This window comes from Secundilactobacillus collinoides DSM 20515 = JCM 1123, from assembly GCF_001435975.1.
GTDB lineage: Bacteria > Bacillota > Bacilli > Lactobacillales > Lactobacillaceae > Secundilactobacillus > Secundilactobacillus collinoides.
Genome location: NZ_AYYR01000013.1, coordinates 230687 through 330170 on the forward strand (window position 1 = coordinate 230687; position 99484 = coordinate 330170).

At 47.7% G+C, this 99484-nt stretch carries 94 protein-coding genes, 1 tRNA gene, 1 other RNA gene and 1 other annotated feature (2 of these 97 cut by a window edge); of the genes, 15 read left to right on the forward strand and 81 right to left on the reverse strand.

Translation table 11 applies throughout. The features are described 5' to 3' along the window. On the forward strand, positions 1-5 hold the 3' end of the coding sequence (locus FC82_RS03510) for a CPBP family intramembrane glutamic endopeptidase (protein WP_056996221.1). It extends 661 nt beyond the left edge of the window; only the last 5 of its 666 coding nucleotides appear in the window; its start codon lies off the left edge, out of view; it ends in the stop codon at positions 3-5. Here FC82_RS03510 and FC82_RS03515 read toward each other — a convergent pair. The 6 genes from FC82_RS03515 to FC82_RS03535 form a co-directional block, all read right to left on the reverse strand. Further along, positions 1-461 carry the 5' portion of an 8-oxo-dGTP diphosphatase gene (locus FC82_RS03515; RefSeq protein WP_056996222.1) on the reverse strand. The gene continues 22 nt to the left of window position 1, outside the view, so 461 of the gene's 483 nt are visible here — the first part of the coding sequence; the start codon lies at positions 459-461; the stop codon falls past the left edge of the window. The two genes, FC82_RS03510 and FC82_RS03515, sit on opposite strands and share 27 nt — an antisense overlap. A gap of 304 nt (positions 462-765) precedes the next feature. Further along, on the reverse strand, positions 766-2085 hold the full coding sequence (locus tag FC82_RS03520) for an ammonium transporter (RefSeq protein WP_054758498.1): 1320 nt from the start codon (positions 2083-2085) through the stop codon (positions 766-768). Positions 2086-2520: 435 nt separating this feature from the next. Continuing rightward, the gene (locus tag FC82_RS03525) at positions 2521-3660 is read right to left on the reverse strand and encodes a THUMP domain-containing class I SAM-dependent RNA methyltransferase (RefSeq protein ID WP_054758496.1); all 1140 of its coding nucleotides are present in this window, start codon (positions 3658-3660) and stop codon (positions 2521-2523) included. 159 nt (positions 3661-3819) lie between these two features. Beyond that, positions 3820-4197: RNase P RNA component class B (gene rnpB, locus FC82_RS16425), an RNA gene on the reverse strand. A 21-nt stretch (positions 4198-4218) separates the two neighbouring features. Then, the gene (gene gpsB, locus FC82_RS03530) at positions 4219-4569 is read right to left on the reverse strand and encodes a cell division regulator GpsB (protein WP_054758494.1); all 351 of its coding nucleotides are present in this window, start codon (positions 4567-4569) and stop codon (positions 4219-4221) included. 53 nt (positions 4570-4622) lie between these two features. Then, on the reverse strand, positions 4623-5195 hold the full coding sequence (locus tag FC82_RS03535; protein ID WP_054758491.1) for an SLOG family protein: 573 nt from the start codon (positions 5193-5195) through the stop codon (positions 4623-4625). A 355-nt stretch (positions 5196-5550) separates the two neighbouring features. Here FC82_RS03535 and recU point away from each other — a divergent pair, with 355 nt between their 5' ends. The 3 genes from recU (at position 5551) to FC82_RS03550 (ending at position 9291) form a co-directional block, all read left to right on the forward strand. Beyond that, complete coding sequence (gene recU, locus FC82_RS03540; RefSeq protein WP_054758489.1) at positions 5551-6141, forward strand: Holliday junction resolvase RecU; 591 nt, start codon at positions 5551-5553, stop codon at positions 6139-6141. A gap of 24 nt (positions 6142-6165) precedes the next feature. Next, a complete protein-coding gene (locus FC82_RS03545; protein WP_056996223.1) occupies positions 6166-8508 on the forward strand; it encodes a transglycosylase domain-containing protein in 2343 nt (780 codons plus the stop codon). 141 nt (positions 8509-8649) lie between these two features. Beyond that, positions 8650-9291 (forward strand): sugar O-acetyltransferase, encoded by a 642-nt coding sequence (locus FC82_RS03550; RefSeq protein ID WP_056996224.1) that lies wholly within the window; start codon positions 8650-8652, stop codon positions 9289-9291. A 110-nt stretch (positions 9292-9401) separates the two neighbouring features. Here the strand turns inward: FC82_RS03550 and FC82_RS03555 are convergent, their stop codons facing one another. The 5 genes from FC82_RS03555 to FC82_RS03575 all read right to left on the reverse strand — a co-directional run bounded on the left by FC82_RS03555 (position 9402) and on the right by FC82_RS03575 (position 16573). Further along, entirely contained in the window at positions 9402-10136 is a 735-nt protein-coding gene (locus FC82_RS03555; protein WP_056996225.1) for a DnaD domain protein, read from the reverse strand. A 354-nt stretch (positions 10137-10490) separates the two neighbouring features. Then, the gene (gene asnS, locus FC82_RS03560; RefSeq protein WP_054758714.1) at positions 10491-11786 is read right to left on the reverse strand and encodes an asparagine--tRNA ligase; all 1296 of its coding nucleotides are present in this window, start codon (positions 11784-11786) and stop codon (positions 10491-10493) included. Between the two features lie 20 nt (positions 11787-11806). Beyond that, positions 11807-13000 (reverse strand): pyridoxal phosphate-dependent aminotransferase, encoded by a 1194-nt coding sequence (locus tag FC82_RS03565; RefSeq protein WP_054758486.1) that lies wholly within the window; start codon positions 12998-13000, stop codon positions 11807-11809. A 138-nt stretch (positions 13001-13138) separates the two neighbouring features. Continuing rightward, complete coding sequence (locus FC82_RS03570; RefSeq protein WP_054758484.1) at positions 13139-13645, reverse strand: cell wall elongation regulator TseB-like domain-containing protein; 507 nt, start codon at positions 13643-13645, stop codon at positions 13139-13141. Positions 13646-13747: 102 nt separating this feature from the next. Then, the gene (locus tag FC82_RS03575) at positions 13748-16573 is read right to left on the reverse strand and encodes a helicase C-terminal domain-containing protein (RefSeq protein ID WP_056996226.1); all 2826 of its coding nucleotides are present in this window, start codon (positions 16571-16573) and stop codon (positions 13748-13750) included. Between the two features lie 630 nt (positions 16574-17203). On the opposite strand from FC82_RS03575, the gene mvk reads away from it, so the two are divergent. Genes mvk through fni form a run of 4 tightly spaced genes read left to right on the forward strand, consistent with a single transcriptional unit; the run spans position 17204 to position 21347 of the window. Continuing rightward, the gene (mvk, locus tag FC82_RS03580; RefSeq protein ID WP_054758480.1) at positions 17204-18217 is read left to right on the forward strand and encodes a mevalonate kinase; all 1014 of its coding nucleotides are present in this window, start codon (positions 17204-17206) and stop codon (positions 18215-18217) included. Continuing rightward, complete coding sequence (mvaD, locus tag FC82_RS03585) at positions 18192-19181, forward strand: diphosphomevalonate decarboxylase (protein WP_054758479.1); 990 nt, start codon at positions 18192-18194, stop codon at positions 19179-19181. Before mvk ends, mvaD begins: the two co-directional genes overlap by 26 nt. Positions 19182-19232: 51 nt before the next feature. After that, positions 19233-20306, forward strand: coding sequence for a phosphomevalonate kinase (locus FC82_RS03590; RefSeq protein WP_054758478.1), 1074 nt, complete (start codon positions 19233-19235; stop codon positions 20304-20306). A 3-nt stretch (positions 20307-20309) separates the two neighbouring features. Next, entirely contained in the window at positions 20310-21347 is a 1038-nt protein-coding gene (fni, locus tag FC82_RS03595) for a type 2 isopentenyl-diphosphate Delta-isomerase (protein ID WP_054758477.1), read from the forward strand. A gap of 426 nt (positions 21348-21773) precedes the next feature. Here the strand turns inward: fni and FC82_RS03600 are convergent, their stop codons facing one another. Continuing rightward, a complete protein-coding gene (locus FC82_RS03600) occupies positions 21774-23132 on the reverse strand; it encodes an RsmF rRNA methyltransferase first C-terminal domain-containing protein (RefSeq protein ID WP_056996227.1) in 1359 nt (452 codons plus the stop codon). Between the two features lie 148 nt (positions 23133-23280). Here FC82_RS03600 and FC82_RS03605 point away from each other — a divergent pair, with 148 nt between their 5' ends. Further along, positions 23281-24105 carry a Cof-type HAD-IIB family hydrolase gene (locus FC82_RS03605; protein ID WP_054758475.1) on the forward strand — a complete coding sequence of 275 codons (825 nt, stop codon included), beginning with the start codon at positions 23281-23283 and terminating at the stop codon, positions 24103-24105. A gap of 160 nt (positions 24106-24265) precedes the next feature. Here FC82_RS03605 and rfbB read toward each other — a convergent pair whose 3' ends face one another. The 4 genes from rfbB to FC82_RS03625 all read right to left on the reverse strand — a co-directional run bounded on the left by rfbB (position 24266) and on the right by FC82_RS03625 (position 28605). Then, positions 24266-25234 (reverse strand): dTDP-glucose 4,6-dehydratase, encoded by a 969-nt coding sequence (rfbB, locus tag FC82_RS03610; RefSeq protein WP_056996228.1) that lies wholly within the window; start codon positions 25232-25234, stop codon positions 24266-24268. A gap of 135 nt (positions 25235-25369) precedes the next feature. Next, positions 25370-26881: a glycerol kinase GlpK gene (gene glpK, locus FC82_RS03615; protein WP_054758474.1), complete on the reverse strand. Its 1512-nt coding sequence runs from the start codon at positions 26879-26881 to the stop codon at positions 25370-25372. A 578-nt stretch (positions 26882-27459) separates the two neighbouring features. Further along, positions 27460-27648, reverse strand: coding sequence for a 2-hydroxymuconate tautomerase (locus tag FC82_RS03620; protein WP_054758471.1), 189 nt, complete (start codon positions 27646-27648; stop codon positions 27460-27462). A gap of 60 nt (positions 27649-27708) precedes the next feature. Then, positions 27709-28605 carry a YitT family protein gene (locus tag FC82_RS03625; RefSeq protein WP_082620181.1) on the reverse strand — a complete coding sequence of 299 codons (897 nt, stop codon included), beginning with the start codon at positions 28603-28605 and terminating at the stop codon, positions 27709-27711. A gap of 182 nt (positions 28606-28787) precedes the next feature. Between FC82_RS03625 and FC82_RS03630 the strand changes: the two genes are divergently transcribed. After that, positions 28788-30218, forward strand: a complete 1431-nt coding sequence (locus FC82_RS03630) for a C69 family dipeptidase (protein WP_056996229.1) — start codon at positions 28788-28790, stop codon at positions 30216-30218. A 251-nt stretch (positions 30219-30469) separates the two neighbouring features. Here the strand turns inward: FC82_RS03630 and FC82_RS03635 are convergent, their stop codons facing one another. The 19 genes from FC82_RS03635 to FC82_RS03725 all read right to left on the reverse strand — a co-directional run bounded on the left by FC82_RS03635 (position 30470) and on the right by FC82_RS03725 (position 53317). Further along, positions 30470-33574: a YfhO family protein gene (locus tag FC82_RS03635; protein ID WP_056996230.1), complete on the reverse strand. Its 3105-nt coding sequence runs from the start codon at positions 33572-33574 to the stop codon at positions 30470-30472. Positions 33575-33858: 284 nt separating this feature from the next. Further along, positions 33859-34221 carry a 50S ribosomal protein L19 gene (gene rplS / locus FC82_RS03640; RefSeq protein WP_054758464.1) on the reverse strand — a complete coding sequence of 121 codons (363 nt, stop codon included), beginning with the start codon at positions 34219-34221 and terminating at the stop codon, positions 33859-33861. 112 nt (positions 34222-34333) lie between these two features. Further along, positions 34334-35092 (reverse strand): tRNA (guanosine(37)-N1)-methyltransferase TrmD, encoded by a 759-nt coding sequence (trmD, locus tag FC82_RS03645; protein ID WP_054758462.1) that lies wholly within the window; start codon positions 35090-35092, stop codon positions 34334-34336. Positions 35093-35094: 2 nt separating this feature from the next. Next, positions 35095-35616, reverse strand: a complete 522-nt coding sequence (rimM, locus tag FC82_RS03650; RefSeq protein WP_056996231.1) for a ribosome maturation factor RimM — start codon at positions 35614-35616, stop codon at positions 35095-35097. 432 nt (positions 35617-36048) lie between these two features. Further along, positions 36049-36306: a KH domain-containing protein gene (locus FC82_RS03655; RefSeq protein WP_054707099.1), complete on the reverse strand. Its 258-nt coding sequence runs from the start codon at positions 36304-36306 to the stop codon at positions 36049-36051. A 15-nt stretch (positions 36307-36321) separates the two neighbouring features. Continuing rightward, positions 36322-36597 carry a 30S ribosomal protein S16 gene (rpsP, locus tag FC82_RS03660; protein WP_054758460.1) on the reverse strand — a complete coding sequence of 92 codons (276 nt, stop codon included), beginning with the start codon at positions 36595-36597 and terminating at the stop codon, positions 36322-36324. A gap of 90 nt (positions 36598-36687) precedes the next feature. Further along, entirely contained in the window at positions 36688-36975 is a 288-nt protein-coding gene (locus FC82_RS03665) for a hypothetical protein (RefSeq protein ID WP_054758458.1), read from the reverse strand. Positions 36976-37001: 26 nt separating this feature from the next. After that, a complete protein-coding gene (locus FC82_RS03670) occupies positions 37002-38261 on the reverse strand; it encodes a vWA domain-containing protein (protein WP_054758456.1) in 1260 nt (419 codons plus the stop codon). 22 nt (positions 38262-38283) lie between these two features. Continuing rightward, positions 38284-39468 carry an AAA family ATPase gene (locus FC82_RS03675; RefSeq protein ID WP_056996232.1) on the reverse strand — a complete coding sequence of 395 codons (1185 nt, stop codon included), beginning with the start codon at positions 39466-39468 and terminating at the stop codon, positions 38284-38286. A gap of 80 nt (positions 39469-39548) precedes the next feature. Beyond that, positions 39549-40997: a signal recognition particle protein gene (gene ffh, locus FC82_RS03680; protein ID WP_056996233.1), complete on the reverse strand. Its 1449-nt coding sequence runs from the start codon at positions 40995-40997 to the stop codon at positions 39549-39551. A gap of 19 nt (positions 40998-41016) precedes the next feature. Further along, positions 41017-41358: a putative DNA-binding protein gene (locus tag FC82_RS03685; RefSeq protein ID WP_056996234.1), complete on the reverse strand. Its 342-nt coding sequence runs from the start codon at positions 41356-41358 to the stop codon at positions 41017-41019. Between the two features lie 144 nt (positions 41359-41502). Further along, the gene (gene ftsY / locus FC82_RS03690; RefSeq protein ID WP_056996235.1) at positions 41503-43026 is read right to left on the reverse strand and encodes a signal recognition particle-docking protein FtsY; all 1524 of its coding nucleotides are present in this window, start codon (positions 43024-43026) and stop codon (positions 41503-41505) included. A gap of 44 nt (positions 43027-43070) precedes the next feature. After that, positions 43071-46622: a chromosome segregation protein SMC gene (gene smc, locus FC82_RS03695; RefSeq protein ID WP_056996236.1), complete on the reverse strand. Its 3552-nt coding sequence runs from the start codon at positions 46620-46622 to the stop codon at positions 43071-43073. Between the two features lie 31 nt (positions 46623-46653). Further along, positions 46654-47352, reverse strand: coding sequence for a ribonuclease III (gene rnc / locus FC82_RS03700; RefSeq protein ID WP_054758447.1), 699 nt, complete (start codon positions 47350-47352; stop codon positions 46654-46656). 95 nt (positions 47353-47447) lie between these two features. Further along, a complete protein-coding gene (gene acpP / locus FC82_RS03705; RefSeq protein WP_054758445.1) occupies positions 47448-47690 on the reverse strand; it encodes an acyl carrier protein in 243 nt (80 codons plus the stop codon). Between the two features lie 317 nt (positions 47691-48007). Beyond that, positions 48008-49048, reverse strand: a complete 1041-nt coding sequence (gene plsX / locus FC82_RS03710; RefSeq protein WP_056996270.1) for a phosphate acyltransferase PlsX — start codon at positions 49046-49048, stop codon at positions 48008-48010. A gap of 29 nt (positions 49049-49077) precedes the next feature. Next, positions 49078-51144 (reverse strand): ATP-dependent DNA helicase RecG, encoded by a 2067-nt coding sequence (recG, locus tag FC82_RS03715; RefSeq protein WP_056996237.1) that lies wholly within the window; start codon positions 51142-51144, stop codon positions 49078-49080. 93 nt (positions 51145-51237) lie between these two features. Further along, the gene (locus tag FC82_RS03720) at positions 51238-52932 is read right to left on the reverse strand and encodes a DAK2 domain-containing protein (protein WP_054758710.1); all 1695 of its coding nucleotides are present in this window, start codon (positions 52930-52932) and stop codon (positions 51238-51240) included. A gap of 22 nt (positions 52933-52954) precedes the next feature. Continuing rightward, the gene (locus FC82_RS03725; protein ID WP_054707069.1) at positions 52955-53317 is read right to left on the reverse strand and encodes an Asp23/Gls24 family envelope stress response protein; all 363 of its coding nucleotides are present in this window, start codon (positions 53315-53317) and stop codon (positions 52955-52957) included. A 1047-nt stretch (positions 53318-54364) separates the two neighbouring features. Between FC82_RS03725 and rpmB the strand changes: the two genes are divergently transcribed. Beyond that, complete coding sequence (rpmB, locus tag FC82_RS03735; RefSeq protein WP_054758441.1) at positions 54365-54550, forward strand: 50S ribosomal protein L28; 186 nt, start codon at positions 54365-54367, stop codon at positions 54548-54550. Positions 54551-54945: 395 nt separating this feature from the next. On the opposite strand, the gene FC82_RS03740 is transcribed toward rpmB, so the two are convergent. The 11 genes from FC82_RS03740 to gmk form a co-directional block, all read right to left on the reverse strand. After that, positions 54946-55593 (reverse strand): thiamine diphosphokinase, encoded by a 648-nt coding sequence (locus tag FC82_RS03740; RefSeq protein WP_056996238.1) that lies wholly within the window; start codon positions 55591-55593, stop codon positions 54946-54948. A gap of 1 nt (position 55594) precedes the next feature. Beyond that, on the reverse strand, positions 55595-56245 hold the full coding sequence (rpe, locus tag FC82_RS03745; RefSeq protein ID WP_054758439.1) for a ribulose-phosphate 3-epimerase: 651 nt from the start codon (positions 56243-56245) through the stop codon (positions 55595-55597). A 10-nt stretch (positions 56246-56255) separates the two neighbouring features. Continuing rightward, a complete protein-coding gene (rsgA, locus tag FC82_RS03750; RefSeq protein ID WP_056996239.1) occupies positions 56256-57149 on the reverse strand; it encodes a ribosome small subunit-dependent GTPase A in 894 nt (297 codons plus the stop codon). 80 nt (positions 57150-57229) lie between these two features. After that, on the reverse strand, positions 57230-59245 hold the full coding sequence (gene pknB, locus FC82_RS03755) for a Stk1 family PASTA domain-containing Ser/Thr kinase (protein ID WP_056996240.1): 2016 nt from the start codon (positions 59243-59245) through the stop codon (positions 57230-57232). Next, the gene (locus FC82_RS03760; protein WP_054758436.1) at positions 59245-59988 is read right to left on the reverse strand and encodes a Stp1/IreP family PP2C-type Ser/Thr phosphatase; all 744 of its coding nucleotides are present in this window, start codon (positions 59986-59988) and stop codon (positions 59245-59247) included. Before FC82_RS03760 ends, pknB begins: the two co-directional genes overlap by 1 nt. Positions 59989-60003: 15 nt before the next feature. Next, the gene (gene rsmB, locus FC82_RS03765; RefSeq protein WP_056996241.1) at positions 60004-61350 is read right to left on the reverse strand and encodes a 16S rRNA (cytosine(967)-C(5))-methyltransferase RsmB; all 1347 of its coding nucleotides are present in this window, start codon (positions 61348-61350) and stop codon (positions 60004-60006) included. Beyond that, positions 61347-62294: a methionyl-tRNA formyltransferase gene (gene fmt / locus FC82_RS03770; protein ID WP_056996242.1), complete on the reverse strand. Its 948-nt coding sequence runs from the start codon at positions 62292-62294 to the stop codon at positions 61347-61349. Before fmt ends, rsmB begins: the two co-directional genes overlap by 4 nt. 13 nt (positions 62295-62307) lie before the next feature. Beyond that, positions 62308-64713 (reverse strand): primosomal protein N', encoded by a 2406-nt coding sequence (priA, locus tag FC82_RS03775; RefSeq protein ID WP_056996243.1) that lies wholly within the window; start codon positions 64711-64713, stop codon positions 62308-62310. 1 nt (position 64714) lies between these two features. Continuing rightward, positions 64715-65929 (reverse strand): bifunctional phosphopantothenoylcysteine decarboxylase/phosphopantothenate--cysteine ligase CoaBC, encoded by a 1215-nt coding sequence (gene coaBC / locus FC82_RS03780; protein WP_056996244.1) that lies wholly within the window; start codon positions 65927-65929, stop codon positions 64715-64717. A gap of 272 nt (positions 65930-66201) precedes the next feature. Beyond that, positions 66202-66414, reverse strand: a complete 213-nt coding sequence (rpoZ, locus tag FC82_RS03785; RefSeq protein ID WP_054758434.1) for a DNA-directed RNA polymerase subunit omega — start codon at positions 66412-66414, stop codon at positions 66202-66204. A gap of 2 nt (positions 66415-66416) precedes the next feature. Beyond that, complete coding sequence (gene gmk / locus FC82_RS03790; RefSeq protein WP_056996245.1) at positions 66417-67034, reverse strand: guanylate kinase; 618 nt, start codon at positions 67032-67034, stop codon at positions 66417-66419. Positions 67035-67218: 184 nt separating this feature from the next. On the opposite strand from gmk, the gene FC82_RS03795 reads away from it, so the two are divergent. After that, complete coding sequence (locus tag FC82_RS03795) at positions 67219-67521, forward strand: hypothetical protein (protein ID WP_056996246.1); 303 nt, start codon at positions 67219-67221, stop codon at positions 67519-67521. 130 nt (positions 67522-67651) lie between these two features. Here the strand turns inward: FC82_RS03795 and recN are convergent, their stop codons facing one another. The 27 genes from recN to fabZ (FC82_RS03930) all read right to left on the reverse strand — a co-directional run bounded on the left by recN (position 67652) and on the right by fabZ (FC82_RS03930) (position 88608). Then, positions 67652-69355, reverse strand: a complete 1704-nt coding sequence (gene recN / locus FC82_RS03800; protein ID WP_054758430.1) for a DNA repair protein RecN — start codon at positions 69353-69355, stop codon at positions 67652-67654. A 92-nt stretch (positions 69356-69447) separates the two neighbouring features. Further along, entirely contained in the window at positions 69448-69900 is a 453-nt protein-coding gene (locus FC82_RS03805) for an arginine repressor (RefSeq protein ID WP_056996247.1), read from the reverse strand. Between the two features lie 81 nt (positions 69901-69981). Further along, positions 69982-70797, reverse strand: a complete 816-nt coding sequence (locus FC82_RS03810) for a TlyA family RNA methyltransferase (protein ID WP_056996248.1) — start codon at positions 70795-70797, stop codon at positions 69982-69984. Positions 70798-70805: 8 nt separating this feature from the next. Next, complete coding sequence (locus FC82_RS03815; RefSeq protein ID WP_153020999.1) at positions 70806-71708, reverse strand: polyprenyl synthetase family protein; 903 nt, start codon at positions 71706-71708, stop codon at positions 70806-70808. After that, positions 71695-71952 (reverse strand): exodeoxyribonuclease VII small subunit, encoded by a 258-nt coding sequence (locus FC82_RS03820; RefSeq protein WP_235809163.1) that lies wholly within the window; start codon positions 71950-71952, stop codon positions 71695-71697. The genes FC82_RS03815 and FC82_RS03820 overlap by 14 nt, the downstream gene beginning before the upstream one ends. Before the next feature lie 5 nt (positions 71953-71957). Then, a complete protein-coding gene (xseA, locus tag FC82_RS03825) occupies positions 71958-73304 on the reverse strand; it encodes an exodeoxyribonuclease VII large subunit (protein WP_056996250.1) in 1347 nt (448 codons plus the stop codon). 1 nt (position 73305) lies between these two features. Next, positions 73306-74157 carry a bifunctional 5,10-methylenetetrahydrofolate dehydrogenase/5,10-methenyltetrahydrofolate cyclohydrolase gene (locus FC82_RS03830; protein ID WP_054758426.1) on the reverse strand — a complete coding sequence of 284 codons (852 nt, stop codon included), beginning with the start codon at positions 74155-74157 and terminating at the stop codon, positions 73306-73308. 291 nt (positions 74158-74448) lie between these two features. Next, positions 74449-74868: a transcription antitermination factor NusB gene (nusB, locus tag FC82_RS03835; RefSeq protein WP_056996251.1), complete on the reverse strand. Its 420-nt coding sequence runs from the start codon at positions 74866-74868 to the stop codon at positions 74449-74451. Then, positions 74865-75308, reverse strand: coding sequence for an Asp23/Gls24 family envelope stress response protein (locus tag FC82_RS03840; protein WP_056996252.1), 444 nt, complete (start codon positions 75306-75308; stop codon positions 74865-74867). Before FC82_RS03840 ends, nusB begins: the two co-directional genes overlap by 4 nt. A gap of 41 nt (positions 75309-75349) precedes the next feature. Next, positions 75350-75910 carry an elongation factor P gene (gene efp, locus FC82_RS03845; protein WP_054758423.1) on the reverse strand — a complete coding sequence of 187 codons (561 nt, stop codon included), beginning with the start codon at positions 75908-75910 and terminating at the stop codon, positions 75350-75352. Between the two features lie 85 nt (positions 75911-75995). Further along, the gene (locus FC82_RS03850) at positions 75996-77060 is read right to left on the reverse strand and encodes a M24 family metallopeptidase (protein ID WP_056996253.1); all 1065 of its coding nucleotides are present in this window, start codon (positions 77058-77060) and stop codon (positions 75996-75998) included. Between the two features lie 84 nt (positions 77061-77144). After that, positions 77145-77441, reverse strand: a complete 297-nt coding sequence (gene rpmA / locus FC82_RS03855) for a 50S ribosomal protein L27 (protein WP_054758421.1) — start codon at positions 77439-77441, stop codon at positions 77145-77147. Between the two features lie 25 nt (positions 77442-77466). Next, positions 77467-77796, reverse strand: coding sequence for a ribosomal-processing cysteine protease Prp (locus FC82_RS03860; protein WP_054758419.1), 330 nt, complete (start codon positions 77794-77796; stop codon positions 77467-77469). 15 nt (positions 77797-77811) lie between these two features. Then, entirely contained in the window at positions 77812-78120 is a 309-nt protein-coding gene (gene rplU, locus FC82_RS03865; RefSeq protein ID WP_054758417.1) for a 50S ribosomal protein L21, read from the reverse strand. 23 nt (positions 78121-78143) lie between these two features. Next, positions 78144-78220, reverse strand: a sequence feature (ribosomal protein L21 leader region). A 127-nt stretch (positions 78221-78347) separates the two neighbouring features. Continuing rightward, positions 78348-79109, reverse strand: coding sequence for a carboxyltransferase subunit alpha (accA, locus tag FC82_RS03870; RefSeq protein ID WP_054758415.1), 762 nt, complete (start codon positions 79107-79109; stop codon positions 78348-78350). Next, complete coding sequence (locus FC82_RS03875) at positions 79106-79963, reverse strand: acetyl-CoA carboxylase carboxyltransferase subunit beta (protein ID WP_056996254.1); 858 nt, start codon at positions 79961-79963, stop codon at positions 79106-79108. The genes accA and FC82_RS03875 overlap by 4 nt, the downstream gene beginning before the upstream one ends. After that, positions 79964-81340, reverse strand: coding sequence for an acetyl-CoA carboxylase biotin carboxylase subunit (locus FC82_RS03880; protein WP_056996255.1), 1377 nt, complete (start codon positions 81338-81340; stop codon positions 79964-79966). It abuts the gene before it with no gap. Between the two features lie 8 nt (positions 81341-81348). Beyond that, a complete protein-coding gene (gene fabZ, locus FC82_RS03885; protein ID WP_412778479.1) occupies positions 81349-81795 on the reverse strand; it encodes a 3-hydroxyacyl-ACP dehydratase FabZ in 447 nt (148 codons plus the stop codon). Positions 81796-82013: 218 nt separating this feature from the next. Continuing rightward, positions 82014-82487 (reverse strand): acetyl-CoA carboxylase biotin carboxyl carrier protein, encoded by a 474-nt coding sequence (accB, locus tag FC82_RS03890; protein ID WP_054758411.1) that lies wholly within the window; start codon positions 82485-82487, stop codon positions 82014-82016. A gap of 1 nt (position 82488) precedes the next feature. Beyond that, positions 82489-83718: a beta-ketoacyl-ACP synthase II gene (gene fabF / locus FC82_RS03895; RefSeq protein ID WP_054758409.1), complete on the reverse strand. Its 1230-nt coding sequence runs from the start codon at positions 83716-83718 to the stop codon at positions 82489-82491. An 11-nt stretch (positions 83719-83729) separates the two neighbouring features. Continuing rightward, positions 83730-84464: a 3-oxoacyl-ACP reductase family protein gene (locus tag FC82_RS03900; RefSeq protein ID WP_054758408.1), complete on the reverse strand. Its 735-nt coding sequence runs from the start codon at positions 84462-84464 to the stop codon at positions 83730-83732. Positions 84465-84473: 9 nt separating this feature from the next. Further along, entirely contained in the window at positions 84474-85403 is a 930-nt protein-coding gene (locus tag FC82_RS03905; protein ID WP_056996256.1) for an ACP S-malonyltransferase, read from the reverse strand. Continuing rightward, a complete protein-coding gene (gene fabK / locus FC82_RS03910) occupies positions 85400-86359 on the reverse strand; it encodes an enoyl-[acyl-carrier-protein] reductase FabK (RefSeq protein WP_056996257.1) in 960 nt (319 codons plus the stop codon). The genes FC82_RS03905 and fabK overlap by 4 nt, the downstream gene beginning before the upstream one ends. A gap of 1 nt (position 86360) precedes the next feature. After that, positions 86361-86606, reverse strand: coding sequence for an acyl carrier protein (locus FC82_RS03915; protein ID WP_054706999.1), 246 nt, complete (start codon positions 86604-86606; stop codon positions 86361-86363). A gap of 37 nt (positions 86607-86643) precedes the next feature. After that, positions 86644-87624 (reverse strand): beta-ketoacyl-ACP synthase III, encoded by a 981-nt coding sequence (locus tag FC82_RS03920; RefSeq protein ID WP_054758402.1) that lies wholly within the window; start codon positions 87622-87624, stop codon positions 86644-86646. An 11-nt stretch (positions 87625-87635) separates the two neighbouring features. Beyond that, positions 87636-88094: a MarR family winged helix-turn-helix transcriptional regulator gene (locus FC82_RS03925; RefSeq protein WP_054758401.1), complete on the reverse strand. Its 459-nt coding sequence runs from the start codon at positions 88092-88094 to the stop codon at positions 87636-87638. A 70-nt stretch (positions 88095-88164) separates the two neighbouring features. Continuing rightward, positions 88165-88608, reverse strand: coding sequence for a 3-hydroxyacyl-ACP dehydratase FabZ (gene fabZ / locus FC82_RS03930; protein WP_054758399.1), 444 nt, complete (start codon positions 88606-88608; stop codon positions 88165-88167). Positions 88609-89188: 580 nt separating this feature from the next. On the opposite strand from fabZ (FC82_RS03930), the gene FC82_RS03935 reads away from it, so the two are divergent. Further along, positions 89189-89509, forward strand: coding sequence for a heavy metal-binding domain-containing protein (locus FC82_RS03935; protein ID WP_054758398.1), 321 nt, complete (start codon positions 89189-89191; stop codon positions 89507-89509). A gap of 389 nt (positions 89510-89898) precedes the next feature. Here FC82_RS03935 and FC82_RS03940 read toward each other — a convergent pair whose 3' ends face one another. Beyond that, positions 89899-90957: a zinc ribbon domain-containing protein gene (locus FC82_RS03940; RefSeq protein WP_161939738.1), complete on the reverse strand. Its 1059-nt coding sequence runs from the start codon at positions 90955-90957 to the stop codon at positions 89899-89901. A 648-nt stretch (positions 90958-91605) separates the two neighbouring features. On the opposite strand from FC82_RS03940, the gene FC82_RS03945 reads away from it, so the two are divergent. Then, on the forward strand, positions 91606-92388 hold the full coding sequence (locus FC82_RS03945) for a hypothetical protein (protein WP_056996259.1): 783 nt from the start codon (positions 91606-91608) through the stop codon (positions 92386-92388). Between the two features lie 273 nt (positions 92389-92661). On the opposite strand, the gene FC82_RS03950 is transcribed toward FC82_RS03945, so the two are convergent. The 7 genes from FC82_RS03950 to miaA all read right to left on the reverse strand — a co-directional run bounded on the left by FC82_RS03950 (position 92662) and on the right by miaA (position 99077). Beyond that, positions 92662-92735: transfer RNA gene (locus tag FC82_RS03950), tRNA-Arg, on the reverse strand. 925 nt (positions 92736-93660) lie between these two features. Further along, entirely contained in the window at positions 93661-94155 is a 495-nt protein-coding gene (locus FC82_RS03955) for a hypothetical protein (RefSeq protein ID WP_056996260.1), read from the reverse strand. Positions 94156-94229: 74 nt separating this feature from the next. Next, a complete protein-coding gene (locus FC82_RS03960) occupies positions 94230-95150 on the reverse strand; it encodes a hypothetical protein (RefSeq protein ID WP_054758387.1) in 921 nt (306 codons plus the stop codon). Further along, positions 95143-96027 carry a hypothetical protein gene (locus FC82_RS03965; RefSeq protein WP_056996261.1) on the reverse strand — a complete coding sequence of 295 codons (885 nt, stop codon included), beginning with the start codon at positions 96025-96027 and terminating at the stop codon, positions 95143-95145. Before FC82_RS03965 ends, FC82_RS03960 begins: the two co-directional genes overlap by 8 nt. Positions 96028-96305: 278 nt before the next feature. After that, complete coding sequence (glnA, locus tag FC82_RS03970) at positions 96306-97646, reverse strand: type I glutamate--ammonia ligase (protein WP_056996262.1); 1341 nt, start codon at positions 97644-97646, stop codon at positions 96306-96308. A gap of 43 nt (positions 97647-97689) precedes the next feature. Next, on the reverse strand, positions 97690-98073 hold the full coding sequence (locus FC82_RS03975; RefSeq protein ID WP_054758708.1) for a MerR family transcriptional regulator: 384 nt from the start codon (positions 98071-98073) through the stop codon (positions 97690-97692). An 80-nt stretch (positions 98074-98153) separates the two neighbouring features. Beyond that, positions 98154-99077 (reverse strand): tRNA (adenosine(37)-N6)-dimethylallyltransferase MiaA, encoded by a 924-nt coding sequence (gene miaA / locus FC82_RS03980; RefSeq protein WP_191982791.1) that lies wholly within the window; start codon positions 99075-99077, stop codon positions 98154-98156. Between the two features lie 109 nt (positions 99078-99186). Here miaA and FC82_RS16430 point away from each other — a divergent pair, with 109 nt between their 5' ends. Next, a complete protein-coding gene (locus tag FC82_RS16430; protein WP_065101469.1) occupies positions 99187-99360 on the forward strand; it encodes a DUF3042 family protein in 174 nt (57 codons plus the stop codon). Positions 99361-99484: the final 124 nt, after the last annotated feature.

A 99484-nucleotide genomic window follows, 5' to 3' on the forward strand; every position in this document is an offset into this window, starting at 1 on the left:
GTTAATTTCAGCGCGCCGTTCATTTCAGAAGAAACAGCATCAATCGCGTGCGGCTTAGTAAAAATGGCTAGCATTTCCATAAAGCTTTCAGCAGTATTACTGGTGTTAAGATCCGTCAGGGGCAGCCAAAAAATGCGGCCCTCATCGCCCTGCTTCAGTTTGCCGGTATAGTGGCTGGTTCGATACAGAAACCCAATCTTTCTGTACTGTTCGTCTTTATCGAACCACTCGACCGTCCCACAGGATTCGAGCTGACTGACAGTCAATCCGGTTTCCTCAAACACCTCGCGAATCATAGCATCGGAAACGGGCTCTCCTGGCTCCACGTGACCGCCTGGAAACGTGTGGCCGAACTTCCATGCCACATCGGTCTTATCCTCCACTAGGACCTCCTGTGCGGCTTCATTGATGACCATACACATGTTAACGAGTTCTACCGGTTCTGTTCTGCTTAACGGCATTCAAACCACCCCAATCTAAAAATATAGTAAAAAGAACTGCCTGAATTGAGTATATCAAATTCAGGCAGTTCTTTTCATGTTAGAATGCGGCAAAAATATTGAGGCGCCTGTTAATAAAACAGGGCACTATCGGCCTTTCAAGTGCTATCTTTGCCTGCATTTGGCGCTTTAAACAGATAGCCAGAGATTGCTTATATTCAATGGCCTGTAACACCACCCACACGCGATTGCGTTTTCTCCAAATGGATAGCCTGCTGATCAAAGAAATGATACCCGCACAACGTGAGAGAAAGCAACGGTTTCACTACTTTTTACCAAGCTTTCCAGTCTGACCTTGGAATTCTGCAGAATACTGATTCATATCAGAACGGTAACGGTCCATATCGTCGCTGAATTCAACGGCATAGTCCGCTTCTTCACCATGTTCGCCCATATCCAGACCAAGTTCTTCTTCACGACGATCGACCCGCATTGGCATGAATAATTGCATCACCTTAATGATAATGCTGCCCATGATTGCAACGAAGATGATTGTTCCCAAGGTAGCGGTAAGCTGAATCAAAAACATATGCCAGCCGCCGCCGTAGAACAACCCGTTACCAGACAAACTGGGGTTAACTGATTTCGTGGCGAACAAACCTGTCAAAATACTGCCGACGATCCCGCTGACACCGTGACAGCCAAAGGCGTCCAGAGCATCATCAACGCCGATCCAATCCTTCAAAACATTGACAAAGAAGTAACTTGCCAGCGTTCCGGCAAGGCCAATAAAGAAGGCCCCCACGATGGTGACGTAGCCGGCTGCCGGGGTAATACCGACTAACCCGCACAGGGTCCCGGTACAAACACCGACCAAAGTCGGTTTACCATTCTTGGTAAACATGTCCAAAAGCATCCAAGCAACCATGGCCGTGGCAGTGGCTACGGTGGTTGTAATAGTAGCTTGAACGGCGACGTTGTTCACGCCCAGCGCAGACCCAGCGTTAAATCCGTACCAGCCGATCCATAAGATTGCTGTTCCTAACAATACCCATGGCAAGTTGTAATGGGTATGCGGCTTGTCACCGTAGTGGATCCGTTTGCCAAGGAAGGCCGATAACACAAACGCAGTGATCCCAGCGTTGATGTGCACGACGGTCCCACCGGCGAAATCCACGGTCCCAATTTTAGCTAAAATCCCATTAGGACTCCAAACCATATGTACCATTGGGTAGTAAATCAAAATTGACCATAAACAAACGAATACCAATAGAAATCTAAATCGAATTCGGCCCACAACAGCACCGACGAACAGTGCGGGTGTGATAACGGCAAACATCATTTGAAAAATAGCATACAGCCCAGTGGGAATCTGGGTAGAGGTCAACTTCGTCATGTTAACACCCGCCATAAACAAGTGTTTGATGTTTCCGACGAACCCAGCAATGTTACCTTCAAAGGACATGCTGTAACCGACGATGACCCAGAGCAAAATGGCCACCCCCGTGAGCACATAAACGGACAACATCGTGTTGACAACGTTCCGCTTAGAAACCAGACCGCCGTAAAAGAAGGCTAATCCCGGGGTCATGAACAAAACTAAAATCGTGGATAAGATCATAAAAGATACGTTGGCTAAATTCAACAGCATCGCTTCCTCTCGTTAATGTTATAAATTCTAACATCATTTATGAGAGACAACCACTGTTTTAATCATATGTCAGGTAGTCAGGTGTGATAAGGGAAGCGCTTACTATACCAATGCGTAAGGTTATAAAATGATTAAAAAAATTTAAGAACTATGCGGTCTTATGTCATGTTTCATGTCGTTTCTGTGCCGGTAAAAAAAGAGCGTCAATAATTCACTAATCCCCCATTTTAAGCGTAATCAGAGCATTTTTAATCGAAATTAGTTTCTAACATCTGTGAAGAATTGCATTATTTCATCGACATCACGCCGACAGTTACCGGTGTTAGTGATGATTTTAGGAAACTGTTCAATTCTTTTTTAACACTGCGGGCAAACCGCCTTAAGACTTAAAAAAGGCGAAGGACCAAGACCCGTCCTACGCCTAACAAGTTATTTATTATGGTTGCGATGACCCCAGAACTGGAAGTAATCCGTTCGAAGAGCACCGTTATAAAGTTTGCGCCGCTTAGTGGCCTTTTCACCATAGAACGACTCAAACTGCAGGTCAGCAGTTAAAATGTACTTCGACCATGTCGTCATCGGTTTGAAGGCTTGACCCATTTGCTTATAGATCTGGCGAACACTCTTTTGATCACCCAGCCGCTTCCCGTAAGGCGGGTTAGCAATCAAAACGCCATCTTCCTGATCGGATGAAAAGTCCTTGACCGCCAATTGTTTAAACTGAATGTCGTGCAAAACGCCTGCGCCATTAGCGTTCAACTTAGCAATGTCAATCATCGAGCCGTCAATATCATATCCAGTAATGTCTAAAACAGGATTTGTTTCGGACGCGTGGGCTTCTTCTTTTAGCTGATCAGCCATCTTACGATAGTCCGGGTGCCAGTCCTCGCAAACCACGTGGCGGTTGATACCAGGCGCAATGTTGCGGCCAATCAATGCTGCCTCAATGGGAATGGTTCCTGACCCGCACATGGGATCAACGAACGGCATGTCGGTGTGCCAGCTGGTCAGTTTAATCAGCGCTGCAGCGAAGTTTTCTTTCAGCGGGGCGTCACCTTTTTCCTGACGGTAACCCCGTTTGAATAGACTGTCGCCAGTGGTGTCGAGGGTTAACGTTGCCACGTCCTTGTTGAGCGCAATTTCAAGGGGAAATAACGCGCCGCTCTCAGGGAAACGTGATTTGCGGTGATACGCTTCAGCCATTTGACTGACGATTGCCTTTTTGGTCACCGCCTGGATGTCAGACACACTGAATAACTTTGAATTCTTTGACCGGCCGTTCACTGGGAACTTGGCGTCCATTGGCAACCACTGATCCCAAGGCATGGCACTGACAGTATCAAAAATGTCATCAAAGGTCTTGGCAGGAAACTGAATTAAGATAATTTTGATGCGATCGGCGGTTCGAAGCCACAGATTGGTGCGTAATACATCGTGCATATTGCCTTTAAAAGCAACGCGGCCGTTTTCGACTTGGACGTCATAACCCATATCGCGCAGTTCCTGACCAGCAATTGCTTCAATTCCACTGGCAGTTGCAGCATATAGGTTTAATTCTTCATTGTTCATGCGTGTGCCCCTATTCCTTAGTTTTTAATGTCATCTTATCTAGCTTAAACGTGCTTGAAAGTTGCGGCAGTGAGCAGGACCGCTTTTTTCGGCGTTCATTTTAATTAATAGCCACAAAAAAAGTGGACGCCTAAGCGCCCACAATCCTGATTTGTAAATCGCTGTAAGCCATGTTCCGTACTTCACCTAATGCCAGGGACAGTTAGGTCAAGCGGTAATCATCTATCTCGAGAGTAAAAACTCTCCCCCCACAACTTAGTTCATTTCCGTGTGTGAAGCGCCCCTACCGTAGTTTGGGTTGCCCGCTCGAGGGGTTTACCACGTTCCACCACTACCGTTTCCGATAGCGTCATCGTCGCTGTGGCACTTTCAGAGGTATTCACGCATAGCCGAAACCTTAGCGCTTTTCCCCGCCGTAACTTCTTTCGAAGTCCCCCGGCTTATTTTTTCACCGAGCACGAACACTACAGACATCGCAGTCTGTGCGAGCATGGACTTTCCTCAGCCGACTTAAGCCGACCGCGATTACCCACAATTTACAAAAAATGTTAACTTATATTAAAGCCGGTGTGACGTGTTACTGTTGCTGGAATCTAACTGGGAGCCAAAGACATGGCGTTCCAGATTTGATAACCGCTTCAAGATATCCATATTCGTCACATTACTTGCTGGTTGACTCGTTTGAACCGTTTGCTGACCACCAACAGAAATCTGCTTTGTCAGCTCGTCCACCTTGGCTAACAAACGTTCATTTTCGTCCTGGAGGTGTTGATTCTCCTTCGTAAACGCTTCATAGTCTTTAATGACATTATCTAAGAAACTGTCAACATCAGCCGGGTCATAGCCCCGCATCTTCTGACGGAATTCTTTTTGTAAAATGTCCTTGGGAGTAAAATTGATCGTTGCCATTTAAATACACCTCATCATTTATTCAACACCAACATTTAAGATGATACCAAAAATTAGTCGAGATTGAAACCTTTTTTTGAATTTTCTTGAAATTCATACGCATATTCTTGCAATTGATCGAAATCAACCTGTTGCAAAGGATACGTATGACTTTCTTGCCAATGCATAATCGCATCATAATCGTACCGCGATTTGCCCTCATTGTCTACATCATATACTAAAAGTGCGCCATCCGTATGGGTCAACATGAAACTTTGATAATTTCTTAATTGTTGCGGCGATGTATAATCTTGCTCGCTGACCGCCGCCTGAAAGTCAACCTGGGTCTTAAGATCAGCCAATTTTTCCTGATTTTCAGGCTTCCACTGATTTCCAAAATGACTGAATGGCGTCATTAATGCAACGTTAAGTTCCGGGTAATCGGCTTTCAAATTAACGGCTGCCTTTGCCGCCATCTGTTCGATACCTAACTGGCCCCCAGTGATCACCCAGGTCGTCCCATCTTCGACTGCCTGGGTGATCACCTTCGTCAACGCGTAATTGATGACTTGATACTTTGGTTCTGTTTCTGAAAATAATCCCAGTTCATACGATCGATAACCCGTGATCCACAATCTTTGTGCCATATTGCCCGGCTCCTTTCTGCTTAATCTAACTTTCATATGCTGGGCACGTCATCAGGATGAGAAATCGTGTCAGCACTTTTAGAATTCCTCTGAACGTGATAGGCTAGGTCGAAGATGGACATAGATAGAAACAATCATACACGCGCCCACCTTAAAATAACTTAAAAATATCGGAATAGTGTCCGATATTCAGACATTTTGGAAACATGTGTTTGATAATTTATCGAGAACTAAGCCCGATATCACGCGTTTTTTGCATTTACTTGTTTATTGAAAACGCGTCCCTTGGTATAATAACACTAACTGGGTAAACTTAGTTTCGACTAATTCATAACGAAAAGAGATGATCCGGTCTGTGACAATTCATTATCCGAACGGTGCCCGCTTTTCGCCAAGCCAGCAGCCCAACAAAAAATTGAAGCTGACGACATATGGCGGCCGTGGTATGACTTTAGAACAGGAGCTTAATGAAAGCAACCAATATTACCTAGCGAACGATGTTGCTGTCATTCATAAAAAGCCAACCCCCATTCAAATCGTCAAAGTCGATTACCCCAAGCGCTCCGCCGCAGTTATTCGGGAAGCTTACTTCCGTCAAGCTTCCACCACGGACTACAATGGCATCTATCGTGGTCGTTACATTGACTTTGATGCCAAGGAGACCCAGGAAACGACCCGCTTTCCACTAGATAACTTCCACAAACATCAAATTGAGCACATGCGAAGTTGTTTAAAACAGGGCGGTATCTGTTTTGGCCTGGTCAAGTTTGTTAAATTAGATCAGCTATACTTACTAAAGGCGACGGATCTCATATCTTACTGGGACCATCAGGACACGGGGCGCAAATCGATTCCGTTAAAGGTGTTTGACGACATCGCGCTGCCGATCCACTACCGACTCAACCCAATTATTCCCTATCTCGATGCGGTTGATCACCTTATTTAACGCCTTAATCAAAGGAGCTTACTTATGTCAAGTAATTCAAATAACGACGAGACTCGTTCTGGGCGGCGACGGCGAAATGCCAAGCCCAAGCGAAAACGTCATCTATTTCGCAATATATTCACGACTTTACTGGTCTTGTTCTTAGGGGCCATCCTAGCTGGTGCGGGGCTGTTCTTCTATTACGCTCAAGGTGCGCCAAACATCACCGAATCTGAATTATCCAGTGATACATCCACCAAAGTGTACGATGCGAACAACAACGTTATTTCTCGGTTAGGTGCTCAAAACCGGGATTACGTTAAATCCAGCAAGATTCCCAGCACTTTGAAATCAGCTGTCGTTTCCATTGAAGACCGCCGATTCTATAAGGAACACGGGGTTGACCCGATTCGAATCGTTGAGGCCGCCTTTTCTAACCTGCGCGGCTCTTCACTTGGAATGCAGGGTGGGAGTACCCTGACCCAGCAACTTGTCAAACTGTCCGTTTTCTCAACGTCAAGTGCTGACCGGACGCTAAAACGAAAAGCGCAAGAAGCGTGGTTAGCCATTAAGGTCGACCAAAAGTACAGCAAGTCAAAAATTCTCGAATTCTACATTAACAAGGTTTACATGGGTAACGGGGTCTACGGTATGGAAACGGCGGCCAAATACTACTATGGGAAGTCGTTAAGTCACCTCACCCTGCCGCAGCTGGCAATGTTAGCCGGGATGCCACAAAGTCCGACTAACTACGACCCAACCCGGTACCCAAAGTACGCGACCTACCGGCGTAACCAAGTTTTGACAGCGATGGCACAGAATAAAGTCATCACCTCAGCTCAGGCCAAGGCCGCTGAAAAAACCAGCGTTAAAACTGGTTTAGCAAAGACCCACCCCGTAACAACCGTCACAAATAAGAACCAAAAGTACATTGATGCCTACTTGAAACAGGTCTACGCAGAATTGAAGGCCGATGGCTATAACACCAGTACTGATGGCCTCCGGGTCTACACGAACCTTGATATGTCGGCGCAAAAACATCTGTACAATATCGTTAACTCAAGCAACTACGTCAGCTTCCCAAGCAAGAAGTTCCAGGTTGGTGCAACGTTGGTCAACCCGAATAATGGGAAGGTCACCGCGATGATTGGGGGCCGGAAGACAGGCAATGTCAGCTTCGGCCTGAACCGGGCCGTCCAAACCGATCGGTCCAGCGGGTCGACCATCAAACCTCTGATGGATTACGGACCAGCCATTCAGTACCTGAAATATCCAACCTATCAACCTGTTAAAGATACGGCTTATACGTATCCGGGGACGACAAAATCACTAAATGATTTTGATGATAAGTACGAAGGCACGATTACGATGCGTAAAGCGCTGGTCGAATCTCGGAACATTCCAGCTATCCGGACACTTGACGCGGTCGGCATTACGAAAGCCACTAAATTTATGGCCGGTCTCGGCATGACCTTCAAGAACAAACTGACCTTGCAAAACGGGATCGGCGCGTACATCTCCACCGAACAAGAAGCTGCCGGATACAGCGCATTCGCGAATGGCGGCACCTATTACAAGCCAACCCTGCTGAACAAGGTTGTGACTAAGGATGGTAAATCCCATTCTTACAGCAGCACTGGTAAGAAAGCCATGTCCTCAGCGACGGCGTTTATGATTACCAACATGTTGAAGGGTGTTATTAACAGTTCCGACGGTTCCGGCACTTCAGCCGCTATTTCAGGCTTATACCAAGCTGGGAAGACTGGGACGACCGCCTATCCTGACGATTATGCAAGCAAGGTGCCATCAAGCAGCACGATGGATTCTTGGTTTACCGGTTACACTAAGAACTACTCGCTTTCCGTTTGGACCGGGTACGATAAACAGTACGCCTCAGGTGGCTACGTTACTGAGGATGAAACCAAGATAGCCCAAGAAATCTACAAGTACGAAATGACCTACCTCGCCCAGAACGAGAACGTCTCCAACACCGATTGGACAAAACCAAGTGACGTGGTGGAAACTAAGAAGAACGGGGTCACGGAATACTACATTCAGGGTTATCCTGGTGATACGACGACAAGCGCTAATGGCGGTACGTCGACCACTTACAGCAGTTCTTCAAGCAGTGCGACGGATTCCAGTTCAAGTAATGAAGCCACGACCAATAGTTCAACGACTTCGTCCACGAGTTCAACGGATTCTTCTAGTTCGTCCACTTCGACGGAACAGCAACCAACCGGCGGCAGCGGTAGCGGTTCTGGCAGTGATGGTACAAGTACTGAGACGACAAATTCATCGTCGACGTCGACCACCACTTCTGAAAGCACTGGCGGATCGACTGGTGGCACAACATCTAGTAAATCAAGCGCAACTGCAAACAGTTAACACGACTATCTGAAAACCCCGTTGATATCCATGTATCGATATCAACGGGGTTTTTGTGTTTTATTCAGGAAAACGATTTCATGATATACTGATTGCGAACACCAAACGCCCAATATTAACTATCAGACGGAGGCTTTTCAAATGACGACAAATGAATCTCGAATGTTAGCAGGCAAGTTATATAACGTCTACGATGCCAAAATGGCAAAAAAAGGCGACCGCAAACAAGCGTTATTGGCGACCATTAATCACGCCGGGCCGCATGAAGATGTGCAGCCAAAATTCGCTGAGTTGCTGGGGCAGACCGGCGCTCGTTGCTATATCGAACCACCCTTTTTCTGCGACTTTGGCGATCACATTTCACTGGGCGATGACGTGTACATCAACACGAATGCCGTTTTTCTTGATTCCGGTCAGATCACAATTGGTGACCGGGTGCTGATTGGTCCGCGGGTCAACCTATTTGCGGCCAGTCACCCGATTGCTGCCGATGTTCGAACTAAATGGTTAGCACTCGGTCACCCCATCGTCATTGGCAACAACGTCTGGCTTGGCGGTGGCGTGACAGTCAACCCCGGCGTGACAATTGGCGAGAACACAATTATTGGGTCTGGGGCCGTCGTGACCCATGATGTGCCGGCCAACGTGGTCGCCGCCGGCAACCCATGCCGAGTCATTCGGCCAATCACTGAAGCGGACCAAAACTATTGGCACCAGCAGGAACAAGACTACCTTGAGGAAATGGGCCCGCTTGATTCGCATAATGGCCCATCGCAGGACTAAAATGGCCCGCTAACCTCTTTCACCATCGATAACCAAGGAATTTTAACCACAATTCGAAAACGCCTGAAATCAATTGAATTCAGGCGTTTTTGAATTGTGGTTAAATTTTGCTAATTTTGGGTTGAATCACTCTGATCCCCAATATTAAAGAGCGGAATGTCAGGTATTTTTGAAGTATCTGCCCCTTTTGTGCCGGACTTTCCCTGCCCATTATTGCGGGTATTTCCCTGGTGCCGATCCTTTTCTTGCTGGACTTGTTCAGGCGTGGTGATGTGCTTTTTCTCCCAGGATAACAAGATTCGATCCATATACTTAAGGTTATACACCTGACTAAGAACCGCCTCTTTTAAAGCGAGTTGAATCATTTCACCAGAGTAGTGATCCTCATCCAGCCACTGGGCAATTGTTTCCAATTCGATTGGCGACAGTGGCCGGCCAAATTCGGATTCAACTTGCTTAAAGACCACTTGGCGATCATTAGTTGCCGTTTCTTTAACGTTCGCGGTTTCTTTATTAACCACAAACTGCGCCAATTTTTCGTACAATTGCGTAAAGTCATATGAATCCTGTGCCAACTGATCTTTTTGGTGCGTAGTTTTGATCTGCATTAAATTTTTACTGATCATCTCGTGCAACGATTGGAACACCTGATTCTCAGACAGTCCAATCGCTTGGCCAACAGTGGCCGATGGTGGAAAAGCGTTGCCGTGATCCGCAAAACTTTTCAATTGCAAATAAATTAAAAATTGCTCATTTGTCATACCTAAGTCCCGGTAATGACGCAACAATAACGTTGACACCACGGTGTTGCCGGATGCCAGTAACACACTTGTGAATGCATCCACTGCGGATGTCCCCCTTTTTGCGTTTTTTCGATGGTGCTATCTTGAATAGGATAGCCTTTTTGACCAAAGAAGACAACTATTCTGCGGAATAGCTGTCTTCTTTGTTGTTTGTGGGGCGATGGTGAAATTGTTTTTTGAAATGGTATGCAGAAAACCGGTGTAGAGGCTACTGCCGGTACAAAATCCAAATGCGGGATTTTATGCCGATGCATTGTGGTTCTCTGTCCTCGTGCTGAAACGCGTTCCGGAAGGCAGAGGGCTACTGCATAAGGCAACTCTGGCACAAAATCCAAATGCGGGATTTTATGCCAGAGTTGCCTTATGCTCCGCCCTCTAAGCGCCTTCCTCCACGCTCTACGGGTAAATCCTATTCAACAATCTTGGGAATGGGATGGTTTCTCTGACGTGGTCTTCTCCTGTGATCCAGGCTAAGGCACGTTCTAGTCCCAAACCAAAACCAGAATGCGGTACGCTGCCGTATTTTCTGAGATCTAGATACCATTCGTATTCCTTTGGATCCAATCCTGCTTTGACGATTTGGTCGTACAGATAGTCGTAATCCACGGCACGTTCTGAACCGCCGATGATTTCACCATAGCCTTCTGGGGCTAATAGATCGGCACAGATCACCACGTCATCACGTGTTGGATGCGGCTTCATATAGAATGGCTTGATTGCCTTTGGGTAGTTTAAGACGAACACTGGTTGATCGAAATGATCAGCTAAGAACGTCTCTTCTGGTGAACCGAAGTCAACACCCCAATCAACATCAAAGTCGTTTTCCTTCAACAGTTCAATGGCTTCATCGTAGCTGATACGCGGGTATGGCAGCTGTGTGTACCGTTTCAAAGTATCAACATCACGGTCCAAAGTCTTCAAAGCACCGGCACAGTGGTCAATGACATTTTGAACTAGGAAGGCGATATACTGTTCTTGAATTTCGAGACTTTGTTCCTGATGCATGAAGGCCATTTCTGGTTCGATCATCCAAAATTCAATTAAATGCCGACGTGTTTTTGACTTTTCAGCCCGGAAAGTCGGGCCAAACGAAAAGACCTTATCGAAGGCTAAGGCACCAGCTTCTTCGTACAGTTGCCCTGATTGTGACAGATAGGCATCACGGTCAAAGTATTCTGTGTGGAACAAATCGGTTGTGCCTTCAGGTGCGCTCCCAGTTAAAATTGGCGCGTCGATCTTCGTGAAACCGTGGTCGTTGAAGAATTGATAAGTGGCCCGAATGACTTCGTTTCTGATTGTCATAATGGCGTGTGGCCGACTTGACCGCAACCATAGATGACGATGGTCCATTAAGAAATCGACCCCGTGTTCCTTAGGTGTGATTGGGTAGTCGTGACTTTCGCCGACAACTTCAATCGTTTCAACTTCAATTTCGTAGCCGAATTTTGACCGTGCATCTTCATGAATCACACCGGTGATCCACATGCTAGTCTCTTGTTTAACTTCTTTTGCGAGTTCGAAAACGGCTTCATCGACGTTTTTCTTTAAAACGACGCCTTGGAAGAATTCTGTTCCGTCTCGTAATTGCAGGAAGGCAATCTTCCCGCTTGACCGTTTGTTGGTCAGCCAGACGCCGATTTTGACCTTTTCGTTAACGTGGTCTTTTGCGTCGATAATGTTAATCTGTTGCACCAATGTGTTTTCCTCCAGAACTATTGAATGTTTTGGTCCATAAACTTACTTAAACGGTCAACCGCCTTTTTAAGTGAGGCCAAGTCGGTCGCATAACTGATCCGCAGGTGCTTATCAACACCAAAGGCGTTACCGTCAACCAGCGCCACATGGGCTTCATCGAGAATCCGTGACACGAATTCAGCAGTGGTTGCAATACCGGTCAGCTTCAGTGCTTCAGAAATATCTGGGAACAGGTAAAAGGCACCCTGTGGTTTCGTTGGCATGTCAAACCCTGGTAGGGCGTTGACCAACGGGAAGATCGTGTTTAACCGTTCTTCAAAGGCATCGTGCATTTTTGCAACCGCATTAGCTTCGCCTTCTTCACCCTTCAGGGCGGCTAGAAAAGCATACTGACTCACAGCAGTCGGGTTACCAGTTGCATGTGACAAAAAGGCACTGATCTTACTGATCGTAGCTTCTGTTGCAATCACGTACCCCATGCGCCAGCCGGTCATTGAGTAGGTCTTTGACGCTCCATTGATAATGATCAGGTTGTCGCTCAAGTGGTCGCTTAACTGTGCGATGGACGTAAAGGTTTCCCCGTTATAGGTCAAATTCCCATAAATATCATCCGTTACCACGATGACATCATGTTCGTCTGCCCAAGTCTTTAAAGCCACTAACTCATCCTTGTCGTAAATAACGCCAGTTGGATTTTGTGGGCTGTTCAAGACAAGTGCCCGCGTATGTGCGGTCCGCTTCTCTTCTAATTGCGCCGGGGTTGCCTTAAACGAGTTACCGGTCGCAACGGGAACAGGCACCCCGTCAGCTAACTTGATTTGTTCCGAATAACTGACCCAGTAAGGATCAGGCAGCAGCACTTCGTCACCAGGGTCTAAAATCGTTTGGAAAGTTGCGTACAAGGCCATTTTAGCACCAGTGGTCACAGCCACGTTGGTTGCTGAAAGGTCCAACCCATAATCTGAATTAGTTTGGTCAGCAACCGCTTGACGAAGCGGCATCAGGCCAGCAGCCGGCGTATAAAAACTAGCTTTGCCAGCCTTGATTGCATTAATTGCGGCATCCTCAATGTATTGGGGTGTTTCAAAATCGGGTTCACCGATACCCAAATTAATAACATCGATCCCGTCTGCAATCATCTGCTTAGCTTGCGCAGAAGTTTTCATGGTTGCTGATGGCTGAATTTGTAAGCTTCTCTTTGATAAATGCAAGAAAAACGCCTCCTAAAGGTGTGTGAGTAAATTAACGTGCTGCAATTGTTCCATGAACCATGTTACCGCATTTTGGGGAGACACAAAAGCCAGTTCTCAAAAAAACTTGGGAGCTGACTTTGAATTGCGGGTGAAGCATTAAATGTTTTCAATCAGTTGCAACAGTTTACCGCTCTTAAAACTCAGTGTTTCGTAGCAAAGTTGCCCCTTCTTGTTCATGTAGCTCACGATCCATGCAGATTGGCCGTTAAAGACGCTCAACGCAGCCGATAAGACCTTCTTTGGGTTGCGTTGCGACCAGACCTTGCTTAAGACCTGGTTACGCGTTAACCCGGCACTTTGCTGCAGTACGCGTAACTGTGCGCCCTTTTGCGGGACGAGCACGTAAACCGACTTGTTTTGTTTATTGGTGCCGGCAACCGTGTAGTAGGTCTTATTCAGGTTGGTCCAATAAAAGGCCGTTTCCCTTTTAAGTCCCGCATATTTTTCAGCCATTGAGATCGACTGCGACTTGGCCTTGTTAATTGGTGCTGTCGCGTGATGGTAACCCCAGATGGTTCCAATGATCAGCACAACAATGATCACTAAAATCGAGAGTAACACGCGACGTCCCCGTCGACGCCGCCCCGATTGTTCTCTTCTCATGTCAAAACTCCTTTATTACCTTGGTTGCAAAGCCGTTCAACAACCAATGATGATTCCTATTTTAGCCATTCAGGCCCTAGCTTTTAAAATTATAGCAGATAATTAGGATTTATGATGCCCTGTTTGGTGGAGCTTAAAGAAATTAGAAACATCGTTCGTGATTACCGGCATATCTGCGGCAAGAATGGGTAATGTCTCAGGCAATGTTTTCATAATTGTCTGACCGTATTGCCGGTTGACTAACCGACTGTCTAAAACAACAACGGCACCATAGTCGGACCGCGTTCGGATCAACCGGCCAATGCCTTGCCGCAGTCGCAAAGTGGCCTTTGGCAACGACAAATTGTAGAACGGATTCTTGCCCTCAGATTTAAGTTGCGCAAACTGCACCTGAGTCTCCAATCGATCCGGTGAGTCAAACGGTAACCGGGCAATCACAAGCAGCTGCAGTTTTTCTTGCGGCAGATCAATGCCTTCCCAAAAACTGGCTGCACCTAATAACACGGCGTTATCTTCATCCATAAACCGTTTGATCAGCTTTTCTTTGCCGCCAGAAACGCCCTGTGCCAGCAACAGTCGTGACACCCGATTATTACCGGAAACCAGCTGCTGATAAACGCGTTGGATCATGTCTAATGAGTTAAAGAGAATCAGTGTCGGCCGGTTAGCTGACCGCAACAGTCCCCGAATCGAACCGACAACGTAGTCGGTATAGGCGGCGTCATCTTTAATATCCGTTGCGTCCTTACTGATGTAGAGTTTGGCCTGTTTTTCAAAATTAAAATCGGATTTCAATCGCCGAACCTTGACCGTTTCACGATCGAGATCAAGCTGGTCGTACAGGTACTGGGAACGGTTGGAAGAAAATAGCGTGGCACCAGTAAAAATCGGTGCCTGAAAGTTGGCGTAGACCTGCTGCGACAAAAAGCCCTTCACAGACATCAGGCTTGATGACATGATGACGTGGTCCAGTTCCTGGCCAACGGTGACCCAGTACAAGTATGCACCGCGACCGTCACTGACCTGGGTCGGTTGTTGCTGAATCATGACCAGCCGCTGCCAGTTGTCGAAGGCTGTCATCAGGTTATTCGCAAACCCGCTGAAGTGTTCGTTGTCACTTGGCAGCCACTTAGCCGCCTGGCTCTCAAACCGTTGGGAAATTGTTGTCAGCAGTGTTTTCATTTTTTCGGCCAGGATGTTCAGTTGTTCAAATAAGCCTTGGTGGTCTTCACTAAAAGCCTGCCAATCTTCGGCGGACAACGCAACCTCCTGGTAGGGTTGTTTGAACTTGCCAAGCTGTGCCTGCACCGTCTTCAAAAGGTAATCGCTTAAGGCAGTCAACTGCCGATCAAACTCGACCAGCCAGGCGCGCATGGTCGCAAAATCTCTCGAAAAGGCTGCTTCATGCAACGCTGTCACAAGGCCATATTTATTATCCGGATCCAACTGATCCAGTTGATGGCGAACGACGTTGAGTGTCACCTGAAAGTCAAATTTCTGGCGGTTCGTCCGCAGCGCGTAGTCCGCTAAGTGCTGGGCTTCATCCACAACTAGATAAGGCTGGTTTAAATGCGCGCCAAAATAAGTTGCGTACTGCACCAAAAAAGCGTGATTGATAATGATGAACTGTGCGTATGGCAACCGTGCGTACAACCGGTGCAGAAAATCATCTTCGTAAAACGGTGATTGGTCTGTCACAGTCTCGAGGCCTTCGTGCCGCACCTCGTCTAAGTACGGCGGGTCATTGCGAAAATGCAGTTCATCTAAGTCGCCGGTTGTCGTTTGTGTCAGCCAAACCAGCAGCCTGAGTTTGATCAGCTGGGACTGTTTGGACCGTTCTGGATGTTTCAAGGACGTCAAAAAACGGTTCAAATCAAGATAGTGCTGCTTGCCCTTAACCACTACGGCGTTGATGTGAAACGGCAGTATATCGTTCAACAGCGGTAATGTTTGGCTCATCAATTGTGATTGCAACAACACTGTATCCGTGGCAATCACCACTTGACGGTCTTCATGCCGCGCTAAATAAGCTAACGGCAAGGTGTAACCGAGACTTTTCCCCGTCCCAGTGGGTGCCTCAATAATCAGCGGCTGATGCTGCGTTTTGGGCACCGTGTACTGCCGATAAATCAGATTCATCATCTTTGCCTGATCCGTCCGCCACTCAAAGTGTTTAGGATAAAGCTTTAACTTGCTTTTTTTCGTTCGCGGAAACGTGTATTCGTGGTCATCCGTCGCACTCAGCACCCTATTTTTTCGCAGAGCGATTCCATTGCTGACCATCAAATCGTCTGGCAATGCTTCGTGCCGCTTACGCGTCTCATGTAAGGCCCAGTCAAACAGTTCTGCGGTCTGCTGCGGCAGTTCTGCGCCAACTGCGACCATTTGCTGCAACGTCACAATGGGTAACGCCGTCAATTGTTTCAACAATACAATCAACAGTTTGGCCGTCACCAGTGCATCATCATCCGCTGAATGCGGGTGGTCGTGTCGAATGCTCAAGTAAGAACTCAGATCATGCAGCCGGTAGCTATCGACCGTTGGCAATAGGATCTGACTCAGCGTAACCGTATCGATGGCCTCGATCGGCAACGTCGGGTACCCGACACGCTCCAACTCAGCATTCACAAACGGAAAGTCAAAATTGACGTTATGGGCAACGAACACAGTGCCGGTCAGCAAGCTGTAAATCGTTCCTGCAACGTCATCAAATAACGGCGCGTGTTTCACCTGCTCATCACTGATTCCAGTCAACGCCTTAATGGGTTCTGGAATCTGTTGCTGCGGGTTCACGTCCGTCGCAAATTTATTAATAATCCGGCCGTTTTGAACCAGTACACAGCCAAACTGGATAATGCGATTGCCATCTGCCACGCTGGTTCCCGTGGTCTCAATATCAACGATGGCATAAATTGTATTAGTATCCATATCTTTATTCACCAAATTTTTTATTACTTACCTTAAACATCATACTACATTCCTTAGCAAAAGTGGATATTGGGGGCGTTATAGTTGAAAAACGAAGCGGTTTTGACTTAACTTAATCATAACGTCAGCTTTTTGTGGAAACATGTTTGTCGTCAGCAGTGTTAACCGCATGGCAAGCTGCCAAAAAGTGTGAGTGGTGCCAAATGGCGACCGCCTAGTCGATTCCTAGAGTAAAAAAGGGGGGAGCCTATTTAGTGGTTTATTTCCACGCGGAATAAAGGATTATCAATGCTCGTATCCTGTTGCCAGTCCAGAGTTGTGTGCTCCTTGCCTAGTGATACCTAGGTAATGAGGTAGTCCACCCGTAATCGATTTAAGCTGTGAATCAGGGTCCTGACTCGATTTTTTGCTGACGTACTTTGCGCTTAAGCCTTTATCGAACGCGGCATTCTCACTGTCCAATCTCACGTTGCAAGCACCGTTAATCAACATCGGCATCACGTTTAGCAACGCTAATATCGTGACTTGTTGAATTACTCAAACACACTCTTTTAATTTTTCCTAATGATTGGCTTCTAGCGTTTATCCTTAAAAAAGAGTATGATACAGTGTGTTTGCGAACTTTGAGGAATGAAAAATAGTTTAATTTTTAAATTGAAAGGGGTCGTCACGTTGCCTATTTCGGCTACTGGCACGAGTCATGCCAAAATTATCTTAATCGGTGAACATAGCGTGGTGTATCACCAGCCAGCTATCGCCCTGCCTTTACCTGCTGTGAAAACAACGGTTACCATTACAGAACGCAGTGGTAACCAACAGTGGCTGATCAGTCGCTATTTCTCAGGTAACCGCAGTGACGCACCCATTCAATTAAATGGTATTAACCATCTATTAGATGTCCTGCTCACGCGTTTTAACCATTCACAAGCAGGATTTACACTTGAAATTAGAAGCCAATTACCCGCAGAACGCGGCATGGGTTCTTCGGCAGCAACGGCAGTCGCCATTATTCGGGCGCTTTATGACTACTTTAAGTTGCCGCTGACACACGAACAGCTGCTCTTGGACGCTGATATTTCTGAACACATTATTCACGGTAATCCCAGCGGCTTAGATGTGGCCACAGCAAGCGCATCAGCACCCGTCTGGTTCGTGACCGGTGATACCCCTACTTCACTGCCGTTCCACTTAGACGGTTACATGATCATTGCGGACAGCGGCATCTACGGACAAACCGGTTCTGCCGTTGCCAACGTTGCGAAGACACTAAGCCATCATCCGCGCCGTGGTAAGCACCTGATTGAAGAACTGGGTGAATTGACAAAAGACGCTAAAGACGCGCTAGGTCATAACGCAATTCAAAAATTGGGTACCATTTTGGACGCTGCACAGGTACAATTAAAGGCGTTAGGTGTGAGCCACCCAACCCTTGATAAGTTAATTCGAATCGCTAAAGCCAACGGTGCATTGGGCGCTAAGTTAACCGGCGGCGGCATGGGTGGCTGCATGATTTGCCTCGTTGAGAACGTCAACGTTGCCAAACGCGTCAAACAGGCATTGATCGATGCCGGCGCAGCAGCAACTTGGGTTCAACCACTATTAAGTGAGGAATTAGCTGATGAAACCGACAACGTCACCCGTTAAGGCACGGGCACATACAAATATTGCCCTTGTTAAGTACTGGGGGAAAAAAAACGAGCAACTGATAATTCCGCAAAATTCCAGTCTCTCGTTAACACTTGATCAATTTTATACGGATACTGCTGTCCAATTTAGGGACGAATTGGCGGCTGATCAAATCACGTTTAACGGCCAGCTTCTAACTGATGATGGCCAACGTAAGATCAGCCGCTTTTTAAATGTGGTCCGTGACCTGGCTGGCATTTCGATGCACGCTAGTGTTGACACAGTGAACCACGTTCCAACCGCAGCTGGATTGGCCTCTTCGGCCTCCGGTTTTGCCGCACTAGCGGGCGCTGCCAGTCGGGCCGCCGGATTAGCATTATCGTCTCGCGACCTGTCTAGATTAGCACGGCGCGGGTCTGGGTCGGCTACCCGATCAATTTTCGGCGGCTTTGCGGCCTGGAATATGGGGCATGATGACAACAGTTCATACGGCTACCCGATTGAAGAAACCGTTGATTGGGATATTGCCGTTGTCGCGGTTGTCCTCAATAAAACAGCCAAAAAGATTTCCAGTCGTCAAGGGATGCGTGCCGCGGTCGCCACTTCACCGTTTTACGGTGCCTGGGTCCAAACGGCCACCCGGGATTTTGACACCGTCCGGCAGGCTATCGCCGACAAGGACTTTGAGACACTCGGCCACGTCAGCGAAGAAAACGCCATGCGCATGCACGCACTCAACCTCAGCGCTGATCCAAGTTTTACATACTTTAACGCGGACACCTTGCACGCTATCACTTTGATTCATGAGCTGCGCGATGCCGGGTACCCCTGTTACTGTACGATCGACGCCGGACCAAACATCAAGGTGCTGTGCCGAGAACCAGCGGTCACAGCCGTTGTAACGAAACTCCAAGCCGCGTTTGGCAACGACGCGGTGCTTGTCGCACATCCCGGTCCCGGGTTGACCTTTATTACTGATTAATCACGTAACACCCCAAAAAATGAAACGTAACTGACGAAAGGACATGATGTTTTGATTTCTGTGAAAGCCCAAGGCAAACTCTATATTGCCGGTGAATACGCCGTGGTGGAAACCGGGTTTCCCGCAATTATTGTTGCCCTGGATCAATTTGTCACTGTCAGCATTCAAACGGCTGACCAGATCGGCAGTATTGTGTCCGCACAGTACCAAGAAAATTCAATTTACTGGCGCCGCGAAGATGGCGAAATGGTGTTTGACAACCGTGATAACCCATTTCACTACATTTTGTCAGCGATTAAAGTGACTGAAGACTACGCGAAGATTCTTAAACAGCCCCTGGGCATCTACCACCTGACCGTTGAGAGCGATTTAGATAGTGCTGATGGCCGCAAGTATGGTCTCGGGTCCTCCGCTGCCGTGACGGTGGCTACAATCAAAGCCCTCTGCAAATTCTATCATTTACCGGTAGATCACAATCGGTTGTTTAAGCTCGCTGCTATCGCCCACTTTGACGTGCAGGGCAACGGGTCTTTAGGCGACATTGCAGCCAGTGTTTATGGCGGTTGGATCGCCTACCGGTCGTTTGACCGCGACTGGTTAAAGTTGGCCCGTAAAACCTACTCATTTGCCGATCTGTTGGACCAGAAGTGGCCCGGTTTAGAAGTCGAACTTCTGACCCCTCCAGAGAACTTAAAATTATTGGTAGGATGGACCGGATCACCAGCGTCGACCTCCCACTTAGTTGATCGCGTGGCCCTTAACAAAGCCAAACAGCATGCCGACTACCAGGCCTTTTTAGCCAACAGTCAAGCCTGCTTGAAACGCATGATCAACGGCTTTAGAAATCAGGACCTTACCGCGATTCAACAAGAATTGACAACGAACCGGCAAATTTTAAACGAATTAGACAGTTTCACCCACGTCCACATCGAAACACCCTTATTGAAAACGTTGTGCGACCTTGCTGAAAAACACGGTGGCGCTGCAAAAACATCTGGTGCCGGCGGCGGTGATTGCGGGATCGCACTGATCGACAAAACAAAGGACATTGACGCCCTTATTGATGATTGGCAGAACCATCAAATCACCCCGTTAGCGTTTAACGTGCATACCGTAGAGGAATAGCCTATGACTTCAAAACAATCACATCGTAAAGATGAGCACGTGTCACTTGCAGAGAAGTTTTATCAGCAAGACACGCAAAATGGGTTTGATGGCGTCCGCATCATTCATGAGAGTTTGCCTGAACTGGCACTGAGCGACGTTGCTACCCAGACACAAATTGGGTCATTTCACTTACCGTACCCTGTCATGATTGAAGCGATGACCGGCGGCAGCCCACAAACTGGCCGCCTGAACGACCAGTTAAGCCGACTAGCAAAAGCGACTGGCTTGCCCATGGCAGTCGGTTCGCAGAGTGTTGCGATTCGGGAACCCGAACTATCAGCCACATTTAGCATTGCGCGACAGAATAACGCAACGGGTATCATGATTGCAAACATGGGCGGCAACCATAGTTTGGCGGCGGCCAAGGCAGCAATCGATATGATTCAAGCCAACGCCCTCCAAATTCATATCAACGCGGCTCAGGAAACGGTGATGCCTGAAGGTGATCGTGATTTTCACTGGTTATCCAATATTAACCAGCTGACTACTAACCTCGACGTGCCCGTGATCGTCAAAGAAGTCGGGTTTGGCATGACAGCTGAAACGGTCACAAAACTCATCGAGACTGGTGTCAAAGCCGTTGATATTAGTGGCCGCGGCGGCACAGATTTCGCAAAAATCGAAAATTTCCGACGTCCTAATAAAGACATGGCCTACCTCGCTGACTGGGGGTTGACGACGGTTGAATCCTTACTTGAAATGCGCCAGTTGTCTACTAGACCAGTGATCATTGCCAGCGGCGGCATCAAAACACCGTTAGATGCAATCAAAGCACTGATTCTAGGTGCCGATTGCGTTGGCATGGCCGGCGAGGTGCTCCATCATCTGGTCCAGACTGATCTGCCCAGCACAACACAGTGGCTACAGGATTGGCTGGCCCAGTTTAAGCAGCTGATGTTACTTGTTGGTGCGCAGCGTATCGCTGACTTGCAGCGAGTGCCCGTAGTTTTCGATTCAACGCTCGTGAGTTACGCTGACCAACGCGGGATTCAGTTATGATACTTAAAATTGTTATATGCAAAAAGCCAATGCTTGGGCATTGGCTTTTTGTGTTTTTTTCAAGACGTGAATTATTTGGTAAATTGAGCTTGGGTTTATTGATGCAAAATGCTACGGAAGGTACGCTTAATCAATATATTAGCCTGAGCGGTACTTGCGATGTGTTTTTAGGCAACCGTGCCGAAACGAGTTGCGCAAGGCAAGGGGCTACTGCAGAACGGACTCTGAGCCAAAAAGTCAGACCCGGACTTTTCTGGGTGTTTTCTACAGAGCGGTACTTGCGATGTGTTTTTAGGCAACCGTGCCGAAACGAGTTGCGCAAGGCAAGGGGCTACTATAGAACGGACTCTGAGCCAAAAAGTCAGGCCCGGACTTTTTGGCTCAGAGTCCGTTCTACTCCGCCCCTTAAACGCCTTGCTTCACTCTCTACACCTTAAACCTCAACCCCTTAGGAAAGAAGTTCTTAACCGTATTTCCAACGACCTTCGCGAACACGATCGGTTGACCCTCACAGACTAATCTGACCCAGCCCTTTTTTATTGGTAAGTCATCGCGCTTGAAAATATCGCCGTGGACCACTAATTGCCATTCTTCCGGTGTGATCACCAGTTCCTGGGCAATATCAACCGGTTTTAAGGCCAATCCTAGCGCGTAGCTGGGTTCTATCCGACCCTTCTTCAACGTACCAAGATGCAAGCCAGGACGCACCACACGCAATTTTTCGAGTCTTGGCATCTCAGCTGGCATGTAGTAAAGCTGTTCGCCAAACGTCAACAGCCGTTTGCTATCGTACGTATATGCCGGCGCCAACGTTTCTTCAGCAAATTTTTTGAACAACAGACTCTCTTCCTTGCTGGTATGCGACGTTTCTCGACGAACTTTTTTCTCTGATACTAAAGCATCGGTTAATCGCAACTTGGCGACAAAGTGGCCTTCACCCTTCATCAAATGTGGGAAAAGTCTGGCAGTGCCGGCAAGGGCTGGATCGTTGTTAGCCCACTCTGGGTGACCATCGACGATACCAGCTGGTTTGTCGATTGGGACGACTTCAAACTGCGGATAGGTTTCAAGCAGCCAAGCAATGATCTGCTCGTCTTCCTCGGGGGCAAACGTACACGTGGAATAAACGAGTTCACCACCGGGTTTGATCGTTTTGACAGCTTCGGCTAAAATTGTCCGCTGCCGGTCAGCACATTCTTTCGGATAATCAAGGCTCCAGTAAGCGACTGCTTCCGGATCCTTACGAAACATGCCTTCACCAGAACATGGCGCATCCACAACGACTTTGTCAAAATAGGCCGGAAAATGTTTAGCGATGACCTCAGGCGTTTCGTTTAAAACTAACGTGTTGGTCAGACCAAATCGCTCAACATTTTCAGATAAGACTTTTGCCCGTTTAGGCATGATCTCATTGCTGACGAGCAAGCCGGTGTTGTTTAAAAAACTACCAAGGTGTGTCGTCTTGCCGCCGGGAGCCGCAGAAAGATCCAAAACACGGTCGCCCTCAACGGGATGAACCGTTTCCCCAACGAACATTGCGCTGGGTTCCTGACTATAGACGGCACCGCTTTGATGAGCAATCGTATGTCCGGTTACTTTACCGTAGTAGCCCCATTTTGTATATGGTACCGGTTGGGAAAGATCCACGTTTTTGGGCAACGTATCTCGCAGCGGGTTGACCCGAAATCCACTGTAGGATGGCTGATCAAAACTCGCCAAAAATGCCGGCGCTTGGTCGCCCAATAGTTGCGAATATTTAGTAATAAATGCTTCTGGTAAGTTCACTGTATAACCCCTAATCTCTATTTAATCATTCTGAAAAAGTATACGACATTTCCGGACTTAACGCCAATACTGGCTACGTCAGGTGACCTCTAGACCAATCTATGGTATAGTGAGCAAGATAACTCTCAATAGAACTGGATGTGTTGATTTGAAACGTAAGTTAATTGCACTTGATCTGGATGGCACGACGTTAAACAACGATGCTGTCCTGTCGCCAACCACTATCAAAACGATTCAACAAGTCGCCGCGGCTGGCCATGTGGTCAGTATTGTGACGGGTCGTCCGAACCGAATCTCACAGCAATTTTATGATCAGTTAGGTCTTAAAACACCAATGATCAATTTCAATGGCTCCTTGGGGCATCTGCCTCACCGACACTGGGATAAAGAATACCAGTACACGTTTAGTCGCGACATTGTATTTGATTTGATGCAGCACCAACAGGAATTTGATGTGGAGGCCATGGCCGCTGAAGGCAAGACCCTATTTTTAGCAAACCAAATTAAACCGTTAGCCTATGGGTTCTTTCCAACGGCTCTGACACAGCAGCAACTGCTGAGTCAACAGTCACTGCAGCAAAACCCCACCAGTCTGACCATTGCTTTAAAACGTGAAGCACAACCGCGCTTTATCGCCTATGTGCGTGATCACTATGGTGACCTAGTCGATGTCAACTCTTGGGGTGGCCCCAACAGCGTTATTGAAATGGGCGCTAAAGGCATTCAAAAAGCTATTGGCGTGGAATTTTTGGCGCATCTTTATCACATCAACCGTGAAGACGTTATCGCCTTTGGTGACGAAAATAACGACAACGAGATGATCGACTACGCTGGTACCGGCGTCGCAATGAAAAATGCCACGCCGCATTTGAAGATGCTCGCCGACGATGTCACCAGTTTGACGAACGAAGAAAATGGCTTAGCTGATTATTTACAAAAGGCCTTTAATTTAGAAGATAGTGTGACCGCATAATCGCATATACCACGACCAGAACCGATTCGGCTGGTTGTGGTTTTTATTTTCAAACACGATTGTACTATACAATAGCTGTCTTCAGCACCCTAATCACCCTTATGCTTGAAGACTGTTAAACAATAGCCCAATTCATGTCTAGGATGAACAATCTATCAGGTCACAGGAGTGGCCGCCACCATTCTTCATTCAATTTGTACCATGCAATTGTATGATTTAACGCTGTTTCAAATGTATGAACCGGTTGCCATCCTAAATGCTGTTCGATCTTGTTCGTCGCAATTGCATAACGATGATCATGACCCAGTCGGTCTGTAACGTGTGTTATCAGACGTGAATCAGTGTCAGTAGCGCGACAGATTTTTTTGACAATTGCGTTATTCGTTAATTCTTGATGTGCCGCGACATTATATGCTTCGCCAGGGTGGCCATGCAGCAGAACTTGGTACAGCGCACGACAATTGTCTAATACAAAAAGCCAATCTCTGCGATTATTTCCAGTTCCATAAATTGGCAACGGCTGCGCGTTCAAAGCGTTCACGACCATTTTGGGAATGAGTTTTTCCACGTGCTGGTACGGTCCATAGTTGTTTGCTGAACGCGTGAGCACGACATCTAATCCAAAAGTTCGTCGGTAGGACAGCACCATGAGATCAGCTGCTGCCTTTGAAGCCGCATAGGGACTGCTAGGTTTGAGCGGTGCCATTTCAGATAATGGGTGTTGTGTCAACGTCAAATCACCATATACTTCGTCGGTTGAAACTTGCAATAACCTTAACGCTGGCTGGTGTTGCAGAATCCGCAACAAGCTCATCACGCCAAGCACGTTGCTATTATAAAATGGTGCAGCATCTTCAATGCTACGGTCAACGTGCGATTCGGCCGCAAAATTAATGATGTGCGTAATCTCATGCGTCACAATGATTCGTTTCAGTCGTGCAGTGTCATTGATGTCTAGTTGGTAAAAATGATAGCGCGGGTCTTCTTGAATGTCCCGCAATGACGCTAAATTGCCCGCATACGTCAGTTTATCAACATTGATAACGACCTCTGCTAAATCATGTGCCAAAACGTAGTGAATAAAATTACTGCCGATAAAACCGGCACCACCTGTGACTAAAAGCTTCATGTTCTTCCCTCCTACACCTGCCGCGATTCAATTCGGGGACGTTTTCCATTAAACGCCCAACTAAGAAACCTCGGTTAAACGACCCAGAACGGGACGTTTAAGCCGAGGCTTCAATTTTTTAGAGTCAAAATTAACTTACAGTGTCTCGTTTGGTTTGAACAATTGCGTTGCCTTTACAGCAGCTTGCCAACCTTGGTAGCACTGTTGCCGCGTCCCTTCATCCATTTGCGGATCAAAGGTACTGCCAATCTTGTGCATGCTCTTGATTTCATCCATACTGTCCCAGAAACCGACCGCGAGTCCGGCTAAGTAAGCAGCACCCAGCGCCGTAGTTTCAGCAATTGCTGCCCGCTGAATATGGGTGTTTAGAATGTCAGCCTGAAACTGCATTAAAAAATCATTATTAGCGGCGCCACCGTCCACGCTGAGCGCTTTGATATCGATTCCGGTATCAGCGGTCATGGTGTCAACAACGTCACGTGTTTGGTAAGCAATGGCTTCTAGCGTTGCCCGAATAAATTGCTCCCGGGTCGTTCCACGCGTTAAACCGAACACCGCCCCACGAACTTCTTGATCCCAGTATGGTGCGCCCAAACCCGTAAAGGCCGGCACAACATAAACGTCACCGGTGGTTTTCGCGTCCACCGCCATTTTCTCGGATTCGGAAGCGTGTTCGAACAGCCGCATCCCGTCACGCAGCCACTGGACTGCTGAACCAGCAACGAAGATACTGCCTTCCAAAGCGTAAGTCACTTCGCCGTTGATACCATAGGCAATCGTCGTCAGCAGTCCCTTGTCCGATAACTTGGGCTCAGTCCCTGTATTCATCACAATGAAGGCCCCGGTCCCGTACGTATTCTTTACTGAGCCTTTATCGTAGGCCGTTTGCCCGAACAGCGCGGATTGTTGGTCCCCAGCGATTCCGGCAATTGGCACCTGTAATCCAAAGAAAGTGTAACCGGCCGTGTAGCCGTATATTTCGGAGGATGAGTGTACTTCCGGCAACAAGCTTGCTGGAATGTTCAATAGGTCAAGAATCTCCTCATCCCACTTAAGATCGTGAATGTTAAACAGCATCGTACGGCTGGCGTTCGTGTAGTCGGTTGCGTGGATGCGACCCCCGCTGAGTTTCCAGAGAATCCAGGTATCGATGGTCCCGAACAATAACTCACCTTTTTCAGCACGTTCACGCACCCCGGGCACGTTATCCAGGATCCACATAATCTTAGTTGCTGAGAAATACGAGTCGATAACCAACCCGGTTTTTTGATGAAACAGATCCGCATAGCCCTTATCCTTTAAACGATCTGCAATATCACTGGTTTGTTTTGATTGCCAAACTACGGCATGATAAACGGGTTCGCCGGTTTCCTTATCCCAAACGATCGTCGTTTCACGCTGATTTGTAATACCAATGCCCCGAACCTTGTATGGCTGCACTTTTGCATTGATCACCGCATCAGAAACAACAGATTGAACAGCGCTCCAAATTTCGTTTGCGTCATGTTCTACCCAACCTGGTTTCGGAAAGTACTGTTGAAACTCACGCTGTGCCTGCCCCACAATTTTTCCATCACGATTAAACAGAATCGCCCTAGTACTCGTGGTTCCTTCGTCAATTGCCATTATGTACTGTTCGTCATTCATGTTAGCCGTCTCCATTCATTCAATCATTTATGATCTGCGATTTATAACTGTATCTTGTCCTAGTATACCCAATATAAGCGGTTACGCCAATTAAAAAACGTTAAAATAAGCGAAATCACAGTTCATATCACGTAGTAAACCGCTTTCATTTTAGCATAATTTCTGAGTGCCGAGCAAAACGATTTGGTGTTGTGCCCATTTCTCAGTCCGCGTAAATTCAGATGTTTTTGGCGCTGTATTCGGTGTCCTGCGTTGTATTCAGTAGTCTGGTAGATGTTATTAATCTAGCGAAAGTTTCCTTTTGTTTTGGTTTGTTCTGCATGGCTGAGGACTCGTTACGTAAAGTCGGCAAGTGAGCGCCATCATAGCTAGCTGCTTCTCTGTCCTCAAGCTGAAACGTGCGCTACGAACCAGTCAAGAATCATTCTACATAACTGCTCTTTGGCCCTCGAGCCGAAACGTGCGCCACAAACCAGATAGTAACCACAGAAGGGCACCAAGGCACAAAATCCAAACCCGGGATTTTATGTCTTGGTGCCCTTCTGCTACACTATCTAAACGGTTTGTTCTGCACTCTGCTACTTTTCATCACTCTTCAAAACGCCGCCAACACTGTAGCGGTTGGTTGCCATTTCGCTTAAGATGACATGAACGTGTTCTTCTGGGGCACCTGTGTTCTTTGATACGGCGTCAGTAACGTCCTTAACTAAGTTCTTGAGTTGTTCTTGTGAACGGCCTGCAATGAGGTCAATGTGTACAATTGGCATTTTTATAAACGCTCCTTTTTAATTAATTGCTCAAAATTATACTCGGTTTTTTATTAAATTTCAATGAGTGGATTGATTTCTAACTTTTAATTGTTCCGTCTCATCGTAGAAGTTGCCCTCAATATCAATTGTATTGACCAAATTTACAAAAGACTGCGGATCCACTGACTTGACAACGTGTTCCAATTCATAAAGTTCGTACCTTGAGATGACGACCATCAGGACCGAACCTGGTCGACGTTTATACGAACCCTCGCCCGGCATAATTGTAATGCCGCGAATCAGTGTGTCATGCAACCCATCAATGACCTCATTAGTCTTAGTGGTTACAATAAACGCTGTTAATTTCTGATGCCGGGTATGGATGGCATCAACCACCCGCGACATGGCATAAATGGAAATAATCGTGTAGAGCGCGTTTTCCCAACCGAATCTGGTACCGGCAATCAAAACGATGACCGAGTTCGTAACCATCATCAGTGTGCCGATCGTTTTCCCGGTGGTTTTCTCTAAAACTACTGCGACGATGTCCATGCCACCGGTGGAAAACCCGTACTTTAACGGGTAAGCCACACCGATTCCCGTCAAGATACCGCCAAACAACGCGCTTAATAGCGGGTTATGCCCCGCCACACTGTGGATTGGAATCACAATTGCTAAGAACGATGTCAAAAAGGAAGTTAAGAAGCTGTAGATCGTGAAACCTCTACCAATCTTAGCCCACCCAAGAATGCCAATCGGAATGTTAAACAGTAGAATCAGCCAACCAGTGTTCACACTCAGATGAAACACGTTTTTTAGGAGGAGGGATAGAATCTGGGAGACCCCATTGATACCAGCACTGAAGATATTGCCGGGAATCAAAAATGCGTTTAAGGCAAACGCGCTGATCAAGGATGACCCAACCATGAGGACCACCTTGATGGCCATGTCCTTGCGATCAATTTTTAACTGCATGTGCATTACCGCCCTTCGTTTTATTTCGAATGACACAAGACTTATATTAAACCATACTTAGCCCACTTAAACTACCATATTGCCGGTTAAATTATCATGAGCAGGTTCACGGCGTGTTAATGTTTATTGCAAGCTGATAATGATAGAATACAGGTATCAAATACGAATCAATTGGAGGGATTATTGTGCAGACTGAACCATTTTCAGCATGTACCAGTATCTTGATTGGTAAAAACGCGACCGTGGACGGCTCCGTCATCATTGGCCGCAACGAAGATTCCCGTCCGGCTTGGCCCAAAAACTTCGTGGTGCACCCTGCAGTCACGCATGACACGCCCCAGGTTTTCAAGTCTCAGGATAACGATTTTTCAATGCCGCTGCCGGCCAACGCTGCCAAATACACGGCAACGCCGGAATGGACGACAAAGTACGGTCTGTTTGAAGAGGATGGCATCAATGAATACGGTGTCGCTATGAGTGCCACTGAAAGTACCTACGCGAACACCCGTGTTTTAGCCGCGGATCCGCTTGAAAAAAACGGTATCGGCGAAGAAGCGATGATCACGGTGACACTGCCCTACATTAAATCTGCCCGAGAAGGTGTCAAACGGCTGGGAACAATCGTGGCAACCTACGGCACTGATGAATCCAACGGCATCCTGTTTGCAGACAAAGATGAAGCCTGGTATTTTGAAACCGGCTCAGGCCATTACTGGGTCGCCCAACGGATTCCAGATGACAGCTATGCCGTTATTGCAAACCAGATGGCGATTCAGGAAATTGATTTCGCCGATCCTGACAATTTCATGTGGCACCCCGGCATTCAGGATTTTGTGAAAGAACACGTCCTGAACCCTGGTCGTCAAGGCTTTAACTTCCGGAAAATCTTTGGCACTGCCAACCAAATGGATACCTACTATAACTTACCACGAGTGTGGTACGGCCAAAAAATGTTTAACCCAGCAGTTGAACAGTCCGTTGGCAGTTATGAACTACCCTTTCTCCGCCAAGCAGATGACTTATTGTCTGTCGATGACGCCAAAGCCTTCCTGAGTTCCCACTATCAGGGCACCGAATACGACCCGATCGGTAATGGAGACGAAGCCGACCGGAAACGGTTCCGCCCAGTGAGTCTAGCAACCACTCAAGAATCCCACATTCTGCAATTAAGGCAGTTTGCTCAACCTGAATTATCCGGCATTCACTGGTTAGCCATGGGTGTAGCCGCTCAGAGTGTCTACGTGCCGTTCTACGCTGGTATTCTATCCACCCCAGCAGCTTATCAGGCAAGCGATGTCGTCTCCTATCAGGCCGAATCCGCGTACTGGGTTTATAAACAGGCTGGGGTAATGGTCGACAGTCATTACCGTGAGTTCGGCGGTCAACTGTCAGACTTGCAAAAGGACTTGAACCAAAAGTTCGGTCAAGCCGTGATCGAAGCTGATAATGTCGGCCGGGAACTGGATGGCGTTGAGCTTTCCGCCTACCTCACGAAGATTAGTACTGCTCAAGCTGAACTTGGACTTAAGAAATATCGTGAATTGACAGCTGACCTTATCACAAAAGCAACTGCGTTTTCGCCATTAAAATATAAACAAGATTTGAATCTGTGATCAATAAAAAAATCTGCCGCATTTTGATTGTGACAGGTTTTTTTATTTGCTTAGGTGCTGGTTTGTTTTTTTTTATTAGGTTAAAGTAACTTATTATTAATAACATCATGATATGTAGTTTACCATGACGAAACCTATTTTTATTTCATCCAAATCTTTCAAATTTTTGTCTTAAACGCATTACTGACCAAAAAATCCCACATCATCACGATATTCACAGCGTATGATGTGAGACCTTTAATTAATTTTTATTAATGACGGTGACTACGAGTATCTGGTTTAGGCCGCCTTCTCAAGATCAGTAACGTTCCTTCAACCAGAAAAATGACAATAAAGACAAAACTGCCAATTCGGGTCAGCCACTTGCCGACTGCCAGTCCTGGCGTTTCATACGTGAGTTTGATTCTATGCGTCCCACCTGTCACTTTCGCGCCAACAAACCCGGTATTAACCTTCTGTGTTGGTGTTACTTTACCGTCAACTGTAAGGTGCCAGCCGGTGGAGTATGGAATCGACGTGGTTAAAATCGCGTTTTGCTTAGTGGTCGAAACACCCGAAACGGTGTTATTCGTCACTTTAAGCTTCTTTAAGCCCTGTTTTTGCAGTTTATGAATCTTGGTTTCGTACTGTTTATTAAACGGCACAGCGACCAATTTCACGCTCTTAAAGCTGATGCCATCTTCACCAGTAAACCGGATGTTGATGATCCGACGCGCAACCTTTCGTGAAGAATACCCCAAGTTAATCGTGGCACCGTTCTTTTTCTCGTAGTCTGACATATTGCCATACCCGAGTTGCACAAGGTTGTTACTGCTGGTGGCCGTGTTCATGCTGACCAGGTAACCGCCGAGAGACGGATGTGTCAGCACATAACGCCAGTGGGTCACTTTCAGACTAGGCGTTGACGGCTCATCCAGCAATGTCATCCGATTCGTCAGCTGCGTCAGCTTCGACTGAGTCGTTGTCTGGTTAATTTTGATACCCTTAATTTGCAGATACAATTCGCAGTTTTGGTACTTCTGCGGATTCTTGATCTGGAGCTGGTAGGCCTGATGGTTACCGCTGACGTCGCTGCGCAGCACCTTCAGCCCATTCTTATTTTCTTCCGCGTTTTCAGTGACCATGTTTTGATTTTCAGTCAATAACTTGTTGACCCGTTTTGAAATGGTCCCCAATTTAGCTGATTTGGCGAACTCCTTGACCACTTGTGCATCGGAATACTTATTCAGATCAAGATTAGCCACCCGCAAGTCACTGTTATTAGTTAACCGATAACGAATCAGCTGGGCCAACGTCGTGATGGGTTCACTCAGAGATTTAACGGTGTAGGAAACGTTCTTCGAAGCCGATTTAGCCCTCGTTGTTTTAACACCTGAAACTTTCTTATTGACCTTTGCACCGGTCAAAAGAGCCTGCTCTTTGTCGTTACCCGCTAACTTCTTGTATGAGTTGCTGTTCAACTGAGTGGTTTGCATATATGCCAACGGTAACGCATTCTTGTTCTTCAACAACACTGTGCTGGAGTGATTTTCCAGTTTATAAACGGTTCGGTTGGAGAACTTCACCATTTTACCGTTCTTGTCACGCACCAGTTTAAACCCATACGGAAATGATTTCCGTAAAGCCACGTCGTCTCGGCGGGCAAACACGTACTTGACCCCGAGCAAATTCAACATTGTGGTCCGATTATTGGCATCGCTTGTCGGGTCGTTCATGGTCTGCTGATTATTGTCGAGCTGTTTATTGAAGCTGTTGACCGCCCCATTTTGAACAGAGAAGTACGATTCGATCGTATGCGTCCCTAACAGCATGGGAATGTTATTGCCGGCCGTGTTCAAAATGTCGTAATTGCTCATCATCGATGTTCGATAGAATGTTTTATCATATTTTTTCAAAAATTTGTCTGCGCCGTCGAAGAAGTTCTTTGCCCAGCTTGTTGCACTGCCAGTCGGAATTTCGTTATAGGACACCGAGACGTTAAAGTTAGTGCTGTAAAAACTCGTTCCAATCGAGATTGCATTTAAACCAACTATCGCCAACAACATCGTTTTAAAAGGCAGCCCGTTCATCGAGCGCATGTAGCCGTATGACAGAATCACCATGAAGATGAATAGACACCCATAGTTCAGATAGTGACTCTGGCGCAGCAGGAAGGTAAAGCCGTTCCCCACAAACACCATTACTAACAGACCAATGGTGGCAATGATGAACCACTTAAAGTCCTTAGTCGTCAGTTCACTTACGTGGTCCGTAAAGTGCGCGACAGCCAGGGCAAACGGCATGCTGACAAGCAGCAGCCACCGGTTAGACGGCGTACTCATAACGTTCATAAAAGCGGCAAACGCAGGCACCAAAACACCCAGCACAATCAGGATGAAAGTCACATTGAGTGCTAAATATTGTTTGAAGTGTCTGAACGACCACACAAGCGCCACAAAGGACAACGCCCCTGTACCGATCACATCCCAGTAATACATCGTACCAGTGGTATTGAACAGCGCGTTTGGCAAGTTTAGATAGTACACCAGCGGGTAGAGTTTCAACCCGTTAGCAAACGTCGAGCTGCCTGTTCTTGACGACGACAGCATTGCCAATAATGTCGGCAGCAGAATCACGGCAGCGACGGCCAATGCCAGCGCAATCGTCACCGCAAAATAACCTAGTGAGCGTGGAAAAGAACGCACTAATTCTCCGCGCCGTTTCAGGTCAACATAGCGGGCTGCCGCAAAGACCAACGCGCCGAGGCCGAGTAAGTATGCGAAATAAAGATTGCAAATAAATACCATGGCTGTAAATCCAGTCAGCCACAGGAATGATTTACCCTTATAAATTTTATCAACACCCAGGCAGAGCAACGGGAAGAAGAATGGGGCCAGCAGAAAGAACGGGTGGTGGAAGCTCACGTAGAACGTAAACCCGTTAAACGTGTAAATCAACGCGCCCAGCAGTGACCCGGCCCGCTTGAACCGCAATTGACGTGCCAGTGCAAGAAATGACAGCCCTACTGCGTAGAGACGAACAATCGTCAGCAGCTGATAACCCAACTCGATTTTATCTGCTGGGAATAGTGCGATCAGGTAAGCAAACGGGTCACCAACAACGTAGTAAGCGAAACTCGTCATTTGGTCGGCGCCTAGCCCGAGATTCCATGACCAGCTGAACAGCGACTGGTGAACCGTGCCGTGCAGGATGCCATAAAACTCTTTCAGGATCGGGTAATGCTGGGCGATCCCATCGACCCGCCAAATATTCGTCAATCCCTCAAATCTCAACAATCCAAAAGTTGCGGCAACTACCACCGCAAAAACCAGTGAGTAGATGATCCAAACAGGGATCTTAAACGTGCGTTTTTCCATCAATTCTCCCGCCTTTTCAGTAAATAAAACAGTGTTTCAATCATACCATCTTCCATTATGCCACGAATTAACAGGTTGTCCTTAACCCTCGGTTAAACTGGCCGAATCTTAAGAATAAAAATAAACTTTCTTAAGAATTATGACTGGTGTGCAAGATGATAAGCAATATAAGTGTCGTGAGTGTTGGCTTATGCCAAGCTTGCCCAAGAAAACCTTACAAAAAAAGCACTCAAAGTCAGCCTAACGCTAACCCCAAGTGCTTCATTTGTACCAAAAAAACGGGCCTAGTTACGAGGACGACGTGATTCTGGGATACGAGCGGCCTTACCATGCAGTGCACGTAAGTAGTAAAGCTTTGCACGACGGACACGACCGTAACGTACAACTTCAACTTTAGCAACTCGTGGTGAATGAACAGGGAATGTCCGTTCAACACCGACACCGTTAGTCACTTTACGAACAGTGTACATTGATTGGATGCCAGTACCGCGACGCTTGATAACGACACCTTCAAACAATTGGATACGTTCGCGAGTGCCTTCAACAACCTTGGCGTGAACACGGATCGTGTCACCAGGGCGGAAGTTAGGAATGTCGGTACGTAATTGATCTGAATTGATCTTTTCGATTAATGGATTTTGACGCATAAAATATCTTTCCCTTCGCCAACATTCATTCTCATCTCGACAGCGGAATGTTGTTAATGTGGCTTTTAACAGCCAATAACTAGATTATCATATCTCCGGACTTGAGTAAAGGTTAATCTTCACTTTCGTCTAATTCAATTTGAATATCCCGAAGCAAATGACGCTGCTTTGGGGTCAACTGCAGTTTTTTAAGCAAGTCTGGCCGCCGTTCCAAAGTGCGTTTTAACGATTGCGCTTCACGCCACTCATCAATTTTTTGGTGGTTGCCGCTGATCAGCACATCCGGCACCTTCATTCCGCGAAAATCGGCCGGCCGCGTGTACTGCGGGTATTCCAGCAGACCGGTTGAAAATGAATCCCCCGGTGCCGATTCATCGTTACCGAGTACGCCCGGCAGCAGCCGCGTAATTGCATCGATCATGACCATGGCTGGTAATTCACCGCCCGTGAGCACGTAATCGCCCATGGAGACCTCGTCCGTTACAAGCGTTCGAATCCGCTCGTCATACCCTTCATAATGCCCGCAAATGAACGTCAGATGGTCTTCATGAGAAAAATCTTCCGCCACTTTCTGGGTAAATGGCACACCGGCGGGATCCATAAGAATGACCCGCCCCGAAGGTATTCCCGCTTCACTGGCGGTTTTCTGGGTGGCAGCAAAAGCGTCAAACAAGGGCTGGGCCTGCAACAGCATGCCCGCCCCGCCACCAAATGGGTAGTCATCTACGTTGCCGTGTTTATTCGTTGAATACTGCCGAAAATCAGTCACTTGTAATTCGAGTTGATCGCGCTCAAGGGCCTTCCCCACAATTGAATCATGAAGGGGGCCGCTAAACATATTTGGAAACAGGCTTAGTACATCGATACGCATGGTTACTCGAGTCCCTCCATCAGCTCGACAACAACTTGGTGCTTGTCGAGTTCAACATGTTTGACGACCTGGTCGATGACCGGCAACAGCAGATCATCTTTGTCTGCCCGGGTAACGACCCAAACGTCATTTGCTCCTGGGGCCATAATTTCCTTGATTTTACCCAATTGCTCACCGTCTTCTGTCACAACGTCCAGGCCGATGATCTGATGATAGTAGTACTGGCCATCATCCAAGTCGCTGTCAGACAGTTGTTCGTCTGAAACCTTGAGTGTGGTGCCCTTCAACGGGAGTACTTCATTAATGTCAGCGTAGCCGGCCAGAGTAATTAACATAAAGCCCTTATGACTGCGGGCGCTCGCAATGGTGACCGTCTGCTGCGGTTTTGTGTCAGTGTCCTTTTTAAAGACTGCCAACTCACTGCCCTTTTTAAACCGCTGATCCGGAAAATCGGTGCTGACGACAACTTTAAGTTCGCCGCGAATACCGTGAGTGTTCACAATGGTGCCTACTTTGTAGTACATGGTTTCACTGCCTTTCTGATTTTGATTTGTTTATTTATAGTTGGATTTATCGGCTATTATCTTAATAGTGGTTAGATGTTTATTGGTCTATAGTTTGCCGTTTCGTTTTGCTGGCCGGCTACAATCAATCGCGGTGCCGTTATGTTGGATTATCCAGCACGACACTTGGCATGGTAGCAACGTGTTTCGAAAGGCTAGGGGCGGCCATGCATGCAACCTTGGTACAAATTTCTAGTTCGGGAATTGGTGTGCTCCTTTGCTTTTCTATTGCCGAAACGTGCTCCGCAAAACTGGGGGCTACTGCGTAAGGTAAAGCGGTCAAAAAGCCCAGGTTCAGGGCCTTTCGACCGCTTTACCTTACGCTTCGCCCAAACCGTTTTGCTCCGCACTCTTACAAAAAAAGCTCCAAACGAAGCAGTCTTTAAAACCGCTTCATTCGGGAGCCTTTGATTCGTCGTTAATGACTAAACGAACACGCTTTGGGCCTTTGACCCGCACGCTATAAACAATTGTCCGGATGGCTGAGGCAACGTGGCCCCGTTTACCGATCACCCGCCCGATGTCGTCTCCAGCGACCGTTAGATGGAATTCGTAGAAACGATCCGTTTCCACTTCTTCAATACTAATCGCGTCTGGATTCTCTACCAGCGGTGTGACGATTGTTTTAATGAGTTGTTTAAAGTCGGTCATTCCTGATCACTTCGCTTATTTCTTGGAAAACTTAGCTTCGTGGAACTTCTTCATGATACCGGCGTTCGAAAGGATGTTCCGAACAGTATCTGAAGGTTGGGCACCATTGTTCAACCAGTTCATGATTGATTCTTCTTCAAGTTCAACCACGGCTGGTTCAGCAAGTGGGTTGTAAGTCCCAACTTTTTCGATAAAACGACCGTCACGAGGGCTCCGTGAGTCCGCAACAACGATACGGTAGAATGGGCGCTTCTTTGAACCCATTCGCTTTAAACGAATCTTAACTGACATGCATTGACACCTCCTGTAATTCTTTCAACGATAAATAATATACCAGTAAATTAGAGGGTTGTAAAGGTTTTTTTCTTTACACCCTTAAATCTATTTAAAATTCTGGGTTAACCACTGTTGTGACGCGGTTGATAGAACGCGGCGATGCTGGTTTAAAAACCGCATGACCGCCGTATAATTCACGAAATCTATTTTTTCAGGCACCAACTTTGCCGATTGGAGCGCTTGAACAAATTGCAGATCCGTAATCATGATCAGTTCGCTCATTAACGGATTACCAGTGTCCACTGACTGCCAATCATCTTGGAGCAGTTTAATGGCTCGCTGGTAACGCGCATCGTGCCAAATAACACTTCGACAATCACTTGCTGTTAACATGGCCGACACCCTCCCTTCTGCATCGTTTAAACATGGATGACCGTTACTGAACCGATCGGCTGATGTACTGAAAGGTCGCTGACGGTCGTGGTCAATCCCCAGATTACATTTGTGAACCGGTGCTGATCCACACGCGCCTCACCGTGGCCATCCGTTAAGATCATGGCAACGGCATTCTCATCGCGGTATCCCTGTTCCAGCAGCCAGTTAAAAATCGGCTGATAGGCCGTTCCGCCGCCGCCAAACCGCTGCTGGTGTAATTGGCCGGCATGCCGAACGCGTTGCAGTTGGTCAGCGTGAACTGCGGCATCAAACGGCACAACTATCAGCGTGTCCTGATACCGTTTGAGCAGGGTCATGACCTGTCCTAACACCGTTGCAACTTCCGTGTCGCTCATGGAACCGGACTGGTCGACAAAGGCCACCACCGTCCGTACGGTACTGACCCGGCTGCCCGGTAGTTCCAAGCGGTACGGTTGCCGCCGATCAAAGCGATTGTATGCATCATCACGCAGTCTCACTGCATTGCCCAGTCCCCGTTGCAAAAGTTGCCGCCAATTAAACGACAACGGCTGTTGGATAACCCGTAACTGTTGTTGAATGGCACTTGGCAGCAACCCTCGTTGTTTTTCAGGCGTATTGAACCACGCATCACTCAGGAGCTGATCAACGGCCGCTTTTACAGCATCATCCGTCCCTTGCCACTGCTCATGACTGTCAAGCTGTGTCACCGTTGGCAGCTGGGTATCGTGGCCTGAATGAAACGCTTGTCCACGTTTATTTTGACCAAGATCTGACTGGTTCAACGCGTGTAAATACGTTGCTGAATCTTGTTTCGGTAATAAATTCAAGTGGTATTGGAAGTTGATCTGAGTACGAGAAACGGCGCCCTTTGGCAAGTCGGGAATGTACTCGTTGACGGCCAGGTCCGTTGCAAGCTGAACGAGCGGGTCATCCGTTTGGTCAGCATACCGGTCTAAATGCCGCCAGATCAAATGCCCGAGGACGTGCTTTAACACCGCAGTTAAGGCGGCTCCGGTTTGACAGAGTACTAACAGCCGGTCAGGATCCACTGCCAGTGTTAACGCTGGTTTTACCTGCAGCTGAAGTGCCGCCTGCTGTCCATGCACCAAGGTTTTAGGAAGCCGTACTAATAATTCACCGTACAACCGTTGACTGCCAAGCAGGGTCATCGTTGCTTGAGTGAGCAGTGCCAAACATGCCTGATCACGCTGCTGGCTTGCGGGTTGTCGGCGCAGTACAGTTAATTGTTGGGTCAACGACATCCGTCATACCTCCCATCAAACCTTAATCACCGGCATCGCTAGCAACGCCGATTTTTGCCAACATCTGGTAGAGGTCAGCAACGGGTTGCTGGCCTGTCGCATCAGCTAGTTTTTCCAGCAACTGTGGCGTATCGGCCATTTTCAATGCAACGGCGTACTGCCCATCCGGAGCCATTTGCTTGAGCAGCGCCAAGAAACGACCGGCGTGCCCAGCCTTCGTCAGCGGATACTGGTCATCCTGCATGACCAGATCCGTTAAAATACTCTGCTGCTGCCCCGCATTAAACTGCGCAAACCGTTCGCTGAGTTCAGAAGGAAGCGCAGGTGTTTGCGCATCGCCCGAATAAATTTCCGCTGCGGTCAGTCCCTGCTCATCACGCTTCAGGTAAGCGTCGAACGCCCGACTCACTGTAACGCCAAGGTCGCCCGCTAAAATATCCAATCGCAGCGCGGTCTGCTGTTCGGCAGGCAGCTGCTTGAGCTGTTGCAAATTGGCGGAGACCCGCGCCCAGGCCCGCGGTGTCGGATACAGATCTGCATCGTGCTGAACGGGTCGCAACTGCCCCGGGTTTTCTTCGATAAACCGGATCACCTCTGGCAAAATCAAAGACTGGCCTTGGCCATTATCCGTTTTCGCCCACCGCAGCCAATCTGAAGTATCAGCTGTCATCACTAACCGGACAGTTCGGTCGTTGATGGCGGCATCACCAGTCACGACACCGTAGTCGCTCTGCTCAAACCCAGCCATGGTGGCATCCGGATTTTCGGCAAGAATCAAATGCACCTGAGCGGGTAATTTCAGCGTGTTGATCTGACGCTGTAAAACCAGGTTCATTAACTCGCTCTGAACCGCCTGCGTCCCGCGGTTAAACTCATCGAGGAACCAAATGATCGGCTGATTAGGGTGTGTTTCCGCCGCGTGGATGATTTCAATCAGCGTGTGGGTGTACCCAAATTTAACGTCAGCCAACTCCCCATAACGCGTCGTTTGTACAAACGCTTTGTCCGTCAGCGGCGGAATCGGAATCGCCAAATCACCCTTTTCTGACAAGCTGACCGTCGTCGTAAATAATCGCGCCTGCATTGCCTGCGCCACATCTGCCACTAGGGCCGACTTGCCGATACCGGCTTCACCAACGATTGTTGGCACATTGCCGGCCTTGATAATTAGTGGAATGGCTGTTAACAGATCTTGATAACTCAGCATAAAAACACCTTCTTGTCACAATTATGATAGCAAAGAAGACGAAGCCGGCTGCGTCTTCGTCCCCTATGTGAATCATTCAATTACTTGCGGCGCCGCTTCAAATTCGAACGGCGTTTCTTATTCTTTTTAATTCGGCGAGACATCTGTTTCATTGCCATCTGGCCCATTTTACCACCCATGGCGCCACCCATGCCGGCTTGACCCATCATGCCTTCCATGCCGGAGAAGTTCCCCTTGGACACTTGGTTCATCATTTTTTTCATTTGATTGAACTGCTTGATCATCCGGTTTACTTCTTGAATCGGCCGGCCGGAACCAGCAGCGATACGCCGCCGCCGTGACGGATTCAGTACATCCGGGTTAGTGCGTTCCTGTTCCGTCATCGAGTAGATAACGGCTTTGGTGTGGTCCATGTCCTTTGAATCCAGTTTAGCGTTTGCCATCGCCGGATTGTTGGCCATACCAGGAATCATTTTCATGATCTGGTCCATTGGCCCCATCTTTTGAATCTGCTGCATCTGATCCAAGAAATCGTTGAAATCAAACGAATTTTCCTGGATCCGCTCAGTCAGTGCCTGAGCTTGTTTTTCATCGTATTCCTTCTGGGTCTTTTCAATCAGGGACAGCATGTCGCCCATTCCGAGGATTCGTGACGCCATCCGGCCGGGATGAAAGACATCCAAATCGGACATCTTTTCACCTTCACCGACAAACTTGATTGGTTTGCCAGTAACGGCCCGAATTGAAAGGGCAGCCCCACCACGGGTATCGCCATCCAGTTTAGTCAGGATCACACCGGTCACGTCAAGTTTGTCGTTAAACCCTTGTGCGGTGGCCACGGCGTTTTGCCCAGTCATGGCATCAACGACCAGCATAATTTCATCCGGGTGCGCCAGATCTTTGATTTGCGCCAGTTCATTCATCAGTTGTTCGTCGATCTGCAACCGACCAGCCGTATCGATGAAGACGTAATCATTGTGGTTCTCTTCTGCCTGTGCTAACCCCTGACGAACGATTTCAACGGGGTTCGTATCGGTACCCATTTCAAAAACGGGCACATCGATTTGTTGCCCGACCGTCACTAATTGGTCAATGGCGGCTGGCCGATAAACATCGGCAGCAATCATTAATGGCCGCGCATTTTCGTCAGTTTTAAGGTGGTTCGCTAATTTGCCCGCAGTGGTCGTTTTACCAGCCCCTTGAAGCCCGACCATCATGATAATGGTTGGAATCTTAGCTGATTTATTTAACGGAACTGCGGACTCGCCCATCGTCTTGGTCAGTTCTTCGTCAACGATCTTAACGATTTGCTGTGCAGGATTTAAGCCTTCCAGCACCTTCGCGCCCACGGCCCGTTCCCGAACCGTTTTGACAAAGTCCTTGACCACGTCAAAGTTAACGTCGGCTTCCAGCAGGGCCAGCCGAATTTCACGCATGGTATCGCGCAGGTCGGCGTCAGAAACCTTCCCCTTGCCGCGCAGCCGCTTCATTGCGTTTTGTAATCGTTCAGTTAATCCTTCAAATGCCATGGATAAATGCACCTATCTTTCATTCTTCTTCAGCGGATTCCAACTGGCTTACCAGTTGGTTCAAGCGCTGATCAGTTGGGTATTGTTGTTTAACGTAGGCCTGAATCTCATCGGCAAGCTTATTGCGTTCCGTGAATTCAGCTAAGAGGTGCAGCTTTGTCTCGTACGTTTCGAGAATTTTTTCCGTGCGCCGGATATTGTCATAAACGGCTTGACGGCTGACCTCAAAGTCCTCGGCAATTTCGCCGAGTGAATAGTCGTCGCCATAGTACAGCTGCATATAGTCGTTCTGTTTTTTGGTCAGTAACGGCTGATAAAATTCGAAAAGCGAATTGATGCGATAATTTTTTCCAATTTCCAAGATAACGCCCTCCGTTGTCTACATACACTCAACTAGAGTACCATTTTTAACTGCTTCCGGCAAGCGGTTTAGACCGCTATGACACGGTTTTTCACGATAGCTGTAACAAAAAAGAGGTGCCCGGCAAGACAACCTCTTTTTTGTTTATTTCACGTCAATCAGACCCTTGAACAGCCCATAGACAAACTCAGTCGGCTCAAATGGCCGCAGATCATCGACTTGTTCACCAAGCCCAACGTACTTGACGGGCAGGTGCAGCTCGTTTCTAATGGCAAGCACAATGCCGCCACGCGCTGTTCCGTCCAATTTAGTGAGCACGATTCCCGTCACATCCGTTGTTTCCTTGAATAACTTGGCTTGGTTCAACGCGTTTTGGCCGGTCGTTGAATCCAGCACCAACAGAACTTCGTGCGGTGCATCAGGGATTTCCCGACTGATCACTCGTTTCATCTTGGCCAGCTCGTTCATCAGGTTAGCCTTGTTCTGCAGTCGACCCGCGGTGTCCACGAAAAGAATGTCGTAGTCTTCAGCCTTGGCTTTTTTGACCGCGTCAAAGACAACGGCCGACGGGTCACTCTTCTCCGGCTTCATCACAATGTCGACACCATCCCGTTTTGCCCAGACGTTCAGTTGTTCGATGGCACCGGCTCTAAACGTATCGGCTGCCGCCAGCAGCACCTTTTTGCCCTGCTGCTTAAACAGGTTGGCCATTTTCCCGATGGTGGTCGTTTTACCGACCCCGTTGACCCCGACAAACAGAATCACCGTCGGCCCTTTATCAGCGAAGTTCAGGTCGTTATTTTCTTCCGTCCCCGCCGCGTCGTACAGGTCGATCAATTTTTCAACCACGACGTTTTGGACGTCCTTTGGCTTCTTGGCATTTTGCAGTTTGACTTCATCGCGAAGCTGGTCACTGATCTGCATTGCCGCTTCGTAGCCAACGTCAGCACCGATCAGGGTTTCTTCGAGATCGTCAAAGAAGGATTCATCCACGTGCCGGAAATTTGCCAGCAAATGGTTTAACCGGTCACCAAACGTCTCCCGAGATTTTTCCAACCCCTTGTCGTACCGTTCAGCATCCGAGGGCGTCTGTTCGGGTGTTGATACGGCCTCATCCGCCGACTGTGATGTTACGTCAGTCGATGGTGTTACCGGAGCGTCGCCTTTTGTCGGCGTCACAGCGGGTGTTTCAATACCCGCTGTTGTCTCTGTTTTCTCAGTTGGTGCCGCCTGTGCAGGTTCTGCCACTGGCTCGGGTGCTTGAGCTGTTTCTTCAGCCTGCTGGTCAGCCGGTGTTTTGAAAGCATCGGTTGCCGGTGTGTCATGAACCGTTTCCGACGTTTGGACAGGCGCTGCTGAAGTCCCTGAAGATGCCGGTTCGTCCTTGACCGACGCTGGTTCCGGCGCGTCTTCAGTTGACGTCAATGGTGTCGTAACAGGCGTTGCTGGCGCGTCCTGGTCAGCGGTATCGGTCTCGTCCGGTACACGCGTTTCAGCCTCTGATGGTGCCTTTACGGTCCTGTCGCCCGACTCAGATTCGGGTTCTGCGGCCGGTGCCGTATCTGGCTTAGGTTCGGCTGCAGCTGATGCTTCCGTGTTGACCAGTTGTTCAGTCTTTTTTTCTTCGTCCGCTTTACTGCGGCGTTTAAAGAAATCAAATAACCCCACGTAAGACACTTCCTTTACTGTTTTTTATTGGTTGTAAACGTTTATTAATTGTTTGCGGTGACCTGACTTAAATCAACGGAAACGAGTTTTGACACACCGGATTCCTGCATGGTAATACCGTACAACCGATCTGCCTGCACCATGGTTTCCTTCCGGTGCGTGATCACGATAAACTGCGTATCCGTCTGGAACTGGTTCAAGTAACTGGCAAACCGCCCCGTGTTTGCGGGATCCAGTGCGGCTTCTGCTTCGTCTAAGATACAGAATGGTACCGGTTGAACCTGTAAAATGGCAAACAACAAGGTGATTGCCGTCAGCGCACGTTCACCGCCTGACAGCAGCCGCATACTCTGTAATTTCTTGCCTGGCGGTTCAGCCATGATCTCGATCCCGGTCGTGAGCAGATTCTTAGGATCCGTCAACTCTAGTCGGGCCCGACCACCGCCAAACATCTTAACAAAAGTTTGTGCAAATTGGACGTTAACCTCGTTAAAGGTCTTTTCAAACCGCGACACAACTTCCTTGTCCATCTCGTTCATGGTGGTCAGCAAGTTTTCTTTGGCAGCCTCGAGATCGCCACGCTGTTTCGTGAGAAAATCATAGCGTTCCTTGACCCGCTTATATTCTTCAATGGCGCCAAGATTGACATCACCAAGGTCATCCAGTCCACGCTTTAATAATTTTAGCTGCTCCTTGATATCCTCAAGCGGCTGATCGACGACTGACTGGCGCGCAAACGCCACGCTGACGTGGTAATTCTCCGTTAGGTCCCCAGTCAGCTGATCGACCCGGTTGCTGGTTTTTTGTTGCGCCAATTGGGTTTCGTGGACCGCTGACTGTTCAGCAGCAATGGTGTTGGTTAACGCGGCTTTGGTCAGTTCTAATTCATCGACCTTCGCCGTGACCGTCTTAAGGGCCTCGGTAGCTTCATCCACTTGACTCTGCGCCGTTTTTTGTGCCTTGTTGATTTCTTTGAGCTGAGCATCAATTCGAGACGCTGACTGGTCCCCGCTTGAGTCATCAGCCGTCAGGTCAGTCAGCTGCTGCTGCAGATCTGATTGCTGTGCCCGCAACGTTTGGAGCTGGTCACGACGTTCCTGAACAGTCTCCTGGGCATGTTTTTGCTGGACCGTCAACCGCGCCAAATCTTCCTTACAGGTCTGATACTGGTCGCTAACTGCTTGACTGGTCTCACTTGCAGCCTGTTGCTTAGCCTTAGCTGCCGTCATTGCGGCCTTCAAGTCAGTCAATTGCTGATTAGTGGCCGCCGTTTGCGTCTCATTGTCCTGCAACGCTTGTTGGTAGTCTTCTTCACCGCCTTGCAGCGCTTGCTGGGCGTGTTGGACCTTAACCTGTTTTTCCAGGGACGCAAGCCGGTCTTTAGCAACGTTGACTGCGCTTAATTTTGCTTGGTACGCCGTCGTCGTCTCGGTAACAGCAGTCAGCAGATCCGTTTGATTCAGCTGCGCTTGACGATCCTTGAGCGTTTGAAGTTCAGTCTGTTTCGCTGCCAGCTGAGCATCCATTTGTTTAACGGAAGTCTCCAGCCGCTGCCGTTCTTGCTGCCGAGCCAATAACCCGTTATTGGAACGACGGTCACGGCCGCCCGTCATCGTCCCGCTGGCTGAAACCACTTCACCGCCAAGGGTAATGATTCGGCATCGGTGATGAATCTGCCGGCCTAAAACGACAGCGTTGTCCAAATTATCAGCAAACAGCACGTTACCCAACAAGAAGTTGAGCACGGGTTGATACCGCTGATCGGTTACCCGCACTAAGACCGAGGCGACTCCCAGAAACCCTGGGACCTGCTGACAAGTGGCCAATGTGTTTCGGTCCACCTGCTTCGGACGAATCGTGGTCAGCGGTAAAAACGTGCTGCGCCCCAACGAATTCTGCGTCAGGTAGCGAATGGCCTGCTTACCGGCAGTTTCATCCGTAACCACAACGTTTTGCTGTTGGGAACCAATTGCGGCCTCAACCGCCTTGGTGTACTGTTCGTCCACCTGTAACAGCTCCGCTACGGGGCCAATGACGCCGGTCAATTTAGCTTGTGCCTGCATCACCGCTCGAGTGCCTTGGTAGAACCCGCTGTAGTTTGCTTGGGCTTCCTCCAGCGATTTCAACCGTGCTTTTGCCTGCTGGCTCACTTCCAGTGCTTTGAGCCACTGGTCGTTTAAATGGTCAAGTTTTTTTTGCCGGTGTTGGCGAACCGTGGCAGCGTCTTGCTGGGCCTGTTTGGCAGCCGTCAATGCCGCCTCGCAAGTTGTTAATTCCTCAGTCAATCCAGTTAATTCAGTCTTTCGTGTTGCTTCTTGTTCCAGCAACGCGGTCAATTGCGCCTTGGCTTGCGAATTTTGAGAATCCGCCCGTTGTTGATTTTTTTCCAGGTACTGCCGTTCATTATGCAGTGACGTCAGCGCCTGCATGGCTTTGACGTAGTCTTCCTGCAACTGATCACGCTTTTGCGATAACGTTTCTGAATCTAATTCGTTAAGCTGTTGTTTCAACGCTTTCGCTGATTTGCGGCCAGCTGCGACCTGTTTGTCGATCCGCTGCTGGTCAGCTAAGTTGGCGTCCAATTGTGTTTGGGTCGCTGTTAATTTAGCCGCAACACCGCTCAATTCAGCCTTGAGCTTAGTAACATTTTCAGCCCGGTTTGCACGACGTTCCTTATTCAGTGCTCTTTGACCAGCCAATTTCTGCTGGTCACCCGATAGTTGGATCAATTTATCATTGGCGGCATCCTTTTGTGACTGCCACTGCGTTTCTTGCTGGTGAAAATCGGTGACCTGTCTTTGATTCTCCTCAGCCGCTTTCCGGCTTTCTGCCAATTCTTGCTGCGCCTTGGTCAGTTTGCTCGTTTGTGTCTTCAGAATCTCACTTGCGGCATCGATACTAAGCACTAAGCGACTCTGTTCCAACTTATCAAACTGACCCTTTTGCGTGACATATTCCTCAGCCAAACTGCTCTGTTCTGCCAAGGGTTCAACCTGAGCGGACAATTCCGTGATCAGATCATTGACCCGGTCGAGATATTCAGCCGTCTGTTCCATTTCACGCTGCGCCTTTTGCTTGCCCAGCTTGTACTTTGAAACCCCCGTCACTTCTTCAATGATGAAGCGGCGATCTTCAGGCTTACTGTTAAAAATAGCTTCAACTCGGCCTTGCGAAATCATCGAAAACGAATCATCGCCGATCCCGGAATCCAAGAAGAGGTCAGTAATATCCTTTAATCGGCATTCCTGACCATTAAGCTGATACACACTGTCACCGTTTCGAAACAATTTTCGTGTAACACTCACTTCGGAATAGTCCGTGTTTAAATAGTGGTCCGTGTTATCCAGCACCATGGTGACCATGGCGCGGTTCAACGGTTTGCGCTCAGCGCTCCCCGCAAAAATCACGTCCGGCATGCGCTGCCCCCGTAAATTTTTGGCTGACTGTTCACCGAGAACCCAGCGGACGGCTTCGCTAATGTTGCTTTTGCCGCTCCCGTTAGGGCCCACAATGCCAGTCACTCCGGTCTCAAAATCGATTTTCGTATCATCCGCAAACGACTTGAAACCACTAATTTCAAGCGACTTTAACTTCATCGCATAGTCCCCATTCATTCAAAATTAACGTTTAGTTGTCCGCCTGTAATTTTTTAAGTGCTTCTTTGGCAGCCACTTGCTCAGCGTGCTTCTTTGAATGCCCAACACCGACACCGAGCTCCTTGCCGTCGACCGTTACAGAAACCTTAAAGGCCCGGTCGTTATCCGGCCCATCTTCTGAAACGAGTTCGTAATCAATAGCCACAGGTCCGTTTTGCTGGGCGACTTCTTGTAATTCCGTTTTGTGATCAAAGAATTCGTCGAACCGGCCCTCATCAAGTTTTGGAAAGATCACCTGATTTGAAAAGGCAATCACGGGTTCCACCCCTTGATCAAGGTACAAAGCACCAATAAAGGATTCAAAAATATCACACAGCAGTGAATCACGTTCCCGGGCGTGCGCTTTTTCCTCGCCCCGACCCAGTCGAATATACTTATCAAAGGTACACTCCCGCGCAAAGCTTGCGAAACTGTCTTCGTTGACCATCGCTGCCCGCAGTCGTGTCAGCCGACCCTGTGGCAGTTTGGGATACCGTTTGTAGATGTATTCTGAAACCACCAGCTGCATGACCGCATCACCTAAGAATTCGATGCGTTCATAAAATTTCAAGTTTTGGTTCGGGTGTTCATTGACGTACGAAGCCTGTGTAAAGGCCTCGTCTAAAAGGCTCTGATTTTGAATCGTAATGTGAAACCGTTTCTTAAGTAGTTCATTTAACCCTTGTATCAATTTTGTTCCTCCATTTTTATTGATGAAAGTAAAAAGGCGATTACCCAAGTAACCGCCGAATCACTGACAGTTGATAAGATCAACCGCCACTTTGCCTATTTACTGTGGCTCGTGATGTAATCCACCGCTTCGCCAACCGTGTTTAGGTTTTCCGCATCTTCGTCGGAAATTTCGGCGCCAAAGGTGTCTTCCAACTCCAAGATAAATTCCACAAAATCAATGGAGTCAGCGTCCAAATCAGTTTTGAAATTTAACGTATTCGTGATCTTATCACGATCGACCTGAAACCGGTCCGCAATAATATCGGCAATTTTATTAAACGTTTCTTCTTTTGACATTTCCTTACCTCACTCAATCAACCTTGTTCATTTGTTAGTCTATCACAAACTTGCACCTAACAACATGCTTTTTTACTGGCACTGCGACGGGGCTGTCTCGACCTTCTCAGCCTAAACGATGCCACGCAACGCCCAGCCTATTTGCGCTATCGTGAAACGCGTCCCTGTGAGCCTTAATAACTGTTCGTGTGAGCCGGTTCCAAAATAGACTTGGCCATGGTGCTTCACTGCCGTGCCACATAACAACATACAACGACCATCAAACCTGGATACCTAAATTCCTGATAATCGTCATACAAGTTCCACCAGCACCGGCACTATTTTTGCTTCAACTGTTCCTTAGCAGCAATCATCTCGTCACTGTGCTCGTCAAAATAGGTGACAACGTCAGCGACAACGTTGTTTTCGAGCATGGTCTTGATCTGTCCGATCGTATTGGCGACAGTTGGTGCCTTGGTTGAGCCGTGAGTTTTAACAACGGGTGCTTTCACACCGATCAAAACCGCACCACCATGCTTCGAATAGTCCATTTGCGCCTGAATCTTGCCAAAGGTCGACTTCAGCATAGCTGCGCCAAGTTTGGCGGAGATCCCGCCATCCATAATAGTTGATTTGATCAGTTTCAGCATACTTAAGGCAGTACCTTCCGTACTCTTCAACACAGCGTTACCGGAAAACCCGTCGCTGACAACCACGTCCGCAACACCGTTCAGCAGTTCACGTGATTCAACGTTACCAATGAAGTTGATGTCCTCAATTGAGCTCAGTGCTTCATGAGCGGCCTTGTGGACCAAGTCGCCCTTGTCTGCTTCCGTCCCGTTGTTCAACAGGCCGATCCGCGGGTTCTTAACACCCATAACGGTCTCAGCGTAGTACTTGCCCATGATGGCGTATTGGTAAAGGTTAAACGGCTTTGTATCAGCGTTTGCACCAACGTCAAGCATTAGGAAACTGTCCTGATCCGGTTTGTTCAACACTGGCAGGATCGTGGTCAGCCCAGGCCGGTCAATACCTTTGATTCGGCCGATGATCAGCAGACCGGCAGCCAAGATGGCACCGGTATTCCCCGCAGAGAAAAATGCATCGGCCTGACCGTCGCGAACATCCTGAGCTGCCAAAACGATGCTGGATTGTTTCTTACGCCGAATCGCGCGAACGGGTTCATCCTCCATCGCAATAACTTCGTCAGCCTGAATCAAATTGATCCGTTCCTCGTTTTGTAACAGCGGTTTTACCTTATCTAGTTGGCCGTAGAGGTTAAATTCAACTTCTGGGTACCGGTCACGCGCCAGTTCCACCCCTGCAACAATCTCCTTTGGGGCGTAGTCGCCGCCCATTGCGTCAACAGCAATTTTCACAATCAATCCATCCCTTCATGTCGTGGTGCTTAATCAAATAAATATGTGGTGCGTTCTTTTTGTGTCATAAAATCAGCTAACGCCTTATTTTCTGGTTGCTGCTGCCAATCTGACCGGTCGCTCAGCTGCTTTGCTTCCTGCTGGGCAACGCTGAGCATCGTCAGGTCAGCTACCGGATCGCCGACTTTAAAGTCAGGGACGCCGGACTGTTTTTTACCCAGGACATCGCCGGCGCCGCGCAGTTCCAAATCTTTTTGCGAGAGCACAAAACCATCGTTCGTCTGGGTCATGACCTGCATGCGCTGCACACCGTTTTTATTTTTCGGGTCAGCAATCAAAATACAGTAGGACTGCTGGTCTGAACGCCCGACCCGGCCGCGAAGCTGATGCAGCTGCGACAGGCCGAAATGGTCGGCATCGTAAATAAACATGACGGTCGCGTTTTTAACGTCCACGCCGACTTCGATCACGGTAGTTGCAACCAAAACTTGGAATTCTTGGTTTTTAAAGGCGGCCATCACGGCCTCTTTTTCTTCGTTTTTCATCCGGCCATGCAGGAGACCGACCTGGTACGTTGGCGCGAAGTACTTGGAGAATCGTTCATAAATCGCCTCGGCGTTCTTCATATCCACCGCTTCAGATTCTTCAATCAGCGGTGTAACAACGTACGCTTGGTGTCCGGCCTGCAGTTGCCCCGTCACAAACTGAATTGCGGACTCGATCTGAGTACTTTTGATCCAGTACGTTGAGACGGGCTTTCGTCCAGCCGGCAGCTCGTCGATCACCGAGATATCCATTTCGCCGTAGCTGGTGATTGCCAGCGTTCGCGGAATCGGGGTTGCCGTCATGGCCAGCACGTCCGGATTGTCACCCTTTTCGCGCAGCGCCTGACGCTGACCAACTCCGAACCGGTGCTGTTCATCAATGACAACCAGCCCAAGTTTGTGGTAGCTCACCGTGTCTTGGATCAGCGCGTGAGTCCCGATGATCAGGTTAAGTTCACCGCTTTCGATACGCGGCAAAATTTCTTTTCTGACGGCCGGTTTCGTTGATCCGGTGAGTAAAACAATATTGACTGGAAAGCCTTCAAAGAGCGCCTGTAAATTGTTTGCGTGCTGCTCCGCCAGAATTTCTGTCGGCGCCATCAGTGCCGCCTGGAAACCAGCGGTAATGGCGGCGTACATCACGATGGCCGCCACGACCGTTTTCCCGCTGCCGACATCCCCCTGCAATAACCGGTTCATGTGCAGTGGCCGTTTCATATCCGCGCAAATTTCGTTTACCACCCGTTTTTGCGCACTGGTAAGTTCGTACGGCAACGACTGAGTCAGCGCAGTCAGCTGGTCGTTATCGTAGGCGATCGGCGTCCCTGTCTGCGTTTTATCAGCCCGTTTGAGCTGTTGCAGCTGCATTTGAAAGAGGAAAAATTCCTCAAATTTCGCGCTGCGTCTAGCCGCTTGGGCAGCCTCGAGGGTCTTTGGAAAGTGCATGTCATGAATCATCTGTTCTCGATCCAGCAACCGGTAATGTGTCGCAATCGGTGCCGGGATCAGGTTAGTGATTTCATCATGATACTGTTCCCAGGCAGCCTGTACAAGCTGCTGAATCGTTTTTTGACGGATCCCGCTGTTGCTTGGATAGACCGACGCCATCGGATCAGCGTTACCGCTTGACAGAATTTTCATACCGTTCAGCTGCCGCCGATTTGCGTCAAACCGACCGTAAACCATGATGGGTTCTTCCACCGCAATTTGTTTTTGTAACCAGGGCTGATTAAAAAAGGTCACTGGCACAACGTCGTGGCCAATCAGCAAGCGAAAATTCAACCGCGTTTTTTTTCGGCCAAACCGGGCAATGGTCGGCGGTGCTGCAACAATGCCCTTCAACGTGACTTGTTCTTGGTCCTGGATCTCGTTTAAATTTTTGACCCGCATATCGTTATACCGAAAAGGATAGTAGGTCAAAAGTGAGGCAATATCAGTGATACCAAGCGCAGCCAAAGCATCGACTCGTTTTGGACCGACACCCGGCAATGTGCTCACAGAATCCGTTAACGCCACAACTGCAGACCTCCCTTTTACAAACGCGTTTGGCATGAAAGGCGAATAGCAAACCGCAGGCTGTTCGCCAATTGTTTGCTATTCGCCTTTCCGTCCAACAATTTATCGGACCTGTTACTTATTCAGTTTCTATTCAACTGATACAACGAATGGGTAAACTGGCTGGTCACCTTCATGGATCTCAACTTCCAGTTCGTCGTCAAGGTCGCTCACAGCCTCAGACAGTGTCGTTGCTTCTGCCTCATTAGCGTCGGCACCATAAATGATCGTAACGATCTCACTGTCTTCGTTCAGCATCTTAGCAACCATCTGTTTAGCGGTATCCTGCAGCGTCTTGCCGACAACCGCGATCTTGCCGTCGATCAAACCCATGAAATCATTTTTCTTGATGTTAAACCCGTCAACGTGGCTGTCGCGGACCGCGTGGGTCACTTCGCCGCCAGTGACCGTGGTCAGATTTTCCTCCATGGCCGCCTGGTTTTCGTCAATCGTATGGTCTGGCTCGAAGCCCAGCATCGCCGTCATCCCTTGGGAGATCGACTTGCTATGAACGATAACCGTAGGCACATCAGCCGCGTCAACGGCCTGGTCAGCAGCCATGAAGATGTTGCCATTATTTGGCAAAACGATGGCCTGTTTGGCGCCACTTTGGTTAATTGCGTCAACGATGTCCTGCGTGCTTGGGTTCATGGTCTGCCCGCCGCTGATTACAGTGGTGGCGCCCAGACTCTCAAACAGGGTCTTCATCCCATCGCCGGCAGCAATCGTAATAATGGCCGTTTCAGGTGCTTCCTTCGGCTTTGCTTGTTCGGCAGCAGCCTGAGCATCCTCATCGTCCTTTTCCATAATGGTCTCTTGTTGCAGGCGCATGTTATCGACTTTGACTTTGGCAAGGTCGCCAAATTCCTGACCCCAAGCTAAAACTTTTCCGGGGTGTTCAGTGTGCACGTGGACTTTAACGATCTCATCGTCATTGACCACCAGCAAAGAGTCCCCAAGGTTCGCGAGGTATTGGTAAAATTCGTCATAGTCAAATGGATGATCGACCTGCTTGCCCTTACCGATCCGCACCATAATTTCAGTACAGTATCCGTAAACGATGCTGTCAGGGTCAATGTTACCCTGAACGCTGCGGTGATGTTCCGCGTCGATCATTTCGTCCATTTCATTTGTGTTTGGTTTATGGTTAGCCGTTACCTTGATCTCACGGTCGTTTAACACATCGTCAAACGCCTGTAACACAAAGGTCAGCCCCTGCCCGCCAGAATCCACAACACCGACCTGCTTTAAAACAGGCAGCAGATCCGGAGTCGTCTTAAGCGCGTCACTGGCAGCCTCGTAGGTGGCATCCATGACTGCAACGATGTTATCGTCGCGTGCAGCCGTCTTACGGGCCGCTTTGGCAGCTTCCCGGATAACGGTGAGGACAGTTCCTTCGGTAGGCTTCATAACGGCTTTATAGGCCGTTTCAGCACCCGCAGCAAACGCGTCAGCCAAGTCAGTGGCCGTCAAGTCGTCTTTTCCTTCCGTGCTCTTTGAAAAGCCACGGAAAATTTGTGACAGGATCACCCCGGAGTTCCCGCGAGCGCCCATTAAAAGGCCCTTAGCTAAGGCCGTCGCTAAGGCACCTACTGATTCACTAGATTCATCATTTAAATATTTGAGACCACTGTCTAAGGACAGGCTCATATTCGTTCCTGTATCACCATCCGGAACGGGGAAAACGTTAAGGGAATTAATGAATTCCGCATTTTGGTCAAGGAATGCAGAAGCTGCCTCAACCATCTTTGCGAATTCACGATTCGTTATTTTCTTTGTCTGCAACAAAATAATCCTCCTCGCCCCACTAGTCAGCTAGTACTTGAACACCCTGCACCGTAACGTTCACGGAATTGGCAGTGATGCCCAGCATTGTTTCTAAATTATATTTTACTTTTGACTGAACAGTTCGTGAGACTTCTGAAATTTTTGTGCCGTAACTGACGATAATGTTGACGTCAACAGCTACGCCATTTTCTTCCTGACGCACAACAACACCCTTAGCGTAATTTTCACGCTTTAAAATATCATTCACATTGTCGCGAATCTGATTTTTGCTAGCCATGCCAACAACCCCATAGTTGTCAGTAGCAGCACCACCAACAACGGTGGCGATCACATCGTTATCGATGTCGATCAATCCGTGCGGTGTCTTAATTTTAACGGCCATCTGAACGCAGCCTCCTTGTAGTCCTAGTCTTAACGATATTTTATATTAACACATGTTGGGGGGGAATAAAAATAAAGAGTGCGGAAAAAGGCGCTTAAGGGGCGGAGCATAAGGACTTTGAAACGAAAAATCCCGATCTTGGATTTTTGGTTTCAAAGTCCTTATGCGGGAGCCCCTTGCCTTTTGGAGCACGTTTCGACGCCATATCAACAGTGAGCAATGTCGCTCGCCCCTAGAGCAAATAAAATAGCAGCGAGCAAACAGGCAGAACCTGCAACGCAAGCCAACTTCAACGAAAAATCCCGATCTTGGATTTTTGGTTTCAAAGTCCTTATGCGGGAGCCCCTTGCCTTTTGGAGCACGTTTCGACGCCATATCAACAGTGCGCAACGCCTCTCGCTCCTAGAGCAAATAAAACAGCAGCGAGCAAACGAGCAGAATCTGCAACGCAAGGTAATTCGACCTGAACCCCCCAACGTGGCTTTTCGTACCAGAATCCTCATACAAAATGTTCTGCCTCTCCAACGTATTTCAGGGTCAGAGGTGCTAACGCGCTCCAGCACTCATAATAATCAAAACAGCATGCTACAGCCAGTAATCACAAAAGTCAATCAATGATAATCCCGACGCACATTTTGACATCAATACTATTATAACATCTTCCGCCATTGTCTTGCTTTTAAATCCTTGACGACAGGCGTGTTTGTTGATTAACGACCTCACCATTCCCTTGTCACACATTGCCGGTCAAAAATCTTCCCAAAATCACTTGCTCACCGTCAAAAAATCGGTCATAATAGTAACATTCGGCAATGAATACAACGCAACGTTGTGGTGCATTGCACAACAGACTGGTTGGAATACAGCTTTCATTGGAAAAGACCGCTAAATTTAAAAATTCTGAAACCCTATGATACCGGCAATCTTAACTGTCAAGTATTTCTACTTGAAAGAAAACTATTGCATTCCTAAAACGGGTATGATAAATTGTTTTAGTGAGCTTAAAGCAACGTATTTTAGATAAGTCTTAAAGGAGGATGTTTACCCATGGCAAAAGATTTCATTAGTGGCAAGCGGACGCACTTTGGTAACAAGCGTTCTCACGCCTTAAACGCATCACGTCGTGCTTGGAAGTCAAACTTACAAAAAGTTCGTATCCTGGTTGATGGCAAGCCTAAGAAGGTTTGGATCTCAGCTCGGACTTTAAAGTCAGGCAAAGTGACCCGTGTTTAGTTAAAAAAGTTTGGCTTAGCCAAGCTTTTTTTGTTTGGCCATTTTATCGCAGTGCAAAACGCCCTAGTGTCTCACTAGCGGCGTTTTTTATTTATTAAACCACTGAGCTAGCATACACCGCGGTTCTGACCCTCCCAGAATATCCATGGCCCTCCAAAGATTGTCGAATGGTATTTTTTATCGCGCTATTATCCGGTTGCTAACAGCCGTTAATCACAGGTTCTGGCTGGATAAACTGGCTGAATTCAAAATCGCGCTTTAAGCAACTGACAGGAAGTGCGCACCACAAACTGAAAATGAGTCACACAAAAGCGGACTACTTTACAAAATCCACCTGGAATTTGATAAAGTAGTCCGCTTTTGCACCAGTCTTAACCGGTTTGTTTCATTTACTATTAATCACGGCTCTGAATAACGGCCAGCAAACCGGAATCAAACGAGAACTTGCCCGTTTGACCAACAAACTCATTGCTGGCATACGAAATCGGATACGGTACATCCTCGTGATCAAGGGTGTATTTTTCATCGACCAGTGTCAGACCGTCAACTTTTTCCAACGGGACAAACGCCAAATACTTCTTGTCCGCTTCCTTGTCAATGATATAGTCACCAGGCAGGAAGAAGGTGATCGTGTTGGTTCGGTCGATAAACCGGATCTGGGGCGCAAAATCGCGGTAGCGCGGTTTCAAGACCAGCCACAGGTTAGCCAAAAAATGGTCTAACCGTCCCCCGGTCGCGCCGTAGATGTCCAACCGGTCGTATTGATACTCCTTAAGAGCCACCGTAACGGCGAGTTCTGTGTCAGTTTCATCCTTTTCAGGAATGGCCTGGCGAATATCACCGATCGCTGTTTTGACCCGTTTCAGCTCATCTGCTGAAAGCGAATCAAAATCACCAATGGCAACTAATGGGGTCACTCCCATATTAAGCAGCCGCAGCGTCCCACGGTCAACGCCGATCCAATCACCACTGACCTTGCCAGCGGTTAGTTGTTCCGGCCATTCACTGGTGGGACCGCCCACAAGCAAGTTCAGATGGCTCATTTTACTTCGTCGCTTCCTTCAGCGTGTCCACTTGTGCAGCTGGATCATCGGCATCAAAAATGTATGAACCAGCAACGGCTACCGTGGCGCCCGCATCCGCACAGTCCTTAATGGTGTTTGCTTTTACACCGCCATCAACTTCGATGTCAAAGTCGTAGCCTTCAGTTTGTTTAAGCTGATCTAATTGTTGAATTTTCTTAAGGGTTTCAGGCAGAAACTTTTGGCCGCCAAACCCGGGATTGACCGTCATGACAAGCACTTGGTCAACCATGTACAAAACGGGTTTGATAGCCTCGACAGGTGTCCCAGGATTGATAACAACCTCGGCCTTGGCGCCAGCATTTTTAATTAACTGAAGTGCCCGGTGGATGTGAGCCGTTGCTTCAACGTGGACCCCGATGATGTCGGCGCCGTTTTCAGCAAATTGTTCCACGTAACGTTCTGGGTTTTGAACCATCAAGTGAACGTCCAGCGTCATCTTGGTGATTGGCCGAATGGCTTTAAGCCAACCTGGACCATATGAAATGGCGGGCACAAAGTTGCCGTCCATGACGTCGATGTGCAGGTATTCTGCACCGGCCTTGTCTACTGTTTCAATGTCCTTTTGAAGATTTACGTAATCCGCACTCAAAATTGATGGTGCAATAATCATGAATCGTCCCTCATTTCTTATAATTTGGTTTTTGATTTTTCAAGGTTTGGTACAACAGTAAATAATTGTCGTAGCGGCTCTGCATGATCTCACCGCTAGCAACCTGTGCCTTCACTGCGCATCCTGGTTCGTTCACGTGGACGCACCCCCGAAAACGGCAGTCAACTGACGCCCGTTTAAATTCAGGGAAATACTGGCCAAGTTCCTTCGATGTGAGTGAGAACGCTTCGTAGGATGAAAAGCCAGGAGTATCGGCAATCAATCCATCCGCGACGGTCAATAACTGGACACGCCGGGTAGTATGACGCCCCCGATTAAGTGCGGTCGAAATCTCCCCGGTCGCTAAATTCAAATTTGGCGCCACGTGGTTTAACAGGGTCGATTTTCCGGCCCCGGTCTGCCCCATGATCACACTGACCTTACCCTTCAAAACGGTCTTGACCGCAGTTAACGCTGCCTCACTAAACGGTTCTCTGGTCAAAATGACCTGAAACCCCGCTTTGCGATAGCCAGTCGTCAGCGTCTCAAACGCTGCCCACTCACTGTCACTCAGCAGATCCGTTTTGGTAAAGTAGATCACCGGTTCAATATCAGCCATTTCCAGCGCTAATAATTGCCGGTCCAACAAGTTGGTCGTAAAATCGGGCTGTTTCACTGCCGTTGCCACAATAGCTTGATCAACGTTCGCAACGGGTGGGCGCTGTAACTGGTTGCGCCTTGGCAATATCGCCAAGATGTACCCATCTTTGCCCTCATTTGACTCAAACGATACCCGGTCACCGACTAACGGGGTGATCTTTCGATTTCGAAAATTACCCCGCGCCCGTGTTCGAACCGTTTCACCATCGTCAGTAACGACATCATAGAAACCGCTTAAAGATTGTCGAATTTGGCCTTCCGCCACATCAACGCCACCTTTCAAAATAAAATAAAAACCAGTTGCTTCTTTATTATAGAAGAACTGGTTTTAAAATGCAGTAATTATTAGTGAGAATTTTTCGTAACGTTATTATCTGACAAGATCACTTTCCCGTCGCGAACGATCTTGTAACCGCCGCTCTTCCCTGATTCAACAGCGAATGGCAAACTGACCTGCGTGTCTTGTGCAATGGTTAATTGTTTGTATACACTGCGGTAATTGTGATCCTGGTCACGCAAGTAAATCTGAACAACGTTGGCCGAGTCGTCAGAACTGGCACTGCTGCTGTCTGATGAAGAATCAGAACTGCTGTCATCAGAACTTGAGCTGCTGGACTCAGACGACGCTTCAAACGGAATATCAACGGTCACACTGAATTCATCGATCTTTGGTTTTGTCGGCTTTGGTCCCCGGGACAACGTGACCACGATGGTCGTCCCCTCGGTGACCAGACTGCCGGCAGCAGGACTCTGGCTCGTCGCCTTGTCCTTTTTAGCGCTGGCATAACGATAGTTGAAAGACACGTTCAACGACTCCTTGCTGGCGTAGCTTTGAATCTGACTCTTTGTTTTGCCGACAAGGTTAGCTAACGTCAATTGTCGCTGACCCGCTGAAACGGTGAAGGTTACCGTGGTACTGTCAGGATCGATTCGGGTTCCTGCAGTGGTACTTTGAGCCATGACCGTGCCGACTGTGATGTCGTTTGATGTCTGATTCTGACGCTTAACGGTCACACCCTTGGCCCTTAATATCGAGGCTGCCCGCGTGTAAGATTGCCCGACATAGTTGCCGATTTTAATCAGTTTTGGCCCGCTGCTGAGTGTCAGCATCACGTTGCTTTGCGTTTCAACCGACTTTTTCGCCTTCGGGTCTGTGCTGATCACCCGCCCTTTGCGAATCTGACGGCTGTTCTTGTGCGTCACCTTATTTACCGTCAAATTCTTGGCCGATAATTTCGTTTTGGCAGCTGTTTCGGTCATTCCCGTCACGTCAGGCACTGAAACATACTTCGGCCTGCCCATCCAAAAAGCCAGAACCGTGCCGGCAATCAGCAACAAGATCAACCCGATCAGTGCCGCCCACCAGCGTTTGCGATGGTGCCGTTTCTTCTTTTTGGGTTTAGCGACCTTCACGCCGTTCTCATCTGTCTCATCCGCCTCGTGAGCAGCCAATTCCGATTGGAGTGCCGCCTTATCAAGAACCTTGGTTTCACCATTATCGGAATGATGATCCGGGACAAATTTAGGCTCGCTGGCCCGCCGGGGGGACAGCGATGTTTCCAAGTCATCCGCCATATTCTTAACGTTGGCATAACGGTCCTCTGGCCGCTTAGACGTTGCCTGCAGCACCACGTTCTCAAGTGCCTGCGGGATCCGCGGATCAAAATCACGCACTGACGGAATCTCTGACTGAAAGTGTTTGATGGCAATTGAAACCGCGGTTTCACCCTTAAAGGGCACCGTACCTGTCAACATCTCGTAGAGGATGATCCCCAACGAATAAATATCTGACTTCTTGGTGGCCATCCCACCCCGTGCCTGTTCGGGTGATAAATAATGGACCGACCCCAGCACAGTGTTGGTCTGGGTCAGTGAATTTTGCGATAGTGCAACGGCGATACCAAAATCAGTGATCTTCGCCACACCATTTTCGTCCATTAAAATATTTTGCGGTTTAAGGTCACGGTGAATAATGTTGTGATCGTGGGCCACTTTTACAGCGGAGAGGACTTGCTCCATGATGTTGATGACTTCCTGGTAAGGAATCGGGAAATTCTTTTTGATATATTCCTTAAGATCCATGCCCTTAACGTATTCCATGACCAGGTACTGCATCCCGTTTTCTTCACCAACGTCGTACACACTGACGATGTTCGGGTGCACCAATTCAGTGGCAGCCAATCCCTCACGCTGAAACCGTTTGATTGTTTTGGGGTCATCACGCAGATCAAGCCGAAGCAGCTTGACCGAAACATCCCGGTCCAAGATCAAGTCGTGGGCTAAATAAACGTTAGCCATGCCGCCTTCACCAAGGGACCGAATGATGCGATAGCGCCCATTTAATGTGTAGTTTGCTCGCATTAGTCAGCTGCCCCCGATCCATTGTCGGCGATAACCACCGTAATGTTGTCAAGGCCACCGGCTTCGTTTGCCATGGCAATCAACTGATCACACTTGTCTAACAGCGATTCGTGTCCCTGCAGAACGGCCTGAATGTCAGCATCGCTGACCATGTTCGTTAGTCCGTCCGAACAAAGCAGGACAACGTCCTTGCTGTTCAGTTTCAGATAATGCAGATCGATCTGAACCTTTTCAGTCACACCAAGGGAACGCGTAATCACGTTTTTTTGTGGGTGAACCTTAGCTGCCTGTTTGGACAGCTCGCCCCGTTTAACCAGTTCGTTGACCAGAGAATGGTCCTCCGTTACCTGGTTAAACTTTTTATGCCGCAATAAATAAGCCCGGCTGTCACCGATGTTGCCAACAATCAATTCCTTGGGCAGCATCAGTGCCAAAACGACCGTCGTACCCATGCCTTTAAGGTCCACAAACTGCTGGGAACGCTCACGAATATTTGAATTTTCTTCATCAATTTGGGATTGTAACCACTTTGAGGCGGTATCAAAATCGTTGATCGTCGATTTTTCAAAGGCGTGACCAAGGTGGAACACCGCCATTTCTGACGCCACGTCACCACCCTGATTACCGCCGATACCATCCGCAATGATGGCCAGCTTTATCCCAGTCTGGTTGGTAAAGACCCCGACGTTGTCTTCATTGTCGGTTCGCCGTTCACCAATCGCTGTCCGATAAGCAATCTGCATGTTATTTGTCTCCGTTCATCGTACCCGTTTGAACTGGCTGATAAAGAAGCCGTCAGACCCGTAATCATCCGGATAGATTTCTAAATAATCACTTTCACGGTCCGCCTTTAACGCGTTGGCCGTTTGGACCCGCTGGGAGATAAAGCCGGGGTGGTCGGCTAAGAACGCGGCCACCACATCCCGATTCTCCTGATTCAAAATCGTGCAGGTACTGTAAGTTATTATACCGTTAATTGTCACCTTATTGGCAACGGCATCCAAAATTGTCAGCTGAATTTTTGCTAACGCCTCAGAATCACGTAGTTGTTTTTCATAACGGATCTCAGGTTTTCGTCGAACAAGGCCAATCCCTGAACAAGGTGCATCGACTAGAATCTGGTCAAACATCCCGTCAGCAAAGACATCGTCAACCTTGCGTGCGTCCAGTGTCAGGGCATCGACTCGGTCGCTGAGGCCCATCCGCTTAGCGTTTTGGGTGATCAACCGAACCTTATGCTGATGAATATCCAGTGCAGTAACCTGACCGCCGGCTGATTCATCAACGTTTTCAGCCAATTGAACCGTTTTGCCGCCAGGCGCTGCACAGGCGTCTAACACCTCTTGATTGGCGGTCACGTGCATACTTTCAGCCGGCAGCATGGCACTTTCATCTTGAATCGTGATGTCACCGCGTTTAAACAGTTCCGAATGATTGGCCGGTTTGCCGTGTAGAACAAGACCGTTTTCACTTACGGCACTTGGCGTGACATCATACCCGTCTGCCGTCAGCTGGGCGGTTGCTTCAGCCACAGTTAACCGGGTGCGATTGACCCGAACGGACTGGTTCGCCGGCTGATTGATCACGTTTAAAATGGCCTCAGTTTTTTCAGCACCGCGCTGGTCGATCAGCGTTGTGATCAGCCATTCCGGTACCGAGTACTGGATCGACCAGCGTTGCGTTCGGTCCGTGATCTCAGCTGGATCTGGCAACCCGGTTCGGTCCATTTGGTGCAAAACCCCCGTCACAAACCGTCGAATCCCCTCATGTCCGCGAACCTTAGCGATATTGATTGTTTCGTTAAAAATCGCCCGCTTTGGAACACGTTCCAGATATTGCCACTGGTAGATAGCCGTTTCAAGCAGCACTTTGACCCAGGGTTGTAATTTGTTTGGTTTTTTAATAAACGGTTTCAATTGATAATCAATCGTCAACTCATGTTGAATAACACCGTAAACAATGTTTGTGAGTAAATTGGCATCGCACGTCTCCAGATGGGCATCGTCCAATATCTGGTTCAGTTGCAAATTAGAATAAGCACCCTTTTGAATACGCATCAGGGCGGTTACCGCTAGTGAACGTGGATTTTGATCAGGTGTTGTCATAGGTCAACCACCTGCTCGCCGATGGTTAAGGCGTCTTCCGTACCGTTTAGAAAATCAGTCACTGACTGTTTCGGCTTGCCAGCCGGCTGTAGTTTGTTGACGCTGATCGTGCCATGGGCGCCGGTTGACAAAACAAGTTCGTGTTTGCCACGCCGCACAACTCTTCCGGCTGCTAAATCAGTCTTTTCATCCAGAACGGTCACGTCCCAGAGTTTGGTTCTCGTGCCTGCCAAAATAATGTAGGACGACGGAAACGGTCGTAAACCGCGAATCTTGGCATCCACTAATTCTGCTGGTTGACTAAAATCAACTTCTTCTTGTTCAGGTTTAATGGTCGGTGAAAAGGTCACTTTGCCCTCGTCTTGCGGCACCGGTGAAATATTGCCGCTCAAAATGTTAGGAATCGTTTCCAGTAACAGGTCCCGACCAAGCAGACTCAACTTGTCAAACATGCTGCCCACATCATCCGTCTTCTCAATAGGAATCGCACGCTGACTGATTACATCGCCAGCATCCATCTTTTTGACCATGTAAATGATTGAGACACCGGTCTCATCATCATTATTCATGACCGCATAGTGCACTGGGGCACCGCCGCGATACTTCGGCAGTAACGAAGCGTGAACGTTGATAGCTGCCACTTTTACTGACGCAAGCAGTTTATTTGGCAAAAATTGGCCAAACGCTGCCGTCACGATCAGATCCGGCGCAATGTCGATGACCTTTGCCATTTCATCACTACCGCTGATTTTTTCTGGTTGAAGCACTAAAATATTGTTTGCCACCGCCACTTTTTTGACAGGTGAGGCTGTAAGCACATGTTTACGGCCAACGGGACGGTCGGGCTGGGTGACGACTGCCTTTACGTCATAACCTTTGTCCACTAGGCTTTGTAGGATTGGCGCCGAGAATTCCGGGGTCCCCATAAATACGATTGAAGTCATTAAATTTCTCCTTTTACATAAAACTCATTGGGTTATTGTCGATTGCAATCTGCAATCCCTTGCGCGCTTTTTGGGCTTGATTTAATAATTTAAAGAGCAGCGCCGACAATTGCGGCTCCTGCTTGTACTTAATAACGAGTTGATAATAGTAACGTTTGTTAACCCGTGCAATGGCGCTGGGCGTTGGCCCGAGGATGATGGCATGTTGACTCAGCCCGGCCTGCAGCTCGGCCGCTATCTTATGAATGGCGGTCGCCGCGACACGTTCTTCAACGTCGCTAGCGGTCAGCTTGACCGCAAAATAGTATGGCGGGTAGTTTCCCTGATGCCGTAACTTCATTTCGGTCACAAAGAACCGCTCATAGTCCTGTGACTTTGCCAGCTGAATTGCGTAGTGATCCGGGTTGTACGTCTGAATAAAGACCTGACCAGGTTTCTGAGCCCGTCCAGCCCGTCCGCTGACCTGTGTCAGCAGCTGGAACGTCCGTTCACTGGAACGAAAATCCGGCATGCCAAGCGCCGTATCGGCATTCAGCACACCAACCAGCGTGACATCTGGAAAATCCAGACCCTTAGCGATCATTTGCGTCCCCAGCAGAATATCGGCCTCATGGTTGCCAAACTGCCGCAAGAGGCGTTCGTGAGCGCCCTTACGCCGGGTTGTATCAACGTCCATCCGTAAAATACGTGCATTTGGCAATAATTGTTTTAATTCCGCTTCAACTTTTTGCGTGCCCGTCCCATAGTAGCGAATATGGCGGCTGTGACAGTTAGGACAAACTTGTGGAATCGGTTCTTCATGGCCGCAATAGTGACACTTCATGCTGTGCGTATCCATATGAAGCGTCAGTGAAATGTCACAGTTTGGACATTTCAGTACAAAACCGCAATCCCGGCACATCACAAAGGATGAAAAGCCGCGCCGATTCAACATTAAAAGCGATTGTTCGCCACGGGCCAACCGGTCATTAATGGCGGTCATCAGCGGTGTCGAAAACGTGCTTTCAGCATGTTGCTGCAATTCCTGAGTCATATCCACGATGGTGACCTTCGGCAGCGCCTGCTCATTCACCCGCGTCGGCAGTAATAGACGCTGGTAACGATTTTTCTGAGCACGGGCCCGGCTTTCAAGCGACGGTGTTGCACTGCCCAAGACAACCGGGCAGTGGTGATAACGACTGCGCCACAAGGCCACATCTCGTGCGTGGTAGCGCGGATTATCATCCTGTTTATAACTAGCTTCATGTTCCTCGTCCATGATGATCACGCCAATGTTGGTCAATGGTGCAAACACCGCTGAGCGCGCGCCGACTACGACACGTGCTTCGCCACGGTCGATCCGGCGCCACTCATCGAAACGTTCCCCAGCGGACAACCCGCTGTGCAGCACTGCCACCGCTTTGCCAAAACGGCCGCGGACCCGGCCGACAATCTGCGGTGTCAGTGAAATCTCGGGAACCAGCATCAACGCATTTTTACCCTGTTCAAGGGCGTTGGCAATGGCCTGCAGGTACACTTCAGTCTTCCCGCTGCCCGTCACCCCTTCCAAAAGGAAGGTGGTCTCTTGCTGTTCATCCGTTGCCCGGCAAATGGCCGCCACAGCAGTTTGCTGGGCGTCATTCAATTTTAACGGTTGGGTCTTCACCACCGCATTGCTTAGGGGATCACGATAAACCTCCGTTTGATAACGGGTCAGCCAGCCTTTATCGGCAGCACCTTTGATAACGGCACTTGTAACGCCTAACTGTTTTTCGAGAGCCGGTTGGCTGACCGGCTCAGTTTGCACCATTAAATGATCCAGCAGGTCAGCCTGCTTTACCGCCGTGACCCGCAATTTTGATTTTGCTGCTTCAAGGTCCGCCTTTGGCAGTGCCGGTTTGACCATCGTCACTAATTTGGCGTGGCCCTTGCTTTTAACCTCATACGTCACGTTGATGGCGTGTTTCCGATACAGACTCATTAATTCATTGAACTGAGCCGTTGGTAATTTATCAGTCAATTCCAGCCGAGATTGGTCACCAAATAAGCGTTGCCGGGTTGCTGTTGATAGCTGCTCTCCCGGCGTTGCCCATTTTTCATAGGCGGCCTTTAACGCGTTGGGCAGCATTGTCAGCAAAACACTGATGGTAAACGCATAGGTCGTGCTGGCCAGCCATTCCGCCATTGCCATCAATTCTTGATTTAAAACAGGACTCAGGTCCATCACACTATCGATAGTCTTTAACTCATGTTCGGTCGAAACTAACTCATGCACGCGCCAAACAAAGCCCTGCACTTTACGACTCCCGTTACCAAAGGGCACGATAACGCGCATTCCCGGCAACAACGGGGTGGTCAGCGTTGCCGGAATCAAGTATGAATACGGCGTGTTTGTTTGCATCGTTGGCACGTCAACAATGACTTCTGCAACCTCTGGCATCCTATCCCTCTTTTGTGTCTACTAAGCGTGCGAGTTCGTCAACGACGGTCGCGGCAACCGCGGTCTTCGAAACGAGCGCAGTCTGCACCGGTGTTTTGTCCCGGCTGAGAATCGTCACCTGATTGGTGTCGCCGTTGAAGCCGACACCAGGCTGGGAAACATCGTTTGCTACCAGCAGGTCAAGCTGTTTACTCGTCAACTTTTTCGTTGCGTTAGTGATTAAATTTTGTGTTTCCGCAGCAAAGCCGACGGTCAATTGTCCCGGCTGTTTAAGGCTCGCTGCTGTTTTTAGAATATCCGTTGTTTTTACCAACGATAATGTCATTTCGTCATTATCTGCCGTTTTTTTAATTTTTTGATCCACGCTCGTTTTGGGACGAAAATCAGCTACTGCGGCCGCCATGACTAAAATATCTGCCTTGGGAAAATGGTGCACAACGGCATCCGCAAGGTCTTCGGTCGTCGTCACCGGTACCAGGTGAGTGCCATTTGGCACGGTCAGCCTAGTTGGCGCAGAGATCAGCGTCACATTCGCCCCGCGATTCACGAGTTCAGCCGCGATTGCATAGCCCATTTTACCAGACGAATCGTTTGTAATAAACCGCACCGGGTCGATTCGTTCACGGGTCCCGCCAGCAGTGACCAGCACGTTCTTGCCACTGAACACTGTCTTGGGGCGGGATAGGAGCTGCAGCTCAGCTAAAATCGTGTCGGGTTCAGCCATCCGGCCCTTACCTTCGTATCCTTCAGCTAAAAATCCTGTTCCCGGTGCCACGAAATGGACCCCGTTGGTTGTTAAGGTATTAAGATTATGCTGCACTGCCGGCTGATTCAACATGTGTTCATTCATGGCTGGGGCCAATAATATTGGTGCCGTCGTCGCCATTAACGTCAGGCTGGCCATATCGTCAGCAATCCCGTTGGCTAGTTTGCCGATAATATCGGCGCTGGCCGGCGCAACAATTGCGTAATCTGTCCAATCCGCAAGTTCGATATGGTCAACTGCGGTTGGGGTCTTACTGTCAAACGCCGAAGTCAGGACCTGATTTTTGGAGAGAACCTGAAAACTCATGGGTGTCACAAACGCCTGGGCGGCAGTCGTCATCACAACCCGCACACGGGCGCCCGCCTTGACGAGCAGACGCGTTAAGTATAGAGATTTGTAGGCAGCGATGCTGCCAGTGACATAGAGCGCCACATTTTTATCGTTTAACATGCTGATGCCTCCGTTGAGCCTTGTTAGTATTCATTGTACCAAGAAATTGCCGCTGGTCACAGTTCTAACATTTGGGATTCTTATATGTGATGAGTAAAACAATGAAATGGTTCTTAAAGACGTGCCTGACCACTAAAATAGTCACACCATTAGGCGACAGTCGTTGAAAACGGTACGTCCACAAAAAAACGAAGAAGCGATGACAAAACTGTCGGCCTCTCCGCTCTTACGTGTGGTGCTTTACTACTAAGGATCATCTCTAGATCGTTATTTTAAATCTGTTCCTCGTTATCTGGGTCGATCATAACCTTGCCGGCTGCGATTTCTTCCAATGCACGGCCAATGGTCTTTGGCGACTTGTACTCAGCCAACAGAGGCTTAGCACCAGCGTCCAATTCATGGGCCCGCTTGCTTGCTAACATAATTAATGAGTAACGTGAATCAACACGTTCTAGTAAATCATCAACTGATGGGTAAAGTAACATAATTAATCATCTTCTCCAATCATTTGTTCGTAGTCAGGCATCACGCGCGTCACCCGCAACCGTTCGGAGCGGATGATTGTTCGAATGCTGGTAACGGCGTTTTCAACTTCATCATTAACAACCGCATAATCGTAATTACGCATCATTTTGATCTCGCCAACGGCTTTTTTGATTCGGGCATTGATGACCTCAATGTCTTCAGTGCCGCGATTGATCAACCGGTGTTTCAATTCCATCAGATCAGGCGGTGTCAGGAAGACGAAGACTGCGTCGGGACAATTTGCCCGAACTTGCATAGCACCATTGACTTCAATTTCCAAAAAAACGTCCTTGCCAGAATCCAAGGTCTCATTAACATAGTTTAATGGTGTGCCATAGTAATTGTCAACGTATTTGGCGTATTCTAGCATTTCACCATTTTGGATATTATCCTCAAACTGTTCTTTCGAAACAAAAAAGTAGTCAACACCGTTTTTTTCGCCTTCCCGAGGTTGGCGGGTGGTCATTGAAATAGAGTATTGAAAGTCGGTGTCGCCCTCATCAAACAGCGCCTTGCGAACGGTACCTTTACCGACGCCGGACGGGCCAGACAGGACAATCAGCATTCCTCGTTTTGTCATTGATCGAGATCCCCTTAATATTTTAAGTGATAATAAAAATTATTATCGCACGTTCTAATACCCTTTGGCAAGCGCTATTCGTGGGTTTTGCGCAACAAAACAAAAATAATTTCAAAAAAGAGTTGTCAAACCAAACATTAGTTCGTATAATAGGTTATGCAAACAAATGTTCGAGGTGATAATCATGACAACTGAAACATCCGCTCTTAAAAAGATATCAACACAACTTAATGCTGGCTACCGCCAATTTCTCGCGCTTGATCAGCCAAGCACTATGCCGGAACAACAGCAGCAATACTTCATTGATCAGGCCATTACGCGCCACTACCGCGTTCAATTGACCCTCGCAGGCGACCCTGAAACAACCATGACGGGCTATCTCAAACGCGGCCCGAAAAACACCGTCTTGGTGACAATGCCGCATGACGCGGTGACGAGTGTCGCCCACCTCAACCAGATCCAGTTTATTTCTCGACTTGACTATTAATTTTAAATTTTCTAATCCCGGTAATCATTAGGTACTATTTACGAAACCAAATAAAAACTGCACCCAACTCTAAAATCAGAGTCTCGAGTGCAGTTTTTTTGATGTTTTGTGCTGTGTTATTTTTAATGTATTAACGTGCCGTCTTCTTTTCATCGCTGGCCATATTCAACAGTTCCTGAGCATGATCGAGCGTTAACGCTGTAACCGTCGTTCCGGCTAGCATCCGTGCCAGTTCCGTGACCCGTCCCTGGTTATCAAGGCGTTGAATATGGGTTTCCGTTCGTTTGCCGATAACCTCTTTAGCAATAAAGTAGTGGTGATCACTCATGGCAGCAACTTGCGGCAAATGTGTGATACACAATACCTGAGAATTTCGGGCAATACCGCTGATCTTTTCCGCGATGGCCTGCGCCACCCGACCAGAAACACCGGTATCAACTTCATCAAAAATGATTGAGGTGACACCCTGTGATTGGGAGAAGATCGTCTTTAATGCCAGCATTAGTCGTGACAGCTCCCCGCCGGACGCAATCTTTGCCAGTGGGCGAATCTCCTCACCAGGATTTGGTTGAATATAGAACTCAACATCATCCAAGCCGGTGGCGTAAAATTGATGCTCACCAAGTGTTTTAAACCGCACCTGAAACACCGTCTTAGCCATGTAAAGATCGCCAAGTTCCCCCTTGACGGCAACTTCCAGTTTTTTAGCAATCTGATGCCGCTGCTTAGACAACTGCTTGCCAAGCGACGTCAAGTGGGTCTCCTGCTTGGTCAGTTGCGCGTCCAGGTCACCTTCATCAAGTTCAGCTGCTTCCATGTCCGTCAACTCGTGACTGATTTTATCAAAATACGTCAGGATCTGATCCTCAGAGTCGCCATACTTACGCTTTAACTGGTGAATAACTTCCAAGCGTTGTTCGATCTCATCGAGTTTATTTTCGTCCCACTCCATCAGATCTGCCTGGCGTGACAGTTCGCCGGAAGCATCCTGCAACGCGTAGTAGGCTGAGGATAACGCATCATGTAATTTTTCATATTCCGGGTCCAGGGTGGTAATATTGGCCAGCGCGTTCATTGCCTGACCACTTAAATCTAAGGCTCCAGGCGCCTCTTCATCACCGTTCAGCGCAAGAAAACTTTCCTGCAGCGCGGTGTTGATCTTTTGAAAATTCATCAGCCGGTCACGCTGCTGGGTCAGTTGTGCTTCCTCATCCGGTTTCAAGTCAGCATCCTTGATCTCGCCAACCTGAAAGCGCAGCATGTCCAACCTCTGCGCCCATTCATTACGGTGTGTATTGCGTTCCACCATGGCTTGGTGCAGGTGTTGATACTGGTCATAGGCTGTGTGATAGTCCTGGCGAAGTTTTGCCACGGGCTTACCACCAAACTCATCCAGAAGCCGCAAATGCTTATCCGGCTGCATTAACTCCTGGTGTTCGTTTTGGCCGTGAATATCAACGATTGTCTCGCCAAGTTCCTTTAACGTACTCGTGTTGACCAGCATGCCGTTCACCCGACAGATATTACGGCCGCTGCGATAAATTTCGCGCTGCAGGATAATGGCCCCATCATCGTAATCGATACCCAGGTCATCCAGCATATGGTAAGTCGCGCCGTCTTTCGGAAAAATAAACGCGCCCTGGATCACAGCTTTGTCTGCACCAGTCCGGACAAAATGCTGGGATCCTCTGCCCCCGGCCAACAGACCGACCGCATCAATAATAATCGATTTCCCGGCCCCGGTCTCACCGGTCAGAACCGTCATGCCATTTTCAAATTCAACGTCCAGACTCGCGATGATCGCGAAGTTTTTAATTGAGAGTTCCTGTAACAATCGTTTACCTCCTTACGCGTTGATAGCGATAGATCAGGCTTAATAATGGAAAACGAGCCAGATTTTACCTTGCCGTAAAATCTAACCCGTTCTTATTTCAATAAATCATCGACAACTTCCTGCAAGGCTACGGCGCCCTCATCACTCTTACAGATGGTCAGCACCGTTTCATCATCACCGATCGTGCCAAACACAAAATCATACTTCATCTGGTCGATCAGCGATGCAATTGCTGGGCCGTTCCCAGGCAGCACCTTCAAGAAGGTATCCTTGCCCTGAACACTAAAACTAACGTATGCGTCACGCAATGTCCGTTTGAGTTTTTTCTTAGTGTCCAGCTTTTTTTGAATCGGCATGTTATACCGATAGCCGCCGGAGATCGATGGCACTTTAACGAGCTGCATTTCCTTAATATCCCGTGAAATGGTCGCCTGGGTCACATGAATATTTTGTTCTTCTAGTAGTTTCACGAAGTCTTCTTGGCGCTCAATGTCTTGTGTGCTAAGTAATTGCCGGATTAAACGCTGACGATCCTGCTTTTTCATGTGGCCATCTCCCTACGTTTTCAATCAATTTAGTACCTATGATAACCCCTTTCAATCCATTTTAAAAGTAGTTTGTGATTTTTATGCATTTAATATACGATGTGCATCGGCCACCGTTTCAGCTGGCACAACTGATTCCGCCACAGTTGGCGCACTGGCCACCGATTTTAAATGAACTAAGAATTCAATATTTCCTTCGCCGCCGGTAATTGGCGAAAAATCAAGATTCATGACACTAAACCCGCTGTCCAATGCCAATTGAATGACCTTGTTGATGACCATTTCATGCACTTTGGGGTCCTTGATGATGCCGTGCTTACCCACGTACTCGCGCCCAGCTTCAAATTGGGGTTTGATCAGCGCCACCACGTCGCCATCAGGAATTAAGATCTGTTTCAGCGGCGGCAAGATCAGTGACAGCGAAATAAAGGAGACATCGATCGAGGAGAACGCGGGCTGTCCGTTCGTAAAGCCATCCGGTTGACTGTACCGAAAGTTCGTGTGTTCCATGACCACCACGCGCTCATCCTGACGTAGTTTCCAGACGAGCTGATTGCTCCCAACATCGAGTGCGTAGGACAATTTTGCACCATTTTGAAGCATCACGTCCGTGAATCCGCCAGTGGAAGAACCGATATCCAAAACGATCTTGTCCTGGACGCTGATATCAAACACCTTGAGCGCCTTGGCCAGTTTTAAGCCGCCGCGGCTCACATACGGCAAGGGTTTGCCTTTAATATGCAGATCAGTATCAATTGGGATCTTGACCCCGGGTTTATCTAATCGTTCTTCATTGTTGCCAAGTACTTCACCCGCCATGACAGCGCGTTTTGCTTTTTCGCGGGTCTCAAATAACCCCTGTGTGACGAGTAAAACATCAACTCGTTGTTTTTCCATTGCGGCACCTATCCTTCGATCTGAAAATAACTTAAAAATGCGGCCAGTAACGAGACATCCAGCTGTGAGTCCTGCTGTAACGGCACCAATGCTGCCTGTGCGTCCGCGACCACAGCGGCAAGACGGGTCTTTGTGCCGTCAACGCCAAAGAGCGACGGGTACGTGTTCTTGGCTTCCTGCGCATCCTTGTGCACACGTTTGCCAAGCTGCTCAGCCGTAGAGGTCACGTCAAGCAGATCATCGTAAATCTGAAAGGCTAGGCCAAATTGGTCCGCAAAATGCAGCAGTGCTTTGGTCTCGTCAGGCGTCGTTTTCGCAAGAATGCAGCCAGCCTGAACCGCATAGTGCAACAGAGCGCCTGTTTTATGGCGGTGCAGATTTTCCAGTGCTGGCAGATCAAGCTGGTGATGTTCGTTAGAAATGTCATCCGCTTGGCCTGCAACCATCCCACTAGGGCCAGCATTAACTGCCAGAGCAGCCACGAGCGCCGTTTTCTGGGATTCGGGCAGCTGATTGTCCACCAGCCATTGAAAAGCCAGCGTCAGCAAACCATCGCCAGCAAGGGTCGCCATGCCGGCACCAAACTTGACGTGGTTCGTGGCCACACCACGCCGCAGGTCATCGTTGTCCATGGCCGGCAGGTCGTCATGAATCAGTGAATAAGTATGCAGGAGCTCCAGAGCGCCGGCAGCTCGTAACTGGTCCGCTGTTATGTCTGCATGGCCCGAAGCCACCAAAACGGCCAAAGTCAACAGTGGCCGCAATCGTTTACCGCCAGCGTTAACTGAATAGGCCATTGCATCGGACAGAATCGTTTGATCCACATCCTTTGGCAGATTCTCTTTCAGGTAAGTATTGATCTGCGGCCGGTACAGCGCTTCAAAGTCAGCTAATTGTTTAGTGATCGTCATTGCTGTCAGACTCCCCGGATTTTTCAAAGGCCACCGTTTGGTCATCATCCTTCATCATTTCAGCTAAGGTCTTTTCAGCCTCGGTCAATTTTGTTTGGAGCGCATGACTCAGTTCAACGCCCTGTTTGAACTGTGACAGTGCCTGTTCCAGCGGCACATTGCCCTTTTCCAGTTCGGTGACGATCTGTTCGAGCTGGGTTAAATTCTCTTCAAAAGTTGGTGTTTCATTTGCGTCTTGACTCACCATTATCAGTCCTTTTTAGTAGTTTGAATGTCAGTAATTTCTGCGGTGGCCTGGCCGTCTTTAAAATGCATGGTCACCGTTTCGTTAAGCGACAGGTCCGCGGTGCTGGCCAGTACTTTATCGTCACTAGTGACGTAGCTGTATCCTCTGCCCATGACTTTCAAGGGACTTAAGAAGTCCAGCGATTGCGCTAACTGGCTCAGGTGCTGTCTGTGATTCAACAGTGTCTGTTTAGCCCCGCGATTCAACCGCGCTTGCAGGTCCTTGCTTGTTTGTGCCAGTTGCTTCACCTGAGTTGCCGGCGTTGCCGCCAGCAACCGGTCGTGGTCAGCTGTCAGTTGGGTCTGTGTCAGTGTCAGACGATGGGTCATGGTCTGCTCGAGCTGCTGACTGAGTTGATCGACTTTTTGACTGTACCCTTCGTAAAGGCGTTCCGGTTGTTCAAAGACGTATGTTGCCTTGAGTTTGCTTAACCGTTCTTGCAGTAATGACAGTTCGTGGCGAAACGCGTTCAATAACCGAACGCGATCCTGCCCAATCTCTAACAGCACGTCACTTAGGACTGGCACTGCCAGTTCACCAGCAGCGGTCGGTGTTGCGGCACGGACATCGGCCACCAGATCGGCAATCGTAGTATCTGTTTCGTGACCAACTGATGAAATAACGGGAATCTGACTGGCAAAAATCGCCCGGGCAACTGTTTCTTCGTTAAACGGCCACAAGTCTTCAATCGACCCGCCGCCCCGGCCAATAATGAGCGTGTCAAAGTCGCCGATCTGGTTCGCACGATTGATCTGGCGCACAATATCTGGCGCCGCTTCGTTACCCTGCACGAGTGCGGGAAACAGCACGATCTGGGCAATCGGATACCGGCGCCGCGTTGTGGTAATAATGTCACGAATCACTGACCCACTGGGACTGGTCACAACGGCGATCCGTCTTGGAAACCGCGGTAACGGTTTTTTTGGTGCTGAAAACAAGCCCTCTTCTGAAAGTTTTTTCTTCAGTTGTTCATAGGCTTGATAAAATTGACCCACGCCGTCTGGTTCCATGTGATCCACGTAGATCTGATAACTGCCGCTGGGTTCATACAACGAGATGCGGCCTGTAACCAGCACCTTCATCCCCTCTTCCGGCATGAACTTGATCTTGCTGAACGCGGATTTAAACATGATGGCACTGATTTTTGCATGGTCATCCTTCAAACTAAAGTACTGGTGAGCATTGCGGCGCAACCGAAAGTTCGAAATTTCACCCGTTAAATAAATTCTGCCAAGGTAGGGATCATTATCAAATTTTCGCTTGATGTACGCCGTTAACGCAGTCACGGTTAAATAGTCACTTGGTTCCAAATTAGTCACTCCATTTAGCTAATTCAACAGTCTGTTGCAGCAGGGTTGCAATCGTCATAGGGCCGACACCGCCAGGCACCGGTGTGATCAAACCAGCAACATCCTTGACGCTGTCAAAGTCAACGTCCCCCGTCAACTTGCCGTCCGCGCCGCGATCCATGCCGACATCAATCACCGTTGCCCCGGGTTTCACATCCTCACGTTTGATCAAATGCGCGATACCTGTAGCCACGACCAGAATGTCTGCCGTTTTTGTATACCGTGAGAGATCCCCCGAATGATGATGGGCAATCGTCACAGTCGCGTTAGCGTTTAACAGCAGGGCGGCCATTGGTCGACCCACGATGTTTGACCGGCCAACAATGACCGCGTGGGCGCCCTCCAGCGGCACGTTATATGCCCGCAGCATGCTCATGATGCCCTTAGGGGTACAAGAAACCGGAAAATTCAATTGCGCATTCGTCAGCAGCTTGCCCACGTTGATTGGATGAAACCCATCAACATCCTTCACAGGGGAAATGGCGCGCGTGATTGCGGGTTCATCAATTTGTGAAGGCAGCGGCGACTGCACCATCAGCGCATGGACCGTTGGATCCTGATTATAGTCGGCAATAACGGCTAATAACTCGTCCTGTGTCGTGTCCGCTGGCAACTGACGCACAACTGAGTTGATTCCCAGTTGAACGGCCTTACGATGCTTATTTCGGACGTAAATTTTACTAGCATTGTCCTCACCAACAATAACTACGACAAGCGTCGGCACGATGCCTCTTTTTTTTAAACCTTCGACTGCTAATTTTGTTTGCGCGTTAATGTCGCTGGCGACACGTTTACCATCAACGATTTCTCCCACATCAATCACCCTCGCTTCAATTATTATTCTCTTTTCTCTGCATACTAATATTGAATATTTTAGCATATTCCAGCGTTGAGTTCAGCTCCCATCGTGGGTTACAGGCGTTCTTTTTGAAGTTGACTCGATGTGAAGACGACGCCAAGGCACTTTCAGGCAAGAAGATCCGCCAATCGCAACCAAAATTCTCCTTATCAAGAGTCATCGTTTATTAGAAAACGTTTCCAATACTGAGAAACAAAAAAAGACCTTCTGGACTAAGAGAAAGGTCTTTTTATTCGTGTGTTGCCCTTAATTTGACTCGACTTCATGCGCGAGCACACCGTTAATAAATCGGCGTGAACGGTCGTCGCTGAACTGTTTGGCCAGTTCAAGTGCCTCGTTAAGCGCCACACGTTTGGGAATATCGGGTTCGTTATCCATCTCAAAAAACGCAAGCCTGAGAATAACCAGATCCGTTTTAGCAATTCGTGAGAGTGTCCAACCCTGCATCAAATACTGCTTGATTTTTTCATCTAACGCAGCTTGATTGTCCAAAACACCCGACACCAGTTCATCCAAGTAAGCAGGAACCTTCAACTCAAGCTTGCCATCATCAGTCAGCAATTGTTGATACAACACCTGCTTATCAGCCTCTGGATTCGCGTTCAGCGCAAACAAGGTCTGAAAAGCGCGAATTCGGATATCGTGTCTGTTTAATTCTTGCGTCACTTGTTTTCACCATCTTCACTTTCATCATCGTCATCAAACAAGTTGTTTGGATCCACCGCCTGAGTTGTTTTTTCAGGGATGACACCCTCAACATGAACGTTGACTTCACTCAAGTGGAGATCCGTCATAAAGAGCAGCTGCTGCTTGACTTGTTCCTGAATAGCCAGCGCCACCTTCGGCACTGAAACGCCGTAGTCAAGGTAAACGTAAACGTCCACTCGCAGGTCATCGTCAGACAGTGAGAGCTTAACGCCCTTGCCGCGCTCCTTACGACCAAACAGTTCATTCACACTATTAGCTAGTGAGCCGCGCATCCGGGCCACACCGTCAACATCGTTTGCGGCGATGCCAGCAATGATTTCTAACACTTGTGGCGCAATTTCAATATTGCCAAGTGAGGGTTCGTCTGCTGTTAAAGTAATGTTTGTATCTTCAGCCAATTAATGAACCTCCGTTTCAAATAAACGTTAAAAAACGTTAATTATGCACGTGAAATGTAAGTGCCGTCAGTTGTGTTAATGGTCAGCTTGTCGCCTTCGTTAACAAAGAATGGCACTTGAACGATCAAACCAGTATCCATAGTAGCAGGCTTTGAACCGCCAGAAGCAGTGTTCCCCTTGATACCAGGTTCAGTAGCAGTAACTGTCAAAACAACGGTGTTGGGTACTTCAATACCCAAAGTTTCTGAACCGTATTGGATCAAAGTAACTTCCATGTTTTCTTGCAAGTATACTAATTGATCTTTGATTTGTTCGTCAGGAACGGCGATTTGTTCGTAGTTATCAGTGTCCATGAACACCCGTGAATCGCCATCAGCGTATAAGTATTGCATCTTACGTTGGTTGATTGGGGCTTGTTCCATCTTAGCACCAGCACGGAACGTCTTTTCTTGAACGGCACCCGTCCGCAAGTTCTTTAACTTAGAACGCACAAAAGCGCCACCCTTACCAGGCTTGACGTGTTGGAATTCAATGATCCGCCAAATTGCGTTGTCAACTTCAATTGTTAAACCGTTTTTAAAATCTGCTGTAGAAATAGCCATACGATAGTCCTCCTAATTTTTCCTTTACCATCATAGCAATTAAGCCCACCTAAATGCAAGCTAGACCGCTAAATTATTCTATTATTTAAACGATTAATAGGTCCCGTGGCGCCGTTGTTAAACGAACACCCCGCGTAGGTGTGACCAAAATGTCGTCTTCGATACGAACACCACCGAGATCAGTTAAATAAATACCGGGTTCCACCGTGATCACATTGTTAGTGTGCATCAGGTCCTCTGACCGGGTCGAAAGCGCCGGCCCTTCATGAATATCAAGACCGATGCCGTGACCCGTACCATGGTTAAATTCGGGGCCGTAACCCGCATCAGTGATGAGTGCCCGGCCTACCTTGTCTAAATGCTTACCCGAAACACCATCTTGGACGGCATCAATGATGGCTTGCTGCGCGTCTTGTACCACTTTGTAGACCCGTTGTAATTTTTCACCGGGATCTCCCAAAGCAACCGTTCGGGTAATGTCCGACGTATAACCATCGAAATAGTAACCGCAGTCAATGGTAATAAGCTCCCCAGCCTTTAGCTGTTTGTTGCTGGCAGCACCGTGCGGCAACGCTGACCGGTAGCCGCTGGCAACAATGGTTGCAAAGCTTTCACCAGTCGCGCCCAGTTGGCGCATTGTCGCATCAAGTTGATTGGCAACCTCACGTTCAGTCTGACCAGTGTGGAGCGTCTCAATTGTTTTCATTAACCCATCAGATGTCAACTCAGCCGCCTGTTTGAGTGCGGCAAGCTCAGCGTCATCTTTGACCCAGCGCATCTGGTCAACCAGACCCGTAAAGGGCACAATATCTGAAGTCATCTGTTCATCGATCTGATCATAGTCAAAGTATGGCAGATCATCTTCAAACCCTAGGACAGTCACCTTCTGATCTGCAACCACTTTGGCGGCTTCTTTTAAGTAATACCGGGTAATAATCAGGTCATAGTCGGGGTGCTGACTGCGTAATTCAACATCGTAGCGCGCATCGGTGATTAAGAATGCCTTGGTCTTAGTGATGACTGCCACACCGTCACCGGGTAACCCGTCAAAATTCATGAGATACTTTAAGTTGACCGCGTTTGTGACCAAAAAACCATCGATTCGCAGTTCATCAAATTTTGCTTGCAATTTTGCTATTCTTGCCTGCATAACAATCCGCCTCCGATTCATGACCCATGGATATTTTTTGACAAACAAAAAGACCCCGCGGGGCCTTTTTGATAAATGTTGTGATTAACGTGCAGCAACATCTGATGCAGGGTAAACGGATACTTGGCGCTTATCGCGACCCTTACGTTCGAAGCGAACGACACCGTCAACCTTTGCAAAAAGTGTATCGTCTTTACCACGAAGTACGTTGGCACCTGGATAGATGTGCGTCCCGCGTTGACGATAAAGAATTGAACCGCTGGTTACAGTTGAACCGTCAGCAGCCTTCGTACCGAGACGACGCCCAGCAGAATCACGACCGTTGGCAGTAGAACCGCCCCCTTTATGGTGAGAGAAGAATTGTAAATTCATTTCTAACATTACGTTTCACCTCCATATTGGTAGTTTATGAGATCCGAAGATACTCAGAATATTGTTTTTCGACATCTAAAAGTCCATTTAAGAAGCTTTGTAACAGAGCCTGACTGATTCGGTCTTGCATGTAGTCATCAACTGGTGGCATCCGGAGGCTTAAAAAACCGCCCTCGTCATTCTTGGAAACCACCACTGGGGTAATTTCCGCAACCGTTGACAACCCATTCACGGCACTAATGCTCAGTGCCGAAACCGCAGCACACACGATATCGCTGCCATAGGGCGCGCTATCCGCGTGACCGGTAAGTTTAAAGCCAATGATCCGGCTGCCGTTGTCGTAGTCAAATGTCGCTTGAATCAAGATCAATCACCTACATTAAGCGTTGATAGTATCAATAACAACCTTGGTATATGGTTGACGATGACCAACTTTGGTGTGTTGACCCTTCTTAGCCTTGTACTTGAAGGTAATAACCTTCTTTTCACGGCCTTGCTTTTCAACAGTACCAGAAACTGACGCACCATCAACTAATGGAGCACCAACCTTGGTCGTGTCGCCGCCAACGAAAACAACTTGGTCAAAAGTGACCTTGTCGCCAGCCTTAGCATCAAGCTTTTCAACGTAAACAGCTTCGCCTTGTTGAACACGGTATTGCTTACCGCCCGTTACAATAATTGCGTACATGTATGTGCACCTCCTTCAATTTGGTAATAACTTAGACTCGCCGAGAACAAGTGGTGATAACTCACGCTTAGGAACTTGGCCCGTGCGGTTGCAGTGTGGAAGTCCACAAATACAACAAATTGCATTTTACATGAAAATAGGGGCTTCGTCAACCCCTATCACCAGGTAGTTTCACAAATTCAATTTCGTCATCTATTATTATAGGAATAATTGCGTTGTAAAATCAATCAAAATCTTCTAAAACGTGCCTGCCGTTTAGCTAGCAATGTACTGATCGTTTGGTCAGACAGTTTGGCTAATTCATCCGCCATTGTTTGCTGGAAGTTTTCGTCAAGCACGCTCTCATCCGGTAATACCCGGTCGATCACGTGCTGCGCCTTTAACTGATTTGGCGTCAACCGCATCAGTTCAGCCGCTTCATCAGCCCGGTGCGCATCCTTCCACATAATGGAAGCAAACCCCTCAGGCGACAAGATCGCATACATACTGTGTTCCAGCATCCAAATCGTGTCTGAACAGGCTAAAGCCAATGCACCACCGGACCCTGCTTCACCCACGATAATTGTAAGGATTGGCGTTTTCAGCGTCAGCATCTCACGAATATTCTTGGCAATCATTTGACCCTGGCCAGCTGCTTCGGCATCAGCGCCAGGATATGCCCCGGGAGTATTGATCAGGGTAATGATCGGCATATGCATTTTTTCAGCCATTCGCATGACTCGTAACGACTTACGATAGCCCGCCGGTTCTGGACTGCCAAAGTGGGTTGCCATCCGTTCTTCAAGAGTGGTTCCCTTTTCCGTTGCAATGACGGCCACTGGGTGACCCTTTAAGGTCGCTAATCCCGCAATAATGGCCGGATCATCACCACTGATTTGATCACCGTGACAGGCAAAAAAATCAGAAAACAGCGCATCTACAACGGCCTGCATATTGGTTTTTTGGTCGCTGCGGGAACCCGCAACGATGTCTGATGCTTGACTCACTATGCCTCACCCCACTTTGGCGCTTCTAGAATTCGCAGCAATTGGCTTAACCGTCCAGCAAGCTTGTCTCGTGGGACGATTTCGTCGATGAACCCGCGCTTATAACTGTTTTCAGCACTCTGAAAATCATCCGGCAACTGTTTGTTGATGGTCTGTTCAATCACCCGTTTACCAGTAAACCCAAGCAACGCGTGCGGTTCAGCCAAGGTAATATCAGCCTGCGTTGCAAAACTGGCAGTGACACCGCCAGTCGTTGGGTCCATGATGACCGAGATGTAAGCCAAGCCAGCATCACCATGTTCATTCACGGCAACTGAAATTTTGGCCATTTGCATGAGGGAGTAAATCCCCTCCTGCATCCGGGCACCACCCGAAGCTGTCAGCAAAACAACCGGCAATTGCTTTTCCGTTGCCCGTTCAAACAAGCGGGTCAGCCGTTCCCCATTAGCAGTACCAAGACTGCCCATGATAAAGAGCGGATCCATGATACCAAGTGCTACCGGTTGGTCATCGATCTTGGCTAGCCCAGTCAGCACGCCATCCTTCAAATGTGTGGCTGATTGCGCTTTTTTGAGTTTTTTGTCATAACCGGGAAAATCGATGGGATCCTTTGACACGATATCCGCATCCCATTCCTCGAAGTGTCGCGTAATCATTTTTAACCGCCGCTTGGCAGACACCCGAAACCCATAGCCGCATTCAGGACAGACCCGGTACTGACCAGACCGCTTGAAATAGAAACTGGTGTGGCAACGGGGACACTGAATCCAGATACCGTTTGGCACCTGGGCTTCGTAGTGCTTTAAAATGGATACAGAACGTGATGAAAAACGCTTCACGTGTTCCCCAAAGTTCATCTAGGACACCTCCTGAACATGCTGTTTCTGGAATTCAGGTAAGAAGGTGGTCATAATGTAATTCGTCGTTGCTTCGCCTTGTTTGACGACCGGATCATCCAGCAGTGCTGATAAAAACAACTGGTTAGATGCGATTCCGTCCATTTCAAATTCAGCAAGAGCTTCGCGTAGTTTAGCAAACGCCTCGTCGCGGGTATCAGCGTGTGCAATCAGCTTAACGACCATCGAATCATAAAACGGCGTGATCTGATCACCGCTTGCGATTCCACTATCCACTCGGATGCCGGGGCCGCCAGGTAAGCGGAGTTGTTTGACCAGTCCCGCTTGCGGCATGAAGTCAAGTGCAGGATCTTCCGCGTTGACCCGTGCTTCGATAGCAGCACCATGAATTGTCAGATCAGCCTGCGTAAACGAAAGTGTTTCGCCAGCTGCCACCCGAATCTGTTCCTTAACGAGATCAACACCGGTTACTGCTTCGGTAATCGGATGCTCCACTTGAATCCTGGTGTTCATTTCCATAAAGTAAAATTCATGGTTTTGATTCATCAAAAATTCAATGGTACCCGTGTTTCGGTAGCCGATGGCCTTAGCAGCACGAATGGCAATCGTTTGAACACGCTGGCGTTCGGCCGGTGTCATGATGGCGCAGGGACTTTCTTCCATCACTTTTTGCTGGTTGCGTTGCAGCGAGCAATCCCGCTCTGGGAAAGCAACAACGTGACCGGAATCGTCAGCAAACACTTGAACTTCAATGTGTTTAGCCGGCGACACAATTTTTTCAAGATACATCCGCGAATCGCCGAAGGACAGTTGTGCTTCCTTAGTCGCTTCATCGTATGCTGGTTTGAGTTGGTCTGGTGTCAGTACCTTACGAATACCTTTACCACCACCGCCAGAGGCAGCTTTGAGCATAACGGGATAACCAACTTTTTCAGCTGTTGCCAGGGCGTCATCAACATCCTTCAGGAACCCGGTACTACCGGGAATCACTGGGACATCGTTAGCCTGCATCTGGATCCGGGCATTTGCTTTATTGCCCATTAACTGAATGGTTTCCGGTTTCGGACCAATGAAGGCAATTTGACAAGTTTCACACAGCTCTGCGAACTCTTCATTTTCGGATAAAAAGCCGTACCCGGGATGGATGGCCTCGGCGCCGGTCAAAATTGCGGCACTGACAATATTTTGCATATTTAAATAAGAGTCAGCTGGTTGCGGGCCACCCACACAAACAGCTTCATCGGCCAGCTTAACGTGTTGCACATCGGCATCAGCAGTGGAATAAACCGCCACGGATTGAATACCAAGTTCCCGTAAAGCCCGAATGATGCGCACGGCAACTTCCCCGCGATTGGCAATCAATACTTTTCTAAACATGCACTCACCTACCCAATCATAAAGGTCAGGTCGCCCGAGCAGACTTTTTTATCCTCCACGTAGGCGGTCCCATGACCCAAACCAGCATTGCCGCGAATTTTATCTAACGTGACTTCCAACCGTAACGTGTCTCCTGGTTTAACCATTTGGCGAAATTTCACTTTGTTAACACCGCCAAAGTACGCGGTCTTACCCTTAAAGCCATCCATCGTAAGCAGTGCAATGGCACCTGCCTGCGCCATTGCTTCGACGATCAGGACACCAGGCATCACAGGGTTACCAGGAAAATGGCCTTGAAAGAAGGCTTCGTTTACAGAGACGTTCTTCTTCGCGATTGCCTTTTCACCTGGGACATAATCCAACACACGGTCAATCAATAACATTGGGTAACGGTGCGGCAGGATTTTTTGAATTTCAACGACATCTAATGAATGCAAATCTGTTTCTTCTGACACGATAGTCACCTCATTCTTAAGAGTATGCGACGGGGGATAATTCCTCCGACACACGTTTCAACACCAGCGAACAACGAACACTCCACCAGTCACAGCTATAATGAAGAGGTCAGAACAAAATTCCCTGTCCCAACCTCAGTCGCTAAGCCGCATACTGGCTTAACGGCCGTTGCCGATAAGTCATTCAAAACTTTTACTTCTATAATATATACATACTGTTATGGTGTTACTTTGAACAGCGGCTGATCATACTCAACCACTTCTTCATTTTCAACTAGTACTTTCGATAACGTCCCAGTGACTTGGCTCTTGATCTCCGTCATCATCTTCATCGCTTCAATGACACAGACGACATCACCCTTTTCAACGTGGTCGCCCACCTGTTTGTACGCCGGTTTATCCGGTGAAGCTTGCAGGTAGATCACACCGACGAGCGGTGCTTTAATGGTCTCATCATTGTCAGCTTGTTCAGTCACGGGCGTCACTGTTTGTTCATCCGTCGGGGTTGCCACCGCAGCGGGTTGCACCTTTGGCGTTTCTACCTGAACGACAGGATCATTATCCTGATTGCGGTGATGAGACTGCTTGTTTTTATTGAGGTACAAATGCAGATCCTGATAGTCTAATTCAACCTCACGAATGTCGCTATCGTTGATCTGGCTGATAATCGTTTGAATTTCTTCAATCGTCATCTTACTCCCACCTTCTGAAGGCTAAGACTGCGTTGTGACCGCCAAAGCCGAATGAATTGCTAATGGCATATTCTGCTGGCGTGTCTTGGTTCGCCTTAGTAACAAGGTTGACCTTACATTCAGGATCTTGTTCAGTAATGCCGACATTCAACGGCAATTTACCGGATTGCAATGCTGCTGTCGTGGCCACTGCTTCAATAGCGCCAGCAGCGCCCAACAGATGACCAGTCATACTCTTCGTACTTGAGACCAGCACATCACTGTCTTCACCAAACAATTTATTGATGGCCAGCGACTCAGCACTATCGTTACCCTTTGTTGCCGTACCATGGGCGTTAATGTAGTCCACATCGGCAGGGGTGATCCCGGCTTCTTCAACGGCAAGTTTCATTGCTCGGGCAGCCTGAGTTCCGGCTGGATCTGGTGAAGTAATGTGATAGGCATCAGACGTTGACCCGTAGCCCACAACTTCACCCAAAATCTCGGCTCCGCGCGCTTGGGCGTGTTCCAAGGATTCAATAATCAGTGTGCCGGCACCTTCACCCATGACAAACCCGTCACGAGCGGCATCGAATGGCCGTGATGCCTTTTCTGGATCCGTTGCTTTTGATAACGTCGACAGGGCAGCGAAACCGGCAATCCCAATTTCGTTGATTGACGCTTCGGCCCCACCGGTGATCATTACATCAGCGCGCCCATCCTTAATTTGACGGAAGGCTTCACCAATGGCGTTGGTCCCAGAGGCACACGCCGTAACGATGGTCGTACAAATATTTTGCGCATTGTAGCGGATAGCAATGTTGCCTGAAGCCATGTTTGAAATGGCCGTTGGCACAAACATTGGCGATACCCGATCAGCGCCCTTATCATGCATTTTGATAACCTGTTCTTGAATGGTCGTCAAACCACCGATACCAGAGCCGTAAATGACACCAAGACGTTCTGAATCTGTGTTATCTTCGTTAATTCCGGCCTGTTCCATGGCTTCACCAGTGGCGTACATGGCGTACTGGCTAAAACCATCCATCCGCCGCAAGTCGCGTTTTTTCAACCGTTGCAGCGGATCAAAATCCGTCAGTTCACCCGCTAAGGTAACACCTGTTTCGGTGGCATCAAAGTGCGTGATGGGGTTAAACCCAACCTTGCCGGCTGTCAAACTGCTGACAAAACTCTCAACATCGTTTCCGACAGGTGTTACGGCACCCATTCCTGTAATCACAACTCTTGGCATAATCTCGCTCCTTATTGCATGGTCAGGCCGCCATCAACAGTGATGGTCTGACCGGTAATGTATTCATTCTGTGCTAAAAAGATTGCTGTTTGAGCAACTTCAGCGACGTTTCCAAAACGTTTCAACGGAATCTGTTCTAGGATTCCTTCCTTGACCTTGTCGCTGAGATCAGCCGTCATTGCCGTATCGATCATGCCCGGCGCAATCGCGTTGCAACGCAAACCGCGCATGGCAGCTTCCTTGGCAACGGATTTGGTCAGACCGATGATACCGGCTTTGCTGGCGGCGTAGTTGGCTTGACCAATGTTTCCGGTCAACCCGATCACACTGGCCAAATTGATGAAGGCACCGGCCCGCTGTTTATACATTGGTCGTAGACAAGCCTTGATAACGTTAAATGTTCCCGTTAAATTGGTTGTGACGACACTTTGAAAATCAGCCATCGACATCCGATTCAATAACTTGTCATTGACGATACCAGCATTGTTAACAACAACGTCTAAGTGGTCGCTAACTGCATAAATGTGTTTAATCAAATCACCAACATCGGTTTCATCCGTGATGTCGGCACTGAAGTTCCAGCAGGTCACGCCCTGGTCTTGAATCGACTTGATAGCGTCCTCGGAAGCATCGTGACGGCCATTTAAGACAATGTTGGCACCCTGGGCAGCAAAGGCTTGCGCGATTGCTAGCCCGATACCCTGGGTACTCCCAGTGACAAGGACAGTCTTACCTTCTAAATTCATGTTAAACTCCTATTCCAGTGCAGCTAGGGTCTCGCTAAGTGTTTCCGCACTATCAATGTGATAGTAATTAAGGCCCTTAACCGTCTTCCTAGCGAAACTCATCAGCGTTTTACCGGGGCCGACCTCAATGACAGTATCAACATTGTCAGCAATCTGAACCAGTGCATCCGCAAAGTGCGTCGTGGAGACCAGCTGATCGGTCAACGTTTGAACGATGGTTGCCGGTTCAAACGGGGTCAACTTGGTCGTACTCATGACCGGGAACTTGCCAGTCTGCCATTGCACCTGCGCTAACGCCACGTTCAGCGGCTTCTGAGCAGATTGCATGAGCGGCGTATGAAAGGCACCGCTAACGTTCAATGTCACCTGACGGCCGGCATCGTGAGCTGTTAAGTAGTCACTAACGGCATCAACGGCAGCGATGTCACCGCCAATCACCACCTGTTTAGGGGTGTTCACGTTGGCAACCGCAACGCGGCCAGCAGCCTGGCCAGCTGTGACAGCAGTATTAAGCAGATCAAGCGGCGTGTTCATCACTGCCACCATCTTGCTTGGGTTGGCGTCACTAGCACTCTGCATCAACTGACCCCGCAGTGCAATCAGCTTCAAAGCGGCATCAAAGGACAGCATGCCGCTCGCTGCTAACGCACTGTATTCGCCCAAACTCAACCCAAGCCCAACTTGAACCTGGTCGCCCAATTCAGCCTGAATCGTTTGGTAAACCGCCATGCTCATGGCTACGATTGCGGGTTGGGTATACTGTGTTTCGTTAAGCTGGTCCGTCTTATCAGCATCAAAGTAAAGTGCTGGCATATCAATGCCTAACACTGAGCTGGCGTGGTCGATCGTTTCGCGGTACTTGGTCTGCGTCTGATAGAGATCTTGACCCATCCCTGTTTTTTGCGACCCTTGGCCACTAAATAATAGCGCAATTGTCATTTTATTTTTTCACCATCCATTAAGCTGATTGCCTGTTGGTAAACGTCAGCTAAGATGTCGGCTGCTGGTTCAGCCTCTTTCACAAGACCGGCCACCTGACCTGCCATGAACGCACCGTTTTCGGCATCACCAGTGAGTACCGCGGTGCGCAGACTCCCATTACCGAGTTGTTCAACGTCGGTAAAGTCAGGTTCGGGTTTTGCTGCTTCAGCCTTTTCAATCTTCATAAAGCGTTTAGCCATTTTATTTTTAAGCACTCGTGCCGGATGACCAGCAAATTCACCAGTCACAACGGTGTCGATGTCCTTGGCCTTAAGCACAGCCTTTTTGTAGTCAGGATGCACTTTTGACTCTGCAGCAACCAAGAAGCGGGTACCCATCTGGACCCCGACCGCACCCAGCATAAAGGCGGCCGCCATTCCGCGGCCATCGGCGATCCCACCGGCAGCAATTACCGGAATGTCAATGGCATCAACCACTTGTGGTGCAAGCGCCATGGTTGTTAGCTTACCAATGTGCCCGCCGGATTCCATGCCTTCAGCCACCACGGCATCGGCACCGACCCGTTGCATCCGTTTTGCTAAGGCAACGGAACCAACGACTGGCACCACCTTAATGTCGGCAGCTTTAAAGTCCTCGAGATACCGGGAAGGATCCCCAGCACCTGTCGTGACAACAGTGATACTGTCCTTTTCTGACAGAATCACGTCAACCACATCCTGCACGTGCGGTGACAACAACATCACGTTGACACCAAACGGCCGATCCGTGAGTGACTTAGCTGTTTCGATCTCACTCTGGACAATTTCACCTGAAGCGTGTCCGGCACCAATGATACCAAGACCGCCAGCGTTTGACACAGCGGCCGCTAATCGCCCATCAGCAACCCAGGCCATCCCGCCTTGAAAAATGGGATATTTCAGGTCTAACGAGGCCATAAACGGATCTAATTGCATCTTACTTAGCTTCTTTCAGTTGTTTTTCAACGAAGCCAACCAAATCAGAAACGGTGTCGATACCTTCTTCAGTTTCGATCTTGATATCAAATTCGTCTTCAATTTCGTTGATCACTTCAAAAATGTCCAGGCTGTCAGCATCTAAATCTTCCTTGATGTTGGTTGTCATTGTGACCTTTTCTGCGTCTTCACCAGTTTGGTCCACGATAATTGCCTGTACTTTTGAAAAGATTTCGTCGTTAGTCATAATATTAAATTCTCCTATAATGTTTGTTTTAGTTTTTTTAAAAGACAATCAGCTGGGTCCCGATGGTCAAGCCACCGCCGAACCCGCTGAGTGCGATCAGCTGACCGCGTTGAATCGTTCCCGCTCGAACTGCTTCGTCCAATAAAATTGGAACGCTTGCAGCCGAGGTGTTTCCGTAATGCGCCACGTTTGATAAAAACGGATCAATTGGCAATCCAAGCTGCTTGGCAATTTGATTGATGATTCGCTGATTTGCTTGATGCAGCACAAAATAGTCAACGTCATTAACCGTTTTGTCAACTGCCTGCAACGCCCGATTGATCGACTTAGGAACATCCCGGGTAGCAAACTTGTACACTGCCCGACCGTCCATCTCAAAATACCGCTGGTGCGCATCCGTATCATCTGTTGCAAACGGCGAAGTCAACGGCTGGTACCCAGCAGTGAGCCGGCCACCAAGTTCGCCCAGCGTCTGTAAATCAGATGACATAAACTGCGACGGGTCATCATCGCTGACCCGTTCCAGCAAAACACCGCCGGCACCGTCCCCGAATAGGACTGCTGTCGACCGTTCTTGCCAATCGACAAGCTTGGACAGCGTTTCGCCGCCAATAAGCATGCCGCGTTTTTGGCCACCCTTTAACAGGTCACCCGCAACCTTCAGCCCATAAATAAAACCGGAACATGCTGCGTTTAAATCAAACGCAAACGCATTCGTTGCCTGAATGTGGTGCTGCACAATGGCCGCCGTTGCCGGGGTCATATAATCTGGTGACATGGTCGCCACCACAATGAAGTCTAACGAGTCCGCCGACCAACCGGCATCCGTCAACAACCGGTCCGCCACAGCACCGCACAAATCGGCAGTGGTCTGGGTCGTTGTGACATGGCGTTGCTTGATGCCCGTTCGACTGCTGATCCATTCGTCAGAGGTATCCATATATTGCTTCAACTCATCGTTAGTGACGACCTTGTCAGGAACTTCATGCGCAGTTTGCACAATTTTAATGCCTGCCATGAGTAAACTCCTTACTTATCTGTTCGGGTCTCTGGATATTCCAAAAAGGCCTGAAGATTCAATAGTGCTTTTTCGATGAGCTGCACTTGATCATCGTCCATATCCTGCAGGAAGGACTGAATCATGTGGCGATGAAACGATTCGTGCGCCCGAAAGATCAACCGGCCTCGCCGCGTTAATCCTAACCGCACGAATCGGCGATCATCATCACTGCGTAACCGGACGACATATCCCTTGCGAACAAGGTGGTTAACCATGGTCGTCAAAGTCCCAGGCGTTATTTTCAGCTGCCTAGCAACCTGCGAAGTGGTCTTATGTTCGTACATTGTAATCGCGTCAATGGCGTGAACTTCTTTTATCGAAATGTCTTTAAAACGGCTCTTCTTAAGCTCCCGTTCTTCAACCCGCAGAATATCGTTGTACACAGTCGTTAATAAATCATTGATGCGTGTTGTTTTCGCAGCATCCATCACACTCACCACCTACTTTGAGTATCAAATAGTTTCATCATCAAAATAATAGCAGTGAACAATGGCGTGGTCAATCTTGTGACCCGTCTGGGGCAACGATAAACATCAATTCAGCGCGGACACAGACCTCGTCAGCCACAACGGCTTCACAAGAAACAATGCCCATGTTATCGCGCTGTTTTTTCATAGTAACCTTCAGAGCTATCTGGTTGGATGCCTTAACATCCTTTAAAAATTCGGCCTTGCGGATGCCACCGAGGTAAGCAGTTTTATGCTGAAATGCAGGTGACTTCAAAATTAAAATTGAAGCAGCTTGTGCAAGTGATTCAACAATCAACGCTGACGGCATGATGTATTCGCCAGGCCGATAACCGTTCACAAAACTCTCATCGGCAGTGACGTTCTTAATTGCCGTGATCGACTCGCCAGGGGTCAGCTCGGTAACACCATCCATGTAAAAAATGGGAAACCGGTTTGGAATCAACGTTTGAATTTCCTGAGAAGTTAGTTGCATGTACTGTTTAACACATCCTTGTCAAAGTATTTCAAACATCAAAGTATTTGATGGCAGTATGTTATGATAAATGCCCCTAATTTGTCAAGTTTTATTGTGAATATGCATGCATATCAACGTTTTAAAACCCCTAAATATTAGGGTTGATCAGACTTTATTAAAATTTATTCTTTGAGACTCAAAGTACCTGCCATAATGTTGGTACAAATGCGATGAGCTAGTCTTTAAGACAAGCTGTGCTCAGGCAATCGATGGACAATCTCATGTTGATATGTTGGTCATTTACTGGTGCATTTTTAGTCAAAAATTGGCACAATTTTGTTGACGAATTCAAGTATTTCCAGTTAGCCCTCCCCCCTGATATTTTTTAACTACGCTAAACATAAAGTAATTGATTTCTAAATACAATTTAGCATTTCTTATATGAAATTCACGATTAACAACAGCCTGCAATCCAGATGTGTTTTTCTGCCCTTTTGTGGTCAGTCTTAGATGTTAAGACCTGTAAAAAAGCGTTTTCTTCCAAGGATACAAATACACATGGTAAACTTAAGGTAATCTAATTGAGGGGGCCTTTATTATGGCTGGAATTTTAGTAACAACGACCGAAAATATTCCCGGACAGGACTATGAAATCATCGGGGAAGTCTTTGGTTTGACCACACAATCCAAAAACATTGTGCGCAACGTTGGCGCTGGGTTGAAAAATTTAGTCGGCGGTGAAATCAAAGATTACACAAAAATGATGGTTGAAGCACGTGATGTTGCCATCGAACGGTTGCGAGCAAATGCAGTTGAACAAGGCGCAGATGCCGTTGTCATGATGCGGTTTGATTCAGGCTCGATCGGCACCGACATGCAATCAGTTGCAGCCTATGGTACAGCCGTTAAGTTCAAATAAAGACGTTTTTCAATGACTGTTTCAATTTTTTATGAAAACGAAGATTGTTCAAAACAGCAGAATCGTCATCGCTGGTTTGCCGTCATACCAGTCCTTCACGTGGGATATCAGTACCGACTGGCACCTTAAGGTAACGGCAATATTCAGGAAGAAACAACTTCTTTCAGAAGGCCTATTGAAAACGCTATCATCTGTGCTATAATGACTTCTGTACTGCGATTATCCTTTGAATGTTTTACCTAGAAACCGGCTAGTGAGTGGCCGGTTTTTTTGTGTTTTCAGCGATTAAAAAAGACGTTTTACCACGAGGTCTGTTTCCAAACCGGCCGTGATGAAACGTCTTTATTTTTGCGTGCCATTTCTGATTTAGTCAATTGCCGTTTCAGTCATTAGAAGAAACGATTGCGGCGCAACGCATTCTTTAAAATGCCTAACAAATAAAGTACCGCAAACACCCACGGTATCCAATTGATCAGATTCAATAAACCACTGGTGGTCATATTGGAGCCTATCAAGCTGGTCGTGAGCTGGTAACCGCCGCTGACCGGATGCCCATAAAGATAAAACACAATAATCGTGGTTAAAATCCCAATGACCACCGCGGCAAGTTTATACAGGCGACCGCCATGCTGATGATGAAAAATCAGCTTAACGAGGCCACCGCCAATCGCAAACACGCCCCAGCCGATCAGCAGATAACTTAAAATGACGCAGTAGCCTTTAAAGTTAGTGGTACTGCTGTCGATCAAAGCCGTTATTTGGGCACTTAATGACTCATTTGAGCTGCCGGCACCAAACCATTTCAAAAGTTCACCGATCACTAGGAAAATGATGCCACGCTTGAGTTCGGAGTTGAGCACTCGGCTCATCAAATGACGAATCCCTTGACGGACTTTAGACTGATTGGCTGATGCCGATTGATCATCAGTTTGTGCTGGTTCCTCGTAACCTACTTGTGATGACGCTTGCTGCGGTTGCCTCGCACTTACTGTATCACCAATCGGCTCTTCGGCCTGAAAACGAACGTCTTGATGCACCCAATGACTCAGACGATGTTCCCATGGCCAGCTTCCTTTGCTTAATAATAATGGATAAAGATAACTGCAGATGACCCACAGGGCGAAGATCAACCACCGAAACTCGGACAGGCTAATCGCCAGCACAAATATCAACAATAGTGTCAATGAGTTTGACAGCATAAATCGAATGACTAAACCCAGATGATGCCGTGACGGGGTCAATTTCTGCCATTGTGATGGTTTTGTCCGCCGTTTCATATTCTGTGCCTCAGCAGTTCGAGATGTGGCCGACTGAGCAGTATCAAGCTGTGAGGACTGTTGATAGGTATTTCCCATCTGCATCTGACTCACTGGCAACCCGCATCGTGGACAAAACTGGGCATTACTGGGTACTAGACTACCGCAATCAGGACAATAAAGATCATTCATAAGCATATTGCCACATTTCAACTCGCAAAGTGATTTGCGAAGTGAAAAAGTGTGGCACCCTTTCCCTCTTTTCATATTATAGTCAGTTTCCAGAATCCGTCTTTTAAAACAAAGATGTTGGAAACCTGCTTATCGTCAATATAGCGCACTCGATGCGGCAGTGACAATAGTTCTAAAAAAGATTGATGGAATATTAACTTTTTAGGAAAGTCGTCAATTAGATATCAGTCTGTTTAACACACAAATGTAAAAATTACATAGTTAGTTGTTCCGAAACAGTGCTTTAAAGAAGGTTTAATTTACTGAATATTGCAGCATACATTTAATGTGCATTGATTGTCTTATTTGTGATACTTTAAAGGCCACCATTCGGACAGTCCTTACCAAATGTCCCACTAGTTATCCTTTAATTTCCGATCAATAAAAGTATAGCTGACTATTCTCATCTACGAATAAGTCTAAATGAATTAATTCGAACCAGTTAAACGTATAATTCAATACGTATATCCGTCACAAAAGACTATACTATATTTAAGTGAGTCAGCATATGATTTGAATACCGCAATAGTCCAACAAGTTTAAAAGCTAAACTTATTTTTGTTGTCCAAAAACTGAAGACGTTAAAAGCTGAATCAGGGAGATGAGTGTATGAATTTCAGGTTTGGATCTCTATTGGGAATTACTGTAGCCTCTCTTGGTTTGTTTGGCGTGACACAAGCACAAGCAAGTAGTTACTACAATACAACACGTTTGGTTCGGGTAACCAAGACGACAAAAATATCACGGGTTAGTGTGAAGCAGAAATATAAACGAGTTAAGACGTTTACTCTCCACAAAGGCGACTACGTCTATACAAAACATACCAACCGATATGCATGGGGGATTACGACTGCCAAAACCTACCACTGGAACGCCAAATATCAATATTGCACTTACAAAGTCGCATCCAGCAATCATAGCTGGTTTTCAGTGCCAAAAACTATTTCGTTTGATTCAACAAAACATTATGTTGAATCTTCAAAAAGTTATAGCCCATCATGGACAGACTCGAGTTGGGGCAACAGTACTATAAACATTGATGGAATCAACGTTTATACTGTCAGAAAATATAAATCATATGATGGCCACAATATAAATGGTATCGTACGAATTCATTATATAATCAAGGCTGGCCGGGATATAAGCGCTTTTCCGGGTTTAGGAACCTTGACAACAAATACAGGTATTCAAGTTGAAGCTGAAGATTATACTGAAGGTATTGATGGCGATATTAATTCTGGCGTAACCAAATCTGGTTACGTATACTATGAAATTCCTGATTTAAAATCCGCCAAGGCAATAACCACATTTCGTTTGCAATGGGACATGAGCTACGAAACAAATGACGACAGCGATGAAAATTGGTACAAAACATTCGACATCTCACTGTAACTAGTATTAAGTCATGGAACGTTGCCTGATAGCGTTCGGCAAAGTAGACATTATGAAAAAATCACTATTTGTTTGCATTATACAAGTTGCTTTAGATCGAATGAACACATTGTTTTCCATCATTACAATTACTTTTTAGCTTAGAGCAGGTATATAAACAAACCTCTGCATCTCAGGTTTGTTTTTTGCTGGTGCTCTTTTTGAATTATTTTGAGCAAAACAAAAACGCCGATCCCTCGACGTTAAAAAATAGCTTCCAAATAACAATCTCTATGTCGCAAGAGAGATTCGAACCCTCGACCTACGGTTTAGAAGACCGTTGCTCTATCCAGCTGAGCTATTGCGACAGCATCATAACGAACATGTATAATTATAAAAGATACCCTGCCTTAAGTCAACGTGATTTAGCAGGCTTTTCCTGAAATAACTCGCGAGAGCACATTTTTAACAATCACCAGCAAGTCCTCTCTTCAATAAATATCAATCAAAGAACAAAAATATTCAACCAATTTGGTTCCGAATCATCGCTCAAATGCGGAGTTCTAGTTAGATTCACATCATAAGGAAGAAACGCCAATACAACGGCCAAATTATTACCATAAGATTACAGTCCTACTGGCGATATCAAAATTGAACTTGGAGATTGTAAAATTCTCGTCTTTTTTGTAGCGACCATGTCCGATCATGATTTGGTCAATGATAATGATCCAGCCCTGTCAAAATATTTGACAACCATTGTTTATTTTTCAAAGTAACCTTTTGTAACGTCAAAAGATGAACAAAAATACTATTTTACCGGTCATTATGGTGATACAAGTATTTAAGGAATATTACCAACTAGTCCCCTGTACAGCACATCTTAACTGTTGTTTAAATACCATTAAGTACAACTAAAAAGGTTATGATTTGTTAAAGGGAAGTTCTTTTGCTTGCTATTTTCGCAAGATAAATGAATAATAAAGTTGTAACACAATTGAAATCTTTATCTTCTCTTAGGGGGGTTCGCTATGGTTTTTGTCTCATTTATCGTTTTTCTATTTATCATTGCGGGCGCATACGAATATTATCAAAGTTATACCCGTAAAGTTGCCGGTCCCAAGCATTTTGCATCTAACAAGCGCCAGGGAGCAAGTTCGATATTAAGCAAGTTGCACATTAGTTAGACTGGTACTGATCCTAAACTGTTGCCGATGGGGTATCCCATCATGAACCTAAAAAAACGTGCGTTGCAACCTAATCTTGCAACGCACGTTTTTTGCTTGTATTGAATGATTATTCTGCCAGGAAAGCCTGTTCCAATTCTTCGCCAGCAAAGCCAAGGTCGACCAAGCCAAGTTTTAAGAAGAGGTGCCAAGCATGTTCGAAAGCGGGTTGTTCATGTTTCAAAAATGCATCGTATAAAAATTGTTTCATGGATAAATATTGCTGACTGAGCGATTTCGCCTTTCGGGCTGACGTTAAAGCAGCTAGTTTATCGTCAGACTGCACGATCAACTGAGACCAGGTCTGCTTTGCAGCCACCTGAAAAAAGCCGTCCATGGCCTTTAAATAAGCGTTTCGTAACGTCGTTTCTTCATCAGCCGTCTTCGGCGTCGTGGTCAATTCAAACCACCCCATGGCATTGGCAAGTTCAGCTAACGCCACATCCAAGCGCACATAGTTGCCTCGCATTGTTTCGTCCGAAGAAATTGCAATATCGTTTTCATATAAAAATTGATTCCGCCGCTGAATTGCGGTCTGCAGCATTTTGGCAAGATCAAGTGCCACACTTAACACTTCTTTCTATTCTGAATTAACTCAAAAAGGAAGCACACTGCGCGTCTGCTCCCCGATTCACTTTCCTATCCAAATACCAATGGATCTGATTTCACTTCCAGATCACCTAAGTTTTCCAAATACCACTCACGAACAAATGGGTAATCCAACAATAACTTGAACCAAGAGGTCGCCTCTTCATCATCATGAACAGTCATGCCCCACTTCGCGTTTTTGCTGGTAATGTGTAACGTCACCTGATTAGGCAGTTCCAACACTGCCCCATCGCTTGAATGCATTAGCATGTAGTCTTCCTTAGCAGCAGCGACGAATAACTTATCAACGACTTCATCAGACAAATTACTGTTTGTAAAGGCGTAAAATTCGTTATTGCTAGTGTCCAGAATATTGAAGTCCACACTGAACCCGTAATCTTCTTTTAGTGACGACCCAAAGTCCATAAACAGTTGTGTGGTTTCCAAAATTTGGTCGGTGGCCACTTGCTCATGGTAGGTAATCACAAATAGTTTCGTAATTGCGGCGCTGTTTATCCGCAACATCTTGCGTTGCAGGTTCAGGTAGAAGATTGTTTCACCAGTAACCTGTTCCTGATAGTAAACACCACCGGTGCCATCGTTAGCAATTGTAAAGGAGAAAACACCCTTATCTTCAAGCGAAGCAATTTGCTGGGTCAAATGCTGGTCTTCGTGGGACTGCAGCGTGATGACGTTATCCTTGCCGTGCAGTTCCAACAACCGGCTCATAAAGATCAGATAATAATCCGGCGTGTTGTACTGGTGCGGAAATGTCACGTAGTCCGTATCCAAGACAAACGTGGACAATTCCTGTGCTGAGCTGACCAAGACATCTGCATCTTTAGTGCTGATCAGCTTATCCATCAGTTCAGTAAATTTCAACCCAGTCTGCAGGCCTTCTTTAACCGCACTGTTATAAGACAATAGGCGACCACTCGTGCTTAATGTGGACGGATCATTTTCATTAATCATCTGAGATCACCTGACCTTTCCCAATCAGATTCGTCAAATAATCGGTGTACAGACTCGAATTATGGGATTCAAAGTGTGTAAAGTCGTCAAACGTTTTTTGAATGCTCTGTTTTTCGTAATTAAGAATGGTGTCTTCCTTGGACAATTCCAAGATGCGATCATCGTTTTCCTTAATCGTTTTCGATGCATTCATGGCAGATTCGTCCTCGTCAGCTAACTGGGTCAGCTTATCGATGATGCCCTGACGTTCTTCCTTGACCTTACCGGAATCCCAAGGCATGGTACTCTTTTGACTGACTTCTTTTTGTTGCGCGCGAAGCCCCTCTTTTTCTTGATCCCGTTCGTCTTGATGGTTAATAAGTTCCTGCAATTCGGCACTCTTAGCGGTAATAGCCGCAATATTTTCAGTATTATACCGTTGGTGCATCGCGTCTAATTCAAACGCTTTCTTTAACTTGCCATATTCATCATCGTCAAACTTAAAGGCGACGTTCAACACATCGAGCTGACCAAAAAGACGCCGATCCCACCAATTACCGAAGTAAATATCAAACTGCCCCTCAGCGATTTCATCATAGTAGAAAAACGGGTACGTTTTGCCAAGATATTCAATTAAATTCTGACTCAAATAATGACTCAGTTGCGCGTGGACATCATCCACTAAATTCGACAAATCTTCTGCCTTGGTAATTGACCTCGACTTCTTAATTTCACGAGAATAACGGACCTTGTCGATCAACTCATAGATCTGACGGTCGTCACCATCGTGTAAGGCCTTCTGCAACGTTTGTAAATAGGTAATCTTTTGCGTTATAGAGAGGTCAAGCTGGGTCTCACTTGGTTTGAGCTCTTGTTGGTTTTCTTCACTATTTTGCATATTATCCCTCGTTTATCTTTTCTCATATGTAGCTAATTTAATGTTAACGGAAACTGACCAAATAATAAAGCGGTTTAGATAAAATTACAGATATTTTTTACTTACAATCGATAACTCAAGCACCCCATCGTCATTTTGAATACAATTGCCTTTCGTCGTCATTAATAACTGATCTGACAGACCCGCAAAAAAAATGGGTTTGTGACAAAAAACACGCCAACAATCGTCAGCGTGTCTCAGTTTTATTAATAGTTATGCAATTCTTTTAAAGGATGTGTTTAGTACAATTCAAGGTACTGATCACGTTCCCACTTGGAAACTTGGGTGCGGTAAGCATCGTATTCCAAGTTCTTAGCTTCAATAAAGCTTGGGAACAAGTGAGGACCCATTGCCTTCTTCATCACTTCGTCAGCTGACAGATCCTTCAATGCGTTGTGCAAAGTATCTGGCAAATTAGTGATGTGGTTTTCAGTCCGTTCTTCAGCGTCCATCCGGTAGATGTTCCGGTCAACACTTTCTTCAGGAACTAACTGCTTCTTCAACCCGTCTAGGCCGGCTTCCAAAACAGCAGCGATGGCTAAGTATGGGTTAGCAGAAGGATCAACACTCCGGAGTTCCAAACGGGTTGAAAGGCCGCGTGAGTTTGGTACCCGAATCAGTGGTGACCGGTTAGAACCTGACCATGCCACGTAAACTGGGGCTTCGTAACCTGGAACCAATCGTTTGTATGAGTTAACTGTTGGGTTGCAGATAGCAGTAAAGCTGCGTGCGTGTTCCAACAAGCCGCCCAAGAAGTGGTAGGCTGTTTCAGATAATTGAATGTCGCCCTTTTCATCAAAGAAGGCGTTGCCGTCTTTAGTGAACAGTGACATGTTCAAATGCATCCCAGAACCGTTGATCCCGGCTAAAGGCTTTGGCATGAACGTTGCATATAGCCCAAACTTACGAGCAACAGTCTTAACGACCAGCTTGAAGGTTTGAATGTTATCAGCAGCAGTCAAGGCATCGGCGTACTTAAAGTCGATTTCATGTTGGCCTGGTGCAACTTCATGGTGCGCAGCTTCAACATCGAAGCCCATTTCTTCCAAGGTTAACACAATTTCACGCCGACAATTTTCACCTAAGTCCATTGGAGCCATATCAAAGTATGAACCACTATCGTTCAAGGTTGTAGTTGGCTTGCCGTCTTCGTCCATCTTAAAGAGGAAGAATTCTGGTTCAGGGCCAATGTTAAAGTCAGTGAAGCCTGCATCACGCATATCCTTTAACACACGGATCAAATTGTTCCGTGGGTCGCCAGGGAATGGCTTGCCATCTGGGGTGTAAACTTCACAGATGACACGGGCAATCTTGCCACGTTCGCTGCTCCAAGGGAAGATCATCCAAGTTGACAAGTCTGGGTAAAGATACATGTCACTTTCTTCGATTCGAACGAAACCGTCGATGGAAGAGCCATCAAACATTAATTTGTTATCCAGCAGCTTCCCCAATTGAGAAATTGGCACTTCGACGTTCTTGATCGTCCCAAATAAATCTGTAAACATTAACCGTAAAAATTGAACATTTTCATCTTCGGCCATTTGACGGATATCGTCTTTAGTATAATCGTGTTTTGGCATAAAATCTCTCCTTAAAAGAATTGTTTGAACGCAACATTATTTACTACTCGAGAGGCTTCTGGGAATGTAATGATGTCCCAGAAGTTCGCTCCATTCCGCTAATGTTAAGAAATTCATCATGAAGGACCTGCCGCACGTCATTGTCGGTAAGGGTCTCTTCTTTACGTTCGGCAGCCCGTTTACGCTGCTGATCATAAATTTCCTTAATACCCGCCATGTTAATGCCCTCTGTCAGATAATCCTTAATTTCTAACAGTCGGTCAATATCATTTAACGAGTACAGGCGCCGATTACCTTCAGTACGTGTGGGAATCACCAGTCCCTGCTCCTCATAGTAACGAATCTGACGAGCGGATAATTCAGTTAACCGCATGACCGTTCCGATGGGTAGCACGGACTTTGAACGTTGTAACTCCTTTTCTGTCATCACATTCACACCTCCTTTTCATGATTTTATCATACCACGGTAAATCACGATGTCAAGAACTCATGTAAGATTTTATTACATCAATTTTGTAACCACTGTGAAACAGTCTCCCGAATCGCGGGTAATTGCTCAGGATGCTGGACAATATCGAACCATGTGACAGGTACCTGATGACGAAACCAAGTCAGTTGCCGTTTGGCATAGTGCCGGGTATCCTGCTTAATTTGCGCCACAGTGTCAGGTAATGTCTGCTGAAGATTAAAATACGGAAAGAATTCGCGATAACCAATGCCTTTTCCCGCCGCAAATTGCTCGCCGCCAGCGTCAAAGAGCTGGCGAGCTTCGTTTTCTAAGCCTTCGTCAAGCATTTGATCCACCCGCTGGTTAATGCGCTGATATAACAGTGCCCGGTCAGTATTGAGACCAATGATCAACGGGTCGTAACGTAACTGAGTGCCGGACTGCTGTTGGGAAAATAAGATACCGGTGCGTTCATAGACTTCAAGCGCACGAACAACACGTCGTTCATTTGAAACCGGAATCTTCTGAGCGGCCTCCGGATCAATTCCCGCTAAATGGTCCCATAAGGCCTGCTGACCATTTGCTTCAGCAAACTGGTGCCACTTGCGCCGAACGGTCTCTGACGGCTCATATTTGTCGCCACCAAGGGTCATATCATACAGCAGGGCCTTGAGATAGAAGCCGGTACCACCAACGATCATTGGTAAGTGGCCACGCGCAGTGATTTCATCGATCAAGGCCTCAGCACTGGTCACAAAATCCGCGACTGAGTAGCGCTCATTCGGTTCTTTAATATCTATCAAATAATGTGGGACATCTTGTTTTTCTTCAGCCGTCACTTTAGCCGTCCCGATATCTAACCCACGATACACTTGCATGGAATCGCCTGAGATCACCTCACCATTAAATTTCTGAGCTAATTGAATGGATAAGGCAGTCTTTCCAACCGCCGTTGGCCCAATAATGGCCATAACTTTCTTCATAATGTCACTCCGCTATAATTTAAACTTCTGATACTGGATATTTACTGTAAAAACCTGCATAATATAACTAACACAAACTATATTCTAACTTGTTAAGGGGGCTTTCTCAATGAAACATTTTGCAAAGGGCTTTCTTTTTGGATCAGTGGCCACATTAGGTGCAGTAGCCGGTGCCATCCTATCCTTCAAAAAGAAAATCGTCGAACCCATCGAAGACCAAGAACAACGTTTTGAAGACAACCGTAAAAAAGCAGCAAGAAAGAGTCGATCGGCTCATAATTAGAGCGTGAAGAATTAGAGCGTGAAGAAAACCGGTTAAAGACTGGAGCAGAAGGGTGTCATGCGATAAAATGGCTGTAAAATTTCTGGTATTGGTGATCACGCCAATGCCAGTTTTTTATTGTCTT

What these genes read in the sequence shown, in the direction of transcription:
- fni (WP_054758477.1), top strand. Translation starts at nt 20,310, where the DNA reads ATGACTTCAAAACAATCACATCGTAAAGATGAGCACGTGTCACTTGCA.
- FC82_RS03670 (WP_054758456.1), bottom strand. Translation starts at nt 38,261, where the DNA reads ATGTCGTTGACCCAACAATTAACTGTACTGCGCCGACAACCCGCAAGC.
- FC82_RS03795 (WP_056996246.1), top strand. Translation starts at nt 67,219, where the DNA reads ATGACAACTGAAACATCCGCTCTTAAAAAGATATCAACACAACTTAAT.
- FC82_RS03525 (WP_054758496.1), bottom strand. Translation starts at nt 3,660, where the DNA reads ATGAACAATGAAGAATTAAACCTATATGCTGCAACTGCCAGTGGAATT.
- FC82_RS03940 (WP_161939738.1), bottom strand. Translation starts at nt 90,957, where the DNA reads ATGAATGATCTTTATTGTCCTGATTGCGGTAGTCTAGTACCCAGTAAT.
- fabK (WP_056996257.1), bottom strand. Translation starts at nt 86,359, where the DNA reads ATGCAATTAGATCCGTTTATGGCCTCGTTAGACCTGAAATATCCCATT.
- FC82_RS03665 (WP_054758458.1), bottom strand. Translation starts at nt 36,975, where the DNA reads ATGTTAACAGCAAGTGATTGTCGAAGTGTTATTTGGCACGATGCGCGT.
- fabZ (WP_054758399.1), bottom strand. Translation starts at nt 88,608, where the DNA reads ATGCAACTAACTTCTCAGGAAATTCAAACGTTGATTCCAAACCGGTTT.
- rplU (WP_054758417.1), bottom strand. Translation starts at nt 78,120, where the DNA reads ATGTACGCAATTATTGTAACGGGCGGTAAGCAATACCGTGTTCAACAA.
- FC82_RS03975 (WP_054758708.1), bottom strand. Translation starts at nt 98,073, where the DNA reads ATGACAGAAAAGGAGTTACAACGTTCAAAGTCCGTGCTACCCATCGGA.
- fmt (WP_056996242.1), bottom strand. Translation starts at nt 62,294, where the DNA reads ATGACTTCAATCGTATTTATGGGGACCCCGGAATTCTCGGCGCCAATC.
- ffh (WP_056996233.1), bottom strand. Translation starts at nt 40,997, where the DNA reads ATGGCATTTGAAGGATTAACTGAACGATTACAAAACGCAATGAAGCGG.
- gpsB (WP_054758494.1), bottom strand. Translation starts at nt 4,569, where the DNA reads ATGGCAACGATCAATTTTACTCCCAAGGACATTTTACAAAAAGAATTC.
- efp (WP_054758423.1), bottom strand. Translation starts at nt 75,910, where the DNA reads ATGGCTATTTCTACAGCAGATTTTAAAAACGGTTTAACAATTGAAGTT.
- mvaD (WP_054758479.1), top strand. Translation starts at nt 18,192, where the DNA reads ATGAAACCGACAACGTCACCCGTTAAGGCACGGGCACATACAAATATT.
- FC82_RS03575 (WP_056996226.1), bottom strand. Translation starts at nt 16,573, where the DNA reads ATGGATACTAATACAATTTATGCCATCGTTGATATTGAGACCACGGGA.
- rpmB (WP_054758441.1), top strand. Translation starts at nt 54,365, where the DNA reads ATGGCAAAAGATTTCATTAGTGGCAAGCGGACGCACTTTGGTAACAAG.
- FC82_RS03545 (WP_056996223.1), top strand. Translation starts at nt 6,166, where the DNA reads ATGTCAAGTAATTCAAATAACGACGAGACTCGTTCTGGGCGGCGACGG.
- rpe (WP_054758439.1), bottom strand. Translation starts at nt 56,245, where the DNA reads ATGATTATTGCACCATCAATTTTGAGTGCGGATTACGTAAATCTTCAA.
- recG (WP_056996237.1), bottom strand. Translation starts at nt 51,144, where the DNA reads ATGCCAAACGCGTTTGTAAAAGGGAGGTCTGCAGTTGTGGCGTTAACG.
- FC82_RS03925 (WP_054758401.1), bottom strand. Translation starts at nt 88,094, where the DNA reads ATGGATGCTGCGAAAACAACACGCATCAATGATTTATTAACGACTGTG.
- FC82_RS03810 (WP_056996248.1), bottom strand. Translation starts at nt 70,797, where the DNA reads ATGGAAAAACAACGAGTTGATGTTTTACTCGTCACACAGGGGTTATTT.
- FC82_RS03740 (WP_056996238.1), bottom strand. Translation starts at nt 55,593, where the DNA reads ATGAGCCATCTGAACTTGCTTGTGGGCGGTCCCACCAGTGAATGGCCG.
- FC82_RS03535 (WP_054758491.1), bottom strand. Translation starts at nt 5,195, where the DNA reads ATGGCACAAAGATTGTGGATCACGGGTTATCGATCGTATGAACTGGGA.
- FC82_RS03675 (WP_056996232.1), bottom strand. Translation starts at nt 39,468, where the DNA reads ATGCTGAGTTATCAAGATCTGTTAACAGCCATTCCACTAATTATCAAG.
- smc (WP_056996236.1), bottom strand. Translation starts at nt 46,622, where the DNA reads ATGAAGTTAAAGTCGCTTGAAATTAGTGGTTTCAAGTCGTTTGCGGAT.
- FC82_RS03805 (WP_056996247.1), bottom strand. Translation starts at nt 69,900, where the DNA reads ATGAAAAAGCAGGATCGTCAGCGTTTAATCCGGCAATTACTTAGCACA.
- fabF (WP_054758409.1), bottom strand. Translation starts at nt 83,718, where the DNA reads ATGCCAAGAGTTGTGATTACAGGAATGGGTGCCGTAACACCTGTCGGA.
- FC82_RS03655 (WP_054707099.1), bottom strand. Translation starts at nt 36,306, where the DNA reads ATGACCGACTTTAAACAACTCATTAAAACAATCGTCACACCGCTGGTA.
- rplS (WP_054758464.1), bottom strand. Translation starts at nt 34,221, where the DNA reads ATGCGTCAAAATCCATTAATCGAAAAGATCAATTCAGATCAATTACGT.
- FC82_RS03625 (WP_082620181.1), bottom strand. Translation starts at nt 28,605, where the DNA reads ATGCAGTTAAAAATTGATCGCAAGGACATGGCCATCAAGGTGGTCCTC.
- FC82_RS03875 (WP_056996254.1), bottom strand. Translation starts at nt 79,963, where the DNA reads ATGAACTTTGGGGAACACGTGAAGCGTTTTTCATCACGTTCTGTATCC.
- FC82_RS03935 (WP_054758398.1), top strand. Translation starts at nt 89,189, where the DNA reads ATGGCTGGAATTTTAGTAACAACGACCGAAAATATTCCCGGACAGGAC.
- FC82_RS03815 (WP_153020999.1), bottom strand. Translation starts at nt 71,708, where the DNA reads ATGACGATCACTAAACAATTAGCTGACTTTGAAGCGCTGTACCGGCCG.
- acpP (WP_054758445.1), bottom strand. Translation starts at nt 47,690, where the DNA reads ATGTCAAAAGAAGAAACGTTTAATAAAATTGCCGATATTATTGCGGAC.
- rimM (WP_056996231.1), bottom strand. Translation starts at nt 35,616, where the DNA reads ATGTACTACAAAGTAGGCACCATTGTGAACACTCACGGTATTCGCGGC.
- mvk (WP_054758480.1), top strand. Translation starts at nt 17,204, where the DNA reads ATGAAAAATAGTTTAATTTTTAAATTGAAAGGGGTCGTCACGTTGCCT.
- glpK (WP_054758474.1), bottom strand. Translation starts at nt 26,881, where the DNA reads ATGAATGACGAACAGTACATAATGGCAATTGACGAAGGAACCACGAGT.
- FC82_RS03550 (WP_056996224.1), top strand. Translation starts at nt 8,650, where the DNA reads ATGACGACAAATGAATCTCGAATGTTAGCAGGCAAGTTATATAACGTC.
- rpsP (WP_054758460.1), bottom strand. Translation starts at nt 36,597, where the DNA reads ATGTCAGTTAAGATTCGTTTAAAGCGAATGGGTTCAAAGAAGCGCCCA.
- rsmB (WP_056996241.1), bottom strand. Translation starts at nt 61,350, where the DNA reads ATGACAACACCTGATCAAAATCCACGTTCACTAGCGGTAACCGCCCTG.
- rpoZ (WP_054758434.1), bottom strand. Translation starts at nt 66,414, where the DNA reads ATGTTACTTTACCCATCAGTTGATGATTTACTAGAACGTGTTGATTCA.
- FC82_RS03850 (WP_056996253.1), bottom strand. Translation starts at nt 77,060, where the DNA reads ATGCAGGCAAGAATAGCAAAATTGCAAGCAAAATTTGATGAACTGCGA.
- FC82_RS03965 (WP_056996261.1), bottom strand. Translation starts at nt 96,027, where the DNA reads ATGCAAAATAGTGAAGAAAACCAACAAGAGCTCAAACCAAGTGAGACC.
- FC82_RS03635 (WP_056996230.1), bottom strand. Translation starts at nt 33,574, where the DNA reads ATGGAAAAACGCACGTTTAAGATCCCTGTTTGGATCATCTACTCACTG.
- FC82_RS03960 (WP_054758387.1), bottom strand. Translation starts at nt 95,150, where the DNA reads ATGATTAATGAAAATGATCCGTCCACATTAAGCACGAGTGGTCGCCTA.
- coaBC (WP_056996244.1), bottom strand. Translation starts at nt 65,929, where the DNA reads ATGTTAAACGATAAAAATGTGGCGCTCTATGTCACTGGCAGCATCGCT.
- FC82_RS03880 (WP_056996255.1), bottom strand. Translation starts at nt 81,340, where the DNA reads ATGTTTAGAAAAGTATTGATTGCCAATCGCGGGGAAGTTGCCGTGCGC.
- FC82_RS03945 (WP_056996259.1), top strand. Translation starts at nt 91,606, where the DNA reads ATGAATTTCAGGTTTGGATCTCTATTGGGAATTACTGTAGCCTCTCTT.
- trmD (WP_054758462.1), bottom strand. Translation starts at nt 35,092, where the DNA reads ATGCGTATCGATGTACTAAGCCTGTTTCCAAATATGTTTAGCGGCCCC.
- FC82_RS03920 (WP_054758402.1), bottom strand. Translation starts at nt 87,624, where the DNA reads ATGGCAGGCATTAAAATTGTGCAAACTGCGCATGAAGTTCCTGACAAG.
- FC82_RS03900 (WP_054758408.1), bottom strand. Translation starts at nt 84,464, where the DNA reads ATGAATTTAGAAGGTAAGACTGTCCTTGTCACTGGGAGTACCCAGGGT.
- rfbB (WP_056996228.1), bottom strand. Translation starts at nt 25,234, where the DNA reads ATGAAGCTTTTAGTCACAGGTGGTGCCGGTTTTATCGGCAGTAATTTT.
- FC82_RS16430 (WP_065101469.1), top strand. Translation starts at nt 99,187, where the DNA reads ATGAAACATTTTGCAAAGGGCTTTCTTTTTGGATCAGTGGCCACATTA.
- FC82_RS03915 (WP_054706999.1), bottom strand. Translation starts at nt 86,606, where the DNA reads ATGACTAACGACGAAATCTTTTCAAAAGTACAGGCAATTATCGTGGAC.
- accB (WP_054758411.1), bottom strand. Translation starts at nt 82,487, where the DNA reads ATGACGATTGAAGAAATTCAAACGATTATCAGCCAGATCAACGATAGC.
- FC82_RS03620 (WP_054758471.1), bottom strand. Translation starts at nt 27,648, where the DNA reads ATGCCAATTGTACACATTGACCTCATTGCAGGCCGTTCACAAGAACAA.
- miaA (WP_191982791.1), bottom strand. Translation starts at nt 99,077, where the DNA reads ATGAAGAAAGTTATGGCCATTATTGGGCCAACGGCGGTTGGAAAGACT.
- FC82_RS03760 (WP_054758436.1), bottom strand. Translation starts at nt 59,988, where the DNA reads ATGCAGATTGCTTATCGGACAGCGATTGGTGAACGGCGAACCGACAAT.
- priA (WP_056996243.1), bottom strand. Translation starts at nt 64,713, where the DNA reads ATGCCAGAGGTTGCAGAAGTCATTGTTGACGTGCCAACGATGCAAACA.
- FC82_RS03905 (WP_056996256.1), bottom strand. Translation starts at nt 85,403, where the DNA reads ATGACAATTGCGCTATTATTTAGTGGCCAAGGGTCGCAAAAAACAGGG.
- pknB (WP_056996240.1), bottom strand. Translation starts at nt 59,245, where the DNA reads ATGCGAGCAAACTACACATTAAATGGGCGCTATCGCATCATTCGGTCC.
- FC82_RS03570 (WP_054758484.1), bottom strand. Translation starts at nt 13,645, where the DNA reads ATGAGAAGAGAACAATCGGGGCGGCGTCGACGGGGACGTCGCGTGTTA.
- gmk (WP_056996245.1), bottom strand. Translation starts at nt 67,034, where the DNA reads ATGACAAAACGAGGAATGCTGATTGTCCTGTCTGGCCCGTCCGGCGTC.
- FC82_RS03725 (WP_054707069.1), bottom strand. Translation starts at nt 53,317, where the DNA reads ATGGCCGTTAAAATTAAGACACCGCACGGATTGATCGACATCGATAAC.
- glnA (WP_056996262.1), bottom strand. Translation starts at nt 97,646, where the DNA reads ATGCCAAAACACGATTATACTAAAGACGATATCCGTCAAATGGCCGAA.
- rpmA (WP_054758421.1), bottom strand. Translation starts at nt 77,441, where the DNA reads ATGTTAGAAATGAATTTACAATTCTTCTCTCACCATAAAGGGGGCGGT.